This window comes from Pseudooceanicola nanhaiensis, from assembly GCF_020171315.1.
GTDB classification, from domain to species: Bacteria; Pseudomonadota; Alphaproteobacteria; order Rhodobacterales; family Rhodobacteraceae; genus Pseudooceanicola; species Pseudooceanicola nanhaiensis_A.
On record NZ_JAIUZP010000001.1, the window covers coordinates 113,322 to 226,972 of the forward strand.

A 113,651-nucleotide genomic window follows, 5' to 3' on the forward strand; every position below is an offset into this window, starting at 1 on the left:
GACATGTAGACCACTTCGCCACCCTCGTTGGGCAGGGGCAGGTCCGGGCTCTCGCCGGGGGCGGCCTCGGTCGTCTCCGAGACTGACAGGACCGAGCCGGTGACATCGTTGGGCCGGTAGGTGGTGCAGCCCTTGCAGCCCAGATCCCAGGCCTGCATGTAGACATCCTTGAAGGCGTCGAAGGAGATATCCTCGGGGCAGTTGATCGTCTTGGAAATCGAACTGTCGACCCATTTCTGCGCGGCGGCCTGCATCTTGACGTGATCGGCGGGCGGCAGGGTCTGGGCGTTGACGAAATGCGCGGGCAGGGGGGCGTCGCCCATCAGCTGGTGCCAGAGCGAGACAGCGTAATCCACCACCTTCTCCTCGGTCCGCGAGCCGTCCTTTTGCAGCACCTTGCGGGTGTATTCATAGGCAAAGACCGGCTCGATCCCCGAAGAGACGTTGCCGGCGTAGAGCGAGATCGTCCCGGTGGGGGCGATCGAGGTCAGCAGGGCGTTGCGGATGCCGTGCTCCGCGATGGCCGCGCGCACATCCTCGTCCATCTGCCGCATGGTGCCGGAGTTCAGGTAAGGCTCTGCCTCGAAGAGCGGAAACGCGCCCTTCTCCTTGGCCAGATCGACGGAGGCGAGGTAGCTCTCGCGCGCGATCAGGTGCAGCCACTCCTCGGTCTGCTGCGCGGCTTCGTCCGAGCCGTAGCGCAGCCCGACCATGAGCAGCGCATCAGCCAGCCCGGTGACGCCCAACCCGATGCGGCGCTTGGCCTGCGCCTCGGCGGCCTGCGCGGCGAGCGGGAATTTCGAGGCATCCACCGTGTTGTCCATCATCCGCACCGCCACCCGCACGAGGCCCGACAGCGCGGCGGGGTCGAGGCGGGCGTCCTCGGTGAAGGGATCGGTGACGAGACGGGCGAGGTTCACGGAACCCAGCAGGCAGGCGCCATAGGGCGGCAGGGGTTGCTCGCCGCAGGGGTTGGTGGCCGCGATCGTCTCGACGTAGTTCAGGTTGTTTGCGGCATTGATGCGGTCGATGAAGATCACGCCCGGTTCGGCGTAATCGTAGGTCGCCTGCATGATCCGGTTCCACAGGTCGCGGGCCTGCAGCGTGTGATAGACCTTGCCGTCAAAGACCAGCTCCCACGGGCCGTCGGTCTTGACCGCTTCCATGAAGGGATCGGTCACGAGGACGGACATGTTGAACATCCGCAGCCGGGCGGGATCGGACTTGGCGGCGATGAAGGCCTCGATATCCGGGTGGTCGCAGCGCATGGTCGCCATCATCGCCCCCCGGCGCGATCCGGCGGACATGATCGTGCGGCACATGGCGTCCCAGACATCCATGAAGGAGAGCGGGCCCGAGGCATCGGCGGCCACGCTCTTCACATCCGCGCCCTTGGGCCGGATGGTCGAGAAGTCATAGCCGATGCCGCCGCCCTGCTGCATGGTCAGCGCGGCCTCCTTCAGCATCTCGAAGATGCCGCCCATCTCGTCCGGGATCGTGCCCATGACGAAGCAGTTGAACAGCGTCACCTTGCGCCCGGTTCCGGCGCCTGCGGTGATCCGGCCTGCGGGTAGGTACTTGAAGTCCTCCAGCGCGGCATAGAAGCGCTCTTCCCAGTCGGTGGGCTCGGCCTCGACGGCGGCCAGCGCCCGTGCGATGCGCCGCCACGTATCCTCGACAGAGCGGTCGATGGGCGTGCCGTCGGCCTCCTTCAGCCGGTACTTCATGTCCCAGACCTGTTCTGCGATGGGGGCGGCGAAACGGCTCATGACGGGCTCCTCGGCACTCTGGTCGTCACACTTGGCGGCGTCAGTCTTGCGGGCCGGGCGGTTGCTCTCGTCCCGCAGACACCTAATATAGACGCAAGACCTTGGAGAGTCAGCCCTTGCCCCACGTACATATCGTCAAACTGTCGGTCGGGACCGAAAGCGTCGCGGATCTCGCTGCATGGCAACAAATGCGCATCGCGCAGGCCCCGGACGGCCTGCCGCGGCATGTCACGCGCATGTGGCCCAAGCGCGAGGCCGAGATCCTCGACGGCGGGTCGATCTACTGGGTGATCAAGGGCGTGATTCAGGCGCGGCAGAAGATCCTGCGCCTCGACGAGGTGATCGGCGAGGACGGGGTGCGCCGCTGCGCCATCGTGCTGGACCCGGAGCTGGTCGAGACCCGGCCCGCCCCGCGCCGCCCGTTCCAGGGCTGGCGCTACCTCAAGCCGGAGGAGGCGCCCGGCGACCTAGACGCCCGCGCCCGGCAAGAGGCCGATCTGCCCGCAGAGTTGCGCGCGGTGCTCAACGACATCGGCGTGCTGTGATTTGAGGCAGTGCTGCCCGCCGGGCGGGCAGGGCTGTCTTGTCAGGTCAGTCGACGGACGCCATTCGGCGTGGCGATTTCCGCCACCAGCGACAGCGCCCCGGTTCCGATCTCGATCCGGGGATCGGCGAGCCAGGGCTTCAACCTTCCCGCGATACCGGCCCCCTCGGGGTGACGGATCTGCAGCCGGGTCAGGGTGCAGCCAAGGTCGGGCATCTGGCGTGGCGGCAGCGTGCCGGGGGCCCACTGGATCAGCGTCGGAAAGGCCCCGCCATAGGGCAGGGCGCCGTCGTCGGGCACCGTGATCTGCCAGCGCAGCTCGCCCCGCGTGGCCTCTATCGCGGGGCCGGAGGCGGGCGGCAGGTCGGGGTGCAGCGCGGCCATGTCGGCGGTGCGGATCACCCAATGCGCCAGCCGCGGCTCGGCAGGCGGCGTGTCGAGGCCGAACCACCGCGGGCGGGCCGGGGCAGGGGCCTCGGGGTTCGGCGCGATCACTTCGAGGAAGGCGGCGGGCCCGATCCGCATCAGGCAATTGTGGGTGCCCATGGTCGGGTGCACCCCGCCCTGCGGCACCATCACGCCAAGCGCCCGGCCGACATGGGCCAGCCCGCTTTTCAGGTCGCGCGCGGCAATGACGATATGGTCGAATTCGGCAAGCGGCATCGGGGTCTCCTCCTGCCGTTCAGCCTGCGCCCGCGCCGCGTCGCGGGCAAGCGGAAAGGCAAAAGGGCAGGCCGGGGCCTGCCCTTTCCGATCGCTGTGGTGGGCCTCAGTAGGCCGTGCTGTAGAGGCTGGTGAGTGCCGAATGGGTCGGCGACTTGACGGCCCCTGCGGTGGTCGTGGCGGGGATGACCGGCCCGGAGGTGTTGCCGAAGGGCATGGTCAGGCTGACGCTGATGCCGGTCAGCTTGGCGTTGGAGCCGGGACCCGCGTCGAGGTCGAGGTAGAAGACCTCGCCTGCCAGCATGAGCGGCCGGCCGTTCGACATGGTGAAGGTATAGCCCGCGCCGCCCGAGATGCCGAAGACATCCACGTCGCTCGCACCGCCGCCGCTATCGACGGTGGTATAGGAGAGCGAGCCGAAGAGCGTCCAGTCCGGTGCCACCTGATAGGCCCCGGCCGCCGCGATGGTGAAGGCGTCAGCGTCGAGGTCATCGGAGGTGGTATAGGCGAGGTTGCCGTAGAGCGCCCAGTCGGTGCCCGGCGCATAGGTGAGCATGAGCCCGGTATCGATCAGGTCGTTGAAGTCCGACCCGCCCCCGATGTCGACGGAACTGCCGCCGATATAGGCGTCCACGATGGTGCCGCCGCCGAAGTCCATCCCGGCCGAGAGGCCATAGGACCAGACCGTGACATCGTCGTCATCGTCGAGGCTGAAGCTCATCACGTCGCCATAGGCCCCGAGGCGGACGCCGTTGGCGAGCGGATAGATCACGTGGAGGCTGCCGAGCAGGGAGGTGACGCCCTCGCTGTCGGACTCGGCATAGCCGATGCCCGCCCGGTAATCGAGGATCAGCCCGCTGCTGAGGCGGGTCATCGCATCGACGCCCAGATCGGCGCCCCAGGCGTCCTGATCCAGTTCGCTTTCGTTCATGTAGGACAGCCCCCCCGATACGACACCGGCGGTCTGGGCCTGTGCACTGGCGATGGAGAGGAGCAGGGAGGTTGCTGCAAGCGGCAGCACGCGAGTCAGAAATCGAGTCTGCATGGGAGGTCCTGAAAATATTAAAAATGAAGTCGCGGGAAATTACGGCGAGCTTACGTGCGTCGGGCGATCAAGACAATTGCGGCGTCGCCCCGCTGGGGGCGACGCCGCTTCACGACCGCGTCATGGGCCGGGTTTTGCGCAAATTCGATGCCACAGGCATCGGAGGCCGGGCGTTCCGGCCCGTTATTGCAGGTCGCCGAAGGCGCTCTGGAGCCGGGACACCGCCTCCTCCACCAGCGCGCGGCGGGTGGCGAAGTTGAAGCGGTTGTAGCTCTCGCCGCCCTTACCGAAGGGCACGCCCTCGTTCACGGCGATCTTGGCGTCCTGCGCGATGCGCCGCATCACCTCGTCGCGGTCCATCCCGGTGCCCGAGAAATCGACCCATGCGAGGTAGGTGCCCTGCAGCGGCATCGAGGTCACGCCGGGGATCGCGTCGATGCCCGCGTCAAAGATCTTGCGGTTGCCGTCGAGGTAGAGGCAGAGCGCGTCGATCCATTCGGCCCCTGCGGGCGACAGGGCGGCGGTGGCCATGTGCAGCCCGAAGGCGTTGGGCGAGATGCCGAGGCCGCCCATCACCGCGGCGAAGCGTTCGCGCAGCTTGGGGTCGTGGATGATCACGTTGCCGGTATGGGCGCCCGCGATGTTGAAGCTCTTCGTCGTGGCGGTCATCATCACCAGACGATGCGCGATCTCGGGCGCGGCCACGGCCATGGGGATGTGCTTGTGCCCCGGCAGGATCAGGTCGTTGTGGATCTCGTCCGAGACGAGGATCAGGTCATGCTTCTCGGCAAAGGCCGCGACCTGCTGAAGCTCTGCCTTGCTCCAGACCCGGCCGCCGGGATTGTGCGGCGAGCACAGCAGGATGATCTTTTCCTTGCCGGTCATCATCGCGTCGTAGGCGTCGAAGTCCATCTCGTAGCGGCCATCGTTCAGCGCCAGCGGCAGCTGCGTGATGCCACGGTTCGCCGCCGCGATCACCCGGTGGAAGGCGTGGTAGACCGGCGTGAAGAGCACGACCGCATCGCCCGGCTCGGAATAGGCCTCGATGCAGAGGCCCGCGCCGTTGACGAGGCCGTGGGTGGTGAAGACCGCGTCGGTGTCGATCTCCCAGCCGTGGCGGGTGGACTGCCACCAGCGGATTGCCTCGAGATAGGCACTGTCGTCGCCGAAGTAGCCGAAGACGCCGCCATCGATGTAGGACTTCAGCGCATCGACCACGCAGTCCGGTGCGCGGAAGTCCATGTCCGCCACCCACATGGGGATCCCGTCGTCAGGCGACACGCCCGACACCGTTTCCATCTTGTCCCATTTCGCGGAGTGGGTGCCGCGACGCTCGATCACTTCGTCAAAATTCATGGAGGGGCCTTTCCGTCAGCATTCGGCGGACGCTATCGGAATAGATGACAGGCGCAAGTACCTCCTCTGCACAACTCGCAAGGGCCGTTGCGCGGCGGCAGGGCATCGCCTAAATGGGGCGCATGAAACGCCCGATCCTGATCCACCCCGATCCCCGCCTCAAGAAGGTCGCCGCCCCCGTCGCAGATCTCTCGGACGAGCTGCGCGAACTGGCGGATGACATGCTCGAAACCATGTATGACGCGCCAGGCATCGGTCTGGCCGCGCCGCAGATCGGTATGGGGCACCGTCTGATCGTGCTGGATTGCGTGAAGGAAGAGGGCGAGACGCCGCGCCCGCTGATCATGTTCAACCCCGAGGTCATCGCGAAATCGGACAAGACCAGCGTCTATGAGGAAGGCTGTCTCTCGATCCCCGAGCAATATGCCGAAGTGACCCGCCCGGCCGAGGTCGAGGTGCGCTGGATCGACCGCGACGGCAAGGAGCAGACGCAGACCTTCGATCACCTCTGGGCGACATGCGTCCAGCACGAGATCGACCACCTCGATGGCAAGCTCTTCATCGACTACCTGACGCCGATGCGCCGCCAGATGATCACCCGCAAGATGCAGAAGCTCAAGCGCGAGCGGGCGCGGGACTGACGATGACCGCCCGCCGCTGTATCCCCTGGCCTGACGCCCGCCTGCGCACCGCCGCCGATGACGTGACCGAGATCGACGACGAGGTCCGCGCGATCTGGGATGACATGATCGACACGATGGAGGCGATGCCCGGCGTGGGCCTCGCCGCGGTGCAGATCGGCGTGATGCGCCGCCTTGCCGTGGTGGACGCCTCCGAGGAGCGCGGCAAGGTCGTGCGCATGGCCAATCCCGAGGTGCTCCATGCCTCGGTCCAGCTGCGCCCGCACGAGGAGGCCAGCCCCAACCTGCCCGGCGTCTCGGCCCGGATCGAGCGGCCCCGTGCCGTGACGGTGTGCTTCCTGAACGAGGCGGGCGAGGTCGAGGAGAAGGATTTCGTCGGTCTCTGGGCGACCTCGGTCCAGCACCAGATCGACCACCTCGCGGGCAAGATGTACTTCGACCGGCTGTCGAAACTGAAACGCGACATGCTGCTGCGCAAGGCCAAACGCCTCAAGAACTGAGCGGCTGCCTGAATGGCCACCGGATGGCCGGGTCGCGGAACTGCGCGGCCACGGGCCTCACACGCACGGAAAGGGACACGCGATGCGGATCATCTTCATGGGCACGCCCGATTTCTCGGTTCCCGTGCTGGAGGCGCTGGTCGAGGCCGGTCACGAGATCGCCGCGGTCTATTGCCAGCCGCCGCGCCGCGCCGGTCGCGGCAAGAAGGAAACGCCGACGCCCGTCCATGCCCGCGCTGCCGAGCTGGGGCTGGAGGTGCGCCACCCGGTTCGCCTCAAGGGCGCCGAGGAGCAGGCCGAGTTTGCCGCGCTTCAGGCCGATGTGGCCGTGGTCGTGGCCTATGGGCTGATCCTGCCGCAGGCGGTGCTGGATGCGCCGCGCCTTGGCTGCCTCAACATCCATGCCTCGCTGCTGCCCCGCTGGCGCGGTGCCGCGCCGATCCACCGGGCGATCATGGCGGGAGACGCCGAAACCGGCGTCTGCATCATGCAGATGGAGGCGGGGCTCGACACCGGGCCGGTGCTGCTGCGCAAGGCGGTTCAGATAGGCACCGAGGAAACCACGGCAGAGCTGCACGACCGGCTGTCGGCACTTGGGGCCGGGGCGATCCTCGAGGCGCTCGACCAGATCGACAGCCTGACGCCCGAGGTCCAGCCCGAGGAGGGCGTGACCTACGCCAGCAAGATCGACAAGGCCGAGGCCCGGATCGACTGGACCCGGGACGCCGTCGAGATCGACCGGCTGATCCGCGGCCTCTCGCCTTTCCCCGGCGCGTGGTGCGAGTGGGAGGGGGAGCGGCTGAAGCTGCTGGCCTCCCGCGCGGCCCAAGGTTCCGGCACGCCGGGCACCGTGCTCTCTGCCAGTGACGCGGGCCTCGTGGTGGCCTGCGGCACCGGCGCCGTCGCCGTGACCCGGGCGCAACGCGCCGGTCGCGAGGCGCAGGAGATCGGGGAATTCCTGCGCGGATCGCAGATCAAGTCCGGCGAACTGCTGGCCTGATCACGCCGTGAAGGTCGCCCGAGGCGGGCCCGCTGTGGCCGCGTCCCCGTATCGTGGCGCAGGCCCCGAGACGCTCCGTCGCGCCGCCACGCGCGGGGTTGCGCGTGCCCGTCCTCTGGGGAATGCTGGCCTCGTTAACGAGGGAGACACGCAGATGGCCATCGTCTGGTTGCTGATCATCGGGGCCGCGGCCGGGTTCTTTGCCACGCGGATCATGAACATTCAGGCCAATGTCGTCACCACGGTCGCCATCGGTATCGGGGGCGCGCTGATCGGCGGGCTGGTGGTGCGGATGCTGCTGACCGCCATGGGCATGCTCGGCGGGCTGATCGGGGCCGTGCTGGGGGCGCTGGTGCTGATCTGGCTCTGGCAGACCTACGTCGGGCGCTGATCCATGTTGATGCAGATCCTGATCGGTTCGGGGCTGACGATCGTCTCGACGATGATCGCGGCGGTTGTCTTCGGCGGCATCAGCTATGTCATGGGGCGGTTGCAGGGCTGGCTGTCGCGGCCGCCGCACACGGGCAAGCAGATGTTGATGCTGGCCTTCGGCCTCGTGGGGGCGATGCTGATGATCACCGCCTCGGTCTGGGTTTGGGCCGCGGCCTACCGCTGGCTCGGCATCTTCGAGACGCTGGAGGAATCGCTCTACTTCTCTCTCGTGGCCTTCACGACGCTGGGCTTCGGGGACATCGTGCTGCCGCAGGAGTGGCGTCTGCTCTCGGGGCTGATCGCGGCCAATGGCATCCTCAACGTCGGCGTCACCTCGGCGATGATCATGAACCTGCTGCGCGAGATGCGGCAGGACCAGGCCGGCCCGCGCCTCTTCTGACCCACGCGCGGCGCCGTCAGGCTCAGCCCGTTTTCTTCGAAGAAAACGGTCCGGGAAATGTGCATTTTCCGGGTCGGGCCGCGCTGTCGCGGCGCCCCTGAACGATGGATCAGGACTTGAAGGGCGCCATGCCCGCGCGCGCCAACTCGTCGGCGCGCTCGTTCTCGGGGTGGCCGGCGTGCCCCTTGACCCACTTCCAGGTCACCGCGTGGCGCTTCTGCGCCTCGTCGAGGCGCTGCCACAGCTCGGCGTTCTTCACCGGCTTGCGGTCCTTGGTCTTCCAGCCGTTCCGCTTCCAGCCGTGGATCCAGCTGGTCACGCCGTTCTTCACGTAGGCGCTGTCGGTCACCACGGTGATCGTCGTGTCCCGGCCAAGCGCCTCCAGCGCCGAGATCGCCGCCAGCAGTTCCATCCGGTTGTTGGTGGTGTCCGCGTCGCCGCCCTTGAGCTCGCGTTCCTTCAGGACCGCCTCGCCTTCCTTGGCCTGCAGCAGCACGCCCCAGCCCCCGGGGCCCGGATTTCCGGAACAGGCGCCATCGGTATAGGCGTAGAACTCAGGCATGATGTCTCCGATCCGTCAGGTCGCGCGGGCGGTCAGGAAACACCATGCGAAGCCCGCCTCGTCAAGCCCGGTTCCGGTGCCCGTCTTGGTGCCCGTGACGGCAAAGCCCGCGGCGATCACCAGCTCGGCCAGCTCCTCCTCGCCGTAGTAGGCGTAGAAGCGGCCGAGGGCATCGCGGGCCTCGCCTTCGCCCATCTTCATGCCGAGGTGCAGCAGCCCGCCAGCCTTCAGCGCGCGCCGGATCCGGGCAAGGTGGCCGGGGAATTCTGCCTTGGGGGCGTGGAGCAGCGAGAAATTGGCCCAGACGGCGTCATAGGCCGCCTCGGCCACGAGGTCAGCGAAGGTCGCCTGCCGGGCCAGCAGCCCGTATTCCCGCGCTGCATGGGCGACCATCTCGGCGGAGGCATCGACCGGATCGGGGGAAAGGCCCGCCCGCGCCATGGCGGCGGAGAAATGCCCCGGCCCGCAGCCGAGGTCGAGCACCCGCGCCCCGGGGGGCAGGGCGTCGATCATCGCCTGAAGGGCGGCGCTTTCACTGGGTTCGCCCTGAGCCCGGGCGGCGTAGCGCGCCGTCTGGCTGTCGTAGACGTCGAGGGTCTGACGATCGGCCATGGCGTGCTCCTCTCAGGCCGGGACCCGCAGAACGCGGGGCACCTTGAATTCCACGTTTTCCTGCGCCGTCTCGACCAGCTCCTGCGTGACCTCGTAGCGGTCGGAGAGCGCGGCGATGACCTCGTCCACCAGCACCTCGGGGGCAGAGGCCCCGGCGGTGATCCCGATGGCGCGGATGCCTTCCAGCGCGCGCCAGTCGATGTCGCCCGCACGCTGCACCAGCTGGGCATAGCCGCAGCCGTTGCGGGCCGCGACCTCGACGAGGCGGCGGGAATTCGAGGAGTTGGGCGCGCCCACCACCAGCATCGCGTCGATCTTGCCGGACATGGCCTTCACGGCCTCTTGCCGGTTGGTGGTGGCGTAGCAGATGTCTTCCTTGTGCGGGCCGACGATGGCCGGGAACCGCGCCTGCAGCGCGGCCACGATCCCCTTGGTGTCATCCACCGACAGCGTCGTCTGTGTGACGAAGGCCAGTTGCGCCGGATCGCGCACGTCGAGCGTGGCCACATCGGCCTCGGTCTCCACCAGCAGCACCTCGCCCTGCGGCAGCTGGCCCATGGTGCCGATCGTCTCGGGGTGGCCGGCATGGCCGATCATGACGATCTGGAGGCCGTTCTCATGGTGCCGCTCGGCCTCGATATGGACCTTGGAAACGAGGGGGCAGGTGGCATCGACATAGATCATCTCGCGCCGGGCGGCCTCGGCCGGGACGGCCTTGGGCACGCCATGGGCCGAGAAGATCACCGGACGGTCGTCGGGGCAGTCGTCCAGCTCCTCGACGAAGACCGCGCCCTTGTCGCGCAGCCCGTCCACGACGAATTTGTTGTGTACGATCTCGTGGCGGACATAGACCGGCGCCCCCCATTTCTGCAGCGCCATCTCGACGATCTTGATCGCGCGGTCGACACCGGCGCAGAAGCCGCGCGGGGCGGCGAGATAGAGGGTGAGGGGCGGTTTCTGGGTCATCGGTCCTGTTTCCGGTGCGTCCCGGGGCGGGATCCTGCGGGTCTGTTCCGGATCTAAGGGTCACACCCCGGCGAGTAAAGAGGCGGTGCCGAAGAGCTGCGCCGTCAGCGCTGCCAGCAGGATGTAGCGCAGGGTCTTTGCCAGCCCGACGAGCGTCAGGAACAGCCAGAGCGGCGTGCGCATGATCCCAGCAATGACGGTGATCGCATCCCCCAGCGGCGCCCAGGACAGCAGCAGCGTCCAGACACCCCAGCGGCTGTACCACTCCTGTGCGCGGGTCAGCTGCGCCTCGCTCACCGGGAACCAGCGACGGTGGCGGTAGTGCTCGATCCCGCGGCCCAGGGCATAGTTCACGGCCGAGCCGAGCGTGTTGAAGAGGCTGGCCACGACGATCAGGGGGACGAGGGGGGCCGTGCCCTGGGTCTGGAAGGCGGCAAAGACCACCTCGGACTGGAAGGGCAGCAGGGTCGCGGCGCCGAAGGCGGCGAGGGCCATGGTGGCCAGGGCGGCAAGCGGTGTCATGCGCTTTCACTTGGCTGCGATGGTCCGGGCGTCAAGGCGGGGCAGCGGGGGCGGGACGTCGGGCAGGTGTCCCGGGATGGCGCGGGGCTGGCAAATGGCTTGTCCCTCTGCGCCGGTCGGCGGGGACTGTCCGTCAGTCCCGCGTCCCGTGAACCGGGGCCGGTTAGGGCCGGCCCCAGCTATTTAGTGATTGGCGACCGCGCGCACGCGCTCGTCATCGTTGTTGTGGCTTTCGCGCGGAGGGCGGCCGATGACTTCCTTCAGCTCGTCGAGCTCGATGAAGTTGTCGGCCTGGCGGCGCAGTTCGTCAGCGATCATCGGGGGCTGCGAGCGGATGGTCGAGACCACCGAAACGCGCACGCCCTGACGTTGCAGGCTTTCCACCAGCGGGCGGAAGTCCCCGTCGCCCGAGAAGAGCACGATGTGATCGACGCGGGGGGCCAGTTCCATGGCATCGACGGTCAGTTCGATATCCATGTTGCCCTTGACCTTACGCCGGCCCTGGCTGTCCGTGTATTCCTTGGCGGGTTTGGTCACCATGGTGAAGCCGTTGTAATGCAGCCAGTCCACCAGAGGCCGGATCGGAGAGTATTCGTCGTTCTCCAGCAGGGCGGTGTAGTAGAAAGCTCTCAGCAGTTTGCCGCGACGCATGAATTCCTGACGCAGCAATTTATAGTCGATATCGAAGCCGAGTGCCTTCGCGGCGGCGTACAAGTTGGACCCATCGATGAACAGCGCCAGCCGTTCGTCCTTGTAAAACATAAAACTACCTTTCCGGTCAAAATCCCGCACGCCTGTCCGTGAGTGTGTGAGTGGTAATGAATTCAGCGGCGGAATAAGGGTTGAAAAATAGAAGTGCTTCACTCTTACCGCAAGAGTGGTACCCCGTCCAAAAGTATAGGTTGAATGAAGTTTATGGGAAGTTATCTCGTCGCCTTCGGTGGAAATCTGCACTCGCATGTCGGGAAACCCCTTGAAACCTTGCATGCTGCGGTTGCGGCACTGGCGGAAAACGGCGCAAATATTCGTAAAATCAGTAGGTTTTATCGTACCCCGTGTTTCCCGGCCGGGGCAGGACCGGACTACGTGAACGGGGCGCTCGAGGCCGAATCATCCCTCGAACCGGGGGCTTTCCTCGCGCTTCTGAACCAGATCGAATCACGCTTCGGCCGCGAACGCGCCAGCCGGTGGGCCGGGCGGACGCTGGATCTGGACGTCATCGCCCACGGCCAGACGGTGCTGCCCGACGCGGGCACACAGGGCTGGTGGCGGCGGCTTCCGATGGAGGATCAGCAGCGTCTTGCGCCGGACCGGCTGATTCTGCCGCATCCCCGTTTGCAGGACCGGGCCTTCGTGCTGGTTCCGCTGATGGACGTCGCCCCGCACTGGCGTCATCCGCTTCTCGGTGGTAGTATAGCGGAAATGTGTGCGGATCTGCCCGACGAGGACCGGAGATCCGTCGTCCCGCTGTGACTCTTGCCTTGTCAATAGACAGCAGGGGCTTTACACACACATCCTCTAGCCGCCCAAAGACCGGAGTGCCCCCATGGCCCGAGTTACCGTTGAAGATTGCGTCGACAAGGTTCCGAACCGGTTCGAGCTTGTCCTGCTTGCCGCTCATCGTGCGCGCGAGATTTCGTCCGGCGCCGCGATCACCGTGGACCGCGACAACGACAAGAACCCGGTGGTGAGCCTGCGTGAAATCGCGGACGAGACCCAATCCGCCGACGAGCTGCGCGAGCGCCTGATCGAGGCCAACCAGAGCCAGATCGAGGTCGACGAGCCCGAGGACGACAGCATGGCCCTGCTGATGGGCGCCGAGGCAGACCGCCCGGCCGAGGACGACATGTCCGAGGAAAAACTGCTGCGCGCCCTGATGGAAGCACAGGGGCAGGGCTGACCGGGTCAGCCCTCGAGGGGAAAGGCGCAAGAATATGACGTCCGCCGACGATCTGGTTGGTCTGGTCCGCGCCTACAACCCGAAATCCAATGCAGACCTGATCCGCGCGGCCTACGAGTTCGGCCGCGCGATGCACGAGGGGCAGTTCCGCCACTCGGGTGAACCCTATTTCACCCATCCCGTCGCGGTTGCCGTGATCCTCACCCAGCAGAAGCTGGACGACGCGACGATCATCACCGCGCTGCTGCACGACACGATCGAAGACACCAAGGCCTCCTACACCGAGGTGGCCGAGAAGTTCGGCCGCGAGATCGCGGACCTTGTCGATGGCGTCACCAAGCTGACCAACTTGCAGCTCTCCTCGAAGGAGACCAAGCAGGCCGAGAACTTCCGCAAGCTCTTCATGGCGATGTCCCGCGATCTGCGGGTGATCCTCGTCAAGCTGGCCGACCGGCTGCACAACATGCGCACGATCAAGTCCATGCGCCCCGAGAAACAGGCCCAGAAGGCCTGGGAGACGATGGACATCTTCGCACCCCTCGCGGGCCGCATGGGCATGCAGTGGATGCGCGAGGAACTGGAAGATCTCGCCTTCAAGGTGCTGAACCCCAAGGGTCGCGACAGCATCATCCGCCGCTTCGTCACGCTTCAGAACGAGGCCGGCGACGTCGTGGAGCGGATCAAGACCGACATGCGCAGCCTGCTGGCCGAAAGTGCCATCGAGGCCGAGGTCTTTGGCCGGGCCAAGAAGCCCTATTCCATCTGGCGCAAGATGGAAGAGAAGAGCCAGGGGTTCTCGCGCCTGTCGGACATCTACGGCTTCCGGATCATCACCCGGACCGAGGATGATTGTTACCGGGCGCTTGGCGTGATCCACCGCCGCTGGCGCTCTGTGCCGGGCCGCTTCAAGGATTACATCAGCCAGCCGAAATCCAACGGCTACCGCTCGCTCCACACCACCGTGTCGGGCCGCGACGGCAAGCGGGTGGAGGTGCAGATCCGCACCATCCAGATGCACGAGGTCGCAGAGGCCGGCGTCGCCGCCCACTGGTCCTACCGCGACGGGATCCGGGCCGAGAACCCCTTTGCCGTCGATCCCGCCAAGTGGATCGCCTCGCTCTCCGAAAGCTTCACGGCCGAGGACGATCACGAGGATTTCTTCGAGGCGGTCAAGCTGGAGATGTACACCGACAAGGTGTTCTGCTTCACGCCCAAGGGCGAGGTGGTCAAGCTGCCGCGCGGCGCCACGCCCATCGACTTCGCCTATGCGATCCACACACGGATCGGCAACGCCTGCGTCGGTGCCAAGATCGACGGCATGCGGGTGCCGCTCTGGACCCGGATCAAGAACGGCCAGTCGGTCGAGATCATCACCGCCGAAGGCCAGATGCCGCAGGCCACCTGGCTCGACATCGCCCATACCGGCAAGGCCAAGACCGCCATCCGCCGCGCCCTGCGCGAGGTGGATCGGGAACGCTTCATCAAGCTGGGCCGCGAACTGGCGCGGGTCGCCTTTGAACACGTCGGCCGCAAGGCCACCGACCGCGCGCTGGAGACCGCCGCCGACAAGCTGCGCCTTGCAGGCCCGGACGAACTGTTGGCGCGACTCGGTTCGGCGGAACTCTCCGGCCGCGAGGCCGTCAGCGCCGTCTATCCCGATCTGGCCCCGGTCGAGGGCGAGGCGGTGGAGTGGGACCGCGCGGTGATCGGCCTGTCCGAGGGCCAGAGCTTCGAACGCGCCAACTGCTGCCAGCCGCTGCCGGGCGAACGGATCGTGGGCATCACCTTCCGCGGGCGGGGCGTCGTCGTCCATGCCATCGACTGCGAGTCGCTGGCCGCCTACGAGGATCAACCCGACCGCTGGATCGACCTGCACTGGCACGATGGCAAGCACCAGGCGATCTATCCGGTGACGCTGGAGATCACGCTGCGCAACGATGCCGGGGTCCTTGGCCGGATTTGCACGTTGATCGGCGAGCAGAAGGCCAATATTTCCGACATGACTTTCAGGGATACGAAACCTGACTTTCACAAAGTGGAAATAGATCTGGAACTGCGGGACGCTGAGCACCTGCATACCATCACGTCGGCCCTTGCGGCAGAAAACGACGTGGCTGCCATTGAACGACGCCGACGGCCGGTCTACGCCGACCGGCCCGCCGAAACGACAGAAGGAGAGACCGTTGGTCTTTAAACGCCGCGACAAACGGCCATTCTGGATCATCCTTCGGGATTTCCTGTGGCCTCGCGGCGGGTGGACCCGGGCCTTTCACTACGTCAAGCATCGCCTCCGCCGTCTGCCGGACACGCCGCACCGCATCGCGCGGGGCATCGCGGCGGGGGTCTTCACCGTCTTCACGCCGTTCTACGGGCTGCATTTCGTGGTCGCCGCCACGCTGGCCTGGATCCTGCGGGGCAATATCCTCGCAGCCCTGCTGGGGACCTTCGTCGGCAACCCGCTGACCTATATCCCGATCGGGGTGATCTGCCTGCAAACCGGGCATTTCCTGCTGGGACGTCCGCCCCGCCCCGAGGGCGAGATCCGCGACGGGATCGCGATCAAGTTTCTCCATGCCGCGGACGACCTTCAGGACAATTTCGCCGCGATCTTCACCGATCGGCACGCGGAATGGCACGGGCTGTCGATCTTCTACCACGAGATTTTCTTCCCCTACCTGATCGGCGGGATCATCCCGGGGCTCATCGCGGCGGCAGCGGCCTATTACGTCAGCCTTCCACTGATCAAGGCCTATCAGGCCCGGCGGCGCGGTGCTATTCAGGCCAAGCTGAAGGCCATCAAGGCCAAGACCCACAAGGTCGAGGGCCGCTGAGACCTGCACGACAGGAGAGACCATGAACGACGCCCCCAAACTGCGCCTTGGCGTGAACATCGACCATGTCGCCACTGTCCGTAACGCCCGTGGCGGTGCCTACCCCGACCCGCTGCGCGCCGCGAAACTGGCCGAGGACGCCGGTGCGGACGGGATCACCGCCCACCTGCGCGAAGACCGCCGCCACATCTCTGACGCCGACATCGACGGGCTGATGGAGGTGCTGACGGTGCCACTGAACTTCGAGATGGCCGCGACGGACGAGATGCAGGCCATCGCCCTGCGCCACAAGCCCCACGCCGTCTGCATCGTCCCCGAGAAGCGCGAAGAGCGCACGACCGAAGGCGGGCTGGAAGTGGCGCGCGAAGAGAACAAGCTGGCGCATTTCATCGCCCCCCTGCGCGAAGCCGGCTGCCGCGTTTCCATCTTCATCGCCGCGGACCGTCCCCAGATCGAGGCCGCGCACCGCATCGGTGCCGAAGTGATCGAACTGCACACCGGCGCCTATTGTGATGCCCATGCCGAGGGCCGTTTCGACGAGCGGGATGCGGAACTGAAGCGCCTGCGCGAAATGGCCACCTTTGCCCATTCTCTGGGGCTCGAGGTCCATGCCGGCCACGGGCTGACCTACGAAACCGTGGCCCCCATCGCCGCCTTCCCCGAGGTGCGCGAACTGAACATCGGCCACTTCCTCATCGGCGAGGCGATTTTCCGCGGCTTGCAGCCCGCGATTGCCGAGATGCGCCGCCTGATGGACGAGGCCCGCGCCTGAGGTACAGGGGCGGGCTGCAAGGCCCGTCCCGACCTGCCGGAGCGGGGGCATTCCCCCGGTCCGATCCTGCCGTACGGCTCCGCCTTGCGCCTGTCAGCGCGCGCCCGGCCCTGTTTCCCCGAAAAGACGATCCAGCGCACTGTCGAGCGCGGCATCCTCCGCGATCTCCAGCCGGACCGGCAGAGAAAGCACCCGGGGCCGCATCTCTGCGGGCAGCCGGACGGCATCCTTCTCGGTCGTGACCAGCTGCGCGCCCAGCCGGGCGGCATCCCGTTCCAGCCGATGCAGCAGGGCGCTGCCCAGCTTCTGGTGATCGCCAAGCGCATGGGTTGCCACCAGATCGGCGCCGAGGCCGCGGAGCGTGGCAAAGAACTTCTCCGGGTGGCCGATGCCCGCGAAGGCGACGAAGGGCTGCCCGGTCCAGTCCATCCCGGTCTGAAGCGGCGCAAGGTGGCCGCGCAGATGGGGCAGGGATATCGCGGCGCCCCAGTCGCGCTCAAACGCGTGCTGCGCTGTCTCCGGCCCGATCGACAGCAGCAGGTCTGCCCGGGCCAGTCCCGTCTCGACAGGTTCGCGCAGGGGGCCGGCCGGCAGGCAGCGCCCGTTGCCGAAACCGCGCGCCGCATCCACCACGATGAGGGAGAGGTCCTTGGTCAGGGTCGGGTTCTGGAACCCGTCGTCCAGCACGATGGCCTGCGCCCCGGCCGCGACGGCGGCGGCGGCACCGGCGGCCCTGTCACGGGCGATCCAGGTGGGGGCGAAGGCGGCCAGAAGCTGCGGCTCGTCGCCGGTTTCGCCGGCGCTGTGGCGCATCAGGTCGACCTGAACCGGCCCTTCAAGCGTGCCGCCATGGCCGCGGCTGACCGCATGGGCCCGGATGCCCCGCGCCTGAAGCCGCATCAGCATGTCGATGGCGGTGGGCGTCTTGCCTGTGCCGCCCGCGTTCAGGTTGCCGATGCAGATCACCGGCACGCCCGGCGCGATGCCCCTATCGCCTTCGAGCCGCCGCGCGGTGGCATGGGCATAGACCTGCCCCAGCGGGGAGAGCAGTCGCGCGCGCCAGTCGGGCTGATCGGGTGGGGTGAACCAGAAACGGGGGGCGTGCATCAGGTCTCTTTCCGCTGGTCCAGCAGGTCCTGGACGAGGTCCAGCACCCGGTCCGTCACCTCGGCGCCCTCGGTCGCCACGGTCCAGGCGGCATGGGCCATGGCGGCGGCCTGATCGGGGGCGGTGAGGCGCGACACGGCGGCCGACAGCGTCTCGGCATCACGGACGATCCGGGCGCCCATGGCCTGTGCGAGGCGGGAATAGGAATCGAGGTAGCGGCTCACGTTGGGCCCGTAGAGGATCGCGGAGCCGAGGGCCGCGGGCTCGAACGGGTTGCGCCCGCCGTGGCCGGGCGTCAGCGACGAGCCCATGAAACTGATCGGCGAAAGCCGGTACCAGAGCCCCATTTCGCCCCATGTGTCGGCCAGCAGGATCTGGGTGTCCTCGCGCAGCACGTCGCCCTCGGACCAGACGCCAAGGCGCCAGCCCTCGCGCCGCAGCTGCGTGGCCATGGCGGGGCCCTGTTCCTCGTCGTCGGGGACGATGATCAGCAGCAGCCGGTGGGCATAGCGGTTGGCCTGCCGGTGGGCGCGGGTCACGGTTTCCAACTCGTCGGGCTGGATGCGGGCGGCCAGCCAAACCGGACGCGTGCCCAACTCACGCGCCAGCGACTCGCGCTCGCCCATGTCGCAGGGTAGGGCGGCGCCGCCCTCCAGCATCGGGCCGGTGATCGAGATGCGCTGCGGATCGACGCCCAGCCGGCGCAGGCGGCGCGCGGCATTTTCCGAGGCGGTCAGCAGGGCATGGAACGAGGCGGTGACGGAGCGGCCCATGCTGGGCAGCCAGCGCCAGCGCAACTCGTCAAAGGCGTCTTCCTCGGCATCGACGAGGATCATCGGGATCTGCGCCTTGCCCGCATGGGTGATCAGCGCGGGCCGCAGGTGGCCATTGGTCCAGAGCCCGACGGAGGGCCGCCAATGGGACAGGAACCGGGTGATGGCCTCGGTGTTCTCGGGCGGGGCCGGGGCCCAGATCAGGCCCGGCTTGAGGCGCGGCAGGGGGCGGATGCCCTCCGAGGCCGTGATGACCATCGACAGGCCGGGGCGCTGCGCGATCAGGCGCTCGCCCAGTTCAGCCAGCGCGGGGAGGCTGCGCCCACGGGCGGCATGGGCCCAGATGACCGGCCCCTCGGGCCGGTCGGGGCCGGGATCGTAGCCCTCGCGGAGGCCACGCCCCGCCAGCGCCATGTAGGCGGCCAGACTGACGGAGCGGCTCATGCTGGATCAGTTGCCCAGTTCTTCGGTCGAGGACGCCGCCATCTCCTCGTCGCGCAGGCGATGCAGGTGCGCGATGTAGTAGCGGGTGTGGGCGTCGTCGACCGTGCGCTGTGCCTCGGCCTTCCAGGCGTCATAGGCGGCGGCGTAATTCGGGTACATGCCGACGATGTGGAGGTTCTCGACGTCCTTGAAGACGTTCTTCGACGGGTCGACGAGCTCGCCCCCGAAAACCAGATGCAGGCGTTGGGTCATGGCACTTCCTTTCCGGCAGGACGGGCGCAGTCCACGCTGGTCTGGCCCGATATCAAGCGACCTGCGGCCTCCCCGCCCGCGTGGCGCTTCTGGCGCCAAAATATCCGTCCGGGCGGGGGGTGCAAGCGATCCGGTCCCCTCGGGGGCCAGCAAAACGGCACTTCGGGGAAATTTCCCGTGCGCTGCCGTTGCGTGAGGACGCTGTTCATGGGGCGCACAGCCCCTGACCCGCGCGCAGAAAATTCTTCGAAGAATTTTCCCAAGAATTTTCGAAAATTCTTGGGTGCCGGCCGGGGCGGTTCGGGGCGGGCCTGACCTGGCAGGGTGCGACCGGGCAGGGTGCCCCTGTCAGGGTGTCAGCGCGGCCAGCAGGGCACCGTGCAGCCCGGGGGCCGAAGCGACGACGCCCTTAACCTGCGGGTGCGGATTGTTGAACCGCAGCGTGCCGCCCCGCCGGTCCGAGGTCGTGGCCCCGGCCTCGCGCAGGATCAGGTCGCCCGCGGCAATGTCCCATTCCCAACTGTCGCGCAGGGTGAGCATGGCATCGAAACGCCCCTCGGCCACCAGCGACAGCCGGTAGGCCAGCGAGGGCCGGTAGTGGCGGATCAGTTGCGGCACCGCCCCGCGCCAGTTCTGGGGATCCCATGCCGGTTTCGCGGCCAGCAGCGTGGCGCCGTCCAGCGAGTCGCGCTCCGAGGCGCGCATCGGCCGGTTGTTCAGCCGGGCGCCCTGACCGCGGGCCGCGGCATAGAGCTTGCCCTTCACCGGCAGGTAGACCACGGCGGCCACCACCTCGCCCCGCTCTGCCACGGCCAGCGAATGCGCCCAGGAGCCGGAGCCCTCGATGAAACTGCGGGTGCCGTCGATCGGATCGACGATGAAGACGCGGTCGCACCGCAGCCGCGCCTCGCTGTCGGTGCTCTCTTCCGAGAGCCAGCCATAGTCGGGACGGGCCCCGCGCAGCTCCCGCTCCAGCATCTCGTTCACGGCCATGTCGGCCTCGGTCACGGGGCCGAGGTTGCCGGGTTTGTCCCAGGCGCGGGCCGTGGGGCCGGTGTATTGCAGGGCCACGCGGCCTGCCTCCCGCGCGGCCTCGGCCAGCAGGGTCAGGTCGGCAAGATCCCGGGCGGTGGGGTCAGGTGCCTGCAATCGTCAGCCCCTCGACCAGCAGGGACGGCACGACGCGCGACAGATGCGCCCGCGCGTCGTTCGCTGGCACGATCCGCTTGAGCATGTCGCGCAGGTTGCCGGCGATGGTGCATTCCTGCACCGGGAAGGCGATCTCGCCGTTCTCGACCCAGAAGCCCGAGGCACCGCGGGAATATTCGCCCGTGTTGGCGTTGATGGTGGAGCCGATCATCGAGGTCACCAGCAGCCCGGTACCCATCTGCTTGATCAGGTCCTCGCGGGTCACGCTGCCCTGGGTCAGTTCCACGTTCCACGTGCTGGGCGAGGGCGGGGCCGAGAGGCCGCGCGCCGCATTGCCCGTGGAGGTCAGGCCCAGCTTGCGTGCCGTGGCCAGATCGAGCGTCCAGCCGGTGAGGCGGCCGTTCTCGACGATGGTGCGCCGGGCGGTGGGCAGGCCCTCGGCATCGAAGGGGCGCGAGCCGGAGGTGCGCTTGCGCAGCGGGTCTTCCACCAGCGACAGGCTTTCGGGCAGGACGACCTCCCCGAGCGCATCGCGCAGGAAGGAGGCGCCGCGGGCGATGGCCTGTCCGTTCACCGCGCCCAGCAGATGCGCGATGAGCGAGCCTGCGATGCGCTCGTCATAGAGCACCGGGTAGCGGCCCGTGGCGGGACGGCGCGCGTTCAGCATGGCGGCGGCCCGTTCGCCGGCGCTGCGGCCGATGTCCTCGGGGCTGCGCAGGTCGGACTGGATCAGCCGCCCGTCGCCGTCACCGTCGCGCTGCATCCCCGCGCCTTCGCCCGCGATGGCCGAGCAGTAGAGCGAGCGCTGCGTGCGGCTGTAGCCCCCGGCGAACCCGTTGGTGGCGGCGATGAAAATCTCGGTCCGGCCATAGCCTGCGGAGGCGGTGTCGATCTTGGTGACGCCTGCGACGTCCATGGCGGCGGCCTCGGCCCGGGCGGCGTCTTCCTGAAGGGTTTCGGGTGCGGGCTCGGGCGCATCATCGGCCAGTTCGAGCCCCTCTGCATCGCGCCGGGCGGACAGCTGATCGGGATCGGCGAGGCCCACGTAGGGGTCTTCGGGCGCTTCCTTCGCCATGGCGACGGCGCGGGTGGCCATGGCCTCCAGCGTCTCGGGGCGCGTGTCCGAGGCCGAAACGCAGGCCTGGCGCTGGCCGATCATGACGCGCAGGCCGATCTCGGTGCCTTCCGAACGCTCCGCATGTTCCAGGGTTCCGCCACGCATGTCCACGGCGACCGATGTGCCGGAGCGCGCCATGGCGTCGGCGGCATCGGCACCAGCGGCCTTGGCAACGGAGAGGAGGGCCTGCGTGAGATCGGAGAGCGCTTGCGTCATGGGGGTCCTTTCGGCCTTGCGGCAATGATTTCCCCTACCGGATGCGCGGTGGACGGGCAAGGGAGGGGCGCCTGGCGGCGCTGCGTCGCCGGGGCGGTGCTGTGGGAGTGTGCCGTATGAGCGGGCAGGGGGGCGGGAGGGTGTCACTCGGTCTGCGTGCTGGATGGCTGGTGAATGCCCCGGCGCGCGCCTTGCCTCTAGGCGGTTCCAAAGCGCTGTCCCCTCTAAATGTCCCGCCTGGCCGATAGGCCGGGCAGCGCCGACCCGCCCCCATGGGGCGGCGCTATTGCGCCACCCCGCGGGCCGGCGCTGCCCTTCGTTGGGGCCGGATCGGGGTATGGAGGGCTTTGCCGTGCGCGCGAAAAGCAAGGCCGTGGCGCACCAACGTGAGCCGGAGAGATGCGCGTGAGCGGCATGCGCGGACACAGGCCAAACGACGTAGCGGCGAACCGTCAGACCCATCCGCGCCCTCTTTCCCCCGCAGCCCCCGCCCCGCAGTGCAGCGCTCTTGACCATCCGCGGTGTCCCCACATCCCCCTCGCCGCCGCTCCTCTGGACCCTACCTTCTCTCCAAGCTACCAAAGACCCGACCCGCAGCGCGAAGGAGGAGCAGATGACGCAGTTCGAAGGCAAGGTCGTAATGATCACCGGCGCCAGCCGTGGCATTGGCGAGGCCGCCGCCCGGCTCTTTGCCGAGGCCGGTGCCAAGGTCGCCCTGCTGGCCCGCGGCCGGGACGAGATCGCCCGCATCGCCGGCGAGATCGGCCCCGATGCCATCGCCGTGCCCTGCGATATCTCGCGCTACTGGGAGGTCGAGGCGGCCGTGAATGCCTGCCTTCAGGCCTTCGGCAAACTCGACATCCTGATCAACAACGCGGGCGCGCTGAAACCCATCGCGCCGCTGATCGAGGCCGACCCCGAGGAGTGGGGTCACGTCATCGACGTGAACACCAAGGGCGTCTTCAACGGCATGCGCGCGGCGATGCCGGTGATGCTGGCGCAGGGCGGCGGCACGGTGATCACCATCAGCTCCGGCGCAGCCCATCGCCCGCTGGAGGGCTGGAGCGCCTATTGCACCTCCAAGGCGGGAACCGCGATGTTGACCCGCGCGGCGCACCTCGAAAACGCGGACAAGGGCCTGCGGATCATGGGCCTGTCGCCCGGCACGGTGGCGACGCAGATGCAGCGCGACATCAAGGCCAGCGGCGTGAACCCGGTGAGCCAGCTCGACTGGGAGGATCACGTGCCCCCCGAATGGCCCGCCAAGACGCTGATGTGGATGTGCACCCCCGCCGCCGACGGCTACCTCGGCGAGGAGATCAGCCTGCGGGAGGAGGAGATCCGCCGCACGGTGGGGCTTATCGCATGATCCGTCTGGAGAAGGACGGCGGCTTCTGGATCGTCACCATCGACCGGCCGGAGAAGGCGAACTCCCTCACCCGGGAGATGCTGGGCGACCTGGCCGAGATCGCAGAGGCCGCAGCCGAGGCACAGGTGCTGGTGATCACTGGCGCGGGCAAGGTCTTCTCCGCCGGGGCCGATCTTGACGAGGCCCGCGCGGGTCTGGCGACCGATCCGGTCTGGGAACGGCTCTCGGGGGCGGTGGCGGCGCTGCCCGGCCTGACCATCGCGGCGCTGAATGGCACGCTGGCGGGCGGGGCGATGGGCATGGCGCTGGCCTGCGACCTGCGGCTCGCCGTGCCGGGGGCGAAGTTCTTCTATCCCGCGATCAAGCTCGGCTTCCTTCCGCAACCCTCGGATCCTCTGCGCATGGCGCAGCTGATCGGGCCGGCACGGACCAAGCTGATCCTCATGGGCGCGCAGAAACTGACGGCGGAGGAGGCCTATGCCTTCGGGCTGATCGACCGGATCGTCGAGGGCGACGTGCTGGCGGCGGCACGGGAGATCTCCACCGACGTGCTGGCCGCCGATCCGAAGGTCACGGCCGGGATCAAGGCCCTGTGCCGCTAACGGCGTCCCCTCCGCGGGCCGGCCGTGCGGGCGTGGAACTCCGGCGGGCGCTTGGCGATCCAGCGCAGGAACCCCTGCAGGTCGGGATGGGCGCGCAGCGCCTCGGGCGTGTTCAGATCGCGGGCCAGCTCGGCCTCGGTGAAGGTCTTGTGGATCGTCGTGTGACAGATCTGGTGCAGCAGCACCTTGGGCCCGTGGGTGCCGCCCTTCAGCCGTGGCACGAGGTGATGCAGGCTCTGGCGGGCCTGCGGCGGAATGGGCCGCAGGCAGAGCGGGCAGATCGGGCTGGCGTCTTTGTCCTCCGTCATGGGGCTAATCTGGCCGAGGTGCGGGGAAAGGCAAGACGTGGCTGAGATCTGGGTGATCGGCGCGGGCCCGGCGGGGCTGATGGCGGCAGAGGCCGCGGCGGGGCAGGGCCACCGGGTCGTGCTGGCCGAGGCCATGCCCTCGCCCGCGCGCAAGTTCCTGATGGCGGGCAAGTCGGGGCTGAACCTGACCAAGGACGAGCCCTTCGACCGGGTCCTCGCGGCCTATGGCGGGGCGGCCCCTGTGCTGCGCCCGATGCTGGAGGCCTTCGGCCCGCGCGACGTGCAGGACTGGGCCGAGGGGCTGGGGCAGAGGCTCTTCACCGGCTCCACCGGGCGGGTCTTCCCGGAGGCGATGAAGGCCTCGCCGCTGCTGCGGGCCTGGCTTGCGCGGCTCGACGGGCTGGGGGTGACGCTGCACCGGCGCTGGCGCTGGACCGGCTGGGGGGACAGCCCGCGCAGCCTTCGGTTCGACACGCCCGAGGGCCCGCGGGAGGTGACGCCCGATGCGGTGGTGCTGGCCTGCGGCGGGGCCAGCTGGGCGCGGCTCGGCTCCGACGGGGCCTGGGCGGAGTGGGTTGCGCCGGTGGCGCCCTTCCAGCCCGCGAACTGCGGGTTCCTCGTGGCGTGGTCCGAGAAGATGGCGCCCCAGTTCGGCCGCCCGGTGAAGGCCGTCGCCCTGCGGGCCGGGGACCGGGTGAGCCGCGGGGAATTCGTGATCTCGGCCCGGGGGGTCGAGGGCGGGGCGGTCTATGCCCTGGCCGACCGGCTGCGCGAGGGCGTGCCGCTGGTGCTGGACCTCGCGCCCGACCTGGCGCTCGAGGAGGTGCGGGCCCGACTGTCGCGCCGCAGACGCGGGGATTCGCTGGCCAGCCACCTGCGCAAGGCGTTGAAGTTCGACCCGGCGAAACGGGCGCTGCTGATGGAATGCGCCCGCCCCCTGCCGGAGGACGTGGCGGGTGCGATCAAGGCGCTGCCCCTGCCGCTGACAGGCCCGCGGCCCATGGACGAGGCGATCTCGGTCGCGGGCGGGCTGCGGTTTGCGGCGCTGGACGCGGACCTTGGCGTCGTGGAACGGCCGGGCGTCTTTGCCTGCGGCGAGATGCTGGACTGGGAGGCCCCGACGGGGGGCTACCTGCTGACCGCCTGCCTTGCGACCGGCCGCTGGGCCGGTCTGGCCGCGGCGCGCGCCTGCGCCTGAGGCGCTGTCCGGAAAATGCACATTTTCCGGTCCGTTTTCTTCGAAGAAAACGGGCAAGGCCGAGAGGGTGTGCCTCGGGTTCGGCTAGGCGCGGAAAATTCTTCGAAGAATTTTCCCAAGAATTTTCGAAAATTCTTGGGTGGGGCCGAGGCCGTGCGCCTGGGGGGATGCCGGCGGGGGGCTGTCTGCCCCCCGCCGCTGGCGCGGCCCCCCCGAGGATATTTCTGCAACGAAAATGAAGGGCCCCGGCGCGTGATGCGGCGGGGCCTTTTTATGGGGGCGGTGCGTAGGCGGGGGCAGGCGGCTTTTTCAGGCGGCCTGGGCCGTCTTTTCCGAGGTGACAGCGCGTTTGTAGGCGGGACGGGCGCGCAGGCGGGCGGCATAGGCGGCCAGCGGCTCGGGCGGCTCCGGGAAGCGGGCGGCGGCGGCCCAGTTCAAGCAGTGCAGCGTCAGGATGTCGGGCACCGTCATTTCCTCGCCGGCGAGGTAGGGCTGATCCGCGAGCCGGGTGGCGAGGCTGGTGAGGTTCTTTTCGTACTCCCACCGCAGCGCGGGCTTGATGTCGGGCACCCGGCGCTCCTCGGGCAGGATGAAGGTGTGGCGTGCGGCGGTCCAGATCAGCGCCTCTATCTCGTCGAGCACCTGGTGGGTCAGGGCGTCCTGCCGGGCGCGGGCCAGCGTGCCCGCCGGATGGGTCAGCCCGCCGTGACGGTCCGCGAGGAAAGTCAGGATGGCGACGGAATCGGTTACCGGCTCCCCGTCCACCAGCAGGATCGGCACCTTGCCGAGGGGCGAGAGCGCGCAGACCGCGGCGGAGCGCGGCTGTTCGATCTGGCGGGTATAGGGCTGTTCCAGTTCCTCCAGCGCCCACAGGACGCGGAAGGTGCGGTTCATCGGGCTGCCGATCAGCGTGTACATGTCTGTCCTCCTCCTCGGGCGCAGCTCCTCCACCGGCCCATGGGCGCAGCAGAGCCGAAAAGCGGCAGCGCGTAAAGGGGAGGCGGATGTGCCCTAACGGCGCGCCAGCATGGAGAGCCGGATCAGGGCGCGTTCCACGAGGGCCTGTTGCGGGGCGCTCTGCCCGGCGGAGCGCAGGGTGAGGTCGGTGTCCGTGAGCAGGGTGATCGCCTGTTCGAGGCGTTGGGCGTCCCAGCCCTGCGCCTGCCGCAGCACCTTGTCGCGGCGCGGCCCGAAGACCGGCGGGCGCAGCCGGCCGATGCCCTCCTGCGGGCCGCCGGGGGCGGAGGCGACGGTGTAGAGCGTACGGAAGTGGCGCATCGCCCCGATGCAGAGCGTGACCGGCGCCACGCCCTGCCCCTGCAGGCGGCGCAGCACCATGCCGAGGTCCTTGGCGCGGCCCTCGGCCACCACGTCGAGCGCATCGTCAAGGGCGGCCTCGATCGAGCGCGGGGCGACCTCGGCGATGTCCTGCGCGGTCACCGGCGTGTCGTCGCGGAACTTGTAGAGCGCGAGCTTCTCCAGCGTCTGGCGGAAGTCGCCGGGATCGAGCGTCTTGGCGAGGTCGGAGAGGTCGCGCAGCGCCTCGGGCGGCAGGGTCTTGAGGCCCGCGCGCTTCAGGTCGGCCTCGATCTCTTCCTGCGTGGGCGGGTTGTCGTAGATCGCGGCGCAATAGGCCGAGCGGTGACCCTCGAAGGCCTTGCGGATCTTGGAGGTGGGCTTCAGCTGGCCGGCGGTGATCACGATCTGAGCATCGCCGGGGCGCCAGTCTTCCAGCGCGGTGAGGATCGCGGGGGCGGCGGTCTCGTTCGCCTCTTCCACGAAGGCCACGCGCGGGCCGGGGAAGAACCCCTGCGCCTTGATCGCGTCGAGCAGCTGCGCCGGGTCCTTGCGCAGGTCCGCGCCCTGCATCCGGGTCAGGCGCATCTCGGCCTCGCCCTCGGGGCCGATCAGGGCCGCGATCACCTCCTGCCGCTTCAGGGCCACGCGCATGGCGTCGGGCCCGTAGATCAGCAGGCCCGTGGCCTCGGGATCGGGCCGGGCGAAGTAGCGCGGGGCGTCGCGGGGCGAGAGCTTCATCGGCTCAGACCGCCGAGGGGTCGGCAGGCAGATCGGGGGCGATGGCGTAGAGCCGGGTGGCGATCCGGTCGGCGAGGATGGTCATCAGCCGTTCGCGGGCGTCCATTGCGGCGGATTGCGTCGCCACGGTGGAGCCGGTGGCGGAATAGCCGGTGAAGCTGGAGACCTCGCCCGAGGTGATCACGTCGCCGGTGGCAACGGCGGTCAGGGTGAACATCGCCGCCCCGGTCACGTTGATCCGGGTCGCGATGTTCGAATCGGTGATCGCCATGCGTTCCTCGTCCACCCGCAGGGTGATCTGGAGGAAGTAATCCGGGTTGCCGGACCGGCCGAAGAGCGATTCCAGGTGGGTGACCACGTCATAGGCGTCGCCGTCCTGCGGAGCCTCGATCTGCATCCGGTTCACCAGCCGGGTGGCCCCGCCCTGCGGCGCATAGGCGGGGGTGAAGCCGCAGGCGGCGAGGCCGCCCACGGAAGCGCCCGCGGCTGCGAGCAGGGTCAGAAACCGGCGTCGGTCAGACAACGACATTCACGATCCGTCCGGGGACGACGATGATTTTCTTGGGCTGGGCCCCGTCCAGCGTCCGGATCACAGCTTTGCTGGACATCGCCAGCTTTTCAACCTCGTCCTTCGGCATGTCGCGCGGCACGGTGATTTCGCCCCGGCGCTTGCCGTTGACCTGGATCGGCAGGGTGACGGTGTCCTCGACCAGCATCGCCTCGTCGGCCTGCGGCCAGGGCGCGTCTGCGATCAGGCCCTCGCCGCCCAGCAGGGACCAGACCTCTTCCGCGAGGTGCGGGGTCATCGGCGACATCAGCTGGGCCAGAACCAGCGCGGCCTCGCGCTTGGCCGCGGCCCCGGCCTTGGACTTGCCGAGCGCGTTGGTGAAGGCATAGAGCCGCGCGATGGAGGCGTTGAAGCCGAAGCTCTCGATCCCCAGCGTCACGTCGCGCACGGCCTTGTGCATCTCGCGCAGCAGGGCCTCGTCCTCGGTCGCATCCGCGGGTGCCGCGGCGTCGATCTCGGCCGCGATGCGGTAGACGCGCGAGAGGTGCCGGTGCGCGGCCTCGGCGCCGGCGGCGGTCCATTCCACGTCCCGTTCCGGCGGGCTGTCGGAGAGCACGAACCAGCGCGCGGTATCCGCGCCATAGGCCGAGATGATCGAGACCGGGTCGACCACGTTCTTCTTCGACTTCGACATCTTGGCGGAGGGGATGATCTCCACCTCGGTGCCATCGGCCAGCTTGCCGTCGGTCACATCCTCGGGGAAGTGGTAGACGGGGCGGTCGTTGGCGTCCTTGGTCTGGTAGATCTCATGGGTGACCATGCCCTGCGTGAAGAGCGCGTTGAACGGCTCCTGCGCGGTGGAGGGCAGGTGGCCGCAGATGTGCATCGCCCGGGCGAAGAAGCGCGAGTAGAGCAGGTGCAGGATCGCGTGCTCGATGCCGCCGATGTACTGGTCGACGTTCATCCAGTAGGCGGCCTCGGTCATGTCGATGGGCACATCGGCGCGCGGCGAGGTGAAGCGCGCGTAGTACCACGAGCTGTCCACGAAGGTGTCCATCGTGTCGGTCTCGCGCCGCGCGGGCTTGCCGCAGGTCGGGCAGCTGCAGTCGCGCCACGTCGGGTGCCGGTCCAGCGGGTTGCCGGGCGTGTCGAAGGTGACATCGTCGGGCAGCTTGATCGGCAGGTTTTCCTTCTTCTCGGGCACCACGCCGCAGTCGGCGCAATGCACGACGGGGATCGGGCAGCCCCAGTAGCGCTGACGGGAGAGACCCCAGTCGCGCAGGCGGAACTTGGTCACGCCGCGGCCGACGCCATTGGCCTCGCAGAAGTCGATGGCGGCATCGACGCCCTGTTCGCCGGTCTGGACCTCTTCGCCCGCGAAGCCGCGCACGTAGCGGACCTTCTCGGACTTCAGCGGCACGAAGGCCTCGCCCGCCGGATATTCGCCCTCGACCGGTTCGAAGGTTGTGACGATGGGCAGCTCGTACTTCGAGGCGAACTCGTAGTCGCGCGGGTCATGGGCCGGGCAGCCGAAGATCGCGCCCGTGCCGTAGTCCATCAGGATGAAGTTCGCGATGTAGACCGGCAGTTCCCATGCATTGTCAAAGGGATGGCGCACCTTGATGCCGGTGTCATAGCCCAGCTTCTCGGCGGTCTCGATCGCCTCTTCGGTGGTGCCGCCCTTGCGGCATTCCTCGCAGAAGGCGGCGATCTTCTCGTCCTTCGCGGCCAGTTCCTTGGCCAGCGGGTGATCGGCCGAGATGCCGACGAAGGAGGCACCCAGCAGGGTGTCGGGGCGGGTGGTATAGACCTCGACCCGGTCATGGCCGAGCTCTTCCTCACCCTCGACGAGGCCGAAGGAGAACTGCAGGCCGCGCGACTTGCCGATCCAGTTGGCCTGCATCAGCTTGACCTTGGCGGGCCAGTCGTCGAGCCCGTCGAGCGCCTCGAGAAGGTCCTTGGAGAAGTCCGAGATCTTGAAGAACCACTGGGTCAACTCGCGCCGTTCCACCAGCGCCCCCGAGCGCCAGCCGCGCCCGTTCTCGACCTGTTCGTTCGCAAGAACGGTCATGTCGACGGGATCCCAGTTCACCACGGCGTTCTTGCGGTAGACGAGACCCTTTTCCAGGAAGTCGAGGAACAGCGCCTGCTGCTGGCCGTAGTATTCCGGATCGCAGGTGGCGAATTCGCGCGACCAATCGATCGACAGACCCAGCGGCTTCATCTGGCCGCGCATGTCGGCGATGTTGTTGTAGGTCCATTCCTTGGGGTGCCCGCCCGAGGCCATGGCGGCGTTTTCCGCCGGCATCCCGAAGGCGTCCCAGCCCATCGGGTGCAGCACGTTGTGCCCGGTGGAGGACTTGTAGCGCGCCACGACGTCACCCATCGTGTAGTTGCGCACGTGGCCCATGTGGATGCGCCCCGACGGATAGGGGAACATCTCGAGCACGTAATACTTCGGTTTGTCCTGCGCCACTTCGGCGCGGAAGATGCCGGCCTTGTCCCAGGCCTCTTGCCACTTGGCTTCGATTTCGGCGGCGGAATAGCGCGACATGCGGCGTCCCCTGCGGTTTGAATGCTTGGGTGGCGTGATATGCGTCCACGCGGGGCGGGTCCAGAGGATATCCCGTGGAAATGCGGCATTGGCGGGTCTTCCCCGACGCCTTTTGAGCGGTATAACGGGTATCAGAGGCAGGAGTGACGCGAGGACCGGCAGGCATGAAGATATTGGTGATCCACCAGAACTTTCCCGGGCAGTACAAACACCTCGCCCCGGCGCTGGTGCGCGCGGGGCATGAGGTCGTGGCCCTGACGCTGCGGGTCGAGAAGCCCGTCGTCTGGAACGGGGTCCGGCTGATCCCCTATACGCTGGGAGAAAGCCGCAAGCAGCAGACCCACCCGTGGGTGCTGGATTTCGACAGCAAGGTGACGCGCGGCGGGGCCTGTTTCCAGGCGGCGCGGGCGCTGCGGTCGCAGGGCTACACGCCCGACGTGATCCTGGCGCACCCCGGCTGGGGCGAGGCGCTCTTCCTTGGGGATGTCTGGCCCAATGCGCGGATCGGCGTCTACAGCGAGCTCTATCACATCGACGGCTACCCGCATGTCGGCTTCGACCCGGAGTTCCCGGTGCGGGATCCGGAAGCCGACCGGGTGCGCCTGCGGCTCAAGAACCTGTACAACCACCTGCAATTCGACGCGGCCGACATGGGGATCAGCCCGACGCGGTTCCAGGCGGATACCTTCCCGCAGCCGCTGCGCGACAAGATCACCGTGATCCATGACGGCATCGACACGGCCGCCCTCGTGCCCTGGCCCGAGGCGACCTATACGCTGCCCAACGGCCGCGTGCTGAGCCGGGCGGACGAGGTGATCACCTTCGTGAACCGCAACCTCGAACCCTATCGCGGCTATCATGTCTTCATGAGGGCCCTGCCGGAGCTGCTGCGCCGCCGCCCCAATGCGCAGATCCTCGTCGTTGGCGGGGACAGCGTCAGCTACGGGGCACAGCCCCCGGCCGGAAAGACGTGGAAGCAGATCTTCATCGACGAGGTGCGGGGCCAGATTTCCGATGAAGACTGGGCGCGGGTCCATTACCTCGGGCGGATTCCCTACGACAAGTTCACGGCGATGCTGCAGCTGAGCCGGGCGCATATCTACCTGACCTATCCCTTCGTCCTCAGCTGGTCGATGCTGGAGACCATGAGTGTCGGCGGCGCGCTGGTGGCCAGCTCCACCGACCCGGTGAAGGAGGTCCTCACCGATGGCGAGAACGGGCTGCTGGTCGATTTCTTCGACGGCAAGGGGCTGGTGGACCGGGTCGAGGAACTGCTGGACGACGAGGGGCTTCGCCGCCGTCTTGGCATGGCGGCCCGGGATTTCGTCACGTCGGGCTACGACCTGAACCGCCATTGCCTGCCGCGCCAGATGGAATGGGTCAACGCCCTCGCGCAGGCGCGGGGCTGACCGTCCCGCCGGCACGTTCGGGCCTGAAACGAAAGAAGGCGCCCTAAGGGGCGCCTTTTCCTTTGGCTGCGGCCAGTTCCGGCGGCTGCGCTCAGCGCTTGCCGTCTGCCACGCGCAGCTGGCGGGCGCGGGTCAGGATCGCATCCTCGACCGCGCGCTGCGTGGAGGTGGCGACCTGCCGGCCGGACCGGTCCATCAGCGCGACATGCAGCGAGCGCGCCTCGAGGGCCGGATCGCTCACGAGGATCGTCGCGCGGTAGGACTGACCGCCCCCCGGGGGGACGCCGTAGCCGGTGGTGATGACGCCGGTGAAGGGATCGACGGATTCAACGGGAAGGAAGCTCAGCACGTCGAGCGAGGCGTTCCAGAGGTAGCGGTTCACCGCCACCTGGGTGCCATTGTCGCGCTGCTTGAAGAGATCCCAGAGGCTGCTGCCGGAGAGCCCTTCCGGGTCCGAACCCGTCGTGCGGATACGCTCCATCGTCGCGTCGTTCTCCGCGGTCGGGGCCGTGCCAACGCCACAGCCCGTCAGGAAAATCGTGGCCGCCAGGCCCAGAGCAGCGGTGGTGCGCGTCAGGTTCATTCGAGGATCCCGTTCCAGTCGTCTGCTCCGATGTACCGAAGGCGGCTATCCGGGGCAAGCGCCTTTCCCGTCGCGCAAGGCCCGCTGACCCAGCCGTGATTGAGGCTGCGCACAGGGAAGCGGCGCAGGGAAGGGGCGCCGGGACCGGGGCCGCGCCGCGCGTACGTACATGAGACTCTATACGCGCCAGTCCGCGGCAGGGGCGGGGCCGCGTCGGCCGGTAGACAGGGCGACCGTGCAAGGCCGTTCCGTCGGGCCGCCTCTGTTTGCGTCTCCCCCGGACGCCCCTTCCTGACCTTTGTAAGGGCATCTCGCGAGGGGCCCCCCTGAAACTGTGGCACCTTTGCACCAATTGCGGCATCGGTTTGTTCCGGCGAGGGCGGCAGACTTGCAATGAAAGGGTGAAAAGAGCGAAACCCCCTTCATACCCAATCCGGATTCTCCGATTGGGGCACTCTGAGAAACCGAGGGAAACACATGAAAAAGATTCTCTTCGCGTCGACTGCCCTGGCCCTGACCGCCGGCGCCGCCGCAGCAGAAACCAGCATCGCAGGCTATGGCCGTTTCGGTGTTGTCTACGACGAATCGAAAGCTGACGAGACCTACATCGAGCAGCGCTTCCAGCTGACCTTCACCGGCACCACCACCGCCGACAACGGCCTGGTCTTCGGTGGCAAGATGCGCATCCGTTCGCAAGAATCGGGCGACGTCACCCTGGACTCGACCGCAAACGCGGCTCAGATGTTCATCAAAACCGGTGGCCTGACCCTCGAAGTCGGCAACGTTGACTGGGCACTCGACAACATGCCGGGCGCTTCCTTCAACACCACCATCGGCCTGCAGAACTTCTGGGGTCCCTCGGGCATCGACGCGTACTCCTCGCGCGGCGCTTCGAACACCGGCGTTGCAGTGATCTACTCGATGGCTGGCTTCACCGGCCACATCTCGTACGACGTTGTGACCGAAGACGTTGACGGCTACGTTTCGTACGAAACCGGCGGCTACACCTTCGCTCTGGGCGCTTCGGACTACGACTCCGGCCTCGCACCCGAGTGGATCCTGACCGCAGGCGGCACCGTCGGCATGGTTGACTTCTCGGCTGGCTACACCGGCTACGACAACTACGGCTTCTGGTCCCTGTACGGCGGCGCCGACGTTGGCGCAGCAACCGAAGTCCGCGGCTTCCTGGCCTACGACGACGGCGCAGAAGAGTGGGGCGTTGGTGCCGACTTCGAGCACGACCTGGGCGGCGGCGCTGCTCTGACCGGCGGCGTGTTCAACATGTACGACATCACCGAGGCCGACCTCGGTGTGACCTTCAGCTTCTAATTCTTAGAAGCCGGGTTACTCGGTACAAAGGGGGCGGTTCCGCAAGGAACCGCCCTTCTTCGTTGTCGCGACCCTGTCGCCCGGACCCGCGTCCGGGTGTTTTCGTTTCCGGGTCTTTTCATTTCGGGCGCCATGTTGTTCCTTGGCGCTGAACTGCAAGAGGCCCCTCCCATGTCGCTGACCGAGATCCGCACCCGTATCGCCAAGGCCGAGGCCGACGCCGGCCGCCCCGCGGGCGATGTCACCCTGATCGCCGTCTCCAAGATGCAGCCCGACGAACGGGTCGAGGAGGTGCTGAAGGAAGGCCAGCGGGTCTTTGGCGAGAACCGCGTGCAGGAGGCCGCCGGCAAGTGGCCGATGTTCCGCGAAACCTATGACGGGATCGAACTGCACATCATCGGCCCGCTCCAGACCAACAAGGCCCGGCAGGCGATGGAGCTGGCGCAGGCGATCCACTCGGTGGACCGGCCCAAGCTGGCCAGCACGCTGGCCCGTCTGGCGCAGGAAATCGGCAGCTGTCCCGAGCTCTACATTCAGGTAAACACCGGCGAGGAGCCGCAGAAGGCGGGTATTCTGCCCGGCGATGCCGATGCCTTCGTGGCCGAGTGCCGCGGGCTCGACCTGCCGGTGAAGGGTCTGATGTGCATCCCCCCGGTGGAAGAGGAGGCCGCGCTTCACTTCGCGCTGCTGGCCAAGATCGCCGAGCGCAACGGGCTGGCCGGTCTTTCCATGGGGATGAGCGGCGATTTCGAGAAGGCGATCAGCTTTGGCGCGACCCATGTGCGCGTGGGCTCGGCCATCTTCGGCGCGCGCGACTGACAGGATACGCCGGGGCCTGCCGCCCGGGACCGATAACAGGTTCAGAGCGGGCGCAGCGCCTCGGCCACGGCGTCGAGCTGCGCGCCCGGTTCGCCCTCCGGCGCGGCGCGGCCGGTGCGGGCGGCAGTGACCAGCGCGCGGAAGAGTGCCCGCTGGCGATTGGCATAGAAGAGATGTTCCGGGTGCCATTGCACCCCCACGGCGAAGGGCGGCTCCGCCCGTTCGATGGCCTGGATCATGCCGCCTTCGTCCCGCGCTGCGACCTTCAGCCCGTCCCCAAGGCAATCGACCGCCTGCGTATGCAGGGCGTTCACCTTCATCGGCGCATCACCCGCGATCAATGACAGCTGCGTGCCCGGCTGCACCTGCACCCGCTTACGGGGCAGGATGGTGCGGATGCGGCGGCTGTCCATGTATCGGCCATAGGCGTCCTGCTCGAGCGTGCCGCCGAGGGCCACGTTCAGCATCTGGCTGCCCCGGCAGATCCCGAGCACGGGCTTGAAGGCGGCCTGTGCCTCTTCGACCAGCCGCCGCTCCAGCGCGTCACGGGCGGCATCGAAGCGGGCCGAGGCCACGAGCGCCCCACCGTAAAGATCGGGCGAGATGTCGTCGCCACCCCCGATGATAATCCCGTCCACGAGGCCCACATGCGCGGGCCGTCCCGCACCCCAGCGCACTGCCTGACCGCCAGCGAGCCAGATGTTCAGCGCGACGAGGGGAAATATCCGCCAGCCCGACCGGGCCGAGGTGGTGACCCCGATCAGGGGCCGGCCGTCCGTCAGGGGCATTGCGGCAGCTCCAGCCCGCTGTCCTCCAGCAGGGCGCCGCAGCGCCGGGCCCAATTCTGGCGGTTGAGCGTGATCGGCCCGTGGCTGTCGAGCCATTCGCCTGCGAGCCGTTGCAGAAGGACCGTGTCCTCGGCGATCCGTTCCACCAGCAGCCAGCGGTTCCACTCATCCGCGAAGGACCAGCCCGGATCGTCGATCCGGCAGTCGGGCAGGCGGAAGTGGAAGGCAGGCCGTGCGCCCGTGCCATGATCCGGCCCCAGCGCCCGTTCCACCGTCTGCGGATCGCGCCAGGCAAAGATCGGCAGCATGTCGAGGCCGAAGTTCCGGCTTTGCAGGTGGTCGAGGTAGGTGCCCTGCACCCGGTCGGGCGTGGCATCCGGCCCGAGGCGCGCGAGGTCGGCGACCAGACGGGTGGGGTAGGGTGCGGTGAAGGGCAGCACCTTGCGGCTGTCGTCGATCGGCAGGGCGCGGCGCATCCAGTCCTCGATCAGCGCATAGGCCAGCAGCGGCCGGGTGATCCCTGCCGCATCCTCCGAGGCAATCTGGATATTCAGGTGCAGCCCGAAGCCATAGAAGACATGGGCCGAGGAGCCCTGTGCCCCCTCTTGGCGCATCGGGCCGCGTAGCGCGTCCAGCGCCTCCAGCCCGGCGAGGTCCAGCGGCTCGGTCACGATCTCGACCGGGATCACCTCGCGGCCGAGTTCCATGCCCGCGATCCGCACGGTGCGCGAGCCGGATTTGCGCAGGGCGGTGTCGAGATAAATCTCGATCCGGCCCAGCTTGGAGCCGGTGATTTCCCAGTCGGTCTCGTCGGTGCAGCGGGCCTTGCCGCCCAACTCGCGGGCCAGCAGGCGCGCGGTTTCGCTTTCGGTCAGGCCGGTGAATTCGATCTCTACACCACAGCGGCGCGGATCGCCCTCCGGCGTGTTTGGCCGGGGCAGGGGGGTAAAGCGGGTCAGGGTCGTGCGCTCGGTCATCGGTATCTCAACCTCGTGATCGTTGCGTCGGTTCCCTTTCTGACCGGTTTTGCCCGTTCTGTCAGCCGTCCTGTCAGCCCTGCGAGGCTTCCGCCTCGATCTGGGCGCGCGACTTGCGGGCGCGTTCCGTGGCCGATTTCAGCTGGCCGCAGGCGGCCATGATGTCCTCGCCGCGCGGGGTGCGGATCGGCGAGGCATAGCCCGCCTTGTGCACGATGTCGGCGAAGGCCTCGATCCGCGACCAGTCCGACCGCTCGTAAGGTGCGCCGGGCCATTCGTTGAAGGGGATCAGGTTGATCTTGGCCGGGATGCCCTTGATCAGGTTCACGAGACGGCGCGCATCGGCATCCGTGTCGTTCACGTCCTTCAGCATCACGTATTCGAAGGTGATCCGCTCGCTGTTGGAGAGGCGCGGATATTCCTTCAGCGCGGCGATCAGCGTCTCGATGTTCCAGCGCTTGTTGATCGGCACCAGCTTGTTGCGCACCTCGTCGGTGGTCGCGTGGAAGGAGACCGCCAGCAGGCAGCCGATCTCTTCCGCGGTCTTAGCGATCTCGGGTACGACGCCGGAGGTCGACAGCGTGATGCGGCGGCGCGACAGGGCGATGCCCTCGCCGTCCATGGCGATCTTCATCGCGTCGCGCACGTTGTCGAAGTTGTAGAGCGGCTCGCCCATGCCCATCAGCACGATGTTGGACAGCAGGCGGGTCTCGTCCTTCGGCTCGCCGGGCTTGGGCCATTCGTTCAGGTCGTCGCGCGCCAGCATGATCTGGCCCACGATTTCGCCCGCGGTCAGGTTGCGGACCAGCTTCTGGGTGCCGGTGTGGCAGAAGGAACAGGTCAGCGTGCAGCCCACCTGCGAGGAAATGCACAGCGTGCCCCGGTCGCTTTCGGGGATATAGACCACCTCGACCTCATGCCCGCCGGCGATCCGGACGAGGTACTTGCGCGTGCCATCGGCCGAGACCTGCTTGGACACGATCTCGGGCAGGTCGATGGTGAAGGTCTCCGCCAGCAGGGCGCGGTAGTCCTTCGAGAGGTTGGTCATCGCCGCGAAGTCGCGCACACCCCAGTGATAGACCCACTGCCAGACCTGATTGAGCCGCATCTTGATCTGCTTCTCGGGCGTGCCCGCTTCGATCAGGGCCGCGCGCATCGCGTCCCGCGTCAGGCCGACGAGGTTCAGCTTGCCGGTTTCGGGCAGCTTGCGCGGGATGGTCATCACATCCTGCGTGATGGGCGCAGTGGCGTCATTGGGCATCGGAAAGGTCCGGTCTGTCAGGCAGATATCAGGGCGATAGGGCATATAGGGCCCGTCGAAGCGCAGATAAATAGCGGATTCGCGGGCAAAAGGAAACAGCGCCGTTTGCGCGGCGCTGTCGGGGGCCATCGCGGCCCGGATTTCAGTGGCCGGGGCAAGCCCCGGGCCGGATCAGTTGGTGCAGCGTTTCTCGGCTTCTTCGACCATCGCGGTGAAGCCCAGAAGCGAGAAGCTGTCCTTGGTCGCGGTGCCGCGGCCCGAGACGCCGGTGACGACGGCGGAGGAGCCACGCTTCATCGCGGTCAGGATCTTGCTGTCCTCGGAGGGGGAGGCGGGCCAGGCCCACTCGCCCTCGGTGAAGAGCTCGAACTCGGTGCCGTCGACGTTCAGGTTCACGGTCGAGCCGTCCCGGAACGGATAGCCGCCGGTGAAGGTGATCTGGCCGGCCACTTCCGCGCCGGGGCGGAAGAAGGCCATCAGCAGGATGTCCCCGCGGCGCACCGAGACGGTCCGACCGTCCTTGGTGTTCACCGTCTCCTTCGGCGCCGACACGGCCCAGCATTCGCGGGGCTCGCTGCCTTCGAAGACACTCCAGTCCGTGCGCTCAGCAACCTGATTGTCGCTGATCTGCTGCGCAACTGCACCCGAAGCGGCCAGGGCAATGTAGCCGGCCACGGCGAACGCAATTCGTGATTTCATATGTCCAGCCTCCAAGCTGTCCTTGCCCCTCAGGGCGCCTCAATCGGCCCCGCCCGCGTTCAACCGCCTGTTTCGGCATCGGGCCATTTTGCACTCGACAGTGCAATAGTAGCTTGAAATTCGCCACAGGCGAAAGGTGCATTGGCAAAAAATCGCGTAGCTGTGAGGCGCTGTCAGGTGGCATTGCGCGGCCCTGCGGCCTTCCCCTGCAGGCGCGCGCGGCCCGTCGCCGTCGCACCTGTCCGCAAGGGAGGCGGCAGGCAGGAAAAAGCCGCCCCGGGGGAGGGGCGGCTGTCTCGCAATCGGGGGGCCGCTTCGCGCGGGCCCGGCTCAGTTCGAGGTTTGCGCGGGCATCGCCTCGGGGGCAGCCTCCTGCTCCCCTGCGGCGGGGGTGATGACCGGGGCATCCTCCAGCCCCTCGGGCTGGCCCACGACGACGAAGCTCAGCTTCTCGGGGTCCATCAGCGTGCGTGCGACGCGGTTGACGTCCTCGAGCGTCACGGCCTCCACCTTGGCGTTCCGGGTGGCGATGTAGTCGATCGGCATGCCGGACATCTGCATCCCCACGAGGATGTTCGCGATCGGCCCGTTGCCGTCGAAGCGCAGCGGGTAGGCCCCGGTGAGGTACTTCTTGGCCGCGGCCAGTTCCTCTTCGGTCACGCCCTCTTCGCGGGCCTTGCGCCATTCGTCCCGAATGAGACCCACGGCTTCCGCGACACGGTTGTTGGCGGAGGCGAGAGAGCCCATCCAGACCTTCGCCTGATCGCGGTCCACGAGGTAGGAATAGACGCCGTAGGTGAGGCCGCGTTTCACCCGGACCTCTTTCATCAGGCGGCTTTCGAACCCGCCACCGCCGAGGATCGTGTTCAGCAGGTAGGCGGCGAAGAAGTCGGGATCGTCCTGCCCCATGCCCGGCTGGCCGAAGAGCACGACCGACTGCGGTGTGTTGAACGGCACCTGCCGCACCTGCCCGTCGAAGGCGGGATTGGCCGGACCGGGCAGGGGGGCACCGGCGGTCGGAAGATCGCCCAGCAGGTCGTCGAGCAGGGTCTTCAGCTCATCCGGCGTGATGTCGCCCACGGCCCCGACATAGAGCCGGTCCTGCGCGATGGCATTGTGCTGGGCGTGGATCAGGTCCTCGCGGGTCAGGGCGCTGACGCTTTCCTCGGTGCCCTCCATGGCGCTGCCATAGGGGTGCATGCCGTAGGTCTGCCGGGCAAAGGCCTCGCCGGCGATGTCATTCGGATCCTGCGCGTTGGAGCGCATGATCGACAGCACCTGCGCCCGCACCCGGGTGATCGCATCCTCGTCGAAGCGCGGCTCGGTCAGCGACTGGTGCAGCAGGTCGATCGCCTCGTCCCGGTTCTCGGTCAGGAACTTGGCCGAGACGGAGAGCGTGTCATCGCTGACATCATAGCCGAAGGAGGCGGCGAGGCTTTCCTTCGCGCGGGTGAAATCCTGCGCGTCCATGTCGCCGGAGCCTTCCTCGAGCAGGCCGCTCATCAGGTAGGTCGCGCCCCGCTTGCCGGGTTCGTCCAGCGAGGCGCCGCCGCGGAAGCGGAGCTCCAGCGCGGTGAAGGGGATCGAGTGATCCTCCACCAGCCAGGCGGTGATACCCCCGTCCGAGGTCACCTCCTGGATGTTCACCTCGGCGCGCAGCGGCAGGGCCGCCAGCGACAGGGCAATCGGGGCCATCAGGCGGAACAGCATGGTCATTGGGTCACCTCCTCGCCGGTCAGCCAGCCGGTGACGGCGTGATCCCGGTTCAGGACCTCCCGCGCGGCGGCCATGATGTCGTCCTCGGTCACGTCCTGCAGGATCTGCGGCCAGTCCTGCACGTCCTGCACCGTCAGCCCCTGCGTCAGGGCCGAGCCGTAGCGCCGGGCGAGGGCATCCACGTCATCGCGGGCATAGATCTGCGAGGCGCGGATCTGCATCTTGATGCGGTCCAGTTCCTCGGTGTCCACGCCATCTTTCATGAAATCGGCCAGCGCCTGGTCCAGCGCCGCCTCGCCCTCCTCGAGGGAGATGCCCTGAGAGGGCACGATGTAGACCCCGAAGAGCGCATCATCGAGCGAGGTGCCGTCATAATAGGCCGAGGCATAGACCGCGGTCTGGCTATCGTATTGCAGCTTCTGGGTCAGGTAGGAGGTCTGCCCGCCGCCCAGAAGCTCCGCCAGCAGCGTCAGCGCCGCGGCCTCCTTCTGGTCGCCCGCGTCCCGCTCCGGGGCGAGATAGGTGCGGCTGACATAGGGCTGGGCGATGCGCGCATCGCGGAAGGTCAGCCGCCGTTCGGCCATCTGGGGCGGCTCCTGCGGGCGCACGCGCTCCGGCAGATCGGGGTTCGCCGGCAGCACGCCATAGTACTTTTCGGCCAGCTCCTTAACGCCCTCGGGCGTCACGTCGCCCGACACCACGAGGATCGCGTTGTTGGGCGCATAGTAGGTCTTGTAGTAATCCAGCGCGTCCTGGCGGCTCAGCGCCTCCATCTCGTGGCGCCAGCCGATCACCGGAATGCCGTAGGGCGAGTTCAGGTATTGCGCCGCCATGGCCTGCTCGCGGTAGAGCGCCTGCGGGTTGCTCTCGGTGCGCTGGTTGCGCTCCTCGATGATCACCTGCCGCTCGGTGGCGATGTCGTCCTCGGAGAGGTTCAGGTTGACCATTCGGTCACTCTCCATCTTCATCATCAGCTCCAGCCGGTCCGCGGCGACGCGCTGGAAGTAGGCCGTGTAATCCTGCCCGGTGAAGGCATTGTCGGTCCCGCCGTTCTCGGCCACGGTCTTGGACAATTCGCCCGAGGCCATGTTTTTGGTGGCCTTGAACATCAGGTGTTCGAGGAAATGCGCAATGCCCGAAACGCCGGGCGTCTCGTCGGCGGCGCCGGACCGGTACCAGACCATCTGCTGCACCACCGGCGCGCGGTGATCCTCGATCACCACCACCTCCATGCCGTTCGACAGGGTGAAATCCGTCACCAGGTCGTTCAGCCCCGGTTCCGCGGCACTGGCCACGACGGGAAGCGCGGCTCCCAGCCCCAGCGCCAGCAGGGGCCCCATTACACGTTGCATGAAAGTTCCTTTCCCCATGGGCTCGTCCCGCAAGATACGCCAGTGGCGTGACCCTGCAAGACACCTGACGGGGATGTGACAGGTGGCGATGGGGTGTGCTCCCCCCTCATCCACTGTTCAGAAATATCCCGGGGGAGACGCGCCGCAGGCGCGGCGGGGGCAGCGCCCCCGATACGGCCACGGGCCGCGAATGGCCAGAACAGATGCGCATAGACCAGCTCAGATGCCCGTTTTCTTCAAAGAAAACGGACCGGAAAATGCGCATTTTCCGTCCAGAGCCGGACTGTCGGGGGCTTACTCGGCCGGCGGGTTCGTCGGGGTCTCGGCCCCGGCGGTGCGCCAGCTCCAGGCGGTGCCACGTCCGTCGAGGGACTCGTCGTCATAGGCCTGGTAATAGCGATCCACCTTGAAGAGCCGGATCTTGGTGAAGCGCTGCTTGCGCTTGCGGAAGTCGGCATCTTCCTGCGCCAGGGTCTGGCGGATGTCGGGCTGCACGCCATTGCGCGTGGCATAGGCCACCAGCTGGCCCTCGTCCGAGGGCACGCCGCTCTGGGCCAGCCGCGCGGGGCTGCCGCCGAGCGCCGCCACGGCATCCGCTGTCGGGGTCTGGTCGGTGCGGTTGCTGCCACCCGGCGTGGGCGTCGGCAGGGAGGTGTAGCTTTCAGGCTGTTCCAGCTCCTTGCCGGGCAGGATCGCGAATTCCTCGGGACCGTCCGACGAGCTCTTGAACGAGCGCAGCTGAGTCACGCCCTCGGGCGTGCTGGAACAGGCTGCCAGCGCCAGAACCGAAATCAGAAGCATGCCGCGCGTCAGGTGCATCGGGTCCCCCTTGCTCACTTTGGACCTGTTTAACGGATCACGCGACCGAGGTCACGCGCCCTTTTTCCGCGCCGGCAGCAGGACCAGCGCCAGCGCGCCGACGAAGATCGCGATATCGGCCACGTTGAAGGCATAGGGGTTTTCGAACCCGCAGCAGGACATGTTGAGGAAATCCGCCACCGCGCCATAGAGCAGCCGGTCCACCACGTTCCCCAGCGCACCGCCGATCAGCAGGCCCGCGGCGATCATGCCCCAGCGGCCCGGCCGTTCCTTGCGGGTCCAGAAGAAGACCGCGACGCAGATCACCAGCGCCAGCGCGATCAGCAGCCAGCGGCCCAGGTCCGCGCTCTGCGACAGCAGGCCGAAGTTGATGCCGTAGTTCCACGCCATGCGGAAGTTCAGCAGCGGCGGCAGAACATCGATCTCGCCCAGGGTCCGGAGGTCCATCAAGTGCACCACCACGTACTTGCTGACCTGGTCGATGAGGAAGGTCCAGAAAGCCGACCAGAAGAGAATGCGCATCCGCATCGAGGCGTGACCTCTTTTGCTGTCGTTGAAAAGGACGGGGCGGCCCGAGACAGGCCGCCCCGCGTCTCCGGGTTGGCCGGGATCAGTGCCGGAAGTGGCGCATGCCGGTCATCACCATGGCGAGGCCCGCCTCGTCCGCGGCCTTGATCACCTCGTCATCGCGCATCGAACCGCCGGGCTGGATCACCGCGGTGGCGCCGGCCTCGGCCGCGGTCAGCAGACCGTCGGCGAAGGGGAAGAAGGCGTCCGATGCCACGACAGAGCCTTGCGTCAGCGGCGCGGTGAGGCCAAGCGCCTCGGCCATGTCCTGGCTCTTGCGGGCAGCGATGCGGCAGCTGTCGACGCGCGACATCTGGCCTGCGCCCACGCCCACGGTGGCGCCGTCCTTGACGTAGACGATGGCGTTCGACTTCACGTGCTTGGCAACCTTCCAAGCGAAGAGAAGGTCTTTCATCTCCTGCTCGGTGGGGGCGCGCTTGGTCACCACCTTCAGGTCGTCTTGGGAGATGAAGCCGTTGTCCTTGTCTTGCACCAGCAGACCGCCCGACACCTGCTTGTAGGCCAGCGCGGCCTCGGCGGGGTTGGCAAGGCCGGGGGTGACCAGCAGGCGCAGGTTCTTCTTCTTGGCGAAGATATCCAGCGCGTCGTCATGGACGCCGGGGGCGATCACGACCTCGGTGAAGATCTGGCTGATCTCTTCCGCCGTCTCGCGGTCGAGGCGGTGGTTCAGCGCGATGATGCCGCCAAAGGCCGAGGTGCGGTCGCAGTCGAAGGCCCGTTGGTAGGCTTCCTTCAGCGTGGCCGCCTTGGCGACACCGCAGGGGTTGGCGTGCTTGATGATCGCGCAGGCCGGGCCGTTCTCGGGCAGGAATTCCGACACCAGTTCGAACGCCGCATCGGTGTCGTTGATGTTGTTGTAGGACAGTTCCTTGCCCTGCAGTTGCTTGGCCGTCGCCACGCCCGGACGGTTGGAGCCGTCGGTGTAGAAGGCCGCACGCTGGTGCGGGTTCTCGCCGTAGCGCAGGTTTTGCGCCAGCGTGCCGGCAAAGGCGCGGCGGCGGGGCGAGGTCTGTTCCAGCGCACCGGCCAGCCAGGTCGAGACGGCGGCGTCATAGGCGCCGGTGCGGGCATAGGCGGTCAGCGCCAGCTGCTTGCGGTAGCCGAGGCGCGTCTTGCCGTCGTTGGCTTTCAGCTCTTCGATCAGGGTCGCGTAATCCTCGACGTCGGTGACGACGTTGACGAACTTGTGGTTCTTGGCCGCGGCGCGGATCATCGCGGGGCCGCCGATGTCGATGTTCTCGATGCAGGTGTCGTAGTCTGCACCCTTGGCGACGGTTTCCTCGAACGGGTAGAGGTTCACCACCAGCAGGTCGATGCCTTCGATCCCGTGCTGGTTCATCGCCGCCACATGCGCCTCGTCATCGCGCAGGGCCAGCAGGCCGCCGTGCACGTTGGGGTGCAGCGTCTTCACGCGGCCGTCCATCATCTCGGGGAAGTTGGTGATCTCGGACACGTCCTTGACGGTCAGGCCTTCGGCGCGCATCGCCTTGGCCGTGCCGCCGGTGGACAGAAGCTCGATGTCCATCGCGGCCAGCTCGCGGGCCAGGTCGATCAGTCCGGTCTTGTCGGATACGGAAAGGAGCGCGCGGCGCACGGGGTAAAGGTCGGTCATCGGGTCGGTCCAGTTATGTTGCGTCAGCTTCCGGCGTCGCCGTCGTCCCGGTGCAGGTCCCGGATGGATATAGGGGTGTCCTGCGCCTTGGCCAGCGACCAGCGGATGCGGGTCGCATAAAGCATCGCGCGGGAGGATAGAACGATTTGTTTGGTCGCGCGGGGCTTCAAACGGTTCTTTTCCAGGTAAACCGAGGGGTCGAGGCGCAATTCGGCCTTCCCATCGTGCCGGAAGACCCACAATTCCCCCGATTTCAGCGCCAGAGAGACCGCCGTGCCCCCCATATCGATCTGCGCTTCGACGTCCGGATGCAGGTGAAACCGGATCTGATAGGGGATTCCCCCAAGGCTGGCCGAATCCATTGCCTTGTCGAACCGCTTCTTCTCGCGGTCCTCGATTGCCAGCATCAGGTCCTCGCCCGCCATGCCGCGCCCGTCGAAGGTCAGCTCCAGCGTGCGGGCGTGGGTCAGGCCGTGGCTGCGCAGGTAGCCGTCGTGCCCGCCCTGGAAACGGAGGCCGTCGGGGGCCTGCGACATGCGGATCGGCACCTTCTTCGGGCCGTCGATCAGCGGCTCTCCCTGCGCAGTCGCAGGGCCGAGCCGCGCCGAGGACAGCCCCTCCAGCGCCAGCGTGGAATGCGACGGTGTCGCCCGGCCCGCGCGGCGCCACTCTAGCCCGAAGCTGATGCCCGAGCCGCAGTTCACCACCACCGGGCGGCGGCCCGAGGTCAGCTCGAAGGCGAGGGTCGAGGCATGGGCGTTCATGCTGGCCTTGCCCTCGGGCGGGGCAGCGGCGTCCACGATGACCGAGGTGCGCCCGGCAGAGAGCCGGGCATAGCCCATCGACAGGCCATCCGGGTGCCGGGTTTTCACGCCCGAGGCCGCAAGCGCGTGGTCAAGGCGCCCCTCCGCGCCCTTGCCGCCGCCGTGGAACCGCGCGAGGCTGCCGTCGGCATGGCGCAGGGTGCGCAGGGTCGGTGACATCCGTTCGATCGCGACGAGGTGCTCCTGCCGGGGCACCTGGTTCGACTCGGTCAGTACCGCCGCGGCCCAGGACAGCAGGGTGAAGACCTCCAGCAGTTCTTCCGGGTTGCGGGTGGGCAACCCGCCCTGCGCGTCGATCTGGCTGGCGCATTCCCGGGCCAGTGCGCGCGCGGCGGGGGCCACGTGTTTCTCCATCCCCTGCAGGGCGAGGCCCGCATAGATCATGCCGGTCAGCGCCTCGAACCGGGGCAGGCCGGGTGCGGCACCCTTCCAGCGGTGCGAGAGGAAGATCGTCTGCCGCGCCAGCGAGCGGAAGAAGGCATCCGCCGCCGCCTTGTCCTGACCGCGCAGCAGGAAGAGCGCGTGGTTGATCCAGCGGATCAGCCGCCGCCCGGCGAGGTCCGGCGTCCAGCCCGGCCCGCCACCACGCCCATACCGCTCGATCCAGAGCCAGAGCCATTCCTGCGCCTTGGCGCGGGTGCTCTGATCGCCCACCGCGGCGAGGTCGTCGAGCCACGAGAAGCCGTGGATCTCGTTCAGGAACGCCCGGTCCGGCATCGGAAGATCCCAGAGCGGCGCGGTGCTCTGCTCCACGAGGTGCCCCGCAAAGAGGTAGTTCCCGGCCACCAGCTGCCGCCCGCGCGCGAAGGAGCCGATGGTGCGGGGTTCTGGCTGCGAGGTGAAGGCGGTGGCAGGACGGGCAAGGCCGGACAGGCGCGCATGGAACCGGTTCAGCAGCCTCGTGCCGCGCGCCTCCCTCGTCTCCGATGCCGTCATACCCTGCCTTTCACGCTCTTTTGGCGTTGCCACGGCATCTTAGCCGCGCCTTTCCGCCAAGTCATGGCCCAAAGTCGCGGCTTCGTCCATGGCTTCACGCCCCCCGGCTCACAGGACTTCACGACGCCGTCACGAAACCGTCATCGAACTTTTGCAATCAGGGCGCAGTGCCTTCCGCAGAACCTATGGGGAGTTTCCATGTCCAAGTCTCTTATGACGGCTGCCTCTGTCCTCGCGCTCTGCGCAGGTGCGGCGCAGGCCGAGATGAATTTCAACCGCATTGCCTCCTTCGCGACCCCGGACAACATGGCCGAGGGCGAGGATCGCACCCGCGAGACCAGCGCCGAGATCATCGCCGCCACCGCGGACGGCATGACGCTGATCTACACCGACAGCCCGCTGGAAAGCGTGGGCCGGATCGACATCACCGATCCTGCCAATCCGCAGCCGATGGGCAACGTGGAGATGGGCGGCGAGCCGACCTCGGTCGGTGTCATCGGCGAAACCGCCTACATCGGCGTCAACACCTCCGAGAGCTTCACCAATCCCTCGGGCAAGCTGGTCGCGCTGAACGTCGCCACCGGTGAGGTTCTGGGCGAATGCGAACTGGGCGGGCAGCCCGATTCGGTCGCCGTGGCCAAGGACGGCAGCTTCGTCTCCGTCGCCATCGAGAACGAGCGCGACGAGGACCTCGGCGACGGCCGCGTGGGCCAGCTGCCTGCGGGTTACCTCGCCATGGTGCAGCTGACCGACGGCGCGATCGCCTGCGACACGCTGAACAAGGTCGACCTGACCGGCCTGACCGAGATCGCCCCCGAAGACCCCGAGCCCGAATTCGTGGACATCAACAGCCTCGGCGAGACGGTGATCACGCTGCAGGAGAACAACCACCTCGTCATCGTCTCGAAGGACGGTGAAGTGCTGTCGCATTTCTCCGCCGGTGCCGTTGACCTCGAAGGCATCGACGCGACCGACGAACGCGCCGCGCTGATCTTCAACGAAAGCCAGCCGGGCCGCAAACGCGAACCCGACGCGGTGAAATGGATCGACGACGATCACTTCGCCATCGCCAACGAGGGCGACATGGACGGCGGCTCGCGCGGCTGGACGATCTTTGCCAAGGACGGCACCGAGGTCTACGAAGCCGGCACCTCCTTCGAGCAGGCGCTGATCATGATCGGCCACTACCCGGACAAGCGTTCCGACGCCAAGGGCGTGGAGCCCGAAAGCATCGAGACCGCCACCTTCGGCGGCACGCCGATGGTCTTCGTGGGCTCCGAGCGCGGTTCGGCCGTGGGCGTCTACGACGTGACCGATCCCGCCGCACCGGTGCTCAAGCAGGTTCTGCCCTCGGGCATCGGGCCGGAAGGTTATGTCGCCATCCCCGAGCGCAACCTGCTGGTCTCGGCCAACGAGAACGACCTGATCGAGGATGGCGGCGTGCGCGCCCATGTCATGCTCTTCGAATATCAGGACGCACCGGCGGCCTATCCGACCCTGACCTCGGAAGGCATGGACGAGCTGACCGGCTGGGGCGCGATCTCCGGCATGGTGGGCGACGCGGAACAGCCCGGCATCCTCTATGCCGTGAACGACAGCTTCTATGGCTACCAGCCCACGATCTTCACCATCGACGCCACGTCGAAGCCCGCGAAGATCACCAAGGCGCTGCGCGTCACCCGTGGCGGTCAACCGGCGCAGAAGCTCGACATGGAAGGCATCACGCTGGACGGCAAGGGCGGCTTCTGGGTTGCCTCCGAGGGCCGCACCGACCGTCTCGTGCCCCATGCGCTCTACAACGTGAACGCCAAGGGCGAGATCAAGAAGGAGATCGCCCTGCCTGCCAGCCTGCTGGCGGTCGAGAAGCGCTTCGGCTTCGAAGGGGTGACCCGCGTCGGCGACACGCTCTGGATGGCCGTGCAGCGCGAATGGGCCGATGACGAGAAGAACCACGTCAAGCTGGTGTCCTACAACATCGAGACCGGGGAATGGGGCGCCGTGCTCTACGAGAAGGCCGCGCCCGCGACCGGCTGGACCGGCCTGTCCGAGATCGTGGCCCACGGCGACTACTTCTACGTGGTCGAGCGGGACAACCAGATCGGCGCCGCCGCCGTGACCAAGAAGATCTACCGCATCCCCGCCGCCGAGATGGTGCCCGCGCCGCTCGACGGGGAACTGCCCGTGGTCAGCAAGGAAGAGGTCCGCGACCTGATCCCCGACCTGAAGGGCTGGGGCGGCTATGTCGTCGACAAGGTCGAGGGTCTGGCCGTGGATGCGGCAGGCGAGGTCTTCGTCTCCACCGACAACGACGGCGTGGACGACAGCTCGGGCGAGACCTTCTTCTGGTCCATCGGCAAGATGTGACCGGAACCACCCACCAATACGCAAAGGGGCGCCCCATCGGGCGCCCCTTTCGCGTTCATCGGTCTTGCAGGAGGCCGGTCTTGCAGGATGCCACTGCGCCCTGCAGCAAACGCGCCGTCGCTCAGATGTCCTTGCGCGCCCTGAGCGCCGCGCTGATCGTCCCGTCGTCGAGGTAGTCGAGCTCGCCTCCGATCGGCACGCCCTGCGCCAGCGAGGTCAGCCGCACCCGGCCTTCCAGTTGGTCGGCGATGTAATGTGCGGTGGTCTGGCCATCCACGGTGGCGTTCAGCGCGAGGATCACCTCGTTCACGCCCTCGTCGGCCACCCGGCGCACCAGTTTCGGGATGCCCAGCTCGTCTGGCCCCACCGCGTCCAGCGCGCTCAGCGTGCCGCCAAGGACGTGATACCGCCCCCGGAACACGCCTGAGCGTTCCATCGCCCAGAGGTCGGCCACGTCCTCCACCACGCAAAGCTCGCCATTGGCGCGTTTCTCGCTCAGGCAGATGTCGCAGCGGTCGGCCGAGCCGAGGTTGCCGCAGACCACGCATTCCCGCACCGTGCTGGCCACCCGAGCCATCTGGTCGGCCAGCGGGATCAACTGCAGGTCGCGCCGCGCGATGAGGTGCAGCACGGCCCGCCGGGCCGAGCGCGGCCCGAGCCCGGGCAGCCGCGCCATCATCTCGATCAGCGCGTCGATATCGGAGGTGGCCTCGGTCAAGCGCGCCTCAGAACGGCATCTTCATGTCGGCCGGCAGGCCGAGGCCCTCGGTCAGCTTCGACATCTCGGCCTGCGACTTGTCCTGTGCCTTCTGCTGCGCGTCCTTGATCGCCGCGAGGATCAGGTCCTCGACCACTTCCTTCTCGTCGGGGTTGAAGATCGACGGGTCGATGTCGAGCCCGGTCAGAACCCCCTTGGCGGTGCAACGCGCCTTCACGAGGCCCGCGCCGCTTTCGCCCTGCACTTCGAGCGTTTCCAGCTCTGCCTGCAGCTCGGTCACCTTCTGCTGCATTTCCTGCGCGGCCTTCATCATCTTGGCCATGTCGCCGATCTGTCCCAGACCCTTGAACATCGTTCTGTCTCCCAAAAGTGTCGGTTTGCCTTGCTAAACCATATCGGAAGCCGAAAGGCGATCCACAACCGCCTTCATCCACTGTTCCCAAGTATCCTCGGGGGGCACGGGGGGCAGACAGCCCCCCGCCTCTCCGCAAGGCGTGCGGCCCTCAGGTCGCGCGCCCGTTGATCCAGACCGCCCGCACCGCGCGGTCGTCGCCCATCATGATGGTCGGGAAGAGCGCCTCCCAGAGGTCGTCCGCCTCTGCCGCGCGCTGGGCGATGGCGGGGGTCGAGGCAAGGTCGAGCACCACGAGGTCGGCTTCCATCCCCGGCATCAGCCGTCCGATCCTGTCCTCCATCCTGAGCGCCCGGGCCGAACCGCCGGTGGCGAGCCAGATCAGATGCGCCGGGTGCAGCGCCTCGCCGCGCAGCTGCGCGATCTCGTAGGCCGCCGCCATGGTGCGCAGCATCGAGAAGGATGAGCCGCCGCCGGTGTCCGTCGCCAGCCCCACGCGCAGTCCCCAGGAGGCCAGTCCCATCGTGTCGAAGAGCCCCGAGCCGATGAAGGTGTTCGAGGTCGGGCAATGCACCAGCGAGGCATCGACCTCCTTCAGCCGGTCGATCTCGCGCGCCTCCAGATGGATCGCGTGGCCGTAAAGCCCGCCGGGCCCCAGCAGTCCGTGGGCCTCGTAGGTGTCGAGGTAATCGCGCGCCGTGGGGAAGAGCTCCTTGACCCAGGCGATCTCGTCGGTCTGCTCGCTCAGGTGGGTCTGCATCAGGCACTCGGGGTGCTCGGCCCAGAGTGCGCCCATGGCCGACAGCTGCTCCGGCGTGGAGGTGGGCGAGAAGCGCGGCGTGATGGCGTAGGAAATCCGCCCGCGCCCGTGCCAGGTCTCCAGCAGGGCCTTGCTGTCGTCATAGGCCGATTGCGCCGTGTCGCGCAGCCCTTCGGGCGCGTTGCGGTCCATGCAGGTCTTGCCCGCCACGACGCGCTGCCCGCGGGCCTCGGCCTCGGCAAAGAAGGCCTCCACCGAGGCGGGATGGATGGTGCAGAAGCTGACCATCGTCGTGGTGCCATGGGCGGCGGTCAGGTCGAAGTAGCGTTTCGCGATCTCCGCCGCGTAGGCGGGATCGGCAAAGCGCATCTCTTCGGGGAAGGTATAGGTGTTGAGCCAGTCGATCAGCCGCTTGCCCCAAGACGCAATCATCGCGGTCTGCGGGAAATGGGCATGGGCATCGATGAAGCCGGGCAGGATCAGCCCGTCGCCGTAATCGCGCAGCTCCGCCTCCGGGTGGGCCGCGCTCAGCTCGTCCGCGGGCCCGACAGAGCGGATCAGCCCGTCCTCGATCAGGACGCCGCCCCGGCTCTCGACCTGCGCCACCGCCTCCCAGCCCGCGGCGAAGGGATCGCCGTTCACGCTCAGCGTCTGGCCCAGCAGTAGTGTCATCTCGCCCATGGCACGCTCTCCGTTCTGAGGACATCGTTCCGATGCACCGTGGGGCAGGGTAGACGCTGCCGCCGTCCGGGTAAATCGCGGCGCTGCGTCAGGGCGCGCGCGGGGCGGCGGCGCGCGCAAATCCGCGGTGAAAACCCGCACCAAGCATTGTCTCGCCCGCTGTCTCCTCTATTCTCGGGACAAAGCAGAACGGGCAGGACATGAGCGACAGAAAAGACGACCAGACCCGCGAAGACGACCTGTCCAGCACCCGGCCCGAAGCGGGCGCGGACCCCGAGGTGCGTGCCGCCGAGGCGGCCGAGGCCATCGCGGACGTCGAGGACGACGAGGAGGAGACCCGGGCCTACGGGATCGACCGCAAGACCATCGCGGCCATCCTCTATGCCGTCGAGACCGGCGACCGCGAGGGCCTGACCGAACTGATGGAGCCGCTGCACGCGGCGGACATCGCCGACATCCTCGAACAGGTGAACGCCTACGACCGGCGCCGGATCGTCCTGCTCTATGACCGGGAACTGGACGGCGAGATCCTCTCGGAACTCGAGGAATCGATCCGCGAGGAAGTCATCCGGCTGATGAAGCCGGAGGTGCTGGCCGACGCGGTCCGGGAACTGGATTCGGACGACGTCGTCGACCTTCTCGAATACCTCGAGGAGCCGCAGCAGGAGGCGATCCTCGACGCGCTCGACGACAGCGACCGGGTCGCCGTCGAACAGGCGCTGACCTATCCCGAGGAATCCGCCGGCCGCCTGATGCAGCGCGAGGTCGTGGCGGTGCCGGAATTCTGGTCCGTGGGCGAGGCGATCGACTACATGCGCGAGCGGGATGACCTGCCGGACCAGTTCTACCACGTCATCCTCGTCGATCCGCGGATGAAGCCGGTGGCCCATGTCCAGCTTGGCCGCCTGATGGCCGCGCCGCGGGCCTCGAAACTGGCCGATATCACCGAGCCCTCCTTCCGCACGATCCCGGCGGAACAGGACGAGGGCGAGGTCGCCTATGCCTTCAACCAGTACCACCTGATCTCGGCCCCCGTGGTGGACGGGGACGAACGCCTCGTGGGTGTGATCACCATCGACGATGCCATGATCGTGCTGGACGAGGAACACGAGGAGGACATCCTGCGCCTCGCCGGTGTGGGCGAGGAAAGCTCGCTCAACGACCGGGTGTTCCAGACGCTGAAGCAGCGCTTCCCCTGGCTGGCGGTGAACCTGGCCACGGCGATCGTCGCCTCGCTGGTGATCTCGCTCTTCGAGGGAACGATCGCGCAGTTCGTGGCGCTGGCCGTGCTGATGCCCATCGTCGCCTCCATGGGCGGCAATGCCGGCACGCAGAGCCTGACCGTCGCGGTGCGCGCGATCGCCACCCGCGACCTCACCGGCTCCAACGTCTGGCGGGTGATCCGGCGGGAGGCGCTGGTGGGGCTGATGAACGGCCTCGCCTTTGCCGTGGTCATGGGGATCATCGGCATGGTCTGGTTCGGAGAGCCGAAGCTGGGCCTCGTCATCGCGCTGGCGATGGTGATCAACCTGCTGGTGGCCGGTCTGGCGGGCACGGTGGTGCCGGTCGTGCTGGAGAAATTCAAGGTGGACCCGGCGCTGGCCTCGGGCACCTTCGTGACGACCGTGACCGACGTGGTGGGCTTCTTTGCCTTCCTCGGTCTGGCCGGGATCATCCTGCTGTGAGCCTCGCAGAGGCCAAGGCAGCCGCGCGCAAGGCGGCCTTCGCCCGGCGCAAGGCGGCCCATGAGGCGGGTGGCGCGGGCCGGGCGGGCCACCTGTCACAGGTGCTGGCGGGCTATCGCGGCGTGCCGCTGGCGGGCTACATGCCTATCCGGTCCGAGATATCGCCGCTGCCCGCCATGGCCGAGGCCGCGGCCCATGGCCCCGTCGGCGTGCCGGTGATCCGGGGCGAAGGCCAGCCGCTCGACTTCCACGCCTGGGAGCCGGAGGCAGAGATGATCGCAGGCCCCTTCGGCGCCATGGTGCCTGCCGATCCCGTGCCCGTGGACCCCGAGATCCTCATCGTACCGCTGGTGGCCTTCACCCGGGCGGGCGCCCGTCTGGGCTATGGCGGCGGCTTCTACGACCGCACGCTGGAACAGCTGCGGCAGCGCCACGGCGTGCTGGCCATCGGCTTTGCCTATGCCGCGCAGGAGACCGACGACCTGCCGATGGAGGCAACCGACCAGCGGCTCGATCTCATCGTGACGGAACAGGGTGTCATAGAGATACGTTAGACCGCAGGAACCCGAACCGATCCGGAGGCACTACCACCCGATGCGCGTCTTCAACTGCACCTGCGGCAACCCGCTCTTCTTCGACAACGTCACCTGCACCGCCTGCGGGCGCTGGGTCGGCTGGTGCCCCTGCTGCGCGGGGATCTCCTCGCTGGAGGCGCTGGGCGAAGACCGCTGGCGCTGCACCACCTGCGACAGCACGTTGCTGAGCTGCGCAAATTACGCGGACGAAGGGATCTGCAACCGGATGATCCCCGAGGCGCCGGGCCCGGGCCTGTGCGACTGCTGCGCGCTGAACGAGACGATTCCGGACCTGAGCGTCGAGGGCAACCGCGCCCGTTGGGCCCGTCTGGAGGCGGCCAAGCGGCGGCTGATCTATGCGCTCGACCGGCTGGGCCTGCCATGGGGCGGGGCAGAGAGCGGGCTGGAGCCGCCGCTGAGCTTCTCCTTCATGGGCGACACGCTGAAGGGGGACGAGGTCTGGCGTTCCGCCGGGCCGGAAGAGCGCGTCTATACCGGCCACGCGGGCGGCCATATCATCATCAACATCGCCGAGGCCGATGACGCCGAACGCGCGCGCCTCCGCGTCGATCTGGGAGAGGCGCACCGTACCCTGATCGGCCATTTCCGCCACGAGGTCGGCCACTACTACTGGGACCTGCTGATCAAGGGACAGGACGAGGCCGCCTTTGCCGCGCTCTTCGGCGATCCGAACGAGGATTACGCCGCCGCGATGGAGCGCCATTACGCTGAAGGCCCGCCGCCTGACTGGCAGCAGCGCTACATCAGCGCCTATGCCACGATGCACGCCTGGGAGGACTGGGCTGAGACATGGGCGCTCTACCTCGACATTGCCAGCGTGCTGGACACGGCGGGGGCGCTTGGCGTGACGCTGGGCCCGCCCGCCGACACGGCGGAGGCGATGGTACGCCGGTACCAGTCTCTCGGGCTGATCCTGAACGAGTTGAACCGGGAGATGGGGTTGCTCGATTTCGTCCCGGAAGTGATCAATCAGCCGGTGATCGAGAAGCTGGAATACGTCCATGGCGTGATTTCACGCGCCGCGCACGCCCGCGCACAGGCCCGAACACAGGCGGGCGATTCGCGCCTCGCGGTCTGAGGTCGCCACATTTGCGCCACAATTAAGTCCAGATGTTGCCGCAAAGCGCGAAATCGAATGCATGCCGTCGTCATGCATTCGGCATCCCCTGCGCGTTTTCAGCGGGTTGGGCACAACCCCTTCGTGTGCCGTCGTTGCGGCGGCACGCGGGAATAAGGCCCAACTTTGTCAGGATTTAGGTACATCTTAGACGCATATTATTCGAAAATAAATCTTGATTTTTGAATATATGTTTCCACTCCCGAAATCCATTGTCGCCGTTTTCGCAGTGGCGCGCGGCCCCGATCCGGCCCCCTGAATAGGGTCAGGCAGCGTGTTTTGCAGCCCGGCCCGGAGGAGGGCCAGTGACCCCGGATCGTTTCCGGGGAGGGTAACGAGTAGGAGCAATTTCCGATGTTTAAGCTATTCAAATCTGTCCTGACGACGGACCACGACTCGGACACCGACGGGTCCGGGCTGGGCGGTCTGCTGGAGGAAGGCGGCCTCGTCGACGACCTGCTGGGCGACGGTGGTGTCGTCGACGACCTTCTCAACGATGACGAGACCGAGGACCATTCCCGCACCGATGGCGCCGATGACGACCTTCTTGGTGAAGGCGGCATCCTCGACGAACTGGCCGGGGACGGGGGCATTCTGGACGAATTCCTCACCGGCGATGACAAGCCGGATTATTCCGAAACCGACGGCGTGGTGGACGGGCTGCTGGGAGAGAGCGGCACCGTGGATGAACTGCTGGGCGACGGCGGCACGGTCGACAACCTGCTGACCGGCGACCGTCATGCGGATCATTCCGACACCGACGGCGTGGTGGATGGCCTGCTGGGCGATGGCGGCACTGTCGATGAGCTGATCGGCGACGGCGGGACACTGGATGATGTCCTGCATGGCGACAGCCACGTGGACTACGGCGAAAAGGACGGCCTCGTGAACGACCTCGCCGACGAGGACGGTCTCGTGGACGATCTGCTGGGCGACGGCGGCGTGGCGGACGCGCTGCTCAACGGCGATCACGAGGGCGACGGGACCGAGACCTCGGGCCTTGTGGACGGGCTGCTGGACGAAGGCGGCATCGTCGATGAACTGGCGGGCGACGGCGGCGTGGTGGACGAATTCCTCACCGGCGACGACGAGGCCGACGGCTCGCGCACCTACGACCTGGCCGAAAGCCTCGTGGGGGAGGGCGGCATCGCCGACGAACTTCTGGGCGATGGCGGCACGGTCGATGACCTGCTGACCGGCGACAACCACCCCGACAACACCCGAACGGACGACCTCGTGGATGACCTCACCGGGGAGGGCGGGCTTGTCGATGAACTCGCCGGTGACGGTGGCCTGGTGGACGACCTGCTGACCGGCGACGATGACCCGGATTACAGCGAGACCGACGGCGTGGTGGACGATCTCCTTGGCGACGGCGGGGCGGTGGATGAGCTGCTCGGACCGGGGGGGCTGCTGTCCACAGGTCTGCTGGATGACGAATACGGCCATGACGAGGTGGAATGGTGCGAGGAGGAACCGGAGGAGGATTTCTGCGACTTCCTCTGATTTGAGCCTCCCGGGCGGGGGCCGCCCCCACGGCCGCCCGCCCACAGCGCGGGGCCTGCACGCCGCAGGCCCCGCGTCTTTCATTGGCCGGAATGGACAATTGCCGCATTTCGTGACAAAGCGCGCGCAACAGGAGTTTGTCCATGACCACCACACGTTTCGCCCCTTCGCCCACCGGCCACATCCACGTGGGCAACCTGCGCACCGCCCTGTTCAACTGGCTGATCGCCCGGAAGTCCGGCGGCACCTTCATCCTGCGGATCGACGACACCGACGCCGAACGCTCGAAGGAAGAATATGTCGACGGCATCAAGCGCGACCTCGAATGGCTGGGCCTGACCTGGGACCGCGAGGAGCGCCAGTCGCTGCGGCTGGACCGCTACGCCGAGGCTGCCGACAAGCTGCGCGGGATGGAGCGGTTCTATGAATGCTTCGAAACGCCGGTCGAACTGGACCTGAAGCGCAAGAAACAGCTGAACATGGGCAAGCCGCCGGTCTATGACCGCGCCGCGCTGTCGCTGTCTCAGGCCGACAAGGACAAGCTGCGCGACGAGCGCGGCCAGGGCCACTGGCGCTTCCTGCTCAAGCAGGAGCGGATCGAGTGGACCGATGGCATCCTCGGCGACATTTCCATCGACGCGGCCTCCGTCTCTGACCCGGTGTTGATCCGCGGCGACGGTCAGGTGCTCTATACCCTCGCCTCCGTGGTGGATGACGTGGAGATGGGCGTGACATCGATCGTGCGCGGCTCGGACCACGTGACCAACACCGCGACGCAAATCCAGATCATCGAGGCCCTCGGCGGCACCGCGCCCGCCTTTGCCCACCATTCGCTGCTGACCGGCCCGTCGGGCGAGGCACTGTCGAAACGCCTCGGCGCGCTGTCGATCCGCGACCTGCGCGCCCGTGGTGTCGAGCCGATGGCCCTGCTGTCGCTGATGGCGCGGATCGGGTCGTCGCAGCCGGTGGAGCTGCGCGACAGCCCCGAGGACCTGCTGGAAGGCTTCGACCTGACGCATTTCGGCGCGGCGCCCACCAAGTTCGACGAGAACGACCTCTTCCCGCTGACGGCGCATATCCTGCAGCAGAAGTCCTTCGACGAGGTGAAGGACCGCGTGCTGGCCACCGGCGTCCCCGCCGACAAGGCCGAGCAGTTCTGGACCGTCGTGCGCGACAACATCACCGTGCTGGACGACATGGACGCCTGGTGGACGCTCTTCGCGGAAGGGGCGGAGCCCGACATCGCGGAAGAGGACAAGGACTTCATCGCCGAGGCGATGACCCTGCTGCCGCCGCCGCCCTACGACACCGAGACCTGGGGCAAGTTCACCGCCGAGGTGAAGGAAAAGACCGGCCGCAAGGGCAAGGGGCTCTTCATGCCGCTGCGCAAGGCCCTGACCGGTCAGGCCCACGGGCCGGACATGTCCGCCGTGCTGCCGCTGCTGCAGAATGTGAAGGCCAAGGGCTGAGAGGCTCCGGATTTGAGGAAGAGGCGCGGGGCATCCTGCGCCTTTTTTCGTTTGCGGGTGGCCGTGTCGCTTCGCTGGCGTAGGACTTGGCGGCATTGTCGAGCCGCCGCCTCCGATATGGCGGCCACTGCCGGTGTGACTCCCGCCGCTCCATGGTAGTGGCTGTCACAGTTCCTCCCTCGTTGAAGACCACCCGCGCGGGACAAGGCCGCAGGCCGCCGCGCATCGCCGGCGCGCCCCCACGCGGCGGCGATTTGGTGAGGCTGGGCGGTCCCCCGAGGGGGCACGATATGTGTGGCTGAGATAAACTGCTCGCCAGAGAAGTCCGGATCGCCCCCGCGCGCGCCGACGATGCGCGGCTTCGTGTTTAGACGAGAGGCCGCGCGTCGTAGACCTTCGTCCTTGCCGCCTCAGCTTCGCCCAACCGCCTCACCCCAGCGGCCGCAGCTCGCTGCCCAGCCGTCCCAGCATCGCATCGACGAAGGCCCGCTCGTCCGCCGCCAGTTCCCGATGGCGCGGATAGAGCGGCGCTGCGCGGTCATCCAGCACGGGGCTGTCCCAACCATCCGTCGTAGCGAAGAAGCGCTCCGCCCCGTCCTCGCCGAACTCCCGCAGGTAGCCCTGCACCACCACGTCGAGATAGCTCAGCAGGATCGGATGCAGCGCGTCCGCCCGGGGATGCTTGTCCTCGGGGATGGTGTAGATCGCGATCTCGGCCGGCTGCACGAGGTCATGCAGCACCGCCCCGCCATGGGGCACCCGGTCATAGGCGAACTCCCGGTCGTCGAGCGCCTGCCAGTCGGCGCCGGGCACGGCGGCGATCAGGCCCTCGATCTCGGTCCCGGGCGCGGGTACGGCGGTCAGGATCGCGAAGGGACGCAGCGCCGTGTGGCGCCAGAGCCGCCGCCAGCCCCGGGCCGTCGCAGGCCGGATGTCGCCGTAATCGTGGGTCGTCCGGTTCACCAGAGAGCCGTAGCCGAAAAAGTAGGGATTATTTTGCATCTTTTCTCCGGAATTTGATCTGAATCATGTAGTCACCTTTTCCGGCCCTGCATCCTCTCCGCAGTATTTCCAGTTCAGATGTTCCAGTGGAGGCACGGTTATGCGGCTGACGAAACGGACCAATATTTCGATGCGCGTCCTGATGTACTGCGGCGCGAACAACGATCGACTTGTCACGAAATCCGAAATCGCGGAGTGCTGCAACACCTCCGAGAACCATCTGGCGCAGGTGATCAACCGGCTTGGCCAGCTGGGCTTCCTGCACACGCAGCGCGGGCGCAACGGTGGCATCACGCTGGGCCGTCCGATGGAAGAGATCACCGTCGGCGAGGTCTTCCGCGCCGTCGAATCCAGCGTGCCGATCACCGAATGCTTTGCCGAGGGCGAGAACACCTGCCCGCTGGTGGATGCCTGCAAGCTGCGCCCGGCCATCGCCCGCGCGACCGAGGCCTTCTATCAGGAACTCGACGGGATGCTGCTTTCCGAACTGGTCTGCGGCAATGACTCGCTGATGCAAATCATGGCACCGGCGGCCTGCATGTCGCGTCCTGCGCTCCACGCCTGATGTCCCCCCTTGCCAGAGCGCGCGCGCTTGGCTATCGCTGACGAAATCGGACAGGGAGAACCGGCCCAGCCGGTGCCGAAGGAGCAACCGCCCCGGAAACTCTCAGGCCCCACGGACCTGCCGATACTGAAACTCTGGAGAGAGGCCCCTTGATTTGGGGTCCGCCGAAGGGATAGCGATCTCAGGCAAACGGACAGAGGGGGCATCGCGGCGCGGGGATACCCCCTGCGCGGGCGCGGTGCCGGGCGCAATCCGTCATCCCGCCCCTCGACAAGGAGGGACGCTATGAGCGATCTGGAAGAGCTGCCGCTGGCAGCCCTGCATCGTGAACTGGGGGCCAAGATGGTTCCCTTCGCGGGCTACGAGATGCCGGTGCAGTACACTGCCGGCGTCATGAAGGAACATCTTCACACGCGCGAGGCCGCGGGCCTCTTCGACGTCAGCCACATGGGGCAGGTGATCCTGCGCGGGGCGGATTACGCCACCATCGCCGCTGCCTTCGAGACCCTCGTGCCGGTGGATGCCATCGGGCTGAAGGAGGGCCGTCAGCGCTATGGCTTCTTCACCAACGAGGCTGGCGGCATCCTTGACGACCTGATGTTCGCCAACCGGGGCGATCACCTCTTTGTCGTGGTGAATGCCGCCTGCAAGGCCGCCGACATCGCCCACATGACGGCCAACCTGCCCGGCATCAAGGTCGAGGAAATCACCGGCCGGTCGCTGCTGGCGCTTCAGGGCCCCGCGGCCGAGGCGGCGCTGGCCAAGCTCGCCCCCGAAGTGGCGGATATGAAATTCATGGATGTGCGCGACGTGACGCTGGCAGGCGTGACCTGCTGGGTCTCGCGCTCGGGCTACACCGGCGAGGACGGCTACGAGATCTCCGTCCCCGACGCGCAGGCCGAGGAACTGGCCCGCGCCCTGCTGGCGGATGAGAGCGTCCTGCCCATCGGCCTTGGCGCGCGCGACAGCCTGCGGCTGGAAGCCGGGCTCTGCCTCTACGGCCACGACATCGATGAAACCACCAGCCCGATCGAGGCCGGCCTGATCTGGGCGATCCAGAAGGCCCGCCGCGCAGGCGGTGCCCGCGAGGGCGGCTTCCCCGGGGCAGAGCGCATCCTGCGCGAGATCGCCGAGGGCCCGGCCCGCAAGCGCGTAGGCCTGCGCCCCGAGGGCCGTGCGCCCATGCGCGAGGGCGTGGCGCTCTTTGCCGATGCGGACAGCACCGAGACGATCGGTACGATCACCTCGGGCGCCTTCGGCCCGACACTGGGGGCGCCCATGTCCATGGGCTATGTCCCCGCGGACATGGCAGCGCCCGGAACGGCGCTTTCCGGCGAACTCCGGGGCAAGCGAGCACCGCTGACCGTTGACAGCCTGCCCTTCGTTCCCGCCAACTTCAAACGCTGAGATCTGGGAGACACCCCTCATGAAATACACCGAAGAACACGAATGGCTGAACCCCGAGGGCGACCTGATCGTCGTGGGCATCACCGAACATGCCGCCACCCAGCTGGGTGACATCGTCTTTGTCGAGCTGCCCGAGGTGGGCACCGAAGTCTCGAAGGAAGACGAGGTCGTGGTGATCGAGTCGGTCAAGGCCGCCTCGGACATCCTCGCGCCGCTGGACGGCGAGATCGTCGAAGTGAACGAGGCGCTGGCCGACAACCCCGGGGCCGTCAACGACGACCCGATGGGCGAAGGCTGGTTCTTCAAGATCAAGCCCTCGGACGCCTCCCAGATGGAGGATTACATGTCCGAGCAGGAATACCTCGACCTGATCGGCTGAGCCCATGGCGGTGCGGCGGATCGTGGCGAACCTCGCCTGTGACGATCCGCAGGCGCTCGCGGTGTTCTACCGCGCGCTTTTCGACCTCGACGTGGCGATGGACCTCGGGTTCATCGTCACGCTGAACGCAGCGGCGCGGCAGGACGTGCAGCTCTCGCTGGCCTCCGAGGGGGGATCGGGCACGCCGGTGCCCGCCCTCTCGATCGAGGTCGACGATCTGACCCTCGTCCTCGAAGCCGCCCGCGCCCGGTCGATCCTCATCGCCTATGGCCCGGTGGATGAGCCGTGGGGCGTGCGTCGCCTCATGCTGCACGATCCCGCCGGCCGCCTGATCAATGTCCTGACCCATCTCAGCTAGACGGCAAGGAGCCCTCCGATGCCCTTCACCAAGACCGACTACGATCCCTACGATTTCGCCAACCGCCGCCACATCGGCCCCTCTCCCAAGGAGATGGAGGAGATGCTCGCGGTGATCGGCGTCTCCTCCCTCGACGAACTGATCGACCAGACCCTGCCGCAGGGCATCCGTCAGGTCGAGCCGCTGGCCTTCGGCCCCGCGCTCTCGGAACAGGAACTGCTGGTCGAGATGCGCCGCGTGGCGCGCAAGAACAAGGTGCTGACCTCGCTCATTGGGCAAGGCTACCACGGTGCGATCACGCCGCCCGCGATCAAGCGCAATATCCTCGAGAACCCGGCATGGTACACGGCCTATACGCCCTACCAGCCCGAGATCTCGCAGGGCCGGCTCGAGGCGCTGCTGAACTACCAGACGATGATCTCGGACCTGACGGGCCTCGACATCGCCAATGCCTCGCTGCTCGATGAATCGACCGCGGCCGCCGAGGCGATGACCATGGCGCAGCGCGTCGCCAAGTCGAAGGCCAAGGGCTTCTTCGTCGACGAGAACTGCCACCCGCAGAACATCGCCGTGATCCAGACCCGGGCCAAGCCGCTGGGGATCAAGGTGATCATCGGCGCCCCCGAAACCGTGGAGCCCGAGGCCGTCTTTGGCGCGATCTTCCAGTATCCCGGCACCTACGGCGGCCTGCGCGACTTCACCGGCGTGATCGAGAAGCTGCACGCCGCCAAGGCGATTGCCGTGATGATCGCCGACCCGATGGCGCTGACCCTGCTGAAGGAACCGGCCGCCATGGGCTGCGACATCGCCGTGGGGTCGACCCAGCGGTTCGGCGTGCCCGTGGGCTACGGTGGCCCGCACGCCGCCTACATGGCCTGCCGTGACGAATACAAACGCTCGATGCCGGGCCGGATCGTCGGCGTCTCCATCGACGCGCGCGGCAACCGGGCCTACCGGCTGGCGCTGCAGACCCGCGAACAGCACATCCGCCGCGAGAAGGCCACGTCGAACGTCTGCACCGCGCAGGCGCTGCTGGCGGTCATGGCCTCGATGTATGCGGTCTTCCACGGTCCCGACGGGCTGAAGGGCATCGCGCAGCGTATCCACGAGCGCACCACCCTGCTGGCCAAGGGGCTGGAGGCTGGCGGCTTCGAGATCATGCCGGAGCATTTCTTCGACACGATCACCGTCGAGGTGGGCCCGCTGCAGGCGGCGGTGATGAAATCCGCCGTGGACGAGGGCATCAACCTGCGCGCCGTGGGCGAGACCATGGTGGGCATCACGCTCGACGAATGCACCACGCTGGACACGCTGCGCGCGGTCTGGAAGGCCTTTGGCCTGACCGACGTGTCGGAAGAGCCCGCCGGCTGGCAGCTGCCCGACGCCATGATGCGCGAGACGAGCTATCTCACCCATGAGATCTTCCACATGAACCGGGCCGAGACCGAGATGATGCGCTACATGCGCCGCCTCGCGGACCGGGACCTTGCGCTGGACCGCGCGATGATCCCGCTCGGCTCCTGCACCATGAAGCTGAATGCCGCGGCCGAGATGATCCCGATCTCCTGGGATGAATTCGCGGGGCTGCACCCCTATGTGCCCGCCGATCAGGCCGAGGGCTATGGCCACCTCATCGGGGACCTGACAAAGAAGCTCTGCGACATCACCGGCTATGCCGATTTCTCGATGCAGCCGAACTCCGGCGCGCAGGGGGAATACGCGGGCCTGCTGACCATCGCGCGCTACCACGAGGCGCGCGGCGAAGGGCACCGCAACATCTGCCTGATCCCGGTCTCGGCCCACGGCACGAACCCGGCCTCGGCGCAGATGGTGGGCTGGAAGGTCGTCCCGGTAAAGAGCCGCGAAAACGGCGACATCGACCTCGACGACTTCCTCGAGAAGGCGCAGAAGCACGCGGCGGATCTGGCCGCCTGCATGATCACCTATCCCTCGACCCACGGGGTCTTCGAGGAGACGGTGCGCGCGGTCTGCCAGATCACCCATGATCACGGCGGGCAGGTCTATATCGACGGCGCCAACATGAACGCCATGGTGGGCCTGTCCCGTCCCGGCGATCTGGGCGGCGACGTCAGCCACCTGAACCTGCACAAGACCTTCTGCATCCCCCATGGCGGCGGCGGCCCCGGCATGGGCCCCATCGGCGTGCAGGCGCACCTGGTCGAGCATCTGCCGGGTCATCCGCTCTTCGGCACCGAGGGTGCGGTTTCGGCGGCGCCCTACGGCTCGCCCTCGATCCTGCCGATCTCCTGGGCCTACACGATGATGATGGGCGGCGCCGGTCTGACGCAGGCGACCCGCGTGGCGATCCTGAACGCCAACTACATCGTCAGCCGCCTGAAGGGGGCCTACGACGTGCTCTACAAGGGGCCCTCGGGCCGGGTGGCGCATGAGTGCATCCTCGAGACGCGGCCCTTCGAGAAGACCTCGGGCGTGACCGTGGACGACATCGCCAAGCGGCTGGTCGACTGCGGCTTCCACGCGCCGACCATGTCCTTCCCGGTGCCGGGCACGCTGATGGTGGAGCCGACCGAGTCGGAGACCAAGGCCGAGCTGGACCGCTTCTGCGATGCACTGCTGGCGATCCGGGCGGAGATCGCGGAGATCGAGGACGGTGCCATGGCGCCCGACGCCTCGCCGCTGAAGTTCGCGCCGCATACGGTCGAGGACCTCGTGGGCGACTGGGACCGGGCTTATGCCCGCGAGCAGGGCTGCTTCCCGCCGGGTGCCTTCCGGGTCGACAAGTACTGGCCGCCGGTCAACCGCGTCGACAATGCCTGGGGCGACCGCAACCTGACCTGCACCTGTCCGCCGATGACGGATTACGCGGAGGCGGCGGAGTAAGGCGCAGCCCGGGTCGCAGCTTGGGGTCGCGGTCCTGTCGGACCGCGGCGCGTGCCGCGGGCGGGGAGGGGGGCTGTCTGCCCCCCGTCGCTTCGCGACTCCCCCCGAGGATATTTCTGCAACGAAAATGAAAGGGCCCCGGCGCGTGATGCGGCGGGGCCTTTCTTATGGCTGCGATGCGTGAAGGGGCTTTGCGGGGGGCCAGAACGACGACACCCCGCGGAGGCCGCGGGGTGTTGAAAGCTGGGGGGCGTGGGAGGATTATTCCTCGGCGTTGGCCTCGGCGCGGGACTTGCCGCTGACGTCCATCGCCAGCGTGGCGGCCATGAAGCCGTCGAGCGCGCCGTCGAGCACGCCGGAGGTGTCCGAGGTCTCGTGGTTGGTGCGCAGGTCCTTCACCATCTGGTAGGGCTGCAGCACGTAGGAGCGGATCTGGTTGCCCCAGCCGGCCGAGCCCTTGTTCTCATGTGCCTCGTTGATGGCCGCGTTCCGCTTGTCGAGCTCCAGCTGGTAGAGCCGCGATTTCAGGGCCTTCATGGCGATGTCGCGGTTCTGGTGCTGGGACTTCTCGGAGGAGGTCACCACGATGCCCGTGGGGTGGTGGGTGATCCGCACCGCGGAATCGGTGGTGTTCACGTGCTGGCCGCCCGCGCCGGACGAGCGGTAGGTGTCGATCCGGATGTCGGCGGGGTTCACCTCGATCTCGATGTTGTCATCGACCACCGGGTAGACCCAGACGGAGGCGAAGGAGGTCTCGCGCGTGCCCTTGCCAAAGGGCGAGATCCGCACGAGGCGGTGGACGCCGCTTTCCGACTTCAACCAGCCATAGGCGTTGTGGCCGGAAATCTTGTAGGAGACCGACTTGATGCCCGCCTCGGCGCCCGCTTCCTCGGACTGCAGCTCGACCTTGTAGCCGCGCTTCTCGGCCCAGCGGACGTACATCCGCTGCAGCATCGAGGCCCAGTCGCAGGCCTCGGTGCCACCGGCGCCGGCGTTGATCTCGAGGAAGGTGTCGTTGGCGTCGGCCTCGCCGTTGAGCAGGGCTTCGAGTTCCTTCTCGGCGGCCCGGGCCTTGAGCGCCTTGAGCGCGGCCTCGGCCTCGGCCACGACCTCGTCGTCGTCCTCCATCTCGCCGAGTTCGATCAGCTCGACGTTGTCGGAGAGCTCCTGCTTGATGCCGTTGTAGATCGCCAGCTGGTCCACCAGCGCCTGACGCTCACGCATCAGCGCCTGCGCCTTGGCCGGGTCGTCCCAGAGGTTGGGATCCTCGACGCGGGCGTTGAATTCCTCCAGCCGGTATTGTGCCGTCTCGAGACCCATGCGCTGGCCCAGCAGGGTCAGGCTCTTCTCGATGTCGGAAACGATGTTCTGGGCCTCGGTGCGCATGTCACAATCCGTCTGCTTCTCGGTGCCGCGTGATAGCAGCGGACCGGGGCCGCGGCAAGCGGCAGCCCCGGTCGCGCAGCCCTGCGACCCGCTGTTTTCCTAGTAAAGACCGCCCGAGGAGACCGAGCCGAAGCTGGCCTTGGGCCCGACCACCGCGCGTTTGCCGGTGGAGGTGGTGACCTCGCGGGCGGATTGGCCGACCTCCTCGAAGAGGGGCAGGTTGGAGCCCATGGCAAAGCCGCCGTCGTAGAAGACGCCGAAGACGGGCTCTTCGCCGTCGCGGAAGTATTCCGCCACCACGTTCGCGCCCGAGGCATCGTCCGACAGGCGCGCGCCGGTGAAGCGGTCGATGTTGATGAAGTGGCCACCCGGCGGGACCTTGAACTTGCCGCCGCCGTATTTCTTGACCGCCTCGGTCATGAACTCCTGGAACACCGGGCCGCACATGCCGCCGCCCGAGGCGCCCCGGCCCATGGGGCGGGGATCGTCGTAGCCGATGTAGCAGCCGGCCACGATGTTCGAGGTGAAGCCGAGGAACCAGACGTCGCGCGCGTCGTTCGTGGTGCCGGTCTTGCCCGCGGTGGGCACCGGCAGGTTCACGGCGCGCGAGGCGGTGCCGCGCTGGACCACGCCCTGCATCATCGAGGTCAGCTGGTAGGCGGTGATGGCATCCATCACCCGCTGCCGCTTGGACACGATCGAGGGCGCCACATGGGCGGGCAGGTTCGGGTTGGCACAATCGACGCAGTCGCGCTGATCGTGGCGGTAGATCGTCTTGCCGTAGCGGTCCTGCACCCGGTCGACGAGGGTGGGTTCCACCCGCTCGCCGCCGTTGGCGAACATCGCGTAGGCCGAGATCATCTTGTAGAGCGTCGTCTCCTCGGAGCCGAGGGCGTTGGCGAGGTAGCGGCCCATGTTGTCGTAGACCCCGAAGCGTTCGGCGTAGGAGGCCACGGTGTCCATACCCACTTCCTGCGCGAGGCGCACGGTCATCAGGTTCCGCGAATGCTCGATCCCGGTGCGCATCGGCGTGGGGCCGTAATACTGGTTCGAGGCGTTCTTGGGCCGCCAGATACCCTGCGGGGTGTTCACCTCGATCGGGGCGTCGATGATGATCGTCGCGGGGGTGTAGCCGCTGTCGAGTGCTGCCGCGTAGACGAAGGGCTTGAAGGACGAACCGGGCTGACGTTCCGCCTGCGTGGCGCGGTTGAAGACCGAGTGCTGGTAGGAGAAGCCGCCCTGCATCGCGATCACGCGGCCGGTGTTCACGTCCATCGCCATGAAGCCGCCCTCGACCTCGGGCACCTGCCGCAGGGTCCAGCGGATGAAGCTGCCGTCGCTGTCGGAGGTCATGCGGCGCACCATGACGACGTCGCCCACCTCAAGCAGGTCACCGGCGGTGCGGGCGGCCGAGGCGAGGCGGCCGTTTTCCAGCCGCTTGCGGGCCCATTGCACGTCGTTGGCGGGGATCCAGTGGCCGTCGGCATCGTCGTCCACGCCGTCGATGCCGATGCGGGCGTCGCTGGTGCCCAATTCCAGCACCACGGCGGGATACCACTTGCCGTCCACCTCGATGTCGCGCGGGGCGTTGAAGGAGGCGAGCGCGTCGCGCCACTTGTCGGCGGTCAGGTTCTCGGCCTCGATGGTGCCGATCCGGCCATGCCAGATCCCGCGCGAGCGGTCGTATTTCTCCAGCGCGTGGCGCAGGGCCACGGCGGCCTCGACCTGCATCTCGGGGTCGATGGTGGCGCGGACGGAATAGCCGCCCGAGAAGAACTCGCCCTCGCCGAAGTCCTTGGACAGCTGGCGGCGGATCTCGTCGGTGAAGTAGTCGCGCGGGGGCAGGGTGCCCTTGAAGCTCTCGAAATCGCCGTTCTGGACCGAGCGCACGGGTTCCGCGATCTCGTGCTCCATCGTCGCCATGTCGATGTAGCCGTTGTCTTCCATCTCGCGCAGCACGTAGTCGCGGCGCTGCTTCAGCCGCTCCTTGTTGCGGACCGGGTGGAAGTCGGAGGGCGCCTTGGGCATCGAGGCGAGGAAGGCGGCCTCGTGCGGTTCGAGGTCGGCCAGCGACTTGTTGAAATAGGTCTGGGCCGCGGCGGCCACGCCATAGGAGTTCTGGCCGAGGAAGATTTCATTCAGGTAGAGCTCGAGGATCTTGTCCTTGGACATCGACTCCTCAAGCCGCGAGGCGAGGATGATTTCCTTGATCTTGCGTTCGATCTTGCGGTCGCCGGAGAGCAGGAAGTTCTTCATCACCTGCTGGGTGATGGTCGAGGCGCCGCGCACGTTCTTGCCGCGCGATTTCACCGCGTCCAAGGCCGCGGCCATCATGCCGCGGGTGTCATAGCCGCCGTGGGTGTAGAAGTTCTTGTCCTCTGCCGAGATGAAGGCCTCTTTCACGAGGTCGGGGATCTCGTCCGCGGGCACGAAGATCCGGCGCTCGACGGCGAATTCGTCGATGATCTGGCCTTCGCCCGAGTAAATCCGGCTGATCGTCTTGGGCTGGTACTGCGCAAGGCTTTCATGGCTGGGCAGATCCTGCCCGTAAATCCAGAACACCGCGCCGATGCTCAGCGCGACAACCATGATCCCCATGGTGATCAGCGTGAAGATGCCGCCGAAGAAGGAAAGAATGAATCTCAGCAAGGTCTGCCCCCGAATGTTGAGGCAGTATATAGGCGCGCGGGCTGGCGCGGTCAAAACACATAGGGGTCAGGAACGGGACGCGACGTCCCGTTTCCCTGCATGTGGTAGCTGCAGGCAGGGTGTGGCCCGCCCGCTGGGCGGGGATGGGCGGAAACCCGCGGCTACTGGCGCACCAGCGGCGCGTTGGCGGCATCCGCGACGATCCAGGCCTGCACCGCATCGCGAATCGCCTCGGCCAGTTTCGCCCGGAAGGCGGGATCGGCGAGGTTGGCCAGATCGCGGTCATCGGAGAGGAAGCCGGTCTCGATCAGGACCGAGGGGATGTCGGGTGCCTTGAGCACGGAGAACCCGGCAGAGCGGATCGGATGGGAGTTGAGCGGCACACCGGCGGCGCCGACCTTGTCCGCCAGCGCCCGGGCCAGCAGGGTCGTCCGCGGGCGGGTTTCCATCCGCGCTAGGTCCATCAGAACGTCGGCGATGATGTCGTCCTTGCCGGTTAGGTCCACGCCCGAGAGCAGGTCATCGCGGTCGTGCCGTTCCGCCAGCTTGGCCGAGGCGGTGTCGCTGGCCTCCTCGGCCAGGCGATAGATCGTGGCGCCGCGGGCATGTCCCTCGGGCAGGAGGTCGGCATGGAGCGAGATGAAGAGATCAGCATTGGCCTGATGGGCAATGGCGACGCGCCGTTCCAGCGAGACGAAGCTGTCGTCATTCCGGGTCAGCAGGACGGTGGTGTTGCCGCTGCGCAGCAGGGTCTCCTTCAGCTCGCGGGCGAAGGTGAGCATCAGCGTCTTCTCGTTCAGGCCGCCCCGTTCGGCGCCCGGGTCGATGCCGCCGTGCCCGGGGTCGAGGACGATGGTCACGGGGCCGTCGCCGCGCGGCTCCGGTGCTGCGAGGCTGGGTTCGGGCAGGTCCCAGGCGGGGTCCATCGGCAGGCCCGAACGCGCGGCATAAGTCTCGTCGTCCGTGGGGGTGAACCGGGCGGTCAGCTTCGCCTCGCCGGAGGCGGTGTCGATGGTGGTGCCCACCCGGTAGAGCGCATAGGGCCCGGCAAGATCCATCACGAGGCGCGACCAGCCCGGCCGGAAGGGGCCGAAGCGCAGGTCGGTGACCCGGTCGGAGTTCAGCAGGTTCACCTTGGCGACGCCGTCCCAGTCGACTTCGCGGAAGTCGATCACCGCGCGGGGCGGGTTGGTCAGCGTATAGACCCGGTAGGGCACGCCCTGGCTGAGTTTCAGCTCCAGCCGGATGCCCTCGCCATCGTCGATGATCTGGCTGCCGGAGAGGTCGACGCGGGCAAGCGCGCTGAAATCCTGTTGCTGGGCGCGGCTCTGCGGGGTGCAGAGGAATAGCGCGGCAAGCGCCACGAAAAGCGCGCCGAGGGTCCTGCTCATGTCCTGCCTTTCCGGCGTTCGGTGTTTGCGCGGAGTGTAGCGGATGGCGGCGGGGATGGGAATCTGCGGATCGGGAAATTGCGGCGGCAGGGCGGGGCGTGTCGGTTGGTTGAGGGTGGGGGCCGAGTACGGAGTGTTCGGGGGCCAAGGGCGCTTGAGCGGGTCGGGAGGTTCTGGGTGCGCCCCGCACCTGGTGTCGCGATGTTGGCCCTTGGCGCCCGCGCCCCCTATGTCAGCGCCTTGGTACAGTCCCCCCGACATGTCCCGCCCGGCCGAGAGGCCGGGCAGCGCCAACCCGCCCCCTGGGGCAGCGCCAACCCGCCCCCCTGGGGCAGCGCCAACCCGCCCCCCTGGGGCGGCGCTATTGCGCCACCCCGCGGGACGGCGCTGCCCTAAGTCAGAGCCGGTGGGGCAGGACGTGCACTTGGGGGCCGTCGGGGAGCGCTTGGCCCTCCCCGTGTGTCCCGGTCAGGGGCCAGTTCAGGGGAACGTCCGGTCCCGGATCCCCGTGAGCGTCCGGCTGGCCGAGATCGCCTCCTTCTCCAGCAGGCAGTGCAGGATCGCGGGCTTGCCGCTCTCGACGGCCCGCTCGAAGGCGGCGGCGAAGTCCGCGGTCCTCTCCACCCGCTCGCCATAGCCGCCATAGGCCACCGCGAGCGCGGCGAAGTCCGGGTTCGTCAGGTCCGTGGCCGAAACCCGTGCGGGGAATTCGCGCTCCTGATGGGCGCGGATCGTGCCGTACATGCCGTTGTCCACCAGCACGACCACGACCGGGATGCCGTGATGCACGGCCGTGGCGAACTCCTGCCCGGTCATCATGAAATCCCCGTCGCCCGCGACGGTGACGGCGATCCGCTCCGGGTAGGTGCGCTTGGCCATGATCCCGGCCGGCAGGCCATAGCCCATGGAGCCGCAGGTCGGCGCCAGCAGGGTCTGGTAGCCCCGGAACCGGTAGTAGCGGTTGATCCAGGTGGCGAAGTTGCCCGCCCCGTTGGTGATGTAGTCGCGCGCGCTCAGTCGGTCGCGCAGCCAGCAGATGATCTCGCCCATCTGCAGCGGCCCGGGATTGGGCTGGGGCGCCTCGGACCAGATCCGGTAGCCCTTGCGGCAGGCGGCGGCCCAATCTCCGGAGGGCAGGGCAGAGGGCGTCAGCCCCTCCAGCGCCAGCATCAGCCCCATGGGCGTGGCCGTCAGGCCCAGCGTCGGCTGGTAGACGCGGCCCAGTTCCTCGGGGTCCGCATGGACGTGCACGATCTGCTGCCCGGGGGTGGGGATGTCGAAGAGCGTGTAGCCGTTCGAGGCGATCTCGCTCAGCCGGGTGCCCAGCATGAGCACAAGGTCGGAGTTGCGGATCGCCTCGGTCAGCGCCGGGTTCGGCCCGAGGCTGAGGTCGCCCGCGTAGAGGTCATGATCCGCCGGGAAGAGCCCGGTGCGCCGGAAGGAGACCGCCACCGGCAGGGCCCAGCGTTCGGCGAAATTGATCATCGACTCGCGCGCCTCGGGCGACCAGCCGCCGCCGCCGAGGATGACGATGGGCCGCTGCGCCTGCTGGAGCAATTCCTCCAGCCGGGCGATGTCCTGTGCCACGGGGGCGATCTGCGGGGCCTCCACGCGCGGCGCGTCGGGGACGGACACCATGTCGTCGAGCATGTCTTCGGGCAGGGCGATCACCACGGGGCCGGGGCGGCCCTGCATGGCGGTGCGGAAGGCGCGCGCCACGATCTCGGGGATGCGGGCGGCGTCGTCGATCTCGACCGTCCACTTGGTCATCGTACCGAAGACCGCCTTGTAGTCGAGCTCCTGGAAGGCCTCGCGTTCCTTCATCTCGCGGGCGACCTGCCCGACGAAGAGGATCAGCGGCGTGCTGTCCTGCATCGCGACATGCACCCCGGCAGAGGCATTGGTGGCCCCCGGGCCGCGGGTGACGAAGCAGATGCCCGGCCGTCCGGTCATCTTGCCATAGGCCTCGGCCATCATCGCCGCGCCGCCTTCCTGGCGGCAGGTCATCACGTCGATCCCGCTGTCGAGCAGCGCGTCCAGAACGGAGAGATAGCTTTCCCCCGGCACGCAGGTCGTGCGCGCGACACCCTGGGCGATCAGCTGGTCGACCAGCACGCGCGCCCCGCTGCGCGCCCCAAGTCCGGTGGCGGTTTCGTCTTTCATGGCCGGTCCTCCGATCAACAGTTCCGTCGCCGCGGAATGTGACCTGTTTCCCCGATCCCGACAAGGCCGGGGCCGGGCACGGCCGCCAAAGGGGGCGGACCCGGGCCCCGCTGCCCGAACGGGGGCGCTGCTGCCAACGCGCGGACGCAGGGCGGCAGGGCGCGCGCAAAAGAAAAGGCGCGGCCCCGGAGGGTCGCGCCTGATCTGTCATCTGGTCGGAAAGCGGGGGGCTTACGCCTCGCCGGCTTCCTCTTCGCCTTCCTCGGCATCGCCCGAGGACCGCAGGCCCGAAGGCGCGGTGATGTTGGCGATCACGAAGTCACGGTCGATGGTCGGCTTGGCGCCTTCCGGCAGGGTGATCATCGAGATGGTCAGCGTGTCGCCGATGTCCATGCCCGAGATGTCTGCAACCAGTTTCTCGGGGATGTCGCCAGCGGTGACGACCAGTTCCACCTCGGGGCGGACCGTGGTCAGCACGCCGCCCTTGCGGATGCCCTTCGAAGCCTCTTCGCCGACGAATTCGACGGGGATGAAGAGGTTGATCTTGCTGGTACGGCGCAGGCGCATCAGGTCGAGGTGGGTCGGAAGGTCCTTCACCACGTCGCGCTGCACGTTGCGGCAGATCACGCGCACGTCTTCCCGGCCTTCAACCTTCAGGTTGAACAGGGTCGAAAGGAAGCGGCCTTGCTTCAGGCGCTTCAACAGGACGTTGAACGGGATCTGAATCGACAGGGGGTCTTCGCCACCGCCGTAAACAATACCAGGAACCATGCCGTCACGACGAGCTTGGCGAGCGGCGCCCTTGCCCGTCCCCGCACGTTCCTGGACAACGAGATCAGGAATCTCTCCAGCCATAATTGTCTCTCCTAAGAACAGTTGGGCGGGCATCCTCCAAGGCTGTATGCCCGCATGAAGCCGCGCCAATACACGAGTCCCCCCAGCTTGCAAAGGGCAAAAGCGGCCACTCCGCCCGGAAAGACCGGGAAACAGGCCGCGGAACAGCCGGTTTCGGACGGATCGGTCGAGGACCGCCCCCGGTCCGTCGGGCCCCTGCCGCCGGGCCGGCCACCGCTCCGGCAGGCGTGCAACAGCGCCGCCGTCGGGCCATGTGACCGCGCGGCCTGCGTCCTGAAACCCTCTTGACCGGTGGCCCCGGGCGGCCCTAATGGCGCATCTGCACCCGATGGGCGGTGCCTGCGTGTCTCTGCCGCGTGGCTGCAAGGCCAACGAGCGGACCCCTTCGAAAGTCTGTACCATGGCGGCACACAGCCTGTCGTCCGGCAACCTCATTGTCGATCGCCGCCTCGGCTTTGCCGAGGGGCTGGCGCGCGCGGGCGATTCCGCCGCCGCCGCGGACCTCCTGACCGAAGCCCTGGGGCTGACGCCCGACTGGGCCGCGGGCTGGTTCCGGCTGGGAGAGTTCCGCGAAGCCGCGGGCGATGCGCCGGGTGCCATCGCCGCCTGGCAGGAGGCGCTGCGGTGCGATCCCTCCGACCGGCTGGGCGCGGGGCTCAAGCGCGACCTGATCCGCCGGGTGCCGCTGAGCGAGGCCATGCCCTCGGCCTTCGTCGAGGCGCTCTTCGATCAATATGCCACCAAGTTCGAGACCGCGCTGGTCGATCAGCTCGACTATTGCGCGCCGGACCTGCTGCGCCGCGGGCTGGAGGGGCAGGGGCGTTTTGCCCGGATGCTCGACCTCGGCTGCGGCACCGGGCTGGCGGGCGTTGCCCTGCGCGATCTCTGCGACTGGATGGCGGGCTACGACATCTCCGCCGGGATGCTGGCGGAGGCGCGGGCCAAGGGGATCTACGACCTGCTGGAGAAACGCGACCTCTCCGCGCTGGAGCCGGTGGAGCCCGCCTATGACCTGATCGTGGCGGCGGATGTCTTCATCTACCTTGGCGCGCTGGAACAGATCGTCTCGTGGTGCGTCGGTGCTTTGCGGCCCGGTGGCACGCTCGCCTTCACCGTGGAACGGGGCGAGGCCCCGGTGGCGCTGCGCGACAGCCGCCGCTTCGCCCATTCCGCCGACTACGTGGCGCAGCTGCTGCAGGATGCGGGCTTTGCCGATGTGACGCTGGTCGCGGCGCCCCTGCGCCGGGATCGCGGGGCGGAGGTCGAAGGCCTCGTGGTGACGGCGCGCCGCGCGGTGCGCCCGGTCAGCCGTCTGGGCGATGGTGAGGGGATGGCGCTGGCCTGACGACCAGCTGCGCGCCCCCCCCCGCGGGGGATCACCGGGCCCGCAAGGCCCGGTGAGACAGGTCTCAAGACGGGCTCAGGCCCAGCTGCCCGAGAAATCCGCCGGGATCTGCAGGACGGAGCGGTCGAGCTCGTCGATCCGCCGCTTGCCGCAGAGCGCCATGGAGATGTCCATCTCCCGCGCGATCACTTCCAGCGCGCGGGTCACCCCGGCCTGGCCCATGGCACCCAGCCCATAGACGAAGGCGCGGCCGATGTAGGTGCCCTTGGCGCCCATGGCCACGGCCTTCATCACGTCCTGACCCGAGCGGATGCCGCTGTCGAGGTGCACCTCCACCTGGTCGCCCACGGCCTGCAGGATCGGATCCAGCGCCCGGATCGAGGAAATCGCCCCGTCCAGCTGGCGCCCGCCGTGGTTCGAGACGATGATCGCATCCGCGCCGACCTTGGCCGCCATCACCGCGTCCTCGGCATCGAGGATGCCCTTCAGGATGACCTTGCCGCCCCAGTATTCCTTGAGCTTGGCCACCTTCTCCCAGTTGAGCGCCGGATCGAACTGCTCCGCCGTCCAGGACGACAGGGAGGAGAGGTTGCTGACGCCCTTGGCGTGGCCCACGATGTTCCCGAAGGTCCGCCGCGGCGTCTGCAGCATGCCCATGCCCCAGGCCCATTTGGTCGAGAGGTCGAGGATGTTCTTGGGCGTCATCTTGGGCGGGGCGGTCAGACCGTTCTTCAGGTCCTTGTGGCGCTGACCGAGGATCTGCAGGTCCAGCGTGATCACGAGCGCCGAGCAGTTCGCCGCCTTCGCCCGGTCGATAAGGCGATAGACGTAATCCATGTCCTTCATGGTGTAGAGCTGCATCCAGAAGGGCTTGCTGGTGTGGGCCGCCACATCCTCGATCGAACAGATGGACATGGTGGAGAGGGTGAAGGGCACGCCGAAGGCCTCTGCCGCCCGCGCCGCCTTGATCTCGCCATCGGGCGACTGCATCCCGGTCAGGCCCACCGGGGCCAAGGCCACCGGCATGGCGACCTTCTGGCCGATCATCTCGCTTTCGAGGCTGCGGCCGGTCATGTCCACCGCAACCCGCTGGCGCAGGTGGATCTTCTGGAAGTCGGTGGTGTTCTCGCGGAAGGTCTGCTCGGTCCAGCTGCCGCTCTCGGCGTAGTCGTAGAACATCTTCGGCGTGCGGCGGCGGTGCAGTCGCTTGAGATCGTCGATACAGGTGATGACGGGCATGGCGGAACCTTTCCCTTTGCGCGGGTCATGCCTGTCTTAGATCCCGCGGCGCAGCCGGGCAAGGGAGCGCAGGCCCGCCCCGCTCCGCCGCGCCGGAACGTCAAAGGGGGCCGCAGCCCCCTCATCCACTGTTCTCAAATATCCCCGCCGGAGGCCCCGATCTGCCGCGCAGCGGCGACCATCAGCCCGGCACAGCGGGTCAGGCGCGGTGTGCGCCTTCCGCCAGACCGCGCACGAAGGCCTCGATCTCGGCGATCGGCTTGCCCTTGGCCACTTCGCCCACGATGGCGGAGCCCACGACGCAGCCGTCGGCGACCGAGGCGATCTGCTCGGCGGTTTCCGGGGTGCGGATGCCAAAGCCCACGATGACCGGCAGGTCGGTCTTGGCCTTGATGCGGGCCACTTCCGGCGCCACGTCCACGGCCTGTGCCGCCGCTGCGCCGGTGATCCCGGTGATCGATACGTAATAGACGAAGCCCGAGGTGTTCTGCAGCACCTTCGGCAGGCGCTTGTCATCGGTGGTCGGCGTGGCGAGGCGGATGAAGTTCAGCCCGGCCGCCTGCGCGGGAATGCAGAGCTCGCTGTCCTCTTCCGGGGGCAGGTCCACGACGATCAGCCCGTCGATCCCGGCTTCGTTGGCATCCGCAAGGAACTTGTCGACGCCGTGACTGTAGATCGGGTTGTAGTAGCCCATCATCACGATCGGCGTCTCGTTGTTGGTCTTGCGGAAGGCGCGGACCATGTCGAGCACCTTGTTCAGCGTCATGCCGCTTTCCAGCGCGCGCTGACCGGCCAGCTGGATCGTGGGACCGTCGGCCATGGGATCGGTAAAGGGCATGCCCAGTTCGATCACGTCGACACCGGCGCGCGGCAGGCAGGCCAGCACCTCTGCCGAGGTCGCCTCGTCCGGGTCACCGGCCATCATGTAGGCGACGAAGGCCTTTTTGCCTTCCGAACGGAGACGGGCGAAGGTGTCGTCGATACGAGTCATGGGCGGTCCTTTCCGATACGCCGGACGGGTTTGCAGAATGGCGGCGGGAAAATCAATGGGCAGGGCGGTTCAACCGCGCCCCGCCGTCCGGTTTCTGGCGGGAAACCGGCGCAGCGGCAGGCCCGGCGGGGCCGCCGGGGCGCTGCACCTGCGCTGCAAGGGGGCCTCAGTCCTCGGCGGGGGCCTCTGCGGGCACGTCGTCCGTCATCAGCATCCAATGGGTGCCGAACCGGTCCTTCACCATGCCGAAGGCGGGGGAGAAGAAGGTGGGCCCGAAGGCCTCGATCACCACGCCGCGTTCCTTCAGCGCCTCGAACAGCTCCTCGGCGCGCGCGGCGGTCTTCAGGGTCAGCGTGATGGTCACCGATTGCTGCGGCAGCCCCTCGACCCCGGGCGGGAAATCGGAGGCCATGAGGACCTCGCCATCGGGGAAATCGAGCTGCGCGTGCATGATCTTCCGGGCGTCCTCGCCCTCGGCGCCAAGGCCAGAACCTTCCGGCGCGTCGCCATAGCGCATAAGGGTCAGATTGCCCCCGAGGATCTCGTGGTAGCGGGTCATTGCGTCTTCGCAATTTCCCATGAAGTGAACATAGGCGGTCAGCATCTTCGGGCCCTCCCTTGGCGCTCGCGCCATAGGTGTCGCATTCCGGCCCCGGAACCGCAACGGCTGCTTGCCCCACTGGGGCTTTGCGCATAGAAGCACCGCGATTGCTGGAAAGGATGCACCATGGGTTTCAAGATGGGGATCGTGGGTCTGCCGAACGTCGGCAAGTCGACCCTCTTCAATGCGCTGACGAAGACCGCCGCGGCCCAGGCCGCCAACTTCCCCTTCTGCACGATCGAGCCGAACGTAGGCGAGGTCGCCGTGCCCGATGCGCGGCTCGACACGCTGGCCGAGATTGCAGGCTCCAAGCAGATCATCCCCACGCGGATGACCTTCGTGGACATCGCGGGCCTCGTGAAGGGCGCCTCCAAGGGCGAGGGCCTCGGCAACCAATTCCTCGCGAACATCCGCGAGACCGATGCCATCGCCCACGTGCTGCGCTGCTTCGAGGACGGTGACGTGACCCACGTCGACGGCCGTGTCGATCCCGTGGCCGATGCCGAAACGATCGAGACCGAGTTGATGCTGGCCGACCTCGAGTCGATCGAGAAGCGCCGCGCCAACCTCGTGCGCAAGCTCAAGGGCAACGACAAGGAAGCCCAGCAGCAAGACCGCCTGCTGGCCGCGGCCCAGGCCGCCATCGAAGAGGGCAAGCCCGCCCGCGTGGTCGAGGTGGACGCCGAGGACGCCAAGGCGTGGAAGATGCTGCAACTGCTGAGCACCAAGCCGGTGCTCTACGTCTGCAACGTCGCCGAGGACGAAGCCGCCGAGGGCAACGCCCATTCCGCCGCCGTGGCCGAGATGGCCGCCGCGCAGGGCAACGCCCATGTCATCATCTCCGCCCGGATCGAGGAGGAGATCTCCCAGCTCGACGCCGAGGAAGCCGAGATGTTCCTGGGCGAGATGGGTCTGGAAGAGCCCGGCCTCGACCGCCTGATCCGCGCGGGTTACGAGCTGCTGCACCTCGAGACCTACTTCACCGTAGGCCCCAAGGAAGCGCGCGCCTGGACCATCCGTCAGGGCACCTCTGCCCCGCAGGCGGCAGGCGTGATCCACGGCGACTTCGAGAAGGGCTTCATCCGGGCCGAGACCATCGCCTACGCCGATTTCGTGGCGAACAAGGGCGAGGCCGGGGCCAAGGAAGCGGGCAAGATGCGCGCGGAAGGCAAGAGCTACATCGTCAAGGACGGCGACGTGCTGCACTTCCTCTTCAACACCTGATCGGCCGGCCCTTCGGGGCAGACGCCAGAAAACACGGAACCCCGCCTTCGCAGCGGGGTTCTTTCGTTTCTGGGGGAGGGTCAGACCTCTTCCAGTACCGTCTCGAAGCCTTCGAAGCTGGGCGGGCCCATCAGGGCGTCGCGGGTGCTGCTCTGCCCGGCGTTCCTGTGGGCGTCGCGGAACTGCTCGGACTTGGTCCAGGCCTCGAAATCCGCGCGGCTGTCCCAGATCACATGGGAGGAATAGAGCCGGTAGCCCTCGCCCTCGGGACCGCGCAGCAGGCGGAACTCGCGGAAGCCCTTCAGCTCCTTCAGCCGGCTCTCGCGGCTTTTCCAGACGGTTTCGAAGGCGGCCTCGTGGCCGGGTTTTACCTTGAAGCGGTTCATGGCGATGAAGGTCATCTTGCGCCCTTTGCTCTCGTGTGACGGTCAAGGCTGGCGGGGGGGCTGGCGACAGCGCGGAGTAGACGCCCCCGCCGCGGCAAGGTCAAGCGAGGGGCGGCGCCCTGCGGCCATCAGTCCCCGGCGCTGCCGCCGGTCCGGCGGAGGGGCAGCCCGTGTTGCTCCAGCACATGCAGCGGCACCACCTCCAGCGCGCGGCGGTGGGTGGAGGCAAGGCTGACCTGCGGCGCACAGCCCTCATCATGGGCCTGCAGGAACCGCGCGGCACAGAGGCACCAGCGGTCCCCGGGTTTCAGCCCCTCGAAGCCGAACTCCGGCCGCGGGGTGGAGAGGTCGTTGCCGACGTACTTGGAATAGGCGAGGAACTCGGCCGTCATCACGGCGCAGACGGTGTGGCTGCCGGTGTCTTCGGCGCAGGTGTTGCAGGCCCCGTCGCGGAAATAGCCGGTGAGCGGGTCGAAGGAACAGCTTTCCAGCGGCCCCCCGAGGACGTTGACCGGAAGGTCCTGTCGGATCATGACACCTCTCCTGCGCGCTCTTCGGCCTGCCGAGGGTAGCACGGATGCGGCGCTGCGGCGAGGGCCGTGGCTTACTTGAACTTGTCCGCGAGCCGCTGGAGCGGGCTGCGGGTGTCTTCCTCAGGCGCGGGGCTGGCCTGCGGCGCAGGGGCTTGCGGCGCCGGGGTCTTGGCGGAGTCCGGGGCCTTGGCGGTTTCGGCGGGGGCAGCCTTGCCCTTTGCCGCCGGGGGCTTGCCACCACCCGAGGAGCGCGGCGGGGCCACCCGCAGTGCCACAGCGTTCAGGAACTTGCCGCCGTCGCCCTTGGCCAGCGAGGCCGCGCCGTCCGAGATGCCGCGCAGCACGTCATCCAGCCAGCCCTGTTCCTGCTTGGCGAAATCCGACAGCACGTAGCCCGCGACACGGTCCTTGTGGCCGGGGTGCCCGATGCCAAGGCGCACGCGGGGATACTCCGCCCCGATATGCTGGTGGATCGAGCGCAACCCATTGTGACCCGCATGCCCGCCGCCCTGTTTCACCCGCACCTTGCCGGGGGCAAGGTCGAGCTCGTCATGGAAGACGGTCACATCGGCAGGGGTGAGCTTGTAGAACCGCATCGCCTCGCCCACGGACTGGCCCGAGAGGTTCATGAAGGTCGTGGGCTTGAGCAGCAGCACCTTCTCGCCGTCGAGCGTGCCCTCGCAGATCTCGCCCTGAAACCGGGCCCGCCACGGGCTGAACCCGTGGTCCGAGGCGATCCGGTCCAGCGCCATGAAACCGATGTTGTGGCGGTTGCCCGCATATTTCGCGCCCGGATTGCCGAGCCCCACGAAGAGCTGCATCTGGCCCCCGTCTGAATGGAATGTCAGGGAGGGATGTAGACTGCCGCGGGCGTGGTGGCAAATGGCTCTGATCTGGGAGCCCGTGGTCGGGGCCTGTCACGTCGGCCTGCCGCGGGGAGTATCGCGCCCCGCGCGGCGGTGAGTCCCAATTGCCCCACCCCGGTGCAAATCGCGCGGCGATGCCTTTCCATCGCGGCGGGTGGCCCCCATTCTGGGGGGAACGACCCACTGCACGGCCACAGGATACCCCCCATGATTGTCGCGGATTCGATCGGCTTTGCCGCCACGCACACCATTTGCGGCATCCTCTCCGAGCTGCCCGGCTTCGAGGTCTCCCACGGCTCGCAGAATTTCGAGACCAAGGCCCCGATCGGGCCCGGGAGCCAGTCCCCGGCGGCGTTCGCCCGCAGCATGGCCGAGGCGGCACGGGCGGGGCGACACCCAGTGGCGGTGCACACGAACTTCCCGCCGCAGGCGATGCAGGCAGCATGTCTGGCAGAGGGGATCACCTACCGGCTGCTCGTGCGCGCGCCGCAGGCCCAGATCGAAAGCTGCTATGCCTGGATCGCGAAGAAGGCGCTGGATGGCGACGCGGCGGGGTTCCTTGGGGCGCTGAAGGTCGGCCTTGCGCCGCTGCAGGGGGCGCAGATCGCGGCCAGCCTGCCCAATGTCCTTTATGCCTTCGCGCTGCAGCATGTCTGCGGCTTCAACCTGATGGGGCTGCAGACCGGGGCCGAGGTGCTGCGGATGGAGGATCTGCTGAGCGAGGAGGCTGCCTTCCGCGCGGCCTTCGAGGTGCCCGCCGACTGCGCGATCCCGCATTTCGAGGGCGAGGAGAAGCGCTTGGCCTCGCATCGCAGCAAGAGCCAGCTCGAGGCGCTTGGCGCACCGGAGCGGGAGGTGATCCTCGCGCGGCTGAAGGTGACCGCGGGCGGGATCGCCCTGCCGGTGAGCGATCTGGCGCAGCGCCTCGGCTATAGCTGAGGCGGGGCCCGGCGCGGGGGCTGACGCCGGGGGGCTGAGCGAGGGCCGGACCTGCAATCTGACATCTATCGTGCCGCGTGGCGCTATCACCGCGCCCTGCAACGCAAAACGCCCGGTCCAAGGACCGGGCGTTTGCCATGTCGCCTGTGCGAAGTTCAGATTCGGGGATCAGTCGGCCTGACGGCCTTCCGTGTCGCCCATGTCGAAGCCGAGGTACTTGGCCACGGTGAAGATGTCCTTGTCGCCTCGGCCACACATGTTCATGACGATGATGTGGTCCTTGGGCAGGTCGGGCGCGATCTTGGTCACATGGGCCAGTGCGTGGCAGGGCTCCAGCGCGGGGATGATGCCCTCGGTCTCGCAGCTCAGCTGGAAGGCGGCGAGCGCCTCCTTGTCGGTGACCGAGACGTATTCTGCCCGGCCGATGTCATGCAGCCATGCGTGCTCCGGCCCGATGCCCGGGTAGTCGAGGCCCGCGGAGATCGAGAAACCTTCGAGGATCTGGCCGTCGTCGTCTTGCAGCAGGTAGGTCCGGTTGCCGTGCAGCACGCCGGGCCGCCCGCCGGTGAGCGAGGCGCAGTGTTCCATCTTCTCGTCCACGCCCTTGCCGCCGGCCTCGACGCCGATGATGTTCACCGAGGGATCGTCGAGGAAGGGGTAGAAGAGGCCCATGGCGTTCGAACCGCCGCCGATGGCCGCGATGATCGTGTCGGGCAGGCGGCCCTCGCCTTCCTGCTCGGGCAGCTGCCAGCGGACTTCCTTGCCGATGATCGACTGGAAGTCACGGACCATCGCCGGGTAGGGGTGCGGGCCGGCCACGGTGCCGATGCAGTAGAAGGTGTCGCGCACGTTGGTCACCCAGTCGCGCAGCGCGTCGTTCATGGCGTCCTTCAGCGTGCCGCGACCGGAGGTGACGGGGATCACCTCGGCGCCCAGCAGGCGCATGCGGAAGACGTTGGGGGCCTGGCGCTGCACGTCATGCGCGCCCATGTAGACGACGCATTTCAGGCCGAACTTGGCGCAGACGGTGGCCGTGGCCACGCCGTGCTGACCGGCACCGGTTTCCGCGATGATCCGGGTCTTGCCCATGCGGCGGGCAAGGATGATCTGGCCCAGCACGTTGTTGATCTTATGCGCGCCGGTGTGGTTCAGCTCGTCGCGCTTGAAGTAGATCTTGGCACCGCCCAGACGTTCGGTCAGGCGCGAGGCGTAGTAGAGCGGGCTGGGCCGGCCGACGTAGTGTTTCCACAGGTCGTCCATCTCGGCCCAGAAGGTCGCGTCGGTCTTGGCCTTCTCGTACTCGGCCTCGAGGTCGAGGATCAGCGGCATCAGCGTCTCGGAGACGAAACGTCCGCCGAAGAGGCCGAACCGGCCGTTCTCGTCCGGGCCGGTCATGAAGGAATTGGGTTGATCGTTCGCCATCGCGCACCCCCTCTCGTGGTCTCGGGACTGCATAAGTGGCGGGCGGGGCAATTTCCAGCGGATTCGCCGGAAAGCGCGGGACGGCGGAGGGGACTGGCCGGAAAATTCGAATTTTCCGGTCCGTTTTCTTCGAAGAAAACGGGCAGGGAGGCGGGGCCGGTGCTGACCCCGGGGCGCGGGGTGCGGAGGCCCGGGCGGCACCCGCGCGGCCCGGAGGGGGAGAGCCACCCTCACGCCGGGCGAGGAAGACTTTTCGAAAAGTCTTCCCAAATTCTTCGAAGAATTTTGGCCGCTCAGACGAGGCGGGGCGGCGCCGTCTCTTCGGCGCGCGCGGCGCGGGCGAAGGCGGCGATCTTCGCGGCATCCTTCACGCCGGGAGCACTTTCCACGCCGGAGGAGACATCGACCTGCCGCGCGCCGGTCAGGCGCACGGCCTCGGCCACGTTCTCGGACGTCAGGCCGCCGGCCAGCATCCAGGGCTTGGTCCAGTACTTGCGCCCCTGCAGCAGACGCCAGTCGAAGGCCAGCCCGTTGCCGCCGGGCAGGGTGGCGTCCTTGGGCGGCTTGGCGTCGATCAGCAGCTGGTCGGCCACCTGTGCGTAAAGGTCGATGGCGGGCAGGTCTGCGGCATCGCGGATGCCCACGGCCTTCATCACCGGCAAGCCGGTGCGGGCGCGCACCTCTGCCACGCGTTCAGGGGATTCGCTGCCATGGAGCTGGATCATGTCGAGCGGCACCGCCCCGGTGATCGCGTCGAGCAGGGCATCGTCGGGGTTCACCACCAGGGCGACCTTCGCCAGCCCCGGCGGCGTGTCGATGGCCAGCATCCGCGCGGTCTCGATCGAGATGTTGCGGGGCGATTTCGGGAAGAAGACGAAACCGCCATAGACGGCGCCGGCCGCGGCGGTGGCAGCGACGTCCTCGGGGCGGCTGAGGCCGCAGATCTTCACGCGAATGTCCATGGGAGAGGTGTAGGGCGGTGCGGCCCGAAAGGGAAGGCGCCGGTGGCGGGGCGGGCCTAAGTATTTGGGGAAAGATGAAAGGGGGCGGGAGGCGGTCATGTCGCCGACATGAAAAAGGGGGCCGTGGGCCCCCTCTGGTCGTCGCTCTGCCGCTGGCTCAGTTGTCGAGCAGGGCCAGCACCTCGTCCTTGCCCTGGTGCTTCTCGCCCTTGAGGCGTTTCACCTCGCGTTCGAGCTTGCCCACTTCCTTCTGCTTGCGGTTCACCTCGACCCGGTGCTTGTGCTCGCGCAGCCACTCCCAGATGAAGCCGATCAGCAGGCCCGCGAGGATGCCGGCGAAGATGATCAGGAAGAGCGGCAGGTCGATCGTCGGGTTCTGACCCGCGATCCGGGCCAGCCCTTCGGGCAGCAGTTGCAGCGTCACGATCTGGCGGTTGGCCAGGGCAACGGACACCAGGACCACCGCGAGGATGGCGAGGAAGGCGTAGCGGATATAACGCATGGCGGTGTGTTTACTCTCCGTTCAGGCGGTCACGCAGCAGCTTGCCGGTCTTGAAGAAGGGCACATGCTTCTCCTCCACTTCGACCGCCTCGCCGGTGCGCGGGTTGCGACCGGTGCGCGCGTCGCGTTTCTTGACCGAGAAGGCCCCGAAGCCGCGCAGCTCGACACGGTCGCCCCGGGTCAGCGCATCGGTGATCTCTTCGAATATAGTGTTCACGATCTTCTCGACATCCCGCTGATAGAGATGCGGGTTCTCGTCAGCAAGTTTCTGGATAAGTTCGGAACGTATCATCCTGGTACTCTCCCCCGGCCGCCTTTGAAAAATGCACAACCTTGTCAGGGGACTATAGGTAGTTTGGTTACATTCCGAAATAGAAAGGCTTGGGGCAGAGCGGAAAATGACTGTCGGTTTTGCGGTCAAACAGGCGTTTCGCGGCGGAACTTGGGACCATGACGCGAAGGGACAGCCCTGTCCGCGATCCCGGAGCGTTGGAACACCCGAAAGCGCGCTCCCCGATTCGAGGCCTCCGCTCGCGGGGAGGACATGCGAAAACGGCCCCGCCGGGGGCGGGGCCGTTCGCGATGTCTCAGGCGGACCGGAGACCGGTCCGGGGCGGTGGATTACTCGTCGCCCTTGAGGGCTGCGCCCAGGATGTCGCCGAGCGATGCACCCGAGTCCGAGGAGCCGTACTGTTCCACGGCTTCTTTCTCTTCGGCGATCTCGCGGGCCTTGATCGACAGGCCGAGGCGACGGGTCTTGCTGTCCACGTTGGTGACGCGCACGTCGACCTTGTCACCGACCGAGAAACGCTCGGGGCGCTGGTCGGCACGGTCACGCGACAGGTCGGAGCGGCGGATGAAGGACTTCATGCCTTCGTATTCCACTTCGATGCCACCGTCTTCGATCGCGGTCACTTCGACGGTCACGATCGAGCCGCGCTTCACGCCGCCAACCGCTTCCGCGAACTTGTCGCCGCCGACGTTCTTGATGGAGAGCGAGATGCGCTCCTTCTCGATGTCGACTTCGGAGACCACGGCCTGAACCATGTCGCCCTTGCGGTAGTTCTGGATCGCGTCTTCACCGCGCTGATCCCAGGAGAGATCGGAGAGGTGAACCATGCCGTCGATCTCGCCGGGCAGGCCAACGAACAGACCGAATTCGGTGATGTTCTTGACTTCGCCTTCCACGACGGTGCCTTCGGGGTGGGTTTCCGCGAAGACTTCCCACGGGTTGCGCATGGTCTGCTTGAGACCGAGCGACACGCGGCGCTTGGCCTGGTCGATTTCCAGAACCATGACGTCGACTTCCTGCGAGGTCGAGACGATCTTGCCGGGGTGCACGTTCTTCTTGGTCCAGGACATTTCGGACACGTGAACGAGGCCCTCGACACCCGGCTCCAGCTCCACGAATGCACCGTAGTCGGTGATGTTCGTGACGCGGCCCTTGTGGACCGAAGCCAGCGGGTACTTGGCGGCAACCAGATCCCACGGGTCTTCCTGCAGCTGCTTCATGCCGAGGGAGATACGGTGGGTGTCCTTGTTGATCTTGATGACCTGGACCTTGACGGTCTCGCCGATCGCCAGGATCTCGGACGGGTGGTTCACGCGACGCCATGCCATGTCGGTGACGTGCAGCAGGCCGTCCACACCGCCCAGGTCGACGAAGGCGCCGTACTCGGTGATGTTCTTGACCACGCCGTCAACGGCCTGACCTTCTTGCAGGTTCGAGATGACCTCGGCGCGCTGTTCGGCACGCGACTCTTCGAGGATCGCGCGACGCGAGACAACGATGTTGCCACGGCGACGGTCCATCTTGAGGATCTGGAACGGCTGCTTGAGACCCATGAGCGGGCCGGCGTCGCGCACGGGGCGGACATCGACCTGCGAACCGGGGAGGAAGGCAACGGCGCCGCCGAGGTCGACGGTGAAGCCACCCTTGACGCGACCGAAGATCGCACCTTCGACGCGGGCGTCGTCGGCATAGGCCTTCTCGAGGCGGTCCCAGGCTTCTTCGCGGCGGGCCATCTCACGCGAGATGACGGCTTCGCCACGGGCGTTCTCTGCAGCGCGCAGGAACACTTCGACTTCGTCACCGACAGCAATGTCGGGCGCTTCGCCGGGGTTCGCGAATTCTTTCAGATCAACGCGGCCTTCCATCTTGTAGCCGACGTCGATGATGGCTTGGCCCGCTTCGATCGCGAGAACCTTGCCTTTGACAACCGAGCCCTCTTGGGGGGTGTCGATTTCGAGGCTTTCATTAAGGAGGGCCTCGAATTCCTCCATGGACGTGTTCTGAGCCATGTGGTCTCTGTTTTCCTTTTTCATCATTTTCTGGCCGGGCGGTTGTCTCCGCCGGTCTTGCGGTTTGTTTGGTCAGGGGGATGCGCAAACGAAAGAGGGCCGGTGTAGTTCCGACCCTGCTCGATCTTCCGTCTGCGGTTGGCTCCGCCTTGTCGACGGGGGCGATGTAATCCCTGAGGGGCAATGTGGCAAGGCTTTTCTGGCCCGGCGGGGGCCCTGGGCCGACGCAGGGGAAGGCTTTTGCCGGAGGGCAGGGGAGGACGGTCTCCCCGCGGGCCCGCGCCCTGGCCGCCCGCTTCCCGCGACGTTCACCAACCAGCCCCTTGATCCTTCCGGCAAAACCCGGTCTCTTTCCGCTAGGGAAGAGCCGGGGAGGGCCTCCATGCAAGACACACCCAAGCTGGGCCTGCCGGGGATGCAGGCCGTGACCCTGCCCATGCTGGGCGAGGCCCTACGCCGCGCCTGGTCCGACATGCGCCGCGCGCCGCTCTATGGGCTGTTCTTCGCCTCGGCCTACGTACTGATCGGCTGGCTGCTGGCCGCGGTCACATGGGGCACGGGGCAGAGCTACTGGCTGATCTTCGCCGCGGTCTCCTTCCCGCTGATCGGGCCCTTCGCCGCGGTGGGCCTCTACGAGGTGTCGCGCCGTCTGGAGCGCGGCCGCCCTCTGGTGCTGAGCGAGATCCTGACCGTCGTCCTGCATCAGAGCCGTCGTCAGTTGCCCTCGATCTGCGCGATCGTGATCTTTCTCTTCCTGTTCTGGTTCTTCCTCGCCCACATGATCTTTGCCCTCTTCCTCGGGCTCTCGACCATGACCAACGTCTCGTCCTCCTACGAGGTCTTCCTGACGGTGAACGGCATGACGATGCTGCTGGTGGGCTCGATCATCGGCGCGGGCTTTGCCCTGCTGCTCTACATGATCACCGTGATCTCGCTGCCGCTGCTGCTGGACCGCGAGGTGGATTTCGTCACCGCGATGATCGTGTCCTTCACCACGGTGACGCTGAACCCGGTGCCGATGCTGGTCTGGGCGGTCTTCATCGCCGTGACCACCTTCGTGGCGCTTCTGCCCGGCTTCCTCGGCCTTTTCGTCACGCTGCCCCTGCTGGGACATGCGACGTGGCACCTCTACGATCAGATCCAGACCGGCGAGGTGTCCTTCAGCCCCCACGCGCCTGCGGAGGGCTGAAGCCGCTTCACTTGCTGTCGGGCGGGGGCATCATGCCGCCGCCGGGGCCGCCCGCTCCGCCCGGGGGCGGGGCCATCTGGGCGCTGCGGTCGGCGGTGAAATCGACCGGGATCGTCACACTGCCCGTCAGCCCCTCGCTTAAGTCTCCGCTCACCGCCAGCGTCTGCTGCGCGATCTCGTCGTCGGAATTGTCGCCGAAGACATTGTCCGAGGGGATCGTGATCCGCCCGAGGTTCCGCGTCCCGTTGGAATAGCGCGCATCGGCATCGTAGACGGCGGCGGCCTCTGCCTCGGGCAGGGCGATCTGGGCGGTCAGGAGGGAGGCCTCGCCGCTGACGGCGGCCTCGGGGCTTTCGAAGACCTCGAAGTGGATATGCGGCCAGCGGCCATCGTAGCAGCCGGGGAAGATGGTGGTGAACCGCACCTTGCCCTCGGCATCCGCCACGCCGACACCGCGCAGGTAGTTCGCGTCAGTGGTGTCGTAGAGCGAGTAGAGCCCCGTGGTGTCGCAGTGCCAGATATAGATGGCATAGCCTTCCAGCGGGGTGCAGCCCTCGGCATCCTGCAACGTCAGTTCGAGGTCGAGCTTCAGCCCGTCTGCCACCGGGGTCATCTCGCCGAAGGAGGGGCGCAGATCCTCGCGGATCACGCCAGCCTGTGTCAGGGCGTTGACGGTCTGGCCGTCCTTCACGTTGGAGCCATCGGCAGGGTAAGGGCCCGCGGTCTCCCACGGCAGGGCGACGCATTGCGCGGCCAGTGCGGGCAGCCCCGAGGCCGAGGCCAGACCGATGCCGCCCATGAGGGAGAGCAGCCTGCGGCGCCCGATCATCCGCGGCAGGTCATGGGCAAATCCGAGGTCGTGGTCGTGGGTGTGGGTGTCGGAATGGTCGGTCATTCCCGTCTCCTTGCGATCAGCTTGGGTTTGAAGGTCTAACGCGCGAGCCCCCCGTATCTGTCGCAGGTGACGTTACGGAAATCATGGCCGGGCCGAAACGGCCTGCCGCCGAACGTGAAAACGGGGCCGCTTGGGCCCCGCTTTCGTGATCTTGGTGCGTGAGGCTGATCCGGCGCCTCAGTAGTCGCGCTGGAAGTAGAGCCCGAGGCTGGTGTTGCCCTCGGACGAGACCGAGCCCTTGGCCGTCAGGTCGTTCGTCACATCGAGGTTGATGGAGAACTTCGTCTCGCCCGTGCTGATCACCTCGACGTCGGTATAGACGTTGTCGTTGATGTACTTGCCCGCCCGGACGGAGGTTTCGCCCTCGCTGTTCTGGGACACGTCCAGATCGTCCACGCCCAGACTCTTGCGGATCTGGCCCGCGATGCCGCCGCTGCCGTCACCGGTCAGCTGGGTCACGGCCGCGGCCATCTGCGCCGCCTGGAAGGCCGAGAGCGAGGCAATGTCGCGCTCGAAGAAGAGCTGCGCCAGCACCTCGTCCTGCGGCAGGTCGGGATCGGATTCAAAGACGACCTCGGGCGCCGAGACGGGGCCTTCGATCACAACGCGGATGGTGTAATCGTTGGTCTCGTTCTGGGCCACGAAGCGCACCAGCGGGTCCAGCGTGCCCGCCAGTTGCAGCTGGCCTTCGGTCAGGTCCAGACGCTTGGCGAGGATCGAGAGCCGCCCGCGTTCGAGGTTGAACGTCCCCACGGGCCGGATGTCCGCCGTGGTGCCGCCGACCCGCAGCTTGCCCGACAGTTCGGCATCGAGGCCGCGGCCCCGGATAAAGATCGGCTCATCCGCGACGACCTGCACGTTGAGGCCAAGGGCTGCGCCACCGCCGCCACCGCCTGCGGTGGTGCTGCCGCCGTCCTCGTCGATCAGGCCCGCCCGCTTGCGCGTGGTGCGGCTGCTCGAGGGTTCCGCCACATGGGTGACATCGGGGATCGCCTCGACCCCGCCAAGCCCACCGGCCGGCACGCGGATCTCGGTGTCGCGCAGGCCGACGCGGCCGGCGATGGTGCCACCGTTCAGCAGGCCGCCCTTGATCGTCAGGTCGCTGTTCACCGATGTCTTCACGATGCCCAGCTGTTCCACCACCACATTGCGCGAGGCGATGGTCAGCCCGGCGTTGAAGGGCGCGGCAAGGCCGACGGGGCCGCTGATCGTCACCTCTCCGCCGCCCACGGAGGCCGAAAGGTCGACATTGGCCTGCCCGCCACTGAGCCCGATCCGCCCGCCGAGGTCCTCGACCACGATGGAGGCGGAGGGCACCACGACGCGCGAGCCGTTGATGGTGACACTGCCCGAGAGGGCCGACAGGCCGGGCTGGCCGCTCATGGTCAGGTCGAAGGCCGCGTTCCCGGTGACCGACTGCGGCGCGATGAACCCGTTGGCGAGCGCCAGCGGCGCGGTGCCGTTGATCGTCAGCCCGACAGAGCCGTCGGGCTTGCCCACGACGCCTGCGACGGTGGCCCCGGCGCTGCCCGGGCCCTGCGTCTTGAGGTTCAGCTGGTAGCCTTCGGCGACCTGCGTCACGTCGCCTGCCACGGTGACGCCGCCCGACAGTTCCGGCGTGATGCGGCCGACGTTGTCGATGCTGGCCTGAAGCGTCAGCGCGGTGTCGGTGGCTCCGGCCTGACCGCTGATCTCGGCGTCGATGGCGGTGCCGTCGAAGGTGGCCGTGTCGATCTGAAGCAGGCCGTCGGCGAAGCGCGCGCGCAGGGTGATGTCGCTCTGCCCCGTCAGCAGCGGATCGACCGAGCCGTTGCCGATGCCGATGTTGGTGCCGTTGCCGTCGAGGCTGATGTCATAGCCGCCGTCACGTTCCGCGACCGAGCCGGTCAGCTCCAGCGGGCCCGCGGTGCCACCGGTAAAGATCGCCGTATTGGCCAGCCGGGCCGTCAGGTCGATCTCCCGGGCGCCCGACGTCAGGTCGCCGCCTGCCTCCACCCGCAGCTGCGGGTTGGTGATCAGCGCCTTGTTCAGCGTCAGGACAGAGCCCACGACCACGTCGATATCCAGATCGGTGCGCCCGCGCAGCACGCCGTCGACGGTGTCGATCCCCGTGCCGATGTTGGTGCCGCCGCCATTGGCGGTGATGCGCCAGTTCGCGCCTGCCTGACGCGCGGTGGCGGTCAGTTCCAGCGGCCCGGCGGTGCCGCCGGTCAGCAGGGCGGAATTGTTCATGCGCAGCCGGGTGGTCAGGGCGCGCGCGCCCTCGGTCAGTTCGCCCACGGCGGTGAGGTTCAGCTGCGGCGTGGTGACATGCAGGTCTTCGAGCAGGATCTGCTCGCCCGCGGTCAGTTGCCAGCCCAGATCGGCCCGCCCCGCCAGCAGCAGGTCGGCCTGTTCGATGCCGGTGCGCAGGTCCGTGCCGCCGCCCGAACCCTCGACCGTCCAGACGCCATCGGTCTGGGTTGCGGACCCCTCAAGCGCGAGCGGACCGCCCTCGGCCCCGGTGAAGACGCCGGAGTTTTCCAGCCGCGCGGCATAGACGAAGCGCCCGTCGGTGTTGCCGGTCTTGCCCGATGCGGTCAGCGAGATCTCGTCGTTGCTGATCTCGAAGGTTTCGAGGGAGATGCCCTCGGCGGTGCGGTTCGCCGCAAGGCGCAGCGTTGCGGGCGGGGCCAGCAGCGGGTCGACCTGTTCGATGCCAAGGGCAATGCCCTCGGTCGTGCCTGCGGCGCCGAGCGAGAAGGTGCCCGCCATGACGTCGGATTTGAAATCGGCCTGCAGCGCGGCCTGCCCCTGAAGCGCCAGCCCGGTGAGCGGCGCGAAGGCGGACAGGTCGCGCGCATCCAGCCGCGCGTTGGCCTCCACCGTGGTGCCGGTGGCGGTATCGTCGTCCGATGCCGCCGCTTCGCCCGGGGTCACCGTGGCGTTCAGCAGCGCGCCGTAGGAGGCGCCGTCGATGCGGAACTCGGTCAGGCGCAGCGGTGCGCCCTGCGCCCAGTCGATGCGGCCCCCGCCGGTGATCTCGGTGCCGAGCGCGCCGGTCACATCCGGGTCATCGGCCTGAAGGCCCTGCGCCGCCAACGTCATGTCCGCGCCCACGGTCAGCGTGCCCTCGGTGGCGATGGTGCCGTTCAGGCCAAGGTCCAGCGCCTCGGCGGCATAGCCGGGCATGGCAAAGCCCGCGACCTGCGTCGAGAGGCTGAAGGCCTCGCCCGCGTTCGCGTCGAAGGTGGCGGCCAGCGTGGCCCGGTCGAGCGAGACATCGGTGCCGGGCAGGGTGACGCGCTCGCCGCCGGTGTCCGCGATGTCGCCCGAGAGATCGAAGCTCTGCGGCTTGCCGTCTGCGCCGATGGCGGCCTCGCCGTTCAGGCGCACGCTGGCACTGGTCAGGTCCAGCTCGCGCAGCGTCAGGGCGCCGTCACCTGCGCGGGTGCCGTTGACCGTCAGCCCGACATCGGGGCCGAAGAAGTCGCGGTACTCCGGCAGGAAGAGCGCGGTGATGTCCCCGCCGATATCCGCCCCGAAGGCGAGGCCGTCCGCCCCGTCGCCGTTGAGCGTCACGGCGCCCTGCAGGCGCGGTTCGCCATCGGTCAGCAGGTTGATGTCGGCGCGGTAATCGTCGAGCGGGCCGCTGCCCGCGACGGTCAGCTTGACCGAAGGCCGCCCCGGCAGGCCCATCAGCCCCGAGATCAGCCCCTCCGCCGGTTCGTCCACAGAGAGGTTCAGCGTGATGTCCTTGCTGTCCGGCGCATAGGCCGCCGCCAGTTCGATGTGGCCCGGGCTGTCCTGCCGGTCGATGTTCAGAGACACATCCGCGCCGCCGTCCGCTAGGCTGGCCGCCCCGGTGAGCGAGAGCGTCGCCGCTTCGCCCAGAATGCTTTCGCCCAGCACGACCTCGCGGGCGTTGATCTCGCCCACGTTGATGGCCACGGGCAGGTCCGGGATCGAGAAGGGCGTGGCCTCGGCGCTCGGCGCGCTCGGCTCGTCGCCCTGCGGCAGGCGTTCCAGCACGATCCGGTCGGCGGTCAGGGCGTTGACGTTCAGCCGCCCGCGCAGCAGGGCCGCGCGGCTCCAGTCCAGTTCGGCCCCTTCGAGCGTCAGCCAGATGCCCTGATCGTCGGCGATGGTCATCTTCTCCATCGTCGCGGTCGAGGAGAGCGCCCCGCGGAACCCGGTGATGTCCACGTCCCGGCCCGCGCTCGACAGCTTGTCCTGCAGCAGGCGGGTCAGGAAATTCTCGCCGTCGTCATCCTGCGATTGCGCCGGGATCGGCAGAAAGGTCATCCCGGCAAGAAGGGCGATGGTCAGATAACGGAACGGTTTCAAAACGCCTGTCCAATCCCGACATAAAGTTGAACATTATCAATCTTTTCACCCAGAGGTACGGCCACGTCTAGGCGCACCGGACCGATCGGGGTGAAGTAGCGGGCACCGACACCGGCCCCGGCGTGCCAGTCGCCGTTCTCGAAGGTGGAGGAGCCGGCGATATAGCCCGCGTCCACGAAGCCCACGACGCCGATCGACTTGCCGACATTGGCGCGCAGTTCGGTCGACACCCCGAAGAAGGAGCGCCCGCCGACCGTGTCGCCGTTCACCTCGACCCCGAGGGACTGGTAGCCCTGGCCGCGCACCGTGTCGCCGCCGCCGGAGTAGAACAGGTAGTCCGAGGGCACATCCTCGATGTCCGGCCCGAGGACGCTGCCCAGTTGCAGCCGTCCGGCCAGCACGAATTTCTCGCCCAGGGCGCGGTAGCCGCGCAGGTCACCCTCGAAGCGGACGCCCGACTTGGAGCCGTTCACCCCGACGAAGGGGGTCAGCTCTGCCTCGGCATAGGCGCCCTTGGTGGGGTTCAACTCGTTGTCGCGGTTGTTCCAGGTGATGCCGGCGGTGCCGATGATGTGGTAGAACTCGCGCGAGCCGAAGGCGTCGTCGGTCTGGGAATAGCGCACGCCGAAGCCCAGCTTTCCGGTCAGGTGCTCGTTGATGTAACGCTCGACGCCCACGGCGGCCTCGATGAGGTCGGAGGTATAGCTCGGCTCGTCCTCGTGCTCGACGTTCACGCCGTAGTAGAGCGTGTTGTCCGCGTGCAGGAAGGCCGGGCGGGTCAGCAGGGCGGAGAGCGTGTAGTCCATTCCGCCGCCGTTCAGCCCGCCGATGCCGGCGACCTCGCCGTCGATGCGCAGCCGCTCGGCGCCGCCAAAGAGGTTGCGGTGAATCCAGTAGGTGGTGACCGTCAGCCCGTCATCGGTGTCAAGCTCGATACCCGCGCCGATCCGGCGGCGGCGGGCGTCCTCCACGTCGATGGTGATTTCCTGCGTCTGGTTCGGGCCCACGCCCTCGTCCTCCTGCACGACGGCAGAGCGGAAGGCCCCGGCGCGTTGCAGGCGGCGCTCGGCAGTCTGCACCGCCTCGGGGGAGAAGGTCTCCCCCTCCGGCACGCCCGCGATGGCGACGATGCGCTCTGCCCGCACGCGGCTCTTGGCGCTGTTTTCCGAAAGGTGCACGTCGCCGAAGGTCAGTTTCGGCCCCGGGGTGATGCCGAAGCGGGCGTTCACCTTCTCGGTTCGGTGGTCGGCGGTGATCGACTGGCTGCTGGCCTCGGCCTTGGGGTAGCCCCGGTCGCGCCATGCGGTCACGCCATCCGACACCGCGGTGCGCATGATCGGGGTCTGGGCAAGCTTGCCGGGCGCGAAATCCTCGGGCGGGGAGACGCCGTCGGGCAGCGGGGCGACGACCGCCTCGCCGAAGCGGAAGCGCGGGCCGGGATCGACGCTGATCTGGATCGTGTCGACGGAATTGGGTTCGTCCAGCACGGACATGTCCGCCGCTTCGCGCCCGTTGACCCGGATCGAGACCTTCGGCCCGTAGTAGGCGTGGGAGTAGAGCGAGGCGACCAGCCGCTGGTAATCCGCCTGCGCCGCCGCAAGCAGTTCCTGCGGATCGGTGACCTCCTCCTGCTCGACGGCCTTCACCGCGAGAGAGGCGGAGCGCAGATCATCCTTGAGCCAATCGGCCGCGTCCGGGGCGTCGAGCGTGACCTCGGTCGCCCATGCGGGCAGCGCTGTCAGCACCAGTGTCAGGGCAGCGAGGCGGCCTCGGGCCGGGCGATGGCGTTTGGGCATGGGTCCGGTCGTTTCCACAATGTCAGGCATCGAGGAAACCCTAACCTGCCCTTTGGGCAAGGACCAGCCGAAGCTCCCGTAGGCAGCCAGATTTCGGGCGGAATTCCGCGCTTGCGCGGATCGCGCGAGCGCCCGGATGACCAATAGTCCGAGCCGTCTTCCGCGCCATGTGTGGCACCCGGAACCACGGGCCGATTACAGCCCGCCTGAGGGAGGATCGCGCCCACTCAGCGCCCGCGCCAAACCGTGCGCGGGCGAGGGGCCTGTCAGGCCGCGGTCTTCACCGGGATCACGTCGACCGAATGGCTGCTCTCCTGCCCGCCGGCCGTGCGCAGAACGCCCTTCACCGGGGCCACGTCGGCATAGTCGCGGCCATAGGCCACGGTGATGTGGTCGCGCCCCACGATCAGGTCGTTGGTCGGGTCGAACTCGATCCAGCCGCCCTCGTGGCCCGTCCAGGCGCGGACCCAGGCGTGCATGGCATCGGCCCCGGCCAGGCGCTCCTGCCCCGGGGGCGGCAGCGTGCGCAGGCAGCCCGAGACATAGCCCGCCGGAATGCCAAGGCTGCGCAGGCAGGCAATCATCACGTGGGTGAAATCCTGACAGACGCCGCGGCGTTGCGCGAAGGCGGTGGCGGGGGGCGTGTCCACGTCCGTTGCCTCGGCGTCGAAGGTCATGTCGCCATGCAGCGCCTTGCCGAGCGCGAGGACCACCTCCAGCGCCGTGGCGCCGGGCTTCACATGGTCGCGGGCATAGGCCGCCATCGCGGCATTGGGCGCGACCCGCGGCGAGGGGGCGAGGAAATGGTGCGGCGAGCGCGGCCCGATGTCGTTCAGCCCCGCCAGTTCGCGGGCGAGGTCCGGCAGGCCGGGCGACAGGTCCATGGGCGCGGCGGCCGTCACCAGCCGCTCGACCCGGGCGCGCAGGTGGATACGGATCTCCTGCAGCGGGCTGTGCCAGCTGACCTCGGTCACCGGGTTGCCGAAGAAATCCAGCCGGTCGCGGCGTTCGTCCGGGGCCGGGTCGCAGGTGATGACGCCCTGTTGCAGGGTCTGCCGCCCGACCAGCGTCAGGGGCAGCAGGTGCAGCAGGTTGCGCGCCCCGTCGGAGGGCGCGTCGTATTCATATTCAATGCCAAGTTCGAGATCGTAGAGCATGGCCGTCCCCCCTAGCCAAGATAGAGCGAGGCCAGCAGCCCCGCCAGCGACAGCAGCCGCCCGCGCAGAGCTATCAACCGCTCGCTGTCCCAGTCGACGGCGTCGGTGGTGCGCAGTTCGGTGTCGATCTCCAGCAGGGCGCGGGCCAGCGGCGACAGCCGCGCGGTGCCCTGCACCTGCGGCAGCGCCTCCTCCAGCCGGCGCATGGCTGCGATCTGGAACAGGACGGAGCGCGGGTTGTCCGGGTCCAGCAGGATCAGGTCCAGCACCGTTTCGCGCCGCGGATCGTTCCGGTAGCGGCGTCGGTGCGTCATCATGCTGTCGCCCAGTTCGGTCATCAGCTCGGCGCTGCCCTGCGGCGCATCCTCGTCGCAGAGCTGCGCCAGCAGCATCGTCGTGTGTTCCGACCGTTCCAGCGCCCGGCCGAAGCTGAGGAAGCGCCAGCCGGTGAAGCGATACATGTTCTCGTGCACGAGGCCAGAGAAGCCCGTGACCCGGCGCAGCAGCTGGCCAAGATCCCGCGAGGCCCCATCCCCGACCCGCGATTTGCCCGAGATCAGGTTGGCGAGGTAGGAGAGCTCCCGCAGCTCGGTCCAGGCATCGACCGAGAAGCGGTCGCGGACCTGCCCGGCGCAGTAGCGGGCGGAATCGAGTTGCCCGGTCAGCTGCTGCGGCACCCGTTCGGCGGGGTCGAGGCTCATCAGCTCCAGCAGGCCGTTCAGGGCCTCCAGCCGCGCCGCCTCGGGATCGCCGGTCTCGTCCAGGCGCAGGTGCCAGGCGCGCAGCATGCGGATCGTGCCCTCGGCCCGCTCCACGTAGCGGCCCAGCCAGAAGAGGTTGTCCGCCGCCCGCGAGGGCAGGATCGAGGCCCGCCCGCGCAGGGCGGGGCCGCCCGTCTCGATCATCGTGTCCTGCGGCACCTCCTTGTCGGAGACGATCCACACATCGGCGACCGAGCCGCCGCGCTGCATCGCAAGGGCCGAGGCGTCGTCGCTGCGCCCGATCCGCGCGTAGCCGCCGGGCATGATCTGCCAGCCTGCCGGGGTCCGGGCCGCGAAGACGCGCACCGTCATGGGGCGCGGTTCCAGCTTGCCGTCATGCCAGACCGGCGTGGTGGAGAGCGTCACCGCCTCCTGTCCCACCAGCGCCTCGCCCATGGCCTCGATCTGCGTGGCAAGGTCGGTGCCGGGGGGCAGCATCGGGTCGGGCTCGAAGGGCAGCGAGGTGGAGAGGGCGCGGCCCATCATCATCCGGTCGATGTTGGCCTCGACGTGGGCGCGTTCGTTGGGCTGGCCGCACCACCATGTCGCGATGTTGGGCAGCGCCAGCGGCGCGCCCAGCAGGGCATGGCTGATCCGGGGCAGGAAGGCCATCAGCGCGCGGCTTTCCAGCACCCCGGCGCCAAGGGCGTTGACCATCGAGAGCGTGCCCTGCCGCAGCGCCGAGACGAGGCCGGGCGTGCCGATGCGCGAACTCTCGTCAAGCTCCAGCGGATCGGCGAAGTTGGCGTCGAGCCGGCGCCAAAGTACCGAGACAGGCTTGAGCCCGGACACGGTGCGCACCATCACCTGCCCGTCACGGACGGTCAGATCCTCGCCCTCCAGCAGCATCATGCCGAGATAACGGGCGATGAACGTGTGTTCGAAATAGGTGTCGTTGCCGGGGCCGGGGGTCAGGATCGCGGGGCGCGCCATGTCGCCGGTGAGCCCTGCGGGGGTGATCTGGCCCAGTCCTTCCATCGCATCGCGGAAGGCGCGGAAGAAGGTGGCGACCCGGTGGATGTTCGATTTCTGGAACTGTTCGGGGAACATCCGCGTGCTGGCGACGCGGTTTTCCAGCGCGAAGCCTGCACCCGACGGCGCCTGCGCCCGGTCGCCGAGGACGAACCACGACCCGTCGGGCGAGCGCCCGATCTCGAAGGCGAGGAAATGCAGGTAGCGGCCCGAGACCGGCGGCACACCCACCACGGGGCGCAGCCATTCCGGGTTCTGGGCGATCAGCTCGGGTGGGAGGTAGCCCCCGGAAATCAGCGATTGCGACCCGTAGAGATCGGCGACGATCTTTTCCAACAGCTCGGCGCGCTGGATCAGCCCGGCGCTGATGCCGGCCCATTCGTCCTCGTGCAGCAGGACGGGGACGTGGGACAGCGGCCAGGCGCGTTCGCCCATGTCCTTGTCGGAATACTGGCGATAGAACACGCCCGCGTCGCGCAGGTACTGGTCGCCCCGGGCAAACCGGGCCTCCAGCGCCTCTTCGTCGAGGGAGCCGACCTGCCGCAGCAGCCAGCGCCATGCCGGGCGCATGTTGCCCTCGGCATCCAGCAGTTCGTCGGCCACGCCGGGGCGTGTCTTGTAGCGTGCCAGAAGCGCCTTTTCAGGCGCTTCCGAGGGTTTGGCCGGTTTGCCGTCTCCGGCGGGCTGGCCTTGGGATTGGCCCTGCGACATGGGTCAGACTCCGGGGGACCGCCGCAGGTCCAGCGTGTGCGGGAACTCGGGGTGCGTGCTTTCCGACGGTGGCTGGTACGAACCGGGCGTATGCCCCTTGGCCTCGAACCGGGCAAGGCGGCGGGCCTCGGCCTCGTTACCGTTCACCGGGAAGGTGTCGTAGTTGCGTCCGCCGGGATGTGCAACGTGATAGGTGCAGCCACCGATCGCCCGGCCGGTCCATGTGTCATAGATGTCGAAATGCAGCGGTGCGTTCACCGGCAGCACCGGGTGCAGCGCCTCGGGCGGTTGCCATGCCTTGTAGCGCACGCCGCCCACGAAGGTGCCCGAGGTCTCGGTCCCTGCCAGCGGCACCATGCGACCGTTGCAGGTGACGGCATAGCGCCCGGGGTTCTTGGTGGACAGCTGCACCTGCAGCCGCTCGACCGAGCTGTCGGTATAGCGCACCGTGCCGCCGATGGCGCCGGTTTCGCCCAGCACGTGCCACGGCTCCAGAGCCTGCCGCAGTTCCAGCGTGCAGCCCTCGTAGGTGACCTCGCCGCAGAACGGGAAGCGGAACTCCTTCTGGGCGATGAACCATTCCTCCTCGACCGGGTAGCCGTGATCCTCGAGGTCGCGCAGCACGTCGCGGAAATCCTCCCAGACGAAATGCGGCAGCATGAACCGGTCGTGCAGCACCGTGCCCCAGCGGACCGGTTTGCCCTTGATGGGGGAATGCCACATCCGGGCGATGATCGCGCGGATCAGCACCTGCTGGGCGAGGCTCATCTTGGCATCGGGCGGCATCTCGAAGCCGCGGAACTCCACGAGGCCCAGACGACCCGTGGGCCCGTCGGGGGAATAGAGCTTGTCGATGCAGATCTCGGCCCGGTGGGTGTTGCCGGTGACATCGGTCATCATGTTGCGCAGCAGCCGGTCCACCAGCCACGGCATCGGCTTGGGGTAATCCTCGCCGGGATCGGGGATCTGCGACAGGGCGATCTCCAACTCGTAGAGCGTGTCGAGCCGGGCCTCGTCGATCCGGGGCGCCTGCGAGGTCGGGCCGATGAAGAGGCCGGAGAAGAGGTAGGACAGCGAGGGATGCCGCTGCCAGTAGAGGATCAGCGAGCGCAGCAGGTCGGGGCGGCGCAGGAAGGGGCTGTCGTTGGGCGTGGCCCCGCCCACGACGACGTGGTTGCCGCCGCCGGTGCCGGTGTGGCGCCCGTCGATCATGAACTTGTCGGCGCCAAGGCGGGTCTGCCGGGCCTCCTCGTAGATCGCCATGGTGGTGTCCACGCAGTCCTGCCAGGTGTCGGCGGGGTGGATGTTCACCTCGATCACGCCGGGATCGGGGGCGACGCGGATCACGTTGATCCGGCTGTCATGGGGCGGCGCATAGCCTTCGATATGCACCTTGAGCTCCAGCTTGCCCGCGGCTGCTTCGACGGCGGCCAGCAGGTCGAGGTAATCCTCGACGTCCTCGGTCGGGGGCAGGAAGACCGACAGCTTGCCATTGCGCGGCTCGACCGAGATCGCGGTGCGCACGGCGCCGCCCAGTTCGGCGGTCTGTTCCACGATGGTCTGCCCCACCGGCGTGGCGGTGAACGAGGCCGTGGCCTGATGCGCCCGCGCGGCATCCGCATCCTCGGGCAGGTCGTAATCGGGCAGCGGCGGTTTCACCTCGGTCGGGTCCGAGGGGTAGATATAGGGATAGGCCGAGGGCTTGACGTAGGACAGCGATCCCAGCGGCAGGCGATAGCCCACGGGGCTGTCACCGGGCACGAGGAAGATGCGCCCACGGCGCAGCGACCAGCGTTCGGTCTGCCACTTGCGCCCCGACGCGCGGCCCTGCCAGGCCTGCACCGGCAGCACATAGCCCGACGGTGTGGTCAGGCCCCGTTCGAACACCTTGGCCATGCGGTGGCGTTCCTCGGGGTCCTTCAGCTTGTTGTTCTCGGGCGTGACGTTGTCGGGCAGCTGCGCCTCTTTCAGCAGCCATTCGCCTGGATCCTCCCAGGCGGGTTCCACGAACTCGGGGCCGAGTTCCAGCTGGTTGGCGACCTCTTGCAGAAGCGCCTGCGCGTTCTCGGGCGTGGCGTGGTCGTAGGTCTCGTCCTCGCGCGCGATCAGGTCGGCGTTGCGCCAGATCGGCTTGCCGTCCTTGCGCCAGAAGAGGCTGAAGGTCCAGCGCGGCAGGGTCTCGCCCGGATACCACTTGCCCTGACCGTAATGCAGGAAGCCGCCCGGGGCGAACTTCAGCCGCAGCTTGCGGATCAGCTCATCCGCAAGGCCGCGTTTCATCGGGCCCACGGCGGCGGTGTTCCACTCGGCGCTCTCAAAGTCGTCGATCGAGACGAAGGTCGGCTCGCCCCCCATCGTCAGGCGGACATCGCCTTCGGCCAGCTTCTCGTCCACCTTCTTGCCGAGCGCGTTCAGACGCTCCCACGAGGCATCGGAGAAGGGCTTGGTGATCCGCGGATGTTCGGACACCCGGTCGACCTTCATGTCGAACTGGAAATCCACCTCGGCATAGGAGGCCATGCCCGCGATCGGCGCGGCAGAGCGGTAGTGCGGCGTGGCGGCCAGCGGGATGTGGCTCTCGCCGGTCAGCAGGCCCGAGGTCGGATCAAGGCCGATCCAGCCCGCGCCGGGGATATAGACCTCGACCCATGCGTGCAGGTCGGTGAAGTCGTGATCCGTGCCCGAGGGCCCGTCGAGCGATTTCAGATCGGGCTTCAGCTGGATCAGGTAGCCCGAGACGAAGCGCGCGGCGAAGCCGAGGTTGCGCAGCACCTGCACCAGCAGCCACGAGCTGTCGCGGCAGGAGCCCGACACCCGTTGCAGCGTTTCGTCCGGGGTCTGCACCCCGGGTTCCATCCGGATCGTGTAATCGACGTGGTTCGAGACGTAGGCGTTGAGCCCGACGAGGAAGTCGATGGTCCGGTCCTGATCGCGCGGGATGCCCTCCATGAACTTCGCCAAGAGCGGCGTCATCGGTTCGGGCGTGGAATAGATCGACAGGTCGTTGCCCAGCTCAAGCGGGGCGGGGAAGGGCCATGTCTCGGCGCTTTCCTCCACGAAGAAGTCGAAGGGGTTGTAGACCGACATGTCGGCCACGAGGTCGACCTCGATCTTGAATTCGCGCACCGGCTCCGGGAAGACGAAGCGCGCCATCCAGTTGCCGTAAGGGTCCTGCTGATGGTTCACGAAATGCCCGCCGGGGCTGACCTTCAGCGAATGGCTGATGACCCGGGTCCGGGAATGCGGCGCCGGGCGCAGACGGATGATCTGCGGGCCGAGCGTCACCGGACGGTCGTACTTGTAATGGGTCAGGTGGTAGATCGCGGCGTTGATCGACATGGAGCGTGTCACCCTGAGTTGCTGCGCAGTGCGTTCCATCACATCCGGGAGCGGCCCTGTCAGGCAAGGACGGATGTACGCATCCCAAAGGGATAGGGGATGTCGGGGCGAAAAAACAGGCTCTTGCGCGGAGAGGGCGACGACAGGCCGGGGCAGGCCGCGACCTCTACGGTGGAAGGGCGCGCCAGCGGCGCGGAACCGCTTGATTCGGGCCGGTTCCCCGCCAAGGGTGACGCAGGGTTTGCGCAAATTCCCGGCAGCTGCCTATGATGGAGGCGGAAATTCCCGCTGCGCCGCGTGGTCAGAATCGCGCATCCCGCGGAAAGCTGGAACTGTCGGGCCTGCGGCGTTGCGCCCTGATGTCCCGACGGGTCCTGCACTGGACCAGCCTGTATGCAGGCGGTATGGATCAGGACCGCGCAACGCTCGGATGAAGGGAGAACGAGGGTGGCATGACGGACAGTAAGTTCTTTGACGAAATGATGAATCCAGGCGGGGATGCCCGTCCGCCCTATTCCAATTACGCAGACTGGTTTTCCGGCGAGGACCCCAAGAGCCTTCTGAAGAAGTCGGCCGAGGCGGAAGCCTTCTTCCGCCGCATCGGGATCACCTTCAACGTCTACGGCCAGTCCGAGGCGGATGAACGGCTGATCCCCTTCGACATCGTGCCGCGGATCATCTCGGCCAGCGAATGGCGCCAGTTGGAGCGCGGGATCGAGCAGCGGGTGCGCGCGATCAACGCCTTCCTCGCGGACATCTATCACCGGCAGGAAATCCTGAAGGCCGGGCGTATCCCGCCCGAGATCATCAGCGGAAACGAAGCCTACCTGCCGCAGATGGTGGGCGTCACGCCGCCGGGCGGCGTCTATACCCATATCGTCGGCACCGACCTCGTGCGCACCGGCGAGAATGAATTCTACGTTCTGGAAGACAACGCGCGTACGCCCTCCGGCGTCTCTTACATGCTGGAGAACCGCGAGACGATGCTGTCGATGTTCCCGGAGCTCTTCACCCAGATGAAGGTGCGGCCGGTTTCGTCCTATCCGGCCGAACTGCGCCGCTCGCTGAGCGAGAGCGCGCCGCCGAACTTCTCGGGCAGCAAGCCGACGCTGGCGGTGCTGACGCCGGGCATCCACAACTCGGCCTATTTCGAGCACAGCTTCCTCGCCGACCAGATGGGCGCGGAACTGGTGGAGGCCAGCGATCTGCGCATCGTGGATGGCCGGGTCAACATGCGCACGATCCGGGGCTACAAGCCGATCGACGTGATCTATCGCCGCGTCGACGATGCCTACCTCGATCCGCTGACCTTCAACCCGGAAAGCATGCTGGGCGTGCCGGGCATCATGGATGTCTATCGCGCGGGCAACATCACCATTGCCAATGCGCCGGGCACCGGCATCGCGGACGACAAGGCGCTCTACAGCTACATGCCGGATATCGTCGAGTTCTACACCGGCGAGAAGGCGATCCTGCAGAACGTGCCGACGTGGCGCTGCTCGGAGCCCGACAGCCTGGCCTACGTGCTCGATCACCTTGCCGAACTGGTGGTGAAGGAAGTGCACGGCTCGGGCGGCTACGGCATGCTCGTCGGGCCCGCCGCCTCCAAGAAGGAGCTGGCAGAGTTCGAGGCCAAGCTGCGCGCCAAGCCCAAGAACTACATCGCCCAGCCGACGCTGGCGCTCTCGACCGTGCCGATCATGACCAAGGCGGGGCTTGCGCCGCGCCACGTCGACCTGCGGCCCTTCGTCCTCGTCTCGCCCAAGAAGATCCACATCACGGCGGGCGGGCTGACGCGGGTGGCGCTGAAGGAAGGCTCGCTCGTTGTGAACTCGTCGCAGGGCGGCGGGACCAAAGACACCTGGGTTCTGGGGGACTGATCGGAATGGCAATGCTGGGAAGAACCGCCGGGGGCCTGTTCTGGATGTTCCGCTACCTCGAGCGGAGCGAGAACACCGCCCGCCTGCTGGAAACCGGGTTCCGGATCGCGCTGACCTCGTCCAACGAGGCCGAGACGGAATGGGAGAGCATCGTGACCACCGCCGGTGTGCGCGAGCTCTACCTCGAGAAATACGACACCTTCGAGCAGGGGCATGTGATCAACTTCCTCCTGCGGGACAAGGACAACCCCTCCTCGGTCATGAACTCGATCGAGATGGCGCGCCAGAACGCGCGGATGGTGCGCACCGCGCTCTCCGCCGAGGTCTGGGAAGCCACGAACGAGACCTGGATGACAATGAAGACCGCGCTGGCCCGTCCGGTCTCGGTGAAGAACCTCGCCGAGGTTCTGACCTCGGTGCGGCAGCATTCGGCGGTGGTGCGCGGCGCCCTGCACGGCACCATGCTGCGCAACGAGATCTTCGATTTCGCCCGGATCGGCACGTTCCTTGAACGGGCCGACAACACCGCGCGCATTCTGGATGTGAAGTATTACATCCTGCTGCCCTCCTCGGCCTTCGTCGGCTCCTCAATGGACAACAACCAGTGGGAGACGATCCTGCGGTCGGTGTCGGCACTGCGGTCCTTCCGCTGGCTGAACGAGGAGGAGACCTCCGCCATGGGGATCGCCAAGTTCCTGATCCTCGACAAGCGGATGCCGCGCTCGCTGGCGTTCTGCGCCTCCAAGCTGGCGGGTAACCTTGCCTACCTCCAGCGCGATCACGACGGGCCGCTGCCCTGCGTCGAGATGGCCGCACAGGTGAACGCCGAACTGGCCGCGCTGACCGTGGATCAGATCTTCGACGATGGGTTGCACGAATTCCTCGAAGGCAGCATCGTAAGGATCGCTGAGATCGCATCGCAGATTCAGCAGGATTTTCGGTTTTACGGGTGACCCATGCGGTTGAAGATCACGCATACGACCAGCTACTCCTATGACCAGCCGTTGCATTACGCGCTGCTCCAACTGCGGCTGACGCCGCGCGACGGGCACGGGCAACGGGTCTACAGCTGGTCGTCCCACGTCAGCGGGGCCACGCCGCAGGTGTCCTTCACCGACCATTTCCGCAATCATGTGGACCTCGTCCTGATGGACAAGGAGGCCCAGAAGGTCGAGATCACCTGCACCGGCGAAGTGGAAACCGAGGATCGCAACGGCGTGCTGGGACAGGACAAGGGCCACGCGCCGCTGTGGCTCTTCCAGCAGAAGACCCCTGTCACGACCCCGGGCACGGCGGTCCGCAAGCTGGTGAAGGGGCTGGAAGGCGACGTCGCCAGCGACGCGCTGGGCGCGATGCACAAGCTCTCGGGCCTGATCGGCGAGGCGGTTGCCTACGAGAAGGGCGTGACCACGGCCACCACCACCGCCGAAGAGGCGCTGGCGGGGGGCAAGGGCGTCTGTCAGGACCATGCGCACATCATGATCGCATCGGCCCGGCACCTGGGCCTGCCCGCGCGCTACGTTTCGGGCTACCTGATGATGCAGGGCACGGATCAGCAGGAGGCCGCACACGGCTGGGCCGAGGTGCACGTGGGCCCGCTGGGCTGGGTCGGCTTCGACGTCTCCAACGAGATCTGCCCCGATGAACGCTATGTCCGCGTCGCCGTGGGCCGCGACTATGGCGAGGCCGCCCCTGTGCACGGGCTGCGGCACGGCTCTGCGAAGGAAGAGCTTTACGTTTCGTTGCAAGTACAGCAATAGGATCCGGTTCTCTTCCTCGGAGTCGCCCCTATGACCTACTGCGTGGGTATCCAGCTTGACCGTGGCATGGTCTTCATGTCCGACACCCGGACCAATTCGGGCGTCGATAACATTTCGACCTTCCGCAAGATGCACACCTTCGAGGTGCCGGGCGAACGCTCCATCACCATGATGACGGCGGGCAACCTTGCCACCACGCAGGCCGTGGTCAGCCTGCTGCAGGAGCGCACCAAGACGGTCGAGAACCGCGAGCCCGAGATCCTGCGCCTCGAGTCGATGTTCCAGGTTGCGCAGCTTGTCGGCTCCACCCTGAAGGAAGTGATCGCGACCCACGCGGACGTGGGCCAGAAGGCCGATGCGACCTTCAACGCGACGATCATCCTCGGCGGTCAGATCAAGGGCGGCGCGCCGCGGCTCTTCCTGATCTACCCGGAGGGCAACTTCATCGAGGCCGGTGCCGACACGCCCTTCTTCCAGATCGGCGAGACGAAGTATGGCCGCCCGATCCTGATCCGGGCCTATGATCCCGCGATGACCTTCGAAGAGGCGATGAAGCTGCTGCTCGTCTCCTTCGACAGCACCATCAAGGCGAACCTCTCTGTCGCGCTGCCGCTGGATTACCACATCTACCCGGTCGACAGCTGTGCCACGGGCACCCTCGGCCGCATCAAGGTGGATGACAGCTACTTCGAGACGATCTCGAACGGCTGGGGCGTCGCCCTGCGCGATGCCTTCGGCGCGCTGCCGGACTTCGAACTGCCCGATAGCTGAGGCCGAAGAGCTAAGGCCCGAGAGCTGAGGCTGAAGAGCTGAAGCCCCGGGGCTAAGGCTCTGGGGCTAGAGCCGCTTTTCCATCCTAAAATTCTCCAGCGTCACGCCGCGCCGCTCGACCTGCTGCGCGGTGATGACCTGCCAGCCCTGCCGCAGCAGGAAGGGCCGGGCCAGGTGACTGGCCTCGCTGGTCAGGTGGCCGAGGCCCCGGCGGCGGGCCTCCTCCTCCAGCGCGGCATAGAGCCGGACCGCCACGCCCCGCCCCATCCACTCGGGCGCGACGAAGGCAAGGTCGAGATACCCGGCGCCATCCATCGTGATGAAGCCGGCAAGGCTGCCGCCCTCCCGGGCGGTGACGCCGAATTGCGCCGTGAACTTCTCCCGCCATGCCGCCGGATCGGGCGGGGCAGGGGCCCAGGCGGCACGCTGCTGCGCCGTGTAATGCGCCTGCGTCCCCTCCCGCACCGCACGAAAGAAGAGGGCCGCTGCCTCGGCAGCATCGTCGGGCGTCAGCGGAGAGAGGTGCAGCGATTCCATGAAAACTCCATGAATTCCTAGGGTTGAGCTCCGCGTCCCGGAGGGGGCGGCTGGCCGACGCTGTGCCGAAATGGCCCTGATGTCATGCTGAAACGGCACCGTGCCATGCGTTTGGCGCACAAGAGTTGGGCGCTATACACCGTATCTGCCACGATCCTGTGCAGCGCCCCGTGAACCATGCCTCCGACATGCCGGTATACAGGTCTTTTTTCTCCATTGGTGGGGAAAGACCTCTTAGCTGGGGCCGCGGACATTGCGCCGCATGAAGGGTGTGCGGTGACGAACCTGCTTGGCTGGTCGGTCGCCACCGCACGAATGCAACAGAATGTCGCCTTAGCGATATGGGGGGAAATCGGGGCGTTTCAACGACCGCGATACCGTTCCTGCGCGACCCCGGCGGCATTTCGAAGGGGTTATTGAAACATGTCGAAATTTCTCAAGACGATGCTCGGGGCCGCTGCCGGCTCCCTCCTGCTGAGCACCGCCGCTTTCGCACAGGACACCATCAAGGTCGGCGTCCTGCATTCGCTCTCGGGCACCATGGCGATCTCGGAAACCACCCTGAAGGACACCATGCTGATGCTCATCGACGAGCAGAACGCAAAGGGCGGCGTGCTGGGCAAGCAGCTCGAAGCCGTCGTGGTGGACCCGGCCTCCGATTGGCCGCTCTTCGCCGAAAAGGCACGCGAGCTGATGACCGTCTCCAACGTGGACGTGATGTTCGGCTGCTGGACCTCGGTGTCGCGGAAATCCGTGCTGCCGGTGATCGAGGAACTGAACGGCCTGCTGTTCTACCCGGTCCAGTACGAGGGTGAAGAATCCTCCAAGAACGTCTTCTACACCGGCGCCGCTCCGAACCAGCAGGCGATCCCGGCCACCGATTACTTCCTCGACGAACTCGGCGTCGAGAAGTTCGCGCTGCTCGGCACCGACTACGTCTATCCGCGCACCACGAACAACATCCTCGAGTCCTACCTCGAGTCGAAGGGCATCGCGAAGGAAGACATCTTCGTGAACTACACCCCCTTCGGTCACTCCGACTGGTCCAAGATCGTGTCGGACGTCGTGGCGCTTGGCGCGGACGGCAAGAAGGTCGGCGTGATCTCCACCATCAACGGTGACGCGAACATCGGCTTCTACAAGGAACTCGCGGCGCAGGGCATCTCCGCAGACGACATCCCCGTCGTGGCCTTCTCGGTCGGTGAAGAAGAACTCTCCGGCCTCGATACCTCGAACCTCGTGGGTCACCTCGCGGCATGGAACTACTTCCAGTCCGCCGACACCCCCGAGAACGCCGCTTTCGTCGAGCAGTGGAAAGCCTACGCCGGCGCAGACCGCGTGACCAACGACCCGATGGAAGCCCACTACATCGGCTTCAACATGTGGGTGCAGGCGGTCGAAGCATCGGGCACCACCGATGTTGACACGGTCATCGACGCGATGGTCGGCCAGACCTTCCCGAACCTGACCGGCGGCACCGCCGAGATGCTCCCGAACCACCACCTCACCAAGCCGGTGCTGATCGGCGAGATCCTCGAGGATGGCCAGTTCGACATCATCTCCGAAACCGATCCCGTCCCCGGCGACGCCTGGACCGACTTCCTGCCGGAATCGGCCAAGCTGAAGTCCGACTGGCCGGGCCTCGGCTGCGGTATGTACAACACCGAGACCGAAAGCTGCGTCCAGCTCCAGTCCAACTACTGATCCGCGTTTCACGCTGATCACGCGGCCCGGGCGGTGCATCCGTCGCCCGGGCCCTGACTAACTGACTGACTGACTGCCGCTCCGCGTGCCGTTCCGCCCGGCGCGTCGCGCCCCGAAAGGATCAAGTGGGTCTGATGCCGCGTAGACTTCTTTCGGCACTGTTGTGCCTGATTTCCCTCCTCGCCACGCCGCTCGCCGCTCAGGAAGGCCCGCTGCAGGACCTGCTGCAGAGCCAGCGCGCGCTGATCGAGGATTCCTCCCGCCGCACCATTGGCCCGGCCATCGACGCGATCCGCGACAGCGGGCTCGACGGCGCCGCCCTCGTGCTGGAGAAATGGGAGGCCCGCGAGATGTGGCAGCGCGAAAGCGATGGCCTCTTCTTCTACGCAGAGGAAGTGAACCGCGACACGCTGCACCTTTACGCGTTCGACGGCCCCACCGATCTGGGCGAAGTCCCCGACGAGGGCTTCGACCAGCTCAAGCCGAACTCCGGCATCCGGGGGCTGATCGCCTCGGCGCTGGTGCAGTTCCAGCTTTCCGATCCCGATATTTCCCGCCGCCGCGCCGCGCTCGACGCGCTGGCCCGCGACGGCAACGCCGATCACCTGCCGGTGCTGCGCGCCGCGATCGAGAACGAGCCCGACGCCGCCATCCGCGCCCAGAAGGAGCGCCTCGAACGGCTGCTGACCATCCGCTTCGGTGCCACGGACGCGGCCCGGATCGAGGCGATCGCCTATTTCCGCGGTGACCTCGCCGTCGACGTGCGCGCCGCGCTGAACCCGATCCTCGCCACCCGGCGCGAGGTGGTCGCGGGCGAGCCGCCCGCCGGCGCGAACATCGCAGCCGAGCTGACCCCGGGCAGCGAGACATTCCCGGCCGAGGAGGCCTATGGTCTGCTCGTCTCCGCGGGCCTCGCCCCCGCGCGCCTCACCGCCGACGCCCAGCGTCAGGCGCTGGCCGCCAATATCGTCGAGGGCCGCGTGGGCGGCGTGCCGGTGGCCGAGCTCTCCGATCCGGCCGCCCGGGACCGCGCCTATGACGCGCTGGAGGCCGCGGGCACCGTCCCCGCCGCCGCCACCCAATCCGAGGTCGAGGCCGCGCTTGCGGCGCACAGCTTCTTCGACCGCTATGTCGAGCCCTCCGCCGCCGTTACAGATGCGGCCGAAGAGGCGCTGAACTCCATCGAGCTGAAGCTGGCGGTGAACCAGTTCATCGACCTCGCGCTCGACGCGCTCTCGCTCGCCTCGATCTACTTCCTGGCCGCCATCGGCCTTGCCATCACCTTCGGCGTCATGGGCGTGATCAACATGGCCCACGGCGAGTTCATCATGATGGGCGCCTATACCGGCTACGTGCTGCAACAGCTGATCCCGAACTACACCGTCTCGATCCTCGTCGCGATCCCGGTCGCCTTCGCGGTGACCTTCGCCGCCGGCGTGGCGATGGAGCGTCTCGTGATCCGCTGGCTCTACTCGCGCCCGCTGGAAACCCTGCTCGCCACCTTCGGCATCTCCATCGCGCTGCAGCAGCTGGCCAAGAACATCTTCGGCACCCAGGCCCGCCCGCTGACCTCGCCGGGCTGGCTCGACGGGCAACTTGTGATCAACGACATCATCGGGATCTCGTGGATCCGGGTGGCGATCTTCGTCCTCGCCCTCGTGTTCCTCGCCATCTACCTCTTCATCATGCAGCGCACCCGCCTCGGGCTCGAAACCCGCGCGGTGACCCAGAACCCCCGCATGGCGGCCTCCATGGGCATCAACCCCGACCGGGTGAACATGCTGACCTTCGGCCTCGGCTCCGGCATCGCGGGCATCGCGGGCGTGGCCATCGGGCTCTTCGCCCAGGTCACCTCCGAGCTTGGCCAGGGCTACATCGTCCAAAGCTTCATGACCGTGGTCGTGGGCGGCGTCGGCAATGTCTGGGGCACGCTGGCGGGCGCCACGATGATCGGCTTCCTGCAGAAGGGGATCGAATGGCTGAACCCGTCGAACACGCTGGCGGCCCAGACCTACATGATCATCTTCATCATCATCTTCATCCAGTTCCGCCCCCGCGGCATCATCGCCCTCAAGGGCCGCGCGGCAGGAGATTGAGCATGACCAACGTCTCGTCGCCCACAGGGTCCCTCCGGTTTCCGTTTCTCAAATATCCCGGGGGGCGACGCGCCCCGCGCGTCGGGGGGCTGGCCCCCCATCCCCGCCCGCCGCAGGCGCAAGACCCGAGGGCGTCGATGATGCCCCAGACCCACGCCCCGAGGACCCGGCCATGAAAAACAGCTTCATCGCCCGCAACCCGTCGATCCTGATCTTCCTTGCCTGCCTTGCGGTCTTCACGCTGGTGATCACCCTGATGTCCCATGCCTATGGCACGGGCGGGATCTCCACCTCCTTCGTCAAGACGCTGGGCCGCACGCTCTGCCTCTGCCTCGTGGCCATCGCGATGGATCTCGTCTGGGGCTACTGCGGCATCCTCAGCCTCGGCCATTTCGCCTTCTTCGGGCTCGGCGGTTACATGGTGGGCATGTGGCTGATGTACGCCCGGACTGAGATCATCGTGATCGAGAGCCTCGCCAATTCCCCGATCCCGCCCACGGCGCAGGAGGTGCAGGACGCCATCGGCACGCAGATCTTCGGCGTCGTTGGCTCCTCCGAGTTCCCGCTTATCTGGTCCTTCGCCCATTCGCTCACGCTGCAACTCCTGCTGGTCGTGCTGATCCCGGGCGTCCTCGCCCTCGTCTTCGGCTGGCTCGCCTTCCGCTCGCGGGTGACGGGCGTCTACCTCTCGATCCTGACCCAGGCCATGACGCTCGCGCTCTCGCTCTACCTCTTCCAGAACGAAAGCGGGCTGCGCGGCAACAACGGCCTCTCGGGTCTGCAGAACCTCCCCGGGGTCACCGCCGGGCAGGATGCGATCTCGGTCTGGTTCCTCTGGGCCTCCGCGCTCGCCCTCGGGCTCGGCTACCTGCTCGCCGCCTGGGTGGTCTCGGGCAAGTTCGGCTCCGTGGTGCGCGGCATCCGTGACGACGAGGCGCGGGTGCGCTTCCTCGGCTACTCGGTGGAAACCTACAAGCTCTTCATCTTCACCCTGACCGCCATCATCGCGGCCGTGGCGGGCGCGCTCTACTACCCGCAGGCCGGTATCATCAACCCGGGCGAGATCGCCCCGATCGCCTCGATCTACCTCGCGGTCTGGGTGGCAATCGGTGGCCGGGGGCGCCTCTACGGCGCCGTCATCGGGGCCGCCGTCGTCTCCCTCGTCTCCACCTGGTTCACCGGCGGCATGGTGCCTGCGCTGAACCTCGGCTTCTACCGGATCGACTGGGTCGACTGGTGGCTCGTGCTCCTCGGCCTCTCCTTCGTGCTTGTGACGCTCTTCGCGCCCAAGGGCATCGGCGGCCTCTTCGACCTCGTCGGGGCCCGCATGGCGCCGAACCGCCACGGCGCCGACTACGGCCCCGGCAAGGGTTCCCTGCGCGAGAAGGAGGGACAGGAATGAGCACGCTTCTCGAGGTCTCCGGCGTCTCCGTCACCTTCGACGGCTTCCGCGCCATCAACAACCTCTCCTTCCAGATCGGCGAGGCGGAGCTGCGCGCCATCATCGGTCCGAACGGGGCGGGCAAGACCACCTTCATGGACATCGTCACCGGCAAGACGCGCCCTGACGAGGGCCGGGTGATCTGGGGCGAGAAATCCGTGAACCTGCTCAAGATGAACGAGGCCAAGATTGCCCAGGCGGGCATCGGGCGGAAGTTCCAGCGCCCCACGGTCTTCGAGGACCAGAGCGTCTACGACAACCTCCTGATGGCGGTGAAGAACGCCCGTGGCCCGCTGCCGGTGCTCTTCTACAAGCCCACCTTCAAGGACCGCGGCAAGGTCGAGGAACTGGCCTCCGAGATCGGCCTCGCGGACGAGCTTTCGCGCAAGTCGGGAGAGCTCTCCCACGGCCAGAAGCAATGGCTCGAGATCGGCATGCTGCTGGCGCAGGAACCGCGCCTGCTGCTGGTCGATGAACCCGCCGCCGGCATGACGCTGGCCGAACGCGAACATACCACCGACCTGCTGGTCGAGGCCGCCAAGACCCGCGCGGTCGTGGTGGTGGAACATGACATGGAATTCGTCCGCCGGCTGAACTGCAAGGTGACGGTCCTGCACGAGGGCTCGGTCCTGGCCGAGGGTTCGCTGGATCACGTCACTGCGAACCAGCAGGTGATCGATGTCTACCTGGGGCGCTGAGACATGCTGACAACCAAGGACCTCACCCTGCACTACGGCCAGAGCCAGATCCTCCACGGCATCGACGTCGAGGCCCGCACCGGCGAAGTGACCTGCATCATGGGCACCAACGGCGTCGGCAAGACCTCCCTGCTCAAGGCGATCTCGGGCACCCATCCGCTCTCGGGCGGCACCGTCACCCTCGACGGGCAGAGCGTCGGCGGCCTGCCGGCCCACCGCCTGGCCCACGCGGGCATCGGTTACGTGCCGCAGGGCCGGATGATCTTCCCGCTGCTCACGGTGAAGGAGAACATGGAGACGGCCTATGCCTGCCTCCCGCGCGCCGAACACCGGATCCCGGACGAGATCTACGAGCTCTTCCCGATCCTCAAGGAATTCCTCCACCGCCGCGGCGGCGACCTTTCGGGCGGCCAGCAGCAGCAGCTTGCCATCGCGCGCGCCATGCTGACCAAGCCCAAGCTCCTGCTTCTCGACGAGCCGACCGAGGGCATCCAGCCCAACATCATCCAGCAGATCGGCCGCGTCATTGAATACCTGCGCGACCAGGGCAACATGGCGATCATCCTCGTCGAGCAATACTTCGAGTTCGCCTATGCCCTCGCGGACCGGTTCTACGTGATGAAGCGCGGCGCCGTGACCTCGTCGGGCACCAAGGGCGAGATCGCCAAGGACACCCTGATGGCCGAAGTCTCCGTCTGACCGCCCTCATCCACTGTTCCCAAATATCCTCGGGGGGAGGGCGCGCAAGCGCCCGGGGGGCAGACAGCCCCCCAGCCCCCTCCCATCCGCACCCGCGCCCCGGGGCCACGACCCTTCGCCCCACTGCCCGGAATTTTCAAAAATTCCGGACCGTTTTCTTCGAAGAAAACGGCTGCCCCCTGAGAGGGTGCGCATAGGGCCCGCCCCGCGCACGCAAGAATTTTCGAAAATTCTTGCCAAAATTCTTCGAAGAATTTTGCCCGCCCCGCCTCGGGGTCAGATCTCCATCCAGATCGTCGTGGGCCCGTCGTTGACCAGCTCCACCGCCATCTCGGCACCAAACTCGCCAGTTTCCACCTTCGGGCCCAGCCGGGCCAGCTCTGCGGCGAAGGCCTCGTAGAGCTTGCGCCCTTCCTCGGGGCGCGCGGCGGTGGAGAAGCCGGGGCGGTTGCCGCTGCGGGTGTCGGCGGCCAGCGTGAACTGGCTCACCACCAGCGCCTCGCCCCCGATATCCAACAACGAGCGGTTCATCTTGCCCGCCTCGTCGCGGAAGATCCGCATCTTGGCGATCTTGGCCGCCAGCTGGGCGGGCTTCGTGTCGTCGTCGCCCTGCATGGCGCAGACGAGGATCATCATCCCCTCGCCGCACTGGCCGATGATGGTGCCGTCCACACGGACGGAAGCGCGGGAGACCCGCTGGATGAGCGCGCGCATGGGCTCTCCTTACTGGTTCATTGCGTAGAAATAGCCGAAGACCCCGGCCACGATCAGCCCCGCCACCACGGCCAGCGCGATCTTCCAGCCCGACCAGGGCCGTTCGCCCTGCACCCGGCCGGTGCGCCCGTTCACCACGAAGCGATAGGTCTTGCCCCGGTACTTGTAGGCCGCCAGCCAGACCGGCAGCAGGATATGCTTGAAGGTCACATCCGAGACGGCGGTGTCGACCGAGGTGATCTGCTGCGCGTCGCCGCCGATGTCGAACTTCACGTCGCGCTCGATCACCCGGTCCATCCGCACGCGGGCCTCCTCGTAGCCCTCCAGCAGTTCGACCTGGTAGCCCTCGGCCCGGAAGCCTGCGAGGAAATCGGGGCGGTAAGGCTCCAGCGCGGCAAGGTCCCAGGGCTCCAGCGCGTCGGTATAGCGTTTCGGCAGCGCGCGCGAGGCCAGCACCAGCACGTCGTCGAAGAACCGCGCCACCCGGCCCGAGACCGGGCGCCAGCGGATCTTCTGCTGGCGCACCTGCTTGGGCTTGCCGTCCTGCATCACCGTGGCGGTGACATAGTAGATCGTGCCCCGCATCCCGGAGTACCGGCTCTCGGTCTGGGCGTCGAAGGTCCAGTAGGGGACGTAGATGCCCTGCATCCGCCGCCCCTTGCGGGCATAGTCCTGCAACCCGTTGGGCGCGAACCAGAGCCGGCCCAGCCAGTCGGTCATCTCCTTGCGGGCACTGGCCTCGTCAAGCGCGAAGGGCAGCACGCCGCG

The 113,651-nt window shown here is 67.4% G+C and carries 100 protein-coding genes and 1 riboswitch (2 of these 101 cut by a window edge); of the genes, 41 read left to right on the top strand and 59 right to left on the bottom strand.

From position 1 onward, the window contains the following. A protein-coding gene (locus tag LCM32_RS00510; RefSeq protein WP_224819108.1) for an adenosylcobalamin-dependent ribonucleoside-diphosphate reductase crosses the window boundary here: on the bottom strand, window positions 1–1,769 show its 5' portion. Its footprint begins 517 nt before the window's first position; only the first 1,769 of its 2,286 coding nucleotides appear in the window; its start codon is at window positions 1,767–1,769; its stop codon lies off the left edge, out of view. Window positions 1,770–1,885: 116 nt separating this feature from the next. Here LCM32_RS00510 and LCM32_RS00515 point away from each other — a divergent pair, with 116 nt between their 5' ends. After that, window positions 1,886–2,314 carry a DUF1489 family protein gene (locus tag LCM32_RS00515; RefSeq protein WP_224819109.1) on the top strand — a complete coding sequence of 143 codons (429 nt, stop codon included), beginning with the start codon at window positions 1,886–1,888 and terminating at the stop codon, window positions 2,312–2,314. Window positions 2,315–2,355: 41 nt separating this feature from the next. Here LCM32_RS00515 and LCM32_RS00520 read toward each other — a convergent pair whose 3' ends face one another. The 3 genes from LCM32_RS00520 to LCM32_RS00530 form a co-directional block, all read right to left on the bottom strand. Then, the gene (locus LCM32_RS00520; protein ID WP_224819110.1) at window positions 2,356–2,976 is read right to left on the bottom strand and encodes a VOC family protein; all 621 of its coding nucleotides are present in this window, start codon (window positions 2,974–2,976) and stop codon (window positions 2,356–2,358) included. Between the two features lie 106 nt (window positions 2,977–3,082). Continuing rightward, window positions 3,083–4,021, bottom strand: coding sequence for a transporter (locus LCM32_RS00525; RefSeq protein WP_224819111.1), 939 nt, complete (start codon window positions 4,019–4,021; stop codon window positions 3,083–3,085). Between the two features lie 183 nt (window positions 4,022–4,204). After that, window positions 4,205–5,377, bottom strand: a complete 1,173-nt coding sequence (locus LCM32_RS00530; protein WP_224819112.1) for a MalY/PatB family protein — start codon at window positions 5,375–5,377, stop codon at window positions 4,205–4,207. Window positions 5,378–5,499: 122 nt separating this feature from the next. Here LCM32_RS00530 and def (LCM32_RS00535) point away from each other — a divergent pair, with 122 nt between their 5' ends. From def (LCM32_RS00535) to LCM32_RS00555, 5 genes are all read left to right on the top strand, one after another. Further along, entirely contained in the window at window positions 5,500–6,018 is a 519-nt protein-coding gene (gene def, locus LCM32_RS00535; RefSeq protein WP_224819113.1) for a peptide deformylase, read from the top strand. Between the two features lie 2 nt (window positions 6,019–6,020). Continuing rightward, window positions 6,021–6,518, top strand: coding sequence for a peptide deformylase (def, locus tag LCM32_RS00540; RefSeq protein WP_224819114.1), 498 nt, complete (start codon window positions 6,021–6,023; stop codon window positions 6,516–6,518). 82 nt (window positions 6,519–6,600) lie between these two features. Then, a complete protein-coding gene (gene fmt / locus LCM32_RS00545) occupies window positions 6,601–7,518 on the top strand; it encodes a methionyl-tRNA formyltransferase (RefSeq protein ID WP_224819115.1) in 918 nt (305 codons plus the stop codon). A gap of 154 nt (window positions 7,519–7,672) precedes the next feature. Next, window positions 7,673–7,909: a GlsB/YeaQ/YmgE family stress response membrane protein gene (locus LCM32_RS00550; protein WP_224819116.1), complete on the top strand. Its 237-nt coding sequence runs from the start codon at window positions 7,673–7,675 to the stop codon at window positions 7,907–7,909. A gap of 3 nt (window positions 7,910–7,912) precedes the next feature. Beyond that, window positions 7,913–8,350, top strand: coding sequence for an ion channel (locus tag LCM32_RS00555; protein ID WP_224819117.1), 438 nt, complete (start codon window positions 7,913–7,915; stop codon window positions 8,348–8,350). A 109-nt stretch (window positions 8,351–8,459) separates the two neighbouring features. On the opposite strand, the gene rnhA is transcribed toward LCM32_RS00555, so the two are convergent. From rnhA to LCM32_RS00580, 5 genes are all read right to left on the bottom strand, one after another. Then, a complete protein-coding gene (gene rnhA / locus LCM32_RS00560) occupies window positions 8,460–8,912 on the bottom strand; it encodes a ribonuclease HI (protein ID WP_224819118.1) in 453 nt (150 codons plus the stop codon). Between the two features lie 15 nt (window positions 8,913–8,927). Beyond that, window positions 8,928–9,524: a class I SAM-dependent methyltransferase gene (locus LCM32_RS00565; protein ID WP_224819119.1), complete on the bottom strand. Its 597-nt coding sequence runs from the start codon at window positions 9,522–9,524 to the stop codon at window positions 8,928–8,930. A 12-nt stretch (window positions 9,525–9,536) separates the two neighbouring features. Continuing rightward, the gene (gene ispH / locus LCM32_RS00570; RefSeq protein WP_224819120.1) at window positions 9,537–10,490 is read right to left on the bottom strand and encodes a 4-hydroxy-3-methylbut-2-enyl diphosphate reductase; all 954 of its coding nucleotides are present in this window, start codon (window positions 10,488–10,490) and stop codon (window positions 9,537–9,539) included. A gap of 60 nt (window positions 10,491–10,550) precedes the next feature. Then, entirely contained in the window at window positions 10,551–11,012 is a 462-nt protein-coding gene (locus tag LCM32_RS00575; RefSeq protein WP_224819121.1) for a YqaA family protein, read from the bottom strand. A 183-nt stretch (window positions 11,013–11,195) separates the two neighbouring features. Then, window positions 11,196–11,774 (bottom strand): NYN domain-containing protein, encoded by a 579-nt coding sequence (locus tag LCM32_RS00580; RefSeq protein WP_224819122.1) that lies wholly within the window; start codon window positions 11,772–11,774, stop codon window positions 11,196–11,198. Window positions 11,775–11,918: 144 nt separating this feature from the next. Here LCM32_RS00580 and folK point away from each other — a divergent pair, with 144 nt between their 5' ends. The 5 genes from folK to LCM32_RS00605 all read left to right on the top strand — a co-directional run bounded on the left by folK (window position 11,919) and on the right by LCM32_RS00605 (window position 16,515). Further along, window positions 11,919–12,485 (top strand): 2-amino-4-hydroxy-6-hydroxymethyldihydropteridine diphosphokinase, encoded by a 567-nt coding sequence (folK, locus tag LCM32_RS00585; protein ID WP_224819123.1) that lies wholly within the window; start codon window positions 11,919–11,921, stop codon window positions 12,483–12,485. A 73-nt stretch (window positions 12,486–12,558) separates the two neighbouring features. Further along, window positions 12,559–12,912 carry a DNA-directed RNA polymerase subunit omega gene (gene rpoZ / locus LCM32_RS00590; RefSeq protein ID WP_222491226.1) on the top strand — a complete coding sequence of 118 codons (354 nt, stop codon included), beginning with the start codon at window positions 12,559–12,561 and terminating at the stop codon, window positions 12,910–12,912. Between the two features lie 34 nt (window positions 12,913–12,946). Next, entirely contained in the window at window positions 12,947–15,106 is a 2,160-nt protein-coding gene (locus tag LCM32_RS00595) for a RelA/SpoT family protein (protein WP_224819124.1), read from the top strand. After that, entirely contained in the window at window positions 15,096–15,743 is a 648-nt protein-coding gene (locus LCM32_RS00600) for a DUF2062 domain-containing protein (protein WP_224819125.1), read from the top strand. Before LCM32_RS00595 ends, LCM32_RS00600 begins: the two co-directional genes overlap by 11 nt. 22 nt (window positions 15,744–15,765) lie before the next feature. Continuing rightward, window positions 15,766–16,515, top strand: coding sequence for a pyridoxine 5'-phosphate synthase (locus LCM32_RS00605; RefSeq protein ID WP_224819126.1), 750 nt, complete (start codon window positions 15,766–15,768; stop codon window positions 16,513–16,515). A 93-nt stretch (window positions 16,516–16,608) separates the two neighbouring features. Here the strand turns inward: LCM32_RS00605 and lpxK are convergent, their stop codons facing one another. From lpxK to LCM32_RS00630, 5 genes are all read right to left on the bottom strand, one after another. Continuing rightward, window positions 16,609–17,622 carry a tetraacyldisaccharide 4'-kinase gene (gene lpxK / locus LCM32_RS00610; protein ID WP_224819127.1) on the bottom strand — a complete coding sequence of 338 codons (1,014 nt, stop codon included), beginning with the start codon at window positions 17,620–17,622 and terminating at the stop codon, window positions 16,609–16,611. Continuing rightward, window positions 17,622–18,839 carry a 3-deoxy-D-manno-octulosonic acid transferase gene (locus LCM32_RS00615; RefSeq protein ID WP_224819128.1) on the bottom strand — a complete coding sequence of 406 codons (1,218 nt, stop codon included), beginning with the start codon at window positions 18,837–18,839 and terminating at the stop codon, window positions 17,622–17,624. Before LCM32_RS00615 ends, lpxK begins: the two co-directional genes overlap by 1 nt. 6 nt (window positions 18,840–18,845) lie before the next feature. After that, on the bottom strand, window positions 18,846–19,091 hold the full coding sequence (locus LCM32_RS00620) for a DUF4170 domain-containing protein (RefSeq protein ID WP_224819129.1): 246 nt from the start codon (window positions 19,089–19,091) through the stop codon (window positions 18,846–18,848). 348 nt (window positions 19,092–19,439) lie between these two features. After that, the gene (locus LCM32_RS00625) at window positions 19,440–20,240 is read right to left on the bottom strand and encodes an inositol monophosphatase family protein (protein WP_224819130.1); all 801 of its coding nucleotides are present in this window, start codon (window positions 20,238–20,240) and stop codon (window positions 19,440–19,442) included. Further along, window positions 20,227–21,573, bottom strand: coding sequence for a TldD/PmbA family protein (locus LCM32_RS00630; protein WP_224819131.1), 1,347 nt, complete (start codon window positions 21,571–21,573; stop codon window positions 20,227–20,229). The genes LCM32_RS00625 and LCM32_RS00630 overlap by 14 nt, the downstream gene beginning before the upstream one ends. Window positions 21,574–22,186: 613 nt before the next feature. Between LCM32_RS00630 and LCM32_RS00635 the strand changes: the two genes are divergently transcribed. Further along, on the top strand, window positions 22,187–22,942 hold the full coding sequence (locus LCM32_RS00635) for an SDR family oxidoreductase (protein ID WP_224819132.1): 756 nt from the start codon (window positions 22,187–22,189) through the stop codon (window positions 22,940–22,942). Next, window positions 22,939–23,544: an enoyl-CoA hydratase/isomerase family protein gene (locus tag LCM32_RS00640; RefSeq protein WP_224819133.1), complete on the top strand. Its 606-nt coding sequence runs from the start codon at window positions 22,939–22,941 to the stop codon at window positions 23,542–23,544. Before LCM32_RS00635 ends, LCM32_RS00640 begins: the two co-directional genes overlap by 4 nt. Here the strand turns inward: LCM32_RS00640 and LCM32_RS00645 are convergent. Continuing rightward, entirely contained in the window at window positions 23,541–23,852 is a 312-nt protein-coding gene (locus tag LCM32_RS00645) for an HNH endonuclease (RefSeq protein ID WP_224819134.1), read from the bottom strand. The genes LCM32_RS00640 and LCM32_RS00645 overlap by 4 nt on opposite strands. Before the next feature lie 37 nt (window positions 23,853–23,889). Between LCM32_RS00645 and LCM32_RS00650 the strand changes: the two genes are divergently transcribed. Next, window positions 23,890–25,050 carry a TIGR03862 family flavoprotein gene (locus LCM32_RS00650; protein ID WP_224819135.1) on the top strand — a complete coding sequence of 387 codons (1,161 nt, stop codon included), beginning with the start codon at window positions 23,890–23,892 and terminating at the stop codon, window positions 25,048–25,050. A 309-nt stretch (window positions 25,051–25,359) separates the two neighbouring features. Here LCM32_RS00650 and LCM32_RS00655 read toward each other — a convergent pair whose 3' ends face one another. The 4 genes from LCM32_RS00655 to leuS all read right to left on the bottom strand — a co-directional run bounded on the left by LCM32_RS00655 (window position 25,360) and on the right by leuS (window position 30,149). Then, on the bottom strand, window positions 25,360–25,968 hold the full coding sequence (locus tag LCM32_RS00655) for a glutathione S-transferase family protein (RefSeq protein ID WP_224819136.1): 609 nt from the start codon (window positions 25,966–25,968) through the stop codon (window positions 25,360–25,362). Window positions 25,969–26,061: 93 nt separating this feature from the next. Next, window positions 26,062–27,087, bottom strand: a complete 1,026-nt coding sequence (gene holA, locus LCM32_RS00660) for a DNA polymerase III subunit delta (protein WP_224819137.1) — start codon at window positions 27,085–27,087, stop codon at window positions 26,062–26,064. Between the two features lie 4 nt (window positions 27,088–27,091). Beyond that, entirely contained in the window at window positions 27,092–27,616 is a 525-nt protein-coding gene (locus LCM32_RS00665) for a twin-arginine translocation signal domain-containing protein (RefSeq protein WP_224819138.1), read from the bottom strand. Continuing rightward, entirely contained in the window at window positions 27,603–30,149 is a 2,547-nt protein-coding gene (gene leuS, locus LCM32_RS00670) for a leucine--tRNA ligase (RefSeq protein WP_224819139.1), read from the bottom strand. The genes LCM32_RS00665 and leuS overlap by 14 nt, the downstream gene beginning before the upstream one ends. Before the next feature lie 164 nt (window positions 30,150–30,313). On the opposite strand from leuS, the gene LCM32_RS00675 reads away from it, so the two are divergent. Next, complete coding sequence (locus LCM32_RS00675) at window positions 30,314–31,558, top strand: glycosyltransferase family 4 protein (protein ID WP_224819140.1); 1,245 nt, start codon at window positions 30,314–30,316, stop codon at window positions 31,556–31,558. A 91-nt stretch (window positions 31,559–31,649) separates the two neighbouring features. On the opposite strand, the gene LCM32_RS00680 is transcribed toward LCM32_RS00675, so the two are convergent. Then, a complete protein-coding gene (locus LCM32_RS00680; RefSeq protein ID WP_224819141.1) occupies window positions 31,650–32,141 on the bottom strand; it encodes a DUF3576 domain-containing protein in 492 nt (163 codons plus the stop codon). A gap of 477 nt (window positions 32,142–32,618) precedes the next feature. Here LCM32_RS00680 and LCM32_RS00685 point away from each other — a divergent pair, with 477 nt between their 5' ends. Both LCM32_RS00685 and LCM32_RS00690 read left to right on the top strand, forming a co-directional pair. Next, window positions 32,619–33,470: a porin gene (locus LCM32_RS00685; RefSeq protein WP_224819142.1), complete on the top strand. Its 852-nt coding sequence runs from the start codon at window positions 32,619–32,621 to the stop codon at window positions 33,468–33,470. Between the two features lie 171 nt (window positions 33,471–33,641). Continuing rightward, window positions 33,642–34,289, top strand: coding sequence for a YggS family pyridoxal phosphate-dependent enzyme (locus LCM32_RS00690; protein WP_224819143.1), 648 nt, complete (start codon window positions 33,642–33,644; stop codon window positions 34,287–34,289). Window positions 34,290–34,330: 41 nt separating this feature from the next. Here the strand turns inward: LCM32_RS00690 and LCM32_RS00695 are convergent, their stop codons facing one another. The 10 genes from LCM32_RS00695 to LCM32_RS00740 all read right to left on the bottom strand — a co-directional run bounded on the left by LCM32_RS00695 (window position 34,331) and on the right by LCM32_RS00740 (window position 45,861). Then, window positions 34,331–35,077: a gamma-glutamyl-gamma-aminobutyrate hydrolase family protein gene (locus tag LCM32_RS00695; RefSeq protein ID WP_224819144.1), complete on the bottom strand. Its 747-nt coding sequence runs from the start codon at window positions 35,075–35,077 to the stop codon at window positions 34,331–34,333. Next, window positions 35,068–36,054 (bottom strand): amidoligase family protein, encoded by a 987-nt coding sequence (locus LCM32_RS00700; protein ID WP_224819145.1) that lies wholly within the window; start codon window positions 36,052–36,054, stop codon window positions 35,068–35,070. Before LCM32_RS00700 ends, LCM32_RS00695 begins: the two co-directional genes overlap by 10 nt. A 73-nt stretch (window positions 36,055–36,127) precedes the next feature. Then, complete coding sequence (gene rlmN / locus LCM32_RS00705; RefSeq protein WP_224819146.1) at window positions 36,128–37,315, bottom strand: 23S rRNA (adenine(2503)-C(2))-methyltransferase RlmN; 1,188 nt, start codon at window positions 37,313–37,315, stop codon at window positions 36,128–36,130. A gap of 171 nt (window positions 37,316–37,486) precedes the next feature. Further along, window positions 37,487–38,014, bottom strand: a complete 528-nt coding sequence (locus LCM32_RS00710; RefSeq protein WP_224819147.1) for a hypothetical protein — start codon at window positions 38,012–38,014, stop codon at window positions 37,487–37,489. Between the two features lie 330 nt (window positions 38,015–38,344). After that, window positions 38,345–39,730, bottom strand: coding sequence for a M16 family metallopeptidase (locus LCM32_RS00715; RefSeq protein ID WP_224819148.1), 1,386 nt, complete (start codon window positions 39,728–39,730; stop codon window positions 38,345–38,347). Next, window positions 39,727–41,082, bottom strand: a complete 1,356-nt coding sequence (locus LCM32_RS00720; protein ID WP_224819149.1) for a M16 family metallopeptidase — start codon at window positions 41,080–41,082, stop codon at window positions 39,727–39,729. Before LCM32_RS00720 ends, LCM32_RS00715 begins: the two co-directional genes overlap by 4 nt. 294 nt (window positions 41,083–41,376) lie before the next feature. Beyond that, window positions 41,377–41,883 (bottom strand): DUF3035 domain-containing protein, encoded by a 507-nt coding sequence (locus tag LCM32_RS00725; RefSeq protein ID WP_224819150.1) that lies wholly within the window; start codon window positions 41,881–41,883, stop codon window positions 41,377–41,379. A 69-nt stretch (window positions 41,884–41,952) separates the two neighbouring features. Further along, entirely contained in the window at window positions 41,953–42,423 is a 471-nt protein-coding gene (lspA, locus tag LCM32_RS00730; protein WP_224819862.1) for a signal peptidase II, read from the bottom strand. 88 nt (window positions 42,424–42,511) lie between these two features. Continuing rightward, window positions 42,512–44,101 carry a bifunctional phosphoribosylaminoimidazolecarboxamide formyltransferase/IMP cyclohydrolase gene (gene purH, locus LCM32_RS00735; protein ID WP_224819151.1) on the bottom strand — a complete coding sequence of 530 codons (1,590 nt, stop codon included), beginning with the start codon at window positions 44,099–44,101 and terminating at the stop codon, window positions 42,512–42,514. A 23-nt stretch (window positions 44,102–44,124) separates the two neighbouring features. Further along, complete coding sequence (locus tag LCM32_RS00740) at window positions 44,125–45,861, bottom strand: heparinase II/III family protein (protein WP_224819152.1); 1,737 nt, start codon at window positions 45,859–45,861, stop codon at window positions 44,125–44,127. Between the two features lie 198 nt (window positions 45,862–46,059). On the opposite strand from LCM32_RS00740, the gene LCM32_RS00745 reads away from it, so the two are divergent. Continuing rightward, on the top strand, window positions 46,060–48,225 hold the full coding sequence (locus tag LCM32_RS00745) for an esterase-like activity of phytase family protein (RefSeq protein ID WP_224819153.1): 2,166 nt from the start codon (window positions 46,060–46,062) through the stop codon (window positions 48,223–48,225). Window positions 48,226–48,346: 121 nt separating this feature from the next. Here LCM32_RS00745 and recR read toward each other — a convergent pair whose 3' ends face one another. From recR to guaD, 3 genes are all read right to left on the bottom strand, one after another. Then, window positions 48,347–48,943, bottom strand: coding sequence for a recombination mediator RecR (gene recR / locus LCM32_RS00750; RefSeq protein ID WP_224819154.1), 597 nt, complete (start codon window positions 48,941–48,943; stop codon window positions 48,347–48,349). A gap of 7 nt (window positions 48,944–48,950) precedes the next feature. After that, a complete protein-coding gene (locus LCM32_RS00755) occupies window positions 48,951–49,295 on the bottom strand; it encodes a YbaB/EbfC family nucleoid-associated protein (RefSeq protein ID WP_222491725.1) in 345 nt (114 codons plus the stop codon). A 151-nt stretch (window positions 49,296–49,446) separates the two neighbouring features. Then, the gene (gene guaD, locus LCM32_RS00760; protein WP_412070650.1) at window positions 49,447–50,736 is read right to left on the bottom strand and encodes a guanine deaminase; all 1,290 of its coding nucleotides are present in this window, start codon (window positions 50,734–50,736) and stop codon (window positions 49,447–49,449) included. A gap of 200 nt (window positions 50,737–50,936) precedes the next feature. Here guaD and mgtE point away from each other — a divergent pair, with 200 nt between their 5' ends. The 5 genes from mgtE (at window position 50,937) to gltX (ending at window position 57,109) form a co-directional block, all read left to right on the top strand. Continuing rightward, entirely contained in the window at window positions 50,937–52,421 is a 1,485-nt protein-coding gene (mgtE, locus tag LCM32_RS00765; protein WP_224819155.1) for a magnesium transporter, read from the top strand. After that, window positions 52,418–52,975 carry a 5-formyltetrahydrofolate cyclo-ligase gene (locus tag LCM32_RS00770; protein WP_224819156.1) on the top strand — a complete coding sequence of 186 codons (558 nt, stop codon included), beginning with the start codon at window positions 52,418–52,420 and terminating at the stop codon, window positions 52,973–52,975. Before mgtE ends, LCM32_RS00770 begins: the two co-directional genes overlap by 4 nt. Before the next feature lie 40 nt (window positions 52,976–53,015). Next, on the top strand, window positions 53,016–54,095 hold the full coding sequence (locus LCM32_RS00775; protein WP_224819157.1) for a putative zinc-binding metallopeptidase: 1,080 nt from the start codon (window positions 53,016–53,018) through the stop codon (window positions 54,093–54,095). Between the two features lie 393 nt (window positions 54,096–54,488). Then, the gene (locus LCM32_RS00780; RefSeq protein ID WP_224819158.1) at window positions 54,489–55,640 is read left to right on the top strand and encodes a hypothetical protein; all 1,152 of its coding nucleotides are present in this window, start codon (window positions 54,489–54,491) and stop codon (window positions 55,638–55,640) included. Between the two features lie 143 nt (window positions 55,641–55,783). Next, entirely contained in the window at window positions 55,784–57,109 is a 1,326-nt protein-coding gene (gene gltX, locus LCM32_RS00785) for a glutamate--tRNA ligase (RefSeq protein ID WP_224819159.1), read from the top strand. 429 nt (window positions 57,110–57,538) lie between these two features. Here the strand turns inward: gltX and LCM32_RS00790 are convergent, their stop codons facing one another. Then, window positions 57,539–58,111, bottom strand: coding sequence for a gamma-glutamylcyclotransferase family protein (locus LCM32_RS00790; protein ID WP_224819160.1), 573 nt, complete (start codon window positions 58,109–58,111; stop codon window positions 57,539–57,541). Between the two features lie 100 nt (window positions 58,112–58,211). Here LCM32_RS00790 and LCM32_RS00795 point away from each other — a divergent pair, with 100 nt between their 5' ends. From LCM32_RS00795 to gcvP, 5 genes are all read left to right on the top strand, one after another. Then, window positions 58,212–58,676: an RrF2 family transcriptional regulator gene (locus tag LCM32_RS00795; RefSeq protein ID WP_224819161.1), complete on the top strand. Its 465-nt coding sequence runs from the start codon at window positions 58,212–58,214 to the stop codon at window positions 58,674–58,676. 124 nt (window positions 58,677–58,800) lie between these two features. Beyond that, a riboswitch (glycine riboswitch) is annotated at window positions 58,801–58,883 on the top strand. A gap of 78 nt (window positions 58,884–58,961) precedes the next feature. Continuing rightward, window positions 58,962–60,083 (top strand): glycine cleavage system aminomethyltransferase GcvT, encoded by a 1,122-nt coding sequence (gene gcvT, locus LCM32_RS00800; RefSeq protein ID WP_224819162.1) that lies wholly within the window; start codon window positions 58,962–58,964, stop codon window positions 60,081–60,083. A 19-nt stretch (window positions 60,084–60,102) separates the two neighbouring features. After that, window positions 60,103–60,462, top strand: a complete 360-nt coding sequence (gene gcvH, locus LCM32_RS00805; protein ID WP_224819163.1) for a glycine cleavage system protein GcvH — start codon at window positions 60,103–60,105, stop codon at window positions 60,460–60,462. Between the two features lie 4 nt (window positions 60,463–60,466). Further along, window positions 60,467–60,820, top strand: a complete 354-nt coding sequence (locus tag LCM32_RS00810; protein WP_224819164.1) for a VOC family protein — start codon at window positions 60,467–60,469, stop codon at window positions 60,818–60,820. A gap of 18 nt (window positions 60,821–60,838) precedes the next feature. Next, window positions 60,839–63,682 (top strand): aminomethyl-transferring glycine dehydrogenase, encoded by a 2,844-nt coding sequence (gene gcvP / locus LCM32_RS00815; RefSeq protein ID WP_224819165.1) that lies wholly within the window; start codon window positions 60,839–60,841, stop codon window positions 63,680–63,682. A 261-nt stretch (window positions 63,683–63,943) separates the two neighbouring features. Here the strand turns inward: gcvP and prfB are convergent, their stop codons facing one another. The 5 genes from prfB to LCM32_RS00840 form a co-directional block, all read right to left on the bottom strand. Further along, on the bottom strand, window positions 63,944–65,068 hold the full coding sequence (gene prfB / locus LCM32_RS00820; RefSeq protein WP_224819166.1) for a peptide chain release factor 2: 1,125 nt from the start codon (window positions 65,066–65,068) through the stop codon (window positions 63,944–63,946). Window positions 65,069–65,167: 99 nt separating this feature from the next. Beyond that, window positions 65,168–67,717 (bottom strand): penicillin-binding protein 1A, encoded by a 2,550-nt coding sequence (locus LCM32_RS00825; RefSeq protein ID WP_224819167.1) that lies wholly within the window; start codon window positions 67,715–67,717, stop codon window positions 65,168–65,170. Window positions 67,718–67,878: 161 nt separating this feature from the next. Continuing rightward, window positions 67,879–69,108 (bottom strand): N-acetylmuramoyl-L-alanine amidase, encoded by a 1,230-nt coding sequence (locus LCM32_RS00830; protein WP_224819168.1) that lies wholly within the window; start codon window positions 69,106–69,108, stop codon window positions 67,879–67,881. Between the two features lie 480 nt (window positions 69,109–69,588). Beyond that, on the bottom strand, window positions 69,589–71,271 hold the full coding sequence (locus LCM32_RS00835) for a thiamine pyrophosphate-binding protein (protein ID WP_224819169.1): 1,683 nt from the start codon (window positions 71,269–71,271) through the stop codon (window positions 69,589–69,591). A 231-nt stretch (window positions 71,272–71,502) separates the two neighbouring features. Further along, window positions 71,503–72,126, bottom strand: coding sequence for a 50S ribosomal protein L25/general stress protein Ctc (locus tag LCM32_RS00840; protein WP_224819170.1), 624 nt, complete (start codon window positions 72,124–72,126; stop codon window positions 71,503–71,505). Window positions 72,127–72,526: 400 nt separating this feature from the next. Between LCM32_RS00840 and LCM32_RS00845 the strand changes: the two genes are divergently transcribed. After that, complete coding sequence (locus LCM32_RS00845; RefSeq protein ID WP_224819171.1) at window positions 72,527–73,471, top strand: class I SAM-dependent DNA methyltransferase; 945 nt, start codon at window positions 72,527–72,529, stop codon at window positions 73,469–73,471. 75 nt (window positions 73,472–73,546) lie between these two features. Here the strand turns inward: LCM32_RS00845 and LCM32_RS00850 are convergent, their stop codons facing one another. The 3 genes from LCM32_RS00850 to LCM32_RS00860 form a co-directional block, all read right to left on the bottom strand. Continuing rightward, window positions 73,547–74,710, bottom strand: a complete 1,164-nt coding sequence (locus LCM32_RS00850) for an alpha-hydroxy acid oxidase (protein ID WP_224819172.1) — start codon at window positions 74,708–74,710, stop codon at window positions 73,547–73,549. A gap of 199 nt (window positions 74,711–74,909) precedes the next feature. Continuing rightward, window positions 74,910–75,701: a tryptophan synthase subunit alpha gene (gene trpA, locus LCM32_RS00855; RefSeq protein WP_224819173.1), complete on the bottom strand. Its 792-nt coding sequence runs from the start codon at window positions 75,699–75,701 to the stop codon at window positions 74,910–74,912. Window positions 75,702–75,867: 166 nt separating this feature from the next. Next, the gene (locus LCM32_RS00860; protein ID WP_318246163.1) at window positions 75,868–76,260 is read right to left on the bottom strand and encodes a VOC family protein; all 393 of its coding nucleotides are present in this window, start codon (window positions 76,258–76,260) and stop codon (window positions 75,868–75,870) included. Between the two features lie 168 nt (window positions 76,261–76,428). Between LCM32_RS00860 and ychF the strand changes: the two genes are divergently transcribed. Continuing rightward, window positions 76,429–77,526, top strand: a complete 1,098-nt coding sequence (gene ychF, locus LCM32_RS00865) for a redox-regulated ATPase YchF (protein ID WP_224819175.1) — start codon at window positions 76,429–76,431, stop codon at window positions 77,524–77,526. Between the two features lie 80 nt (window positions 77,527–77,606). On the opposite strand, the gene LCM32_RS00870 is transcribed toward ychF, so the two are convergent. From LCM32_RS00870 to pth, 3 genes are all read right to left on the bottom strand, one after another. Beyond that, a complete protein-coding gene (locus tag LCM32_RS00870; protein WP_224819176.1) occupies window positions 77,607–77,927 on the bottom strand; it encodes an antibiotic biosynthesis monooxygenase family protein in 321 nt (106 codons plus the stop codon). A 113-nt stretch (window positions 77,928–78,040) separates the two neighbouring features. Continuing rightward, window positions 78,041–78,445, bottom strand: a complete 405-nt coding sequence (locus LCM32_RS00875; protein ID WP_224819177.1) for a DUF2237 family protein — start codon at window positions 78,443–78,445, stop codon at window positions 78,041–78,043. 71 nt (window positions 78,446–78,516) lie between these two features. Beyond that, complete coding sequence (pth, locus tag LCM32_RS00880) at window positions 78,517–79,266, bottom strand: aminoacyl-tRNA hydrolase (protein ID WP_224819178.1); 750 nt, start codon at window positions 79,264–79,266, stop codon at window positions 78,517–78,519. Between the two features lie 252 nt (window positions 79,267–79,518). Here pth and LCM32_RS00885 point away from each other — a divergent pair, with 252 nt between their 5' ends. Next, a complete protein-coding gene (locus tag LCM32_RS00885; RefSeq protein WP_224819179.1) occupies window positions 79,519–80,250 on the top strand; it encodes a hypothetical protein in 732 nt (243 codons plus the stop codon). 168 nt (window positions 80,251–80,418) lie between these two features. On the opposite strand, the gene trpB is transcribed toward LCM32_RS00885, so the two are convergent. The 5 genes from trpB to rpsA all read right to left on the bottom strand — a co-directional run bounded on the left by trpB (window position 80,419) and on the right by rpsA (window position 85,461). Beyond that, window positions 80,419–81,672, bottom strand: a complete 1,254-nt coding sequence (gene trpB, locus LCM32_RS00890; protein ID WP_224819180.1) for a tryptophan synthase subunit beta — start codon at window positions 81,670–81,672, stop codon at window positions 80,419–80,421. A gap of 293 nt (window positions 81,673–81,965) precedes the next feature. After that, window positions 81,966–82,634: a phosphoribosylanthranilate isomerase gene (locus tag LCM32_RS00895; protein WP_224819181.1), complete on the bottom strand. Its 669-nt coding sequence runs from the start codon at window positions 82,632–82,634 to the stop codon at window positions 81,966–81,968. A gap of 157 nt (window positions 82,635–82,791) precedes the next feature. Next, window positions 82,792–83,136 (bottom strand): LapA family protein, encoded by a 345-nt coding sequence (locus LCM32_RS00900; protein ID WP_224819182.1) that lies wholly within the window; start codon window positions 83,134–83,136, stop codon window positions 82,792–82,794. 10 nt (window positions 83,137–83,146) lie between these two features. Continuing rightward, window positions 83,147–83,428, bottom strand: a complete 282-nt coding sequence (gene ihfB / locus LCM32_RS00905) for an integration host factor subunit beta (RefSeq protein ID WP_222491623.1) — start codon at window positions 83,426–83,428, stop codon at window positions 83,147–83,149. A gap of 329 nt (window positions 83,429–83,757) precedes the next feature. Further along, on the bottom strand, window positions 83,758–85,461 hold the full coding sequence (gene rpsA / locus LCM32_RS00910) for a 30S ribosomal protein S1 (protein ID WP_224819864.1): 1,704 nt from the start codon (window positions 85,459–85,461) through the stop codon (window positions 83,758–83,760). 358 nt (window positions 85,462–85,819) lie between these two features. On the opposite strand from rpsA, the gene LCM32_RS00915 reads away from it, so the two are divergent. Then, window positions 85,820–86,626, top strand: a complete 807-nt coding sequence (locus LCM32_RS00915) for a DUF2189 domain-containing protein (protein ID WP_224819183.1) — start codon at window positions 85,820–85,822, stop codon at window positions 86,624–86,626. A gap of 7 nt (window positions 86,627–86,633) precedes the next feature. Here the strand turns inward: LCM32_RS00915 and LCM32_RS00920 are convergent, their stop codons facing one another. The 6 genes from LCM32_RS00920 to LCM32_RS00945 all read right to left on the bottom strand — a co-directional run bounded on the left by LCM32_RS00920 (window position 86,634) and on the right by LCM32_RS00945 (window position 100,583). Continuing rightward, on the bottom strand, window positions 86,634–87,521 hold the full coding sequence (locus tag LCM32_RS00920; RefSeq protein ID WP_224819184.1) for a hypothetical protein: 888 nt from the start codon (window positions 87,519–87,521) through the stop codon (window positions 86,634–86,636). Between the two features lie 177 nt (window positions 87,522–87,698). Next, a complete protein-coding gene (locus tag LCM32_RS00925; protein ID WP_224819185.1) occupies window positions 87,699–91,847 on the bottom strand; it encodes a translocation/assembly module TamB domain-containing protein in 4,149 nt (1,382 codons plus the stop codon). Next, complete coding sequence (locus tag LCM32_RS00930) at window positions 91,844–93,643, bottom strand: autotransporter assembly complex protein TamA (RefSeq protein WP_224819186.1); 1,800 nt, start codon at window positions 93,641–93,643, stop codon at window positions 91,844–91,846. Before LCM32_RS00930 ends, LCM32_RS00925 begins: the two co-directional genes overlap by 4 nt. A gap of 266 nt (window positions 93,644–93,909) precedes the next feature. After that, window positions 93,910–94,800 (bottom strand): transglutaminase family protein, encoded by an 891-nt coding sequence (locus tag LCM32_RS00935; protein ID WP_224819187.1) that lies wholly within the window; start codon window positions 94,798–94,800, stop codon window positions 93,910–93,912. Window positions 94,801–94,811: 11 nt separating this feature from the next. Further along, the gene (locus tag LCM32_RS00940; protein ID WP_224819188.1) at window positions 94,812–97,244 is read right to left on the bottom strand and encodes a circularly permuted type 2 ATP-grasp protein; all 2,433 of its coding nucleotides are present in this window, start codon (window positions 97,242–97,244) and stop codon (window positions 94,812–94,814) included. A gap of 3 nt (window positions 97,245–97,247) precedes the next feature. Continuing rightward, window positions 97,248–100,583 (bottom strand): DUF2126 domain-containing protein, encoded by a 3,336-nt coding sequence (locus tag LCM32_RS00945; protein ID WP_224819865.1) that lies wholly within the window; start codon window positions 100,581–100,583, stop codon window positions 97,248–97,250. A 452-nt stretch (window positions 100,584–101,035) separates the two neighbouring features. Between LCM32_RS00945 and LCM32_RS00950 the strand changes: the two genes are divergently transcribed. The 4 genes from LCM32_RS00950 to LCM32_RS00965 are packed head-to-tail and all read left to right on the top strand — an operon-like array spanning window position 101,036 to window position 104,994. After that, entirely contained in the window at window positions 101,036–102,463 is a 1,428-nt protein-coding gene (locus LCM32_RS00950) for a circularly permuted type 2 ATP-grasp protein (RefSeq protein WP_224819189.1), read from the top strand. Window positions 102,464–102,474: 11 nt separating this feature from the next. Next, on the top strand, window positions 102,475–103,416 hold the full coding sequence (locus tag LCM32_RS00955; protein ID WP_224819190.1) for an alpha-E domain-containing protein: 942 nt from the start codon (window positions 102,475–102,477) through the stop codon (window positions 103,414–103,416). A gap of 3 nt (window positions 103,417–103,419) precedes the next feature. Then, entirely contained in the window at window positions 103,420–104,223 is an 804-nt protein-coding gene (locus tag LCM32_RS00960) for a transglutaminase family protein (RefSeq protein WP_224819191.1), read from the top strand. A gap of 30 nt (window positions 104,224–104,253) precedes the next feature. After that, a complete protein-coding gene (locus LCM32_RS00965) occupies window positions 104,254–104,994 on the top strand; it encodes a proteasome-type protease (RefSeq protein WP_224819192.1) in 741 nt (246 codons plus the stop codon). Window positions 104,995–105,060: 66 nt separating this feature from the next. Here LCM32_RS00965 and LCM32_RS00970 read toward each other — a convergent pair whose 3' ends face one another. Further along, complete coding sequence (locus tag LCM32_RS00970; RefSeq protein WP_224819193.1) at window positions 105,061–105,531, bottom strand: GNAT family N-acetyltransferase; 471 nt, start codon at window positions 105,529–105,531, stop codon at window positions 105,061–105,063. 423 nt (window positions 105,532–105,954) lie between these two features. On the opposite strand from LCM32_RS00970, the gene urtA reads away from it, so the two are divergent. The 5 genes from urtA to urtE all read left to right on the top strand — a co-directional run bounded on the left by urtA (window position 105,955) and on the right by urtE (window position 112,169). Then, on the top strand, window positions 105,955–107,235 hold the full coding sequence (gene urtA, locus LCM32_RS00975) for an urea ABC transporter substrate-binding protein (RefSeq protein ID WP_412070651.1): 1,281 nt from the start codon (window positions 105,955–105,957) through the stop codon (window positions 107,233–107,235). A gap of 134 nt (window positions 107,236–107,369) precedes the next feature. Next, on the top strand, window positions 107,370–109,331 hold the full coding sequence (gene urtB / locus LCM32_RS00980) for an urea ABC transporter permease subunit UrtB (protein ID WP_224819194.1): 1,962 nt from the start codon (window positions 107,370–107,372) through the stop codon (window positions 109,329–109,331). 172 nt (window positions 109,332–109,503) lie between these two features. Further along, complete coding sequence (urtC, locus tag LCM32_RS00985; protein ID WP_224819195.1) at window positions 109,504–110,733, top strand: urea ABC transporter permease subunit UrtC; 1,230 nt, start codon at window positions 109,504–109,506, stop codon at window positions 110,731–110,733. Next, the gene (gene urtD / locus LCM32_RS00990; protein WP_224819196.1) at window positions 110,730–111,470 is read left to right on the top strand and encodes an urea ABC transporter ATP-binding protein UrtD; all 741 of its coding nucleotides are present in this window, start codon (window positions 110,730–110,732) and stop codon (window positions 111,468–111,470) included. The genes urtC and urtD overlap by 4 nt, the downstream gene beginning before the upstream one ends. A gap of 3 nt (window positions 111,471–111,473) precedes the next feature. Continuing rightward, complete coding sequence (gene urtE, locus LCM32_RS00995; protein WP_224819197.1) at window positions 111,474–112,169, top strand: urea ABC transporter ATP-binding subunit UrtE; 696 nt, start codon at window positions 111,474–111,476, stop codon at window positions 112,167–112,169. Between the two features lie 276 nt (window positions 112,170–112,445). Here urtE and dtd read toward each other — a convergent pair whose 3' ends face one another. Together dtd and LCM32_RS01005 are read right to left on the bottom strand one after the other, a co-directional pair. Continuing rightward, window positions 112,446–112,883: a D-aminoacyl-tRNA deacylase gene (gene dtd / locus LCM32_RS01000; RefSeq protein WP_224819198.1), complete on the bottom strand. Its 438-nt coding sequence runs from the start codon at window positions 112,881–112,883 to the stop codon at window positions 112,446–112,448. Window positions 112,884–112,892: 9 nt separating this feature from the next. Then, a protein-coding gene (locus tag LCM32_RS01005) for a TFIIB-type zinc finger domain-containing protein (RefSeq protein ID WP_224819199.1) crosses the window boundary here: on the bottom strand, window positions 112,893–113,651 show its 3' portion. Its footprint extends 375 nt past the window's final position; the window shows 759 of its 1,134 coding nt (coding positions 376–1,134); the start codon falls outside the window, past its right edge; its stop codon occupies window positions 112,893–112,895.

Bases quoted from the DNA above. Each gene is read 5' to 3' on its own strand.
- LCM32_RS00710 (WP_224819147.1), bottom strand. From the start codon at position 38,014: ATGAAATCACGAATTGCGTTCGCCGTGGCCGGCTACATTGCCCTGGCC.
- LCM32_RS00970 (WP_224819193.1), bottom strand. From the start codon at position 105,531: ATGGAATCGCTGCACCTCTCTCCGCTGACGCCCGACGATGCTGCCGAG.
- LCM32_RS00875 (WP_224819177.1), bottom strand. From the start codon at position 78,445: ATGATCCGACAGGACCTTCCGGTCAACGTCCTCGGGGGGCCGCTGGAA.
- LCM32_RS00645 (WP_224819134.1), bottom strand. From the start codon at position 23,852: ATGACGGAGGACAAAGACGCCAGCCCGATCTGCCCGCTCTGCCTGCGG.
- ihfB (WP_222491623.1), bottom strand. From the start codon at position 83,428: ATGATACGTTCCGAACTTATCCAGAAACTTGCTGACGAGAACCCGCAT.
- LCM32_RS00530 (WP_224819112.1), bottom strand. From the start codon at position 5,377: ATGAATTTTGACGAAGTGATCGAGCGTCGCGGCACCCACTCCGCGAAA.
- LCM32_RS00680 (WP_224819141.1), bottom strand. From the start codon at position 32,141: ATGAACCTGACGCGCACCACCGCTGCTCTGGGCCTGGCGGCCACGATT.
- LCM32_RS00965 (WP_224819192.1), top strand. From the start codon at position 104,254: ATGACCTACTGCGTGGGTATCCAGCTTGACCGTGGCATGGTCTTCATG.
- gltX (WP_224819159.1), top strand. From the start codon at position 55,784: ATGACCACCACACGTTTCGCCCCTTCGCCCACCGGCCACATCCACGTG.
- LCM32_RS00940 (WP_224819188.1), bottom strand. From the start codon at position 97,244: ATGTCGCAGGGCCAATCCCAAGGCCAGCCCGCCGGAGACGGCAAACCG.
- LCM32_RS00955 (WP_224819190.1), top strand. From the start codon at position 102,475: ATGCTGGGAAGAACCGCCGGGGGCCTGTTCTGGATGTTCCGCTACCTC.
- urtB (WP_224819194.1), top strand. From the start codon at position 107,370: ATGCCGCGTAGACTTCTTTCGGCACTGTTGTGCCTGATTTCCCTCCTC.
- fmt (WP_224819115.1), top strand. From the start codon at position 6,601: ATGCGGATCATCTTCATGGGCACGCCCGATTTCTCGGTTCCCGTGCTG.
- LCM32_RS00550 (WP_224819116.1), top strand. From the start codon at position 7,673: ATGGCCATCGTCTGGTTGCTGATCATCGGGGCCGCGGCCGGGTTCTTT.
- LCM32_RS00640 (WP_224819133.1), top strand. From the start codon at position 22,939: ATGATCCGTCTGGAGAAGGACGGCGGCTTCTGGATCGTCACCATCGAC.
- LCM32_RS00945 (WP_224819865.1), bottom strand. From the start codon at position 100,583: ATGTCGATCAACGCCGCGATCTACCACCTGACCCATTACAAGTACGAC.
- LCM32_RS00580 (WP_224819122.1), bottom strand. From the start codon at position 11,774: ATGTTTTACAAGGACGAACGGCTGGCGCTGTTCATCGATGGGTCCAAC.
- LCM32_RS00675 (WP_224819140.1), top strand. From the start codon at position 30,314: ATGAAGATATTGGTGATCCACCAGAACTTTCCCGGGCAGTACAAACAC.
- mgtE (WP_224819155.1), top strand. From the start codon at position 50,937: ATGAGCGACAGAAAAGACGACCAGACCCGCGAAGACGACCTGTCCAGC.
- pth (WP_224819178.1), bottom strand. From the start codon at position 79,266: ATGCAGCTCTTCGTGGGGCTCGGCAATCCGGGCGCGAAATATGCGGGC.
- ispH (WP_224819120.1), bottom strand. From the start codon at position 10,490: ATGACCCAGAAACCGCCCCTCACCCTCTATCTCGCCGCCCCGCGCGGC.
- LCM32_RS00830 (WP_224819168.1), bottom strand. From the start codon at position 69,108: ATGAGCAGGACCCTCGGCGCGCTTTTCGTGGCGCTTGCCGCGCTATTC.
- lspA (WP_224819862.1), bottom strand. From the start codon at position 42,423: ATGCGCATTCTCTTCTGGTCGGCTTTCTGGACCTTCCTCATCGACCAG.
- LCM32_RS00845 (WP_224819171.1), top strand. From the start codon at position 72,527: ATGGCGGCACACAGCCTGTCGTCCGGCAACCTCATTGTCGATCGCCGC.
- LCM32_RS00935 (WP_224819187.1), bottom strand. From the start codon at position 94,800: ATGCTCTACGATCTCGAACTTGGCATTGAATATGAATACGACGCGCCC.
- urtD (WP_224819196.1), top strand. From the start codon at position 110,730: ATGAGCACGCTTCTCGAGGTCTCCGGCGTCTCCGTCACCTTCGACGGC.
- leuS (WP_224819139.1), bottom strand. From the start codon at position 30,149: ATGTCGCGCTATTCCGCCGCCGAAATCGAAGCCAAGTGGCAAGAGGCC.
- LCM32_RS00695 (WP_224819144.1), bottom strand. From the start codon at position 35,077: ATGCCCCTGACGGACGGCCGGCCCCTGATCGGGGTCACCACCTCGGCC.
- rlmN (WP_224819146.1), bottom strand. From the start codon at position 37,315: ATGCCCAATGACGCCACTGCGCCCATCACGCAGGATGTGATGACCATC.
- LCM32_RS00810 (WP_224819164.1), top strand. From the start codon at position 60,467: ATGGCGGTGCGGCGGATCGTGGCGAACCTCGCCTGTGACGATCCGCAG.
- ychF (WP_224819175.1), top strand. From the start codon at position 76,429: ATGGGTTTCAAGATGGGGATCGTGGGTCTGCCGAACGTCGGCAAGTCG.
- LCM32_RS00755 (WP_222491725.1), bottom strand. From the start codon at position 49,295: ATGTTCAAGGGTCTGGGACAGATCGGCGACATGGCCAAGATGATGAAG.
- LCM32_RS00790 (WP_224819160.1), bottom strand. From the start codon at position 58,111: ATGCAAAATAATCCCTACTTTTTCGGCTACGGCTCTCTGGTGAACCGG.
- LCM32_RS00915 (WP_224819183.1), top strand. From the start codon at position 85,820: ATGCAAGACACACCCAAGCTGGGCCTGCCGGGGATGCAGGCCGTGACC.
- LCM32_RS00655 (WP_224819136.1), bottom strand. From the start codon at position 25,968: ATGTACACGCTGATCGGCAGCCCGATGAACCGCACCTTCCGCGTCCTG.
- LCM32_RS00795 (WP_224819161.1), top strand. From the start codon at position 58,212: ATGCGGCTGACGAAACGGACCAATATTTCGATGCGCGTCCTGATGTAC.
- LCM32_RS00895 (WP_224819181.1), bottom strand. From the start codon at position 82,634: ATGGACATTCGCGTGAAGATCTGCGGCCTCAGCCGCCCCGAGGACGTC.
- gcvP (WP_224819165.1), top strand. From the start codon at position 60,839: ATGCCCTTCACCAAGACCGACTACGATCCCTACGATTTCGCCAACCGC.
- purH (WP_224819151.1), bottom strand. From the start codon at position 44,101: ATGACCGACCTTTACCCCGTGCGCCGCGCGCTCCTTTCCGTATCCGAC.
- LCM32_RS00740 (WP_224819152.1), bottom strand. From the start codon at position 45,861: ATGACGGCATCGGAGACGAGGGAGGCGCGCGGCACGAGGCTGCTGAAC.
- trpB (WP_224819180.1), bottom strand. From the start codon at position 81,672: ATGGCGAACGATCAACCCAATTCCTTCATGACCGGCCCGGACGAGAAC.
- LCM32_RS00605 (WP_224819126.1), top strand. From the start codon at position 15,766: ATGAACGACGCCCCCAAACTGCGCCTTGGCGTGAACATCGACCATGTC.
- rnhA (WP_224819118.1), bottom strand. From the start codon at position 8,912: ATGCCTGAGTTCTACGCCTATACCGATGGCGCCTGTTCCGGAAATCCG.
- LCM32_RS00595 (WP_224819124.1), top strand. From the start codon at position 12,947: ATGACGTCCGCCGACGATCTGGTTGGTCTGGTCCGCGCCTACAACCCG.
- holA (WP_224819137.1), bottom strand. From the start codon at position 27,087: ATGAAGCTCTCGCCCCGCGACGCCCCGCGCTACTTCGCCCGGCCCGAT.
- LCM32_RS00575 (WP_224819121.1), bottom strand. From the start codon at position 11,012: ATGACACCGCTTGCCGCCCTGGCCACCATGGCCCTCGCCGCCTTCGGC.
- rpsA (WP_224819864.1), bottom strand. From the start codon at position 85,461: ATGAAAAAGGAAAACAGAGACCACATGGCTCAGAACACGTCCATGGAG.
- LCM32_RS00850 (WP_224819172.1), bottom strand. From the start codon at position 74,710: ATGCCCGTCATCACCTGTATCGACGATCTCAAGCGACTGCACCGCCGC.
- LCM32_RS00840 (WP_224819170.1), bottom strand. From the start codon at position 72,126: ATGGCTGGAGAGATTCCTGATCTCGTTGTCCAGGAACGTGCGGGGACG.
- LCM32_RS00525 (WP_224819111.1), bottom strand. From the start codon at position 4,021: ATGCAGACTCGATTTCTGACTCGCGTGCTGCCGCTTGCAGCAACCTCC.
- guaD (WP_412070650.1), bottom strand. From the start codon at position 50,736: ATGGGCGAGATGACACTACTGCTGGGCCAGACGCTGAGCGTGAACGGC.
- LCM32_RS00620 (WP_224819129.1), bottom strand. From the start codon at position 19,091: ATGACCCAACGCCTGCATCTGGTTTTCGGGGGCGAGCTCGTCGACCCG.
- LCM32_RS00960 (WP_224819191.1), top strand. From the start codon at position 103,420: ATGCGGTTGAAGATCACGCATACGACCAGCTACTCCTATGACCAGCCG.
- LCM32_RS00715 (WP_224819148.1), bottom strand. From the start codon at position 39,730: ATGACCATGCTGTTCCGCCTGATGGCCCCGATTGCCCTGTCGCTGGCG.
- gcvT (WP_224819162.1), top strand. From the start codon at position 58,962: ATGAGCGATCTGGAAGAGCTGCCGCTGGCAGCCCTGCATCGTGAACTG.
- rpoZ (WP_222491226.1), top strand. From the start codon at position 12,559: ATGGCCCGAGTTACCGTTGAAGATTGCGTCGACAAGGTTCCGAACCGG.
- LCM32_RS00920 (WP_224819184.1), bottom strand. From the start codon at position 87,521: ATGACCGACCATTCCGACACCCACACCCACGACCACGACCTCGGATTT.
- dtd (WP_224819198.1), bottom strand. From the start codon at position 112,883: ATGCGCGCGCTCATCCAGCGGGTCTCCCGCGCTTCCGTCCGTGTGGAC.
- LCM32_RS00950 (WP_224819189.1), top strand. From the start codon at position 101,036: ATGACGGACAGTAAGTTCTTTGACGAAATGATGAATCCAGGCGGGGAT.
- LCM32_RS00665 (WP_224819138.1), bottom strand. From the start codon at position 27,616: ATGTCGTTGTCTGACCGACGCCGGTTTCTGACCCTGCTCGCAGCCGCG.
- LCM32_RS00870 (WP_224819176.1), bottom strand. From the start codon at position 77,927: ATGACCTTCATCGCCATGAACCGCTTCAAGGTAAAACCCGGCCACGAG.
- LCM32_RS00775 (WP_224819157.1), top strand. From the start codon at position 53,016: ATGCGCGTCTTCAACTGCACCTGCGGCAACCCGCTCTTCTTCGACAAC.
- LCM32_RS00720 (WP_224819149.1), bottom strand. From the start codon at position 41,082: ATGCAACGTGTAATGGGGCCCCTGCTGGCGCTGGGGCTGGGAGCCGCG.
- LCM32_RS00780 (WP_224819158.1), top strand. From the start codon at position 54,489: ATGTTTAAGCTATTCAAATCTGTCCTGACGACGGACCACGACTCGGAC.
- LCM32_RS00725 (WP_224819150.1), bottom strand. From the start codon at position 41,883: ATGCTTCTGATTTCGGTTCTGGCGCTGGCAGCCTGTTCCAGCACGCCC.
- urtC (WP_224819195.1), top strand. From the start codon at position 109,504: ATGAAAAACAGCTTCATCGCCCGCAACCCGTCGATCCTGATCTTCCTT.
- LCM32_RS00565 (WP_224819119.1), bottom strand. From the start codon at position 9,524: ATGGCCGATCGTCAGACCCTCGACGTCTACGACAGCCAGACGGCGCGC.
- LCM32_RS00700 (WP_224819145.1), bottom strand. From the start codon at position 36,054: ATGACCGAGCGCACGACCCTGACCCGCTTTACCCCCCTGCCCCGGCCA.
- LCM32_RS00615 (WP_224819128.1), bottom strand. From the start codon at position 18,839: ATGAGCCGCTCCGTCAGTCTGGCCGCCTACATGGCGCTGGCGGGGCGT.
- LCM32_RS00685 (WP_224819142.1), top strand. From the start codon at position 32,619: ATGAAAAAGATTCTCTTCGCGTCGACTGCCCTGGCCCTGACCGCCGGC.
- LCM32_RS00635 (WP_224819132.1), top strand. From the start codon at position 22,187: ATGACGCAGTTCGAAGGCAAGGTCGTAATGATCACCGGCGCCAGCCGT.
- LCM32_RS00835 (WP_224819169.1), bottom strand. From the start codon at position 71,271: ATGAAAGACGAAACCGCCACCGGACTTGGGGCGCGCAGCGGGGCGCGC.
- prfB (WP_224819166.1), bottom strand. From the start codon at position 65,068: ATGCGCACCGAGGCCCAGAACATCGTTTCCGACATCGAGAAGAGCCTG.
- LCM32_RS00745 (WP_224819153.1), top strand. From the start codon at position 46,060: ATGTCCAAGTCTCTTATGACGGCTGCCTCTGTCCTCGCGCTCTGCGCA.
- lpxK (WP_224819127.1), bottom strand. From the start codon at position 17,622: ATGCACGCCCCCCGTTTCTGGTTCACCCCACCCGATCAGCCCGACTGG.
- LCM32_RS00885 (WP_224819179.1), top strand. From the start codon at position 79,519: ATGATTGTCGCGGATTCGATCGGCTTTGCCGCCACGCACACCATTTGC.
- def (WP_224819114.1), top strand. From the start codon at position 6,021: ATGACCGCCCGCCGCTGTATCCCCTGGCCTGACGCCCGCCTGCGCACC.
- LCM32_RS00520 (WP_224819110.1), bottom strand. From the start codon at position 2,976: ATGCCGCTTGCCGAATTCGACCATATCGTCATTGCCGCGCGCGACCTG.
- trpA (WP_224819173.1), bottom strand. From the start codon at position 75,701: ATGACTCGTATCGACGACACCTTCGCCCGTCTCCGTTCGGAAGGCAAA.
- gcvH (WP_224819163.1), top strand. From the start codon at position 60,103: ATGAAATACACCGAAGAACACGAATGGCTGAACCCCGAGGGCGACCTG.
- LCM32_RS00860 (WP_318246163.1), bottom strand. From the start codon at position 76,260: ATGACCCGCTACCACGAGATCCTCGGGGGCAATCTGACCCTTATGCGC.
- LCM32_RS00555 (WP_224819117.1), top strand. From the start codon at position 7,913: ATGTTGATGCAGATCCTGATCGGTTCGGGGCTGACGATCGTCTCGACG.
- LCM32_RS00690 (WP_224819143.1), top strand. From the start codon at position 33,642: ATGTCGCTGACCGAGATCCGCACCCGTATCGCCAAGGCCGAGGCCGAC.
- LCM32_RS00630 (WP_224819131.1), bottom strand. From the start codon at position 21,573: ATGACGCAAGCGCTCTCCGATCTCACGCAGGCCCTCCTCTCCGTTGCC.
- LCM32_RS00900 (WP_224819182.1), bottom strand. From the start codon at position 83,136: ATGCGTTATATCCGCTACGCCTTCCTCGCCATCCTCGCGGTGGTCCTG.
- folK (WP_224819123.1), top strand. From the start codon at position 11,919: ATGAAGTTTATGGGAAGTTATCTCGTCGCCTTCGGTGGAAATCTGCAC.
- urtA (WP_412070651.1), top strand. From the start codon at position 105,955: ATGTCGAAATTTCTCAAGACGATGCTCGGGGCCGCTGCCGGCTCCCTC.
- def (WP_224819113.1), top strand. From the start codon at position 5,500: ATGAAACGCCCGATCCTGATCCACCCCGATCCCCGCCTCAAGAAGGTC.
- urtE (WP_224819197.1), top strand. From the start codon at position 111,474: ATGCTGACAACCAAGGACCTCACCCTGCACTACGGCCAGAGCCAGATC.
- LCM32_RS00930 (WP_224819186.1), bottom strand. From the start codon at position 93,643: ATGCCCAAACGCCATCGCCCGGCCCGAGGCCGCCTCGCTGCCCTGACA.